The sequence below is a fragment of the Gordonia sp. B8661-1 genome, from assembly GCF_059427765.1.
Genome location: NZ_JCAHRL010000002.1, coordinates 1 through 115,343, shown reverse-complemented (window position 1 = coordinate 115,343; position 115,343 = coordinate 1). Strand labels below are relative to the sequence as shown.

Annotated in this window: 62 protein-coding genes (1 of these 62 running past the window's edge); 24 read left to right on the top strand and 38 right to left on the bottom strand. The window is 68.7% G+C overall.

What is annotated here, in order from left to right; genetic code table 11:
* The 6 genes from AC4JJG_RS04390 to AC4JJG_RS04365 form a co-directional block, all read right to left on the bottom strand.
* A protein-coding gene (locus tag AC4JJG_RS04390; protein ID WP_495399713.1) for an isochorismatase family protein crosses the window boundary here: on the bottom strand, positions 1 to 108 show its 5' portion. The gene continues 483 nt to the left of window position 1, outside the view; the window shows 108 of its 591 coding nt (coding positions 1–108); the start codon lies at positions 106 to 108; its stop codon lies beyond the left edge, outside the window.
* Complete coding sequence (locus AC4JJG_RS04385) at positions 105 to 2,339, bottom strand: CaiB/BaiF CoA transferase family protein (protein ID WP_495399712.1); 2,235 nt, start codon at positions 2,337 to 2,339, stop codon at positions 105 to 107. Before AC4JJG_RS04385 ends, AC4JJG_RS04390 begins: the two co-directional genes overlap by 4 nt.
* Complete coding sequence (locus AC4JJG_RS04380) at positions 2,336 to 4,546, bottom strand: acetate--CoA ligase family protein (protein ID WP_495399711.1); 2,211 nt, start codon at positions 4,544 to 4,546, stop codon at positions 2,336 to 2,338. The genes AC4JJG_RS04385 and AC4JJG_RS04380 overlap by 4 nt, the downstream gene beginning before the upstream one ends.
* A 51-nt stretch (positions 4,547 to 4,597) precedes the next feature.
* The gene (locus tag AC4JJG_RS04375) at positions 4,598 to 5,608 is read right to left on the bottom strand and encodes a YncE family protein (protein ID WP_495399710.1); all 1,011 of its coding nucleotides are present in this window, start codon (positions 5,606 to 5,608) and stop codon (positions 4,598 to 4,600) included.
* Positions 5,609 to 5,760: 152 nt separating this feature from the next.
* Positions 5,761 to 6,267 (bottom strand): flavodoxin domain-containing protein, encoded by a 507-nt coding sequence (locus AC4JJG_RS04370; RefSeq protein ID WP_495399709.1) that lies wholly within the window; start codon positions 6,265 to 6,267, stop codon positions 5,761 to 5,763.
* A 165-nt stretch (positions 6,268 to 6,432) separates the two neighbouring features.
* On the bottom strand, positions 6,433 to 7,278 hold the full coding sequence (locus AC4JJG_RS04365; RefSeq protein WP_495399708.1) for an LLM class F420-dependent oxidoreductase: 846 nt from the start codon (positions 7,276 to 7,278) through the stop codon (positions 6,433 to 6,435).
* Between the two features lie 230 nt (positions 7,279 to 7,508).
* Here AC4JJG_RS04365 and AC4JJG_RS04360 point away from each other — a divergent pair, with 230 nt between their 5' ends.
* From AC4JJG_RS04360 to AC4JJG_RS04335, 6 genes are all read left to right on the top strand, one after another.
* On the top strand, positions 7,509 to 8,597 hold the full coding sequence (locus AC4JJG_RS04360) for an ABC transporter substrate-binding protein (RefSeq protein WP_495399707.1): 1,089 nt from the start codon (positions 7,509 to 7,511) through the stop codon (positions 8,595 to 8,597).
* Between the two features lie 98 nt (positions 8,598 to 8,695).
* Positions 8,696 to 9,493: an ABC transporter permease gene (locus AC4JJG_RS04355; RefSeq protein WP_495400471.1), complete on the top strand. Its 798-nt coding sequence runs from the start codon at positions 8,696 to 8,698 to the stop codon at positions 9,491 to 9,493.
* The gene (locus AC4JJG_RS04350; protein WP_495399706.1) at positions 9,469 to 10,260 is read left to right on the top strand and encodes an ABC transporter ATP-binding protein; all 792 of its coding nucleotides are present in this window, start codon (positions 9,469 to 9,471) and stop codon (positions 10,258 to 10,260) included. Before AC4JJG_RS04355 ends, AC4JJG_RS04350 begins: the two co-directional genes overlap by 25 nt.
* Positions 10,261 to 10,280: 20 nt before the next feature.
* Positions 10,281 to 11,636 (top strand): LLM class flavin-dependent oxidoreductase, encoded by a 1,356-nt coding sequence (locus tag AC4JJG_RS04345; protein WP_495399705.1) that lies wholly within the window; start codon positions 10,281 to 10,283, stop codon positions 11,634 to 11,636.
* A complete protein-coding gene (locus AC4JJG_RS04340) occupies positions 11,633 to 12,949 on the top strand; it encodes an MFS transporter (RefSeq protein WP_495399704.1) in 1,317 nt (438 codons plus the stop codon). The genes AC4JJG_RS04345 and AC4JJG_RS04340 overlap by 4 nt, the downstream gene beginning before the upstream one ends.
* Positions 12,843 to 13,640: an NADPH-dependent oxidoreductase gene (locus tag AC4JJG_RS04335; protein ID WP_495399703.1), complete on the top strand. Its 798-nt coding sequence runs from the start codon at positions 12,843 to 12,845 to the stop codon at positions 13,638 to 13,640. Before AC4JJG_RS04340 ends, AC4JJG_RS04335 begins: the two co-directional genes overlap by 107 nt.
* 47 nt (positions 13,641 to 13,687) lie before the next feature.
* Here the strand turns inward: AC4JJG_RS04335 and AC4JJG_RS04330 are convergent, their stop codons facing one another.
* The gene (locus AC4JJG_RS04330) at positions 13,688 to 14,242 is read right to left on the bottom strand and encodes a DnaJ family domain-containing protein (protein WP_495399702.1); all 555 of its coding nucleotides are present in this window, start codon (positions 14,240 to 14,242) and stop codon (positions 13,688 to 13,690) included.
* 135 nt (positions 14,243 to 14,377) lie between these two features.
* Here AC4JJG_RS04330 and AC4JJG_RS04325 point away from each other — a divergent pair, with 135 nt between their 5' ends.
* Both AC4JJG_RS04325 and dtd read left to right on the top strand, forming a co-directional pair.
* The gene (locus tag AC4JJG_RS04325; RefSeq protein WP_495399701.1) at positions 14,378 to 14,752 is read left to right on the top strand and encodes a YciI family protein; all 375 of its coding nucleotides are present in this window, start codon (positions 14,378 to 14,380) and stop codon (positions 14,750 to 14,752) included.
* A gap of 18 nt (positions 14,753 to 14,770) precedes the next feature.
* Positions 14,771 to 15,223 carry a D-aminoacyl-tRNA deacylase gene (gene dtd / locus AC4JJG_RS04320; protein WP_495399700.1) on the top strand — a complete coding sequence of 151 codons (453 nt, stop codon included), beginning with the start codon at positions 14,771 to 14,773 and terminating at the stop codon, positions 15,221 to 15,223.
* Positions 15,224 to 15,238: 15 nt separating this feature from the next.
* Here dtd and AC4JJG_RS04315 read toward each other — a convergent pair whose 3' ends face one another.
* The 6 genes from AC4JJG_RS04315 to AC4JJG_RS04290 all read right to left on the bottom strand — a co-directional run bounded on the left by AC4JJG_RS04315 (position 15,239) and on the right by AC4JJG_RS04290 (position 20,743).
* Positions 15,239 to 16,504 carry an acyl-CoA dehydrogenase family protein gene (locus tag AC4JJG_RS04315; protein WP_495400470.1) on the bottom strand — a complete coding sequence of 422 codons (1,266 nt, stop codon included), beginning with the start codon at positions 16,502 to 16,504 and terminating at the stop codon, positions 15,239 to 15,241.
* Positions 16,505 to 16,506: 2 nt separating this feature from the next.
* A complete protein-coding gene (locus AC4JJG_RS04310; RefSeq protein ID WP_495399699.1) occupies positions 16,507 to 17,403 on the bottom strand; it encodes an SDR family oxidoreductase in 897 nt (298 codons plus the stop codon).
* Between the two features lie 46 nt (positions 17,404 to 17,449).
* The gene (locus AC4JJG_RS04305) at positions 17,450 to 18,310 is read right to left on the bottom strand and encodes a MaoC/PaaZ C-terminal domain-containing protein (RefSeq protein ID WP_495399698.1); all 861 of its coding nucleotides are present in this window, start codon (positions 18,308 to 18,310) and stop codon (positions 17,450 to 17,452) included.
* A 1-nt stretch (position 18,311) separates the two neighbouring features.
* Positions 18,312 to 18,749, bottom strand: a complete 438-nt coding sequence (locus AC4JJG_RS04300) for a type II toxin-antitoxin system Rv0910 family toxin (RefSeq protein WP_495399697.1) — start codon at positions 18,747 to 18,749, stop codon at positions 18,312 to 18,314.
* A gap of 41 nt (positions 18,750 to 18,790) precedes the next feature.
* Positions 18,791 to 19,996 carry a lipid-transfer protein gene (locus AC4JJG_RS04295; protein ID WP_495399696.1) on the bottom strand — a complete coding sequence of 402 codons (1,206 nt, stop codon included), beginning with the start codon at positions 19,994 to 19,996 and terminating at the stop codon, positions 18,791 to 18,793.
* A 117-nt stretch (positions 19,997 to 20,113) separates the two neighbouring features.
* Complete coding sequence (locus AC4JJG_RS04290; RefSeq protein ID WP_495399695.1) at positions 20,114 to 20,743, bottom strand: TetR/AcrR family transcriptional regulator; 630 nt, start codon at positions 20,741 to 20,743, stop codon at positions 20,114 to 20,116.
* Positions 20,744 to 20,980: 237 nt separating this feature from the next.
* Here AC4JJG_RS04290 and fdhD point away from each other — a divergent pair, with 237 nt between their 5' ends.
* Positions 20,981 to 21,820, top strand: coding sequence for a formate dehydrogenase accessory sulfurtransferase FdhD (gene fdhD / locus AC4JJG_RS04285; RefSeq protein WP_495399694.1), 840 nt, complete (start codon positions 20,981 to 20,983; stop codon positions 21,818 to 21,820).
* Between the two features lie 2 nt (positions 21,821 to 21,822).
* Here fdhD and map read toward each other — a convergent pair whose 3' ends face one another.
* The 10 genes from map to AC4JJG_RS04235 all read right to left on the bottom strand — a co-directional run bounded on the left by map (position 21,823) and on the right by AC4JJG_RS04235 (position 28,450).
* Positions 21,823 to 22,617, bottom strand: a complete 795-nt coding sequence (gene map / locus AC4JJG_RS04280) for a type I methionyl aminopeptidase (RefSeq protein ID WP_495399693.1) — start codon at positions 22,615 to 22,617, stop codon at positions 21,823 to 21,825.
* Between the two features lie 10 nt (positions 22,618 to 22,627).
* A complete protein-coding gene (locus tag AC4JJG_RS04275; RefSeq protein WP_495399692.1) occupies positions 22,628 to 23,176 on the bottom strand; it encodes an adenylate kinase in 549 nt (182 codons plus the stop codon).
* Positions 23,173 to 24,498, bottom strand: a complete 1,326-nt coding sequence (secY, locus tag AC4JJG_RS04270; RefSeq protein WP_495399691.1) for a preprotein translocase subunit SecY — start codon at positions 24,496 to 24,498, stop codon at positions 23,173 to 23,175. Before secY ends, AC4JJG_RS04275 begins: the two co-directional genes overlap by 4 nt.
* A 253-nt stretch (positions 24,499 to 24,751) precedes the next feature.
* Complete coding sequence (rplO, locus tag AC4JJG_RS04265; protein ID WP_495399690.1) at positions 24,752 to 25,192, bottom strand: 50S ribosomal protein L15; 441 nt, start codon at positions 25,190 to 25,192, stop codon at positions 24,752 to 24,754.
* Positions 25,192 to 25,374 (bottom strand): 50S ribosomal protein L30, encoded by a 183-nt coding sequence (gene rpmD / locus AC4JJG_RS04260; protein WP_495399689.1) that lies wholly within the window; start codon positions 25,372 to 25,374, stop codon positions 25,192 to 25,194. The genes rplO and rpmD overlap by 1 nt, the downstream gene beginning before the upstream one ends.
* Before the next feature lie 5 nt (positions 25,375 to 25,379).
* Positions 25,380 to 26,036: a 30S ribosomal protein S5 gene (gene rpsE / locus AC4JJG_RS04255; protein WP_495399688.1), complete on the bottom strand. Its 657-nt coding sequence runs from the start codon at positions 26,034 to 26,036 to the stop codon at positions 25,380 to 25,382.
* A gap of 46 nt (positions 26,037 to 26,082) precedes the next feature.
* Entirely contained in the window at positions 26,083 to 26,487 is a 405-nt protein-coding gene (gene rplR, locus AC4JJG_RS04250) for a 50S ribosomal protein L18 (RefSeq protein WP_495399687.1), read from the bottom strand.
* Positions 26,488 to 26,490: 3 nt separating this feature from the next.
* Entirely contained in the window at positions 26,491 to 27,027 is a 537-nt protein-coding gene (gene rplF, locus AC4JJG_RS04245) for a 50S ribosomal protein L6 (RefSeq protein WP_495399686.1), read from the bottom strand.
* Between the two features lie 17 nt (positions 27,028 to 27,044).
* Complete coding sequence (gene rpsH / locus AC4JJG_RS04240; protein ID WP_495399685.1) at positions 27,045 to 27,443, bottom strand: 30S ribosomal protein S8; 399 nt, start codon at positions 27,441 to 27,443, stop codon at positions 27,045 to 27,047.
* Between the two features lie 332 nt (positions 27,444 to 27,775).
* Entirely contained in the window at positions 27,776 to 28,450 is a 675-nt protein-coding gene (locus AC4JJG_RS04235) for a hypothetical protein (RefSeq protein ID WP_495399684.1), read from the bottom strand.
* 78 nt (positions 28,451 to 28,528) lie between these two features.
* Between AC4JJG_RS04235 and AC4JJG_RS04230 the strand changes: the two genes are divergently transcribed.
* From AC4JJG_RS04230 to AC4JJG_RS04205, 6 genes are all read left to right on the top strand, one after another.
* Entirely contained in the window at positions 28,529 to 29,143 is a 615-nt protein-coding gene (locus AC4JJG_RS04230; RefSeq protein WP_495399683.1) for a DUF4262 domain-containing protein, read from the top strand.
* Positions 29,122 to 30,192, top strand: a complete 1,071-nt coding sequence (locus AC4JJG_RS04225; protein WP_495399682.1) for a PQQ-dependent sugar dehydrogenase — start codon at positions 29,122 to 29,124, stop codon at positions 30,190 to 30,192. The genes AC4JJG_RS04230 and AC4JJG_RS04225 overlap by 22 nt, the downstream gene beginning before the upstream one ends.
* A gap of 90 nt (positions 30,193 to 30,282) precedes the next feature.
* Positions 30,283 to 30,636 (top strand): YciI family protein, encoded by a 354-nt coding sequence (locus AC4JJG_RS04220; protein ID WP_495399681.1) that lies wholly within the window; start codon positions 30,283 to 30,285, stop codon positions 30,634 to 30,636.
* A 4-nt stretch (positions 30,637 to 30,640) separates the two neighbouring features.
* On the top strand, positions 30,641 to 31,921 hold the full coding sequence (locus AC4JJG_RS04215; RefSeq protein ID WP_495399680.1) for an RNA polymerase sigma factor: 1,281 nt from the start codon (positions 30,641 to 30,643) through the stop codon (positions 31,919 to 31,921).
* A 59-nt stretch (positions 31,922 to 31,980) separates the two neighbouring features.
* Entirely contained in the window at positions 31,981 to 33,078 is a 1,098-nt protein-coding gene (locus AC4JJG_RS04210) for an esterase/lipase family protein (protein ID WP_495399679.1), read from the top strand.
* A gap of 126 nt (positions 33,079 to 33,204) precedes the next feature.
* Complete coding sequence (locus tag AC4JJG_RS04205; RefSeq protein ID WP_495399678.1) at positions 33,205 to 33,888, top strand: DUF6875 domain-containing protein; 684 nt, start codon at positions 33,205 to 33,207, stop codon at positions 33,886 to 33,888.
* A 67-nt stretch (positions 33,889 to 33,955) separates the two neighbouring features.
* Here the strand turns inward: AC4JJG_RS04205 and AC4JJG_RS04200 are convergent, their stop codons facing one another.
* Genes AC4JJG_RS04200 through rplN form a run of 4 tightly spaced genes read right to left on the bottom strand, consistent with a single transcriptional unit; the run spans position 33,956 to position 35,413 of the window.
* Positions 33,956 to 34,141, bottom strand: a complete 186-nt coding sequence (locus tag AC4JJG_RS04200; protein WP_012835401.1) for a type Z 30S ribosomal protein S14 — start codon at positions 34,139 to 34,141, stop codon at positions 33,956 to 33,958.
* 1 nt (position 34,142) lies between these two features.
* Positions 34,143 to 34,724: a 50S ribosomal protein L5 gene (gene rplE / locus AC4JJG_RS04195; protein WP_495399677.1), complete on the bottom strand. Its 582-nt coding sequence runs from the start codon at positions 34,722 to 34,724 to the stop codon at positions 34,143 to 34,145.
* 1 nt (position 34,725) lies between these two features.
* Positions 34,726 to 35,043, bottom strand: a complete 318-nt coding sequence (gene rplX / locus AC4JJG_RS04190; RefSeq protein WP_495399676.1) for a 50S ribosomal protein L24 — start codon at positions 35,041 to 35,043, stop codon at positions 34,726 to 34,728.
* A gap of 1 nt (position 35,044) precedes the next feature.
* Positions 35,045 to 35,413, bottom strand: coding sequence for a 50S ribosomal protein L14 (rplN, locus tag AC4JJG_RS04185; protein WP_495399675.1), 369 nt, complete (start codon positions 35,411 to 35,413; stop codon positions 35,045 to 35,047).
* A gap of 283 nt (positions 35,414 to 35,696) precedes the next feature.
* Here rplN and AC4JJG_RS04180 point away from each other — a divergent pair, with 283 nt between their 5' ends.
* The gene (locus tag AC4JJG_RS04180; RefSeq protein ID WP_495400469.1) at positions 35,697 to 36,716 is read left to right on the top strand and encodes an alpha/beta hydrolase; all 1,020 of its coding nucleotides are present in this window, start codon (positions 35,697 to 35,699) and stop codon (positions 36,714 to 36,716) included.
* Positions 36,717 to 36,941: 225 nt separating this feature from the next.
* Here AC4JJG_RS04180 and AC4JJG_RS04175 read toward each other — a convergent pair whose 3' ends face one another.
* From AC4JJG_RS04175 to AC4JJG_RS04165, 3 genes are all read right to left on the bottom strand, one after another.
* Positions 36,942 to 37,274, bottom strand: coding sequence for a response regulator transcription factor (locus tag AC4JJG_RS04175; protein WP_495400468.1), 333 nt, complete (start codon positions 37,272 to 37,274; stop codon positions 36,942 to 36,944).
* A gap of 423 nt (positions 37,275 to 37,697) precedes the next feature.
* Positions 37,698 to 38,396 (bottom strand): response regulator transcription factor, encoded by a 699-nt coding sequence (locus tag AC4JJG_RS04170; protein WP_495399674.1) that lies wholly within the window; start codon positions 38,394 to 38,396, stop codon positions 37,698 to 37,700.
* Between the two features lie 75 nt (positions 38,397 to 38,471).
* Positions 38,472 to 39,254, bottom strand: a complete 783-nt coding sequence (locus AC4JJG_RS04165; RefSeq protein WP_495399673.1) for an acetoacetate decarboxylase family protein — start codon at positions 39,252 to 39,254, stop codon at positions 38,472 to 38,474.
* 173 nt (positions 39,255 to 39,427) lie between these two features.
* Here AC4JJG_RS04165 and AC4JJG_RS04160 point away from each other — a divergent pair, with 173 nt between their 5' ends.
* Entirely contained in the window at positions 39,428 to 40,441 is a 1,014-nt protein-coding gene (locus AC4JJG_RS04160) for an alpha/beta hydrolase (protein WP_495400467.1), read from the top strand.
* Between the two features lie 25 nt (positions 40,442 to 40,466).
* On the opposite strand, the gene AC4JJG_RS04155 is transcribed toward AC4JJG_RS04160, so the two are convergent.
* Positions 40,467 to 41,360: a glycosyltransferase family 2 protein gene (locus AC4JJG_RS04155; RefSeq protein ID WP_495399672.1), complete on the bottom strand. Its 894-nt coding sequence runs from the start codon at positions 41,358 to 41,360 to the stop codon at positions 40,467 to 40,469.
* A 155-nt stretch (positions 41,361 to 41,515) separates the two neighbouring features.
* Here AC4JJG_RS04155 and AC4JJG_RS04150 point away from each other — a divergent pair, with 155 nt between their 5' ends.
* Positions 41,516 to 42,523: a pirin family protein gene (locus tag AC4JJG_RS04150; protein ID WP_495399671.1), complete on the top strand. Its 1,008-nt coding sequence runs from the start codon at positions 41,516 to 41,518 to the stop codon at positions 42,521 to 42,523.
* Positions 42,520 to 43,107 (top strand): GNAT family N-acetyltransferase, encoded by a 588-nt coding sequence (locus tag AC4JJG_RS04145; RefSeq protein ID WP_495399670.1) that lies wholly within the window; start codon positions 42,520 to 42,522, stop codon positions 43,105 to 43,107. The genes AC4JJG_RS04150 and AC4JJG_RS04145 overlap by 4 nt, the downstream gene beginning before the upstream one ends.
* 12 nt (positions 43,108 to 43,119) lie before the next feature.
* Here AC4JJG_RS04145 and AC4JJG_RS04140 read toward each other — a convergent pair whose 3' ends face one another.
* Both AC4JJG_RS04140 and AC4JJG_RS04135 read right to left on the bottom strand, forming a co-directional pair.
* A complete protein-coding gene (locus tag AC4JJG_RS04140) occupies positions 43,120 to 43,791 on the bottom strand; it encodes a CE1759 family FMN reductase (RefSeq protein WP_495399669.1) in 672 nt (223 codons plus the stop codon).
* Positions 43,788 to 44,888 carry an LLM class flavin-dependent oxidoreductase gene (locus AC4JJG_RS04135; RefSeq protein ID WP_495399668.1) on the bottom strand — a complete coding sequence of 367 codons (1,101 nt, stop codon included), beginning with the start codon at positions 44,886 to 44,888 and terminating at the stop codon, positions 43,788 to 43,790. The genes AC4JJG_RS04140 and AC4JJG_RS04135 overlap by 4 nt, the downstream gene beginning before the upstream one ends.
* Before the next feature lie 138 nt (positions 44,889 to 45,026).
* Between AC4JJG_RS04135 and AC4JJG_RS04130 the strand changes: the two genes are divergently transcribed.
* Positions 45,027 to 45,530 carry an MTB12 C-terminal domain-containing protein gene (locus AC4JJG_RS04130; protein ID WP_495399667.1) on the top strand — a complete coding sequence of 168 codons (504 nt, stop codon included), beginning with the start codon at positions 45,027 to 45,029 and terminating at the stop codon, positions 45,528 to 45,530.
* A gap of 93 nt (positions 45,531 to 45,623) precedes the next feature.
* Here AC4JJG_RS04130 and AC4JJG_RS04125 read toward each other — a convergent pair whose 3' ends face one another.
* The 4 genes from AC4JJG_RS04125 to AC4JJG_RS04110 form a co-directional block, all read right to left on the bottom strand.
* Complete coding sequence (locus AC4JJG_RS04125) at positions 45,624 to 45,977, bottom strand: hypothetical protein (protein ID WP_495399666.1); 354 nt, start codon at positions 45,975 to 45,977, stop codon at positions 45,624 to 45,626.
* A gap of 216 nt (positions 45,978 to 46,193) precedes the next feature.
* Positions 46,194 to 46,424, bottom strand: a complete 231-nt coding sequence (locus tag AC4JJG_RS04120; RefSeq protein ID WP_495399665.1) for an MbtH family protein — start codon at positions 46,422 to 46,424, stop codon at positions 46,194 to 46,196.
* Positions 46,405 to 100,506 carry a non-ribosomal peptide synthase/polyketide synthase gene (locus AC4JJG_RS04115; protein WP_495405743.1) on the bottom strand — a complete coding sequence of 18,034 codons (54,102 nt, stop codon included), beginning with the start codon at positions 100,504 to 100,506 and terminating at the stop codon, positions 46,405 to 46,407. Before AC4JJG_RS04115 ends, AC4JJG_RS04120 begins: the two co-directional genes overlap by 20 nt.
* Entirely contained in the window at positions 100,503 to 108,710 is an 8,208-nt protein-coding gene (locus AC4JJG_RS04110; RefSeq protein ID WP_495399663.1) for an amino acid adenylation domain-containing protein, read from the bottom strand. The genes AC4JJG_RS04115 and AC4JJG_RS04110 overlap by 4 nt, the downstream gene beginning before the upstream one ends.
* Before the next feature lie 522 nt (positions 108,711 to 109,232).
* Between AC4JJG_RS04110 and AC4JJG_RS04105 the strand changes: the two genes are divergently transcribed.
* The 4 genes from AC4JJG_RS04105 to AC4JJG_RS04090 are packed head-to-tail and all read left to right on the top strand — an operon-like array spanning position 109,233 to position 112,848.
* On the top strand, positions 109,233 to 110,825 hold the full coding sequence (locus AC4JJG_RS04105) for an ATP-binding cassette domain-containing protein (RefSeq protein ID WP_495399662.1): 1,593 nt from the start codon (positions 109,233 to 109,235) through the stop codon (positions 110,823 to 110,825).
* The gene (locus AC4JJG_RS04100) at positions 110,822 to 111,637 is read left to right on the top strand and encodes an ABC transporter permease (protein ID WP_495399661.1); all 816 of its coding nucleotides are present in this window, start codon (positions 110,822 to 110,824) and stop codon (positions 111,635 to 111,637) included. Before AC4JJG_RS04105 ends, AC4JJG_RS04100 begins: the two co-directional genes overlap by 4 nt.
* Complete coding sequence (locus AC4JJG_RS04095) at positions 111,634 to 112,464, top strand: ABC transporter permease (RefSeq protein ID WP_495399660.1); 831 nt, start codon at positions 111,634 to 111,636, stop codon at positions 112,462 to 112,464. The genes AC4JJG_RS04100 and AC4JJG_RS04095 overlap by 4 nt, the downstream gene beginning before the upstream one ends.
* A 27-nt stretch (positions 112,465 to 112,491) precedes the next feature.
* A complete protein-coding gene (locus tag AC4JJG_RS04090; RefSeq protein WP_495399659.1) occupies positions 112,492 to 112,848 on the top strand; it encodes a GNAT family N-acetyltransferase in 357 nt (118 codons plus the stop codon).
* A 218-nt stretch (positions 112,849 to 113,066) separates the two neighbouring features.
* Here the strand turns inward: AC4JJG_RS04090 and AC4JJG_RS04085 are convergent, their stop codons facing one another.
* The gene (locus AC4JJG_RS04085; protein ID WP_495399658.1) at positions 113,067 to 115,262 is read right to left on the bottom strand and encodes a GH92 family glycosyl hydrolase; all 2,196 of its coding nucleotides are present in this window, start codon (positions 115,260 to 115,262) and stop codon (positions 113,067 to 113,069) included.
* Positions 115,263 to 115,343 lie beyond the last annotated feature (81 nt).

Sequence of the window (115,343 nt, the reverse complement as noted above, 5' to 3'; positions counted from 1 at the left end):
CGGGATGATGTCGGTGATCGGATGCGGCTCCGTCTCCAGGCCGGTCACACCTGCCTGTAGGTCGATCACGATCACCGCCGAGCGGGTGACATCGAAATCGAGAGTCATGGGTTGGCCTCCTTGTCGTTGCCGGCGACCGGGTGCCGCGCGGCTTCGGTCGTCGCGGTGTCAGCGGACCAGTCGCGCAGAATGTCCGCACGGTCGGCGTCGAGTACCGGGCTGCCGGACCGCACCCGGCCCGGCGTGCGACCGAAGCGGGGGACACAGGCGGGGACCGCGATCTCGCCCAACTCGCCGTCCGGCACGGTCACGATGCTCTGCCGCGCGACGAAGTACGGATCGACGGCCATCTGTCCGGCGTCCAGAACCACTGCCTCCACCCCGGTCCCGGTGCCTGCCGGCCCATCCCAGCGCGCTTCGGAGATCCATCGGCCGTCCGCACCGCGACGTACCGTCAGCACCTCCCCGTACGGTGTCCGGTCCGACCGTCCGGGCTCCGAACCCGTGGTCTGGAATGCCAGGGTGGGCACCTCCAGCAGGCGGAAGACGGTCTCGTACAGAGCCAGATCGATGTACTGTCCGCCGACTCCCCGATCGCGGGCCAGGATCGCCGCCACGATCGACACCGCACCCAGGGCCGCGCTCAACGCGTCCGCGACCGGGAAGCCGGTATGCATCGGCGGACGATCCGCGTATCCGGTGACCTGTGCCAGCCCGCCGAACGCCTCGGCGTTGCGACCGAAGGCCCGGCGGCCTGCATAGGGGCCGCCCTGTCCGTACCCACTGATCTCGAGCATCACCAGTCCGGGGTTGACCGACGCAAGGCGCTCGTACCCGACACCCAGACGGTCCAGCGTCCCCGGCACGAAATTGCCGACCACCACATCGGCCTCCGCGACAAGGCCGAGCAACACCTCGACACCCGACGGGGATTTCAGGTTCAGGGCGATCGACCGTTTGTTGCGCGCGGCCGCCTTCCACCACAGCGACACATCGTCCCGTCGTGGTGCCAGTCGACGGAAGTCGTCACCTCCGGTGGGCTTTTCCACCTTGACGACGTCGGCCCCCAGGTCGGCGAGAAAGGTCGCGCACATGGGGCCCGCGATGATCTGCCCGATGTCCAGGACACGAAGCCCGACCAACGGCCCCTCGGCGGCGAAAGCAGGCCGGCCGGCCACCAAAGTGGGCACCGCGGTGAATTCGGCCTCCCGCCACGCGATATCGGCGGCCTCGACGCGGTCCGCCGACGCGGCGAGAGACGGATCGCCCAGCGGGGTGGCGGCGAATCGCGGACGAGACGCCGGCACCCGGACCGCACCGAGGTCGGGGTCGTCGATCGCGCGCAACGATTCCGCCGCCGTGTAGTGCGGGTCGCTCAGGCAGTCACCGATCGACATGATCGATCCGATCGGTGCGCCGGCCGCGGCGCAAGCGGCTTCGACCTCGGTCCTCGGGCGGCCGGCGAGCCATTCCCCGATGAGGTCATTCGTCGCATCCCGATGCGCGACCCTCGCCTCATTCGTCGCGAAATCCGGGTGCTCGCACAGGTCGTCACGCCCCATCGCCCGGAACAACCGGTGCACCATCTCGTTGGTGTTCCCGGTGAAAGACACCCATTTGCCGTCACCACAGCGCCACGTGTTGACCGGTACGACATGGGTGCCCTGCGATCCCAGGCGTTCACCGACCTGACCCAACTGCTGGAAATTGATCGGCAGGAACTCCAGCAAACGCAGCACGGCCTCGTAGCCCGATACCTCGACGATCTGCCCACACCCCTCCGCACCGCGCTCCCACACCGCGGCCAGCGCCCCGAGCGCACCCAGATAGGCGGACGTCGCCGCACCGATCGGCAGACCGGAGTGGATCGGCGGCCGGTCGGGATCGCCGGAGATGTGGACGAGACCACCGAATGCCTCCGCGGACCTGGAGTTTCCCGGCGGCTTGGACAGACCGGCCGCCTCGCCGAAGGCATCGGTGTTCAGCGCGACGAGCCGTGGAAACGCGGCGACCGCCGCATCGTCGGCGAGGGATCCGAAGATCCTCGGGGTCCCGCCGTCCCGGATGACGACGTCCGCCGCCGACAACAGATCCCGCACGGCCTCGACCGAACCGGATGCGTCCGGATCGACCGCCGCGAGGCGCTGATTGCGGGTCATCGATTTCCACAGCAGCGACACGCCATTCACACGCGGGCCGACGAAACGGGCCGGGTGCCCTGCCCGTGGTTCGACCCTGATGACATCGGCACCCAGATCGGCCAGCACGGTCGAGGCCGCCATCGGTTCGGGGTCGCCGGTGAGGTCGAGTACCCGCAGTCCGTCGAGCGGCCCGGTCAACGGAGTGTCCTCGCCGTTGCCGCACGGGTCCGATCGAACGCCTGGGCCGCGGAAATCGCTTGCGCCGCTTCGTCGAATCGGGTGAACACCGCGAACCCTGCCCGGTCGAGGAATCCCCGGATCGCGTCCAGATCCTCCCCGGTGGCGCAGTCGAGATTCCGCAGCACCACGGCAAGACGACCGGCGTGCCCACGTTCGGCCACCGCGGAGAGCAGTTCCATCAGTGGCACGATCCCGCGGGCGCCATAACTGTAGAAGATCTGCAGATTAACGTGCAGCATGAGGTCCGCGTACACCTCGTTCGTGTCCAGCAGCGCCACGATGTCGGCGAGCGCCGCCGCACCGGATTCGGGGCCGACGCCGACCTCCACCGGATTGGCCGCATTGGCGCCTACGCCGTACCCCAAGTCGCGCAACCCTTCCCGGAATTCCCAGGTGGTGGGCGTCAACGTCAGTCCGGCTCGGTCGCAGGCGTCGGTCGCCAGCACAGATGCACCACCACCGGTGCCGAGCACGATCACGTTGCCACCAAGCGGTGGCATCCCCTCGTGGTTCTGCAGATAGGTCAGTGTGCCAACCAGGTTCTCGACCGTCCCGGTCCGGATCAGACCGGTGGATTCGGCCACGGCATCCCAGATGCGGCGATCTCCGGTCAGAGCCCCGGTGTGCGAGCTGACCGCCATCGCGCCCTGCTCGCCGGCCCCACCGATCAGGGCGACGACCGGCTTCACCCCCGTCGCGCGCCGCAGCTGTTCCACGATCACTGCGCCGTCGTTCACGCCTTCCAGGTACATCCCGATGACACCCACCTCGGGATCGTCGACCAGATCTGCCAGCAGCTCACCGGGTTTGACATCGGCGGCATTACCGAAGGACACCATCTTCGCGAACCGCAGTCCCAGCGCCTGGCCGCTGCGGACGATGTCGCCCCCGAGACCGCCGCTCTGAGACAGCACGGCGACACGGCCGGCTTCTTCGCTCGTGCCGATCTGGTACGTCTGCCGTCCGGCCGGCGCATAGATACCCATACAGTTCGGTCCGATGACCCGGACATCGGCACGGCGTGCGGCACCGATCAACTCGTCCTCCAGACCGGCACCCGAGGCTCCGGCTTCCCGGAACCCGCCGGACAGGACGTGCACGATGCCCACGCGGTCACGGCATCGGGCGACGAACCCCGCGACTGCCGGTGCGGGCAGCGCGACCAACAGGTAGTCGACACGACCTCCCGGAACGTCAGACAGATCGGGTACCGCGGGCACCCCGTCGATCTCCGTCGCGGTCGGATGAATCGCGTACAGTCCGTCGGTCCAGCCCACCGATCGGTACGCCGCAAGCGCCCGGTTGCCGAAGCCGTTGCGCGTCGCCGACGCGCCGGCGACCGCGATCGACTTCGGCCGGTACATAGCCTCGTAGTCGATCGCCCTCGGGACCGGCGATTCCTCGAGTGCACCTGCTCCATCGGATTCGTCGCCGACGGGGGCGTCGTACAGGATCATCCGTGCGTCGGCGATGGCGATCCCGTCCGGATGGAGGATCACCGGATTGCACTCGACATCGGCAAGCCGAGGGCCCAAGCGGGAGGCCAGCCCGGCTTCGCCCGCCATGGCAAGGAGCAGCCGGACCACCGCGTCGCGATCGAACGGTAAGCCACGACGGGTCAGGGCGGCCGTACCGGAGAACCGGTCGATCATTTCCTCGGCACCCCGGCGATCGAGCGGGCACATGCGCGCGATCGCATCGTCGGCAACCTCGGCACGCAGTCCTCCACTTCCGAGAACGACCATGTGACCGAACGGTTGTCGATCGGTGACGCCGACGATCAGCTCCATCCCGGACGCGACCTGTTCCTCGACGAGGAAGCGGTGACCGACGACCCCGTGCTCGGCGAGCCCCTCCGTCATGCTTGTCATCGCGTCGCCGAGTGCCGCATGCTCGATGCCGAGCCGCACCGCGCCCAGTTCGGATTTGTGGACGATACCCTCACCGAATGCCTTGAGCACCAACGGTGCTGCCAGCCCTGATACGTCGGCGCTGGCAGACGCCTCGTCGACGAGCACCCCCCGGGGCACCGCGAGGCCGCCCGTGGCCAGGAGGCGTTTGACATACGGTTCGGGTACGAGCCGACGGCCGTCACCCGCCGACGGCAACCGAACGTCGCCGAACAACTGCCCGAAGCCCTCGTCGCCGTTCCAGGTCACCTGCACAGATACCTCCTCGACAGCGCAACGGTCTGCTGCACAACCGGATTCGTCGATTCACAACACAGCCAGTCCATGCGTTCCACCCCAGACCGGATCAGGATTGTTCTCATACTCTCCGACCACGGCCGGTCTGCCCGCGATATCGATGACGCTGACCGTCCCGGAGCCGACGTTGGTCACATAGAGACGAGGTAGATCCGGATCGAAGCGGGCGGTGAAGGCTCCCCGCCCGGTGGCGACATCGGCGATGACATCCATCGAGTCGGTGTCCACCAGCCATACCGTGCCCGCCATCGGCGCGGACGGGTCGTTGGTCCCGATCTGCGATGCCGCGAGCATGCCGTGGCCCACGTGCAGGGCCGAGATATGCGAGCCGACGGTCGCCGTGCCGACCACCTCACAGGTGCTGGTGTCAACCTTGTGGATGGTGCACGGCTCGGCCGGTGCAGCACCCTCTCCCATGCGCAGCAGCGGAGTCGCGAAGTAGACGAAATCGCCCGACGGAGACACGTCGACCTCCTCCGCCCCTCCCGGCGCGGGAATCCGACGGGTGACGCAGCCCTCGATCAGATCGACGACGCTGATCCACTCGCATTCCTTGTGGCTGACATACGCCTGTGTGCCGTCCGAATTCACTGCCAGCCAATGGCAATTCGGCGCCTCGGTGTCAATGCTCCGCACGACCTTCCGGGTGGCCGCGTCGATCACCACGATGCCGTTACCGCCGTCGACGCGTTCGACTCCGGTATAGATCCGGTCCGTGGCCGCGCAGTACTCCACATCGTGTGGGCCGCGATACGGATCGAGATCGATGGTGCCGACGACACTGTGCGATTCGACGTCGACGACCGATAGTTCGCGCCCCTTCTCTTGCGTTCCCCCATAGAAGCCACTGCGATAGGTGTGGGTGAGATACAGCAGCCGACGCCTCGTGTCGACAGCCATCTCATGAGGCTCGGCGATCAGATTGTCGACGCGGGCGAACAGCGTAAGCGTGTCCGGATCGACGAAGTCGAGGAAACGTCCGGTGGACGTGGCCACTGCGAGATGCCGGCGAGGTGTCATCAGAACTCCGATCCGTGCGTGGTGACTGAAGCCACACTACGGTCGGCCACGACCATTTTCAAGAGACTTACTCAATAAACCTCTTGAATTACGGAGAAGCGCCTGGTCACACCCTCTATCGGCAGCAGCGCGGGTGCGGATCGTTCAGAACGTCACCGCTCCAGCGCGTCCGCGATATCCGTGGCCCACGCCCGGATGGCGTCCCAGTCGCGGGCATCCTGTTCCTGCTCGGCGGCGTGCCGCACAAGCGCCTTCTCCACGAAGCCCTTCGGATCGTCGGGGATGCGACCACCGAACACCACGTGATCGCGGGCCCCGAGTTTCTCCGCGTCCGCCGCCAGAGTGGGCGGTTCGCCCGCCGTGCGGTCGTCGGCGAGGGCCTCGGCCTGCTCGGCCACCGGACCGGAGCTGAAGATCCACAGCGGCTTGGTGGCGAGCTCGTCGCGGTTCGCCTTCAGGAAGGCCCGCGCATGCTTGAGCCACCGCCCGATGTACACGCCGCTGCCGAGCACCACCGCGTCATACGGGCCGGCCGATGCCTCGGCCGCCTCGACGCACTCGACATCGAATCCGCGTCCCCGCAGCACCCCGGCGATCGCCTCCGCGATCTCGGCCGTCGACTGATGCTTGCTGGCATACGCCACCAGAATCTTCGCCATGGTTCACATTCTTTCGGATCGAACACACTGCGGTACAGAGTCCTTCGACCTCACGGCCCGTCTTCCCGGGTGACGCCCACAAAATTGTCCCCGGAGAGCGACGCGAACGGGATTTATCCGGTCCGGCGCGCTCTCCGGGGATTTATTTGTGAGGTTTTTGGGCCGTCAGCCCGCCGCGAGGATCTCGGCCAGCTGGGTCGACGGGGTCTTCGAACCCAAGACCTGGATGGCGACGTGATTCGCACCGGCGGCCAGGTGTGCGTCGATCTGCGCACGCACATGGGCCGCATCACCGTGTGCGACAAGCGAATCGATCAGCTGATCGGAGCCGCCGTCGGCGATGTCGGCGTCGGTGTAGCCGAACCGCTTCAGGTTGTTCACGTAGTTGCGCAGATGCAGATAGGGCTGGTCCACCACTGACCGGCCGACGTCACGGGCGGCCGACGGGTCGGTGTCCACCACAACCTTGTGCTCGGGGGCGAGCAATGCGTCCGGCCCGAGTTGTTCGCGCGCGAAGGCCGTGTGCGCGGGCGGAGTCAGGTACGGATGCGCTCCGAGTGCGCGCTCGGCCGAGAGGCGCAACATCTTCGGCCCCAATGCGGCCAGGACACGACGATCCGTCGGCACCTTCTTCTCGTCGAGCACGTCAAGATAGGCACTCACGGCTTCGTAGGGCTTCTGATACTCGGCGGTCGCCTCCGGGTGACCCGCACCGATACCGAGGTAGAAGCGGCCCGGAAAGTCGGCTTCGAGTTCGTGGAACTCGTCGGCGATGGCCGCGGCGTCGGTGTTCCAGATGTTCACGATGCCGGTGGCGACGGTGATGTTCTCGGTGGCGTCGAGGACCTTGCGCACCGGACGCAGATGCTCCGGTGAGCCGCCGAGCCAGATCGTCCCGACACCGGTCTCCTCGATCCGTCGGGCCTCGTCGGCGTCGAACTGACCGAACCACCCCCAGGCGCCGTAGGTACCGAAGCGTGCGATGTGATCGGCTCGTGCGTCATCGGACATGAGAACTACCTCCGTCGGTCGGCTCGGCGGGTCCGGGGCCGGCCCACCATTCCGACTCAACCACGCGCCGGTCAGGCCTGTTCCCACCACCCTTCAGGCCTGCGCACACCGACGACGGCGAGAAAATCTTCACCGCGCGCGAAAACGTTGGGTGACAACCAGGTGACTGACAGGGTTACTGGGCGTCCGACGAATACCGACATCCGAACACCGACGAATCGAGCCGGTCCGTGAATCTGCGCCGTAAACCGAAATATCTTGTGCTGCCGACGATCATCGCCGTCATCGCCCTGGCGGCCGCCGCCTGCTCGTCCCCGGGAAGCAGTGAGGTCGACCTCAGCAAACAACTGCCCACCGACATTCCCCCGAACACCACCCTGATCGTCGCCGATCAGCAGAACATCGTCCAGAACCTCCTGAGGTCAAGCGGGGTGGACAAGGATTTGCCCTACACGTTGCAGTACGCGAACTTCACCGGAGGCCCGGCGGTTCTCGAGGCCTTCCGGGCGGGCACCGCCGATGTGGCGCCGGTGGGCGACGTGCCACCGATACACGCGCAGCTCACTGATCAACAGGTCCCGATCATCCTGGCCAGGGAAAACCTCGACACCACCTACAATGTCGCCACGAGCCCGCAGGCCGCCCCCGGCCTCAGGACCGCAGACGACCTGCGCGGCAAGAAGATCGGTTACGCCGAGGGCACCGCACAGCAGGTCGTGGTTCTCCGTGCACTCAAGAACGCAGGACTGACCCCCGACGACGTGACCCTGGTCCGTCTGCAGCTGGCCGAGTTCTCGGAGGCGTTGGGAGCCAATGAGATCGACGCGGCACCGCTCAACGAGCCCCGTTTGACGCGCTACCTTCGAGACCATGGCCGCGATGGCGCATCCGTGATCGACAGCACGAGCCTCGGCCGCATCCACGAGGGCCTCGCGTATTACTACGCTCGCGGCGAGTCTCTCACCGACCCCGCAAAGTCCGCGGCGCTCAGGCATTTCGTCGGACTCATCGTGCGTGCGTACCACTGGATCAACACTCATCCCAAGGAGTGGATCGACGCGTACTACGTGAAAGATCAGAACGTCACCGCGAAAGACGGATGGAAGATCCTCGCGACCACCGGCACCACCGCGATCCCACCCCTTGACGACGCCCTCATCGAGCGACAGCAATCCACCATCGACGTACTCGAGGCCGCGGGCCAACTTCCGAAACCCGTGCGGGCCAAGGATTCCTTCGACCAGCGCTTCGCACCGGTCATCGAGGAGGCGGCCAAGGAATCCGGCGTCGACCGTACCCCCGGGAAGGTAACCCAGTGACCGTCCTCAGTCCTCGTTCCGCCACGTTCACCCGACCCGACCTCACCCGGATCAGAAACCACACCGACGACACCCGCCCCGAGCAACGCCATCCGGACCTGATTCGCCGCACCGGCCCCGTTCGGAGACTCGGGCCGGGCAAGGCCATCCCGTTCGGCTGGCTGCTGGGACCGGCGATCCTGGTCGCGGTGTGGATCATCGGTTCCGCCGTCGGATTCATCGACCCGCGCACCCTGCCGGCACCGTCGACCATCTGGTCGACCACGGTGGAACTGTGGACCGACGGCCGGCTTCCGACCAATATCCTTGCGTCCCTTCGCCTGGCGGCGATATCCCTGGTCATCGGTGTGGTGCTCGGTGTGATCCTCGCGCTCGTGTCGGGCCTCAGCCGGCTGGGCGAGGCACTGATCGACGGGCCCATCCAGATCAAGCGCGCCATCCCGACGCTCGCCGTCATCCCGCTCGCGATCATGTGGTTCGGCATCGGGGACACCATGAAGATCATCATCATCGCGACAAGCGTGCTGATCCCGGTCTACATCAACACGCACGCCCAGCTCCGGGGCGTCGACCTCCGCCACGTGGAACTGGCCCAGACGGTCGGATTGTCGCAGTGGCAGTTCATCCGCCGCGTGGCACTGCCCGGTGCGGTGCCCGGATTCTTCACGGGTCTCCGTCTGGCCGTGACGATCTCGTGGCTGGCACTGGTCGTCGTCGAACAGGTCAACGCCACCGAGGGCATCGGCTACCTGATGAATCAGGCGCGCACCTACGGACAACTCGACATCGTCGTGATGGGGCTGGTGGTCTACGCGATCTTCGGCCTGGTCGGCGACACGGTCGTGCGCACCATCGAGAGGAGGGCGCTGGCATGGCGACAGTCACTGGGCAGCTGACCGGGACCGCCCGTACACCCGATGCACACCGGACCGACGAGGTCCTCATCGCCCGTGACCTGACGCGGCGGTTCGGCGAGCGAACCGTCCTCGACGGCATCGACCTGTCGATCCGCCGCGGCGAGTTCGTCGCGCTGCTGGGCCGCAGCGGCAGCGGCAAGAGCACCCTGCTGCGCGCCATCGCAGGCCTCGACGACGGCGTGGACGGTGCGGGCGACCTGTTCGTCACCCCGAATACCGCTGTGGTGTTCCAGGATTCGCGGCTGCTGCCCTGGGCGCGGGTGCTGCCGAATGTCACGCTCGGCCTCGGCGGGCGTGAGGCGACGGCGGCGGGCCGCGACGCTTTGGCCGACGTCGGCCTCGCAGGGCGGGAACGCGCCTGGCCCACCGAGTTGTCCGGCGGCGAACAACAGCGGGTCGCGCTCGCGAGATCCCTTGTGCGGCAACCACGTCTTCTGCTCGCCGACGAACCGTTCGGTGCGCTCGACGCCCTCACCCGGCTCCGTATGCACGGCCTGCTCCGCGAGCTGTGCGCCAAGTACCGTCCCGGCGTCCTCCTCGTCACCCACGATGTGGACGAGGCGATCAGCCTGGCCGATCGCGTGCTGGTTCTCGACGGCGGCGGCTTCGTCGCCGACCGCACGCTCAGCGGGTTGGGCGCCAAGCGTTCTCTGCGCGACCCCGCATTCGTGGCTCACCGCGAGGCCCTGCTGACCGCGCTCGGCGTCGACACCGCGGAACCACACCACGAAGTACAGCCTTCCTAGATCATCCCGAGAGGACGAGCATGAGCACCACCCGGCAGTTGCATCTCAACGCGTTCATTTATCCGGCGGGACATCATGAGGCCGCGTGGCGGCACCCGCGTTCGCAGCCGGAGCGCATCTACGACGCCGACTACTACCAGGAGATCGGGCGCGCCGCCGAGGCCGCGAAATTCGATGCGGTGTTCTTCGCCGACGGACCCGCGCTGCGTACCGATGCCGCATGGAGTGCCGCCGGACGACTGGAGCCGATCACCCTGCTGACCGCGATCGCCGCGGCCACCGAACGCATCGGGCTCATCGCCACCGCCTCGACGACCTACTTCGATCCGTATAACCTCTCCCGGTTGTTCTCCAGCCTGGACTTCCTGTCGAAGGGACGTGCCGGATGGAACATCGTGACGACCTCCACCGATGCGGCGGCCGAGAACTTCGGACTCACCGAGCATCCCGATCCGTCCGAGAGATACCGGCGCGCCGGTGAATTCGTCGATGCGACACTACGGCTCTTCGACTCGTGGGAGGACGACGCGATCCTGATCGACGCCGAGAACGGCATCTACGCCGATGTCGACAAGATCCATCGTGCCGAGTTCGTCGGCGAACACCTCACGGTCCGTGGGCCTTTCACGGCACCACGGTCGCCGCAGGGGCATCCGGTGCTCGTGCAGGCGGGTGCGTCCGACGACGGACGGGCCTTCGCCGCCCGGTATGCGGAGGCGATCTTCACCGCCCACCAGTCGCTGACGAACGCCCAGACGTTCTACGCCGACATCAAGGACGGCGCCGCCCGCCTCGGCCGTAACCCGGACCACGTGGTGATCCTGCCCGGACTCAGTCCGTTCATCGGCGGCACCGAAGCCGAGGCGAAGGCGCTCGAGCGGGAGTTCAACGAACTGACGGTGCCCGCGTACGGGATCAAGCAGCTCCGGGGCATCACCGGGATCGACTTCGCCGAGGACGATCTCGACAGGCCGGTCTCACCCGGGATCTTCGGTGACGCCGGAGATGTGGTGCACAACAAGAAGAGCCGCAAGCAGGTGGTGGCCGAGATCGTCGAGAAGGAGCGGCCGACGCTGCGTCAACTGCTGCATCGCCTCGCCGGTGCTCGGGGGCACCGGGTATTCGCCGGCACCCCGGAACAGATCGCCGACACCATCGAGGACTGGTTCACCCACGAAGCCGCCGACGGCTTCAACGTCATGCCCCCCTATTACCCCGGCGGACTCACCGATTTCACCGAGTCGGTGGTCCCGATCCTGCAGCAGCGTGGGCTGTTCCGCGAGGAGTACACCGGCACCACGTTGCGTGATCACTTCGGTCTTCCGCGTCCGGAGAATCGTTTCGCGGCGTCCTCTGCTGCCGCACAAGCCAGTTGAGCCAGGTCGGCGGGCGGCCGCTACTACTGCACGTCTACCTGCCCACCGCGCTGATCGGCCTCGGCTCCGGCGTCACGATGCCGATGATCCCGCTCGCCGCCCTCGAACACGGAGCGACGGTGGCGGTGGCGGGTCTGGTCGCGGCGGCGAGCGGGTTCGGCACCATGGTGGCCGATCTGCCCGCGGGCAGACTGGTCGCCGCCATCGGTGAGCGTCTGTCCCTGGCGGCAGGCGGTGTCGTCGGGATCATCGGTGTGGCCCTGTGCCTCTCCGATCGCTCCCTGGTAACGCTGGTCGCGGGAGTGATCCTGGTCGGTCTGGCCCAGGCGGTCTGGGGTCTCGCGCGCCAGTCCTACATCGCCGCGGCGGTACCGGTGTCCCATCGGGGCCGCGCCATCTCGGCGATGGCCGCCATGAATCGTCTCGGCACTTTCGTCGGACCCTTCATCGGCGCCCTGGCGATGAGTCTGTGGCACCTGCAAGGCGCGTTCGGGGTGCAGCTCGCGGCCGTGATTCTGGCCACCGGACTGATGGCGACGTTGCGCGACGTCAGCGTCCCCGGCGCCGCGGGCCGTCCACCGGACAGCATCACGTCGGTCCTGGCCAATCACGGACGACCACTGTTCACCCTCGGCGTCGGGGCCGTCGCTCTCGGCATCCTGCGCGCCGTTCGTATCGTGGTGCTGCCTCTGTGGGCCGATCACGTCGGGATGTCCGGTCCCGCCATCGCCGTCCTGGTCGGGCTGTCCGGCGCCGTCGACGTGCTCGTGTCCTATCCGGCGGGTGCGGCCATGGATCGGCTGGGCCGTCGGGCCACCGCGGTGCCGTCGATGGTGGTCTTCGGCGGCGCGCTGGCCCTGCTCCCCCTGGCCTCGACTCCGGGGTCCGCGGTCGTCCTGGCGCTCGTCCTCGGACTGGGCAACGGATTGACCAACGGTCTCGTCATGGTGGTCGGCACCGACATCGCGCCGGAGACGGCGCGGCCACAGTTCCTCGCGCTCTGGCGACTGATGCACGACTCCGGCATGTGTATCGGCCCTGCCGCGCTGGGCGGTCTGGCCGCGCTGTGGGGTCTCGCCACGGCATCGGTCGGTCTCGGCGCGGTGGGGTTGGCCGGTGCCGCGATCTTCGCGGTCTTCCTGCCTCGCCGGCTCCCACACCCCCATCACGTGGTCGAAGAACCACTGTCGTCCGAGGAGGATCCCCATGACCATCGGCTTGCGCTACCGCGATCCGGAGTGGACGTCGCTGCGCGTGCACTCTCCGACGATCGACCTACAGCTGGCTCATCGTTCGGTACGCCGATTCGGTGACGGCCCGGTCACCGACGATCAGCTCGCTGCGATCGTCGCGGCCGCCCAGTCGGCTCCGACATCGTCCAACGTGCAGGCGTGGAGCGTGGTGGTGGTCCGCGACGCCGCGCGCCGTGATCGGCTCGCCGGATACGCGGGCGATCAGGAATTCATCCGCGCCGCACCGGTTCTGCTCGTGTGGCTGGCCGATCTCGGTCGGGTTCGGCGGTTGGCCGCGTCGCACGGCACCACCGCCGCCGCCACCGACTACCTGGAGGGCACCGTGCTCGGCTTCGTCGACGCCGCCCTGGCCGCCCAGAACGCGGTCGTCGCCGCCGAATCCCTCGGGCTGGGCACGGTGTTCGTGGGCGCCATCCGGAATCATCCGGCAGAGGTGGCCGCCGAACTCGCGCTGCCCGCCGGGACCTTCGCCACGTTCGGCCTTGCCCTCGGTGTGCCCGATCCGTCGGAGCGGGCCGGCGTGAAACCCCGTCTGCCCCAGAGTGTTGTCGTCCACTCCGAGCAGTACGACGCGAATCGGGACGTCGGGATCACGGAGTACGACGAGCGACTGCGGGCGTACAACGCCGAGTACGGACGATCCGCGGGGTGGATCGACACGGTGACCGCACGTCTCCGCGATACCGCCGCGCTGAAGGGACGTGAGGTCCTGCGGGCACGACTCGCCGACCAGGGTTTGCCGTCGCACTGACGCCGATCTGGATACGCCGGACCCGCCCGTGCTCGCGGGGCCCACGATCAGCGACCGTCGGTCGACCGACGCCGTCCGCGACGACCCGATCTACCGAAAATGCCTCGGCGAGCATGCTTCTCCGCACCGGTGTCGTCCTGCTTCCTGCTGCGCGCTTCCGCCGATCGGGCCGCGCGGCGCTCCGCCCACGCCGCCACGGTGACCTCGACGTCACGTGGCATGGTGATCAGCGGCGGCCCCGCGGGCAGTTGGAGACGAGCATGCATCACCCGTTCGTTGAACTGGGCGACCTCCTCCCGAACCGCCTTCTCGTTCGGCAACTGATCGAGCAGTTCGTCGAGTGCTGCGTCGTCCTTGCGCAACTGGATCGACGGCGGCAGGAACACGATCCCCTCTCGCTTCATGAATCGCTTGAGCCACCAGTCCGGGTCATCGGCGTCGGACAGGTCGAGCGGCTCACCACTGCCGGGGAGGTCGTCGAAGTCGCCCCGTTCGATCGCCTTCCGGATATGCATGTCGGCGAGCAGGGCGATCGCCGTCTCGGAGTCGAACGCGAAAGCAGAGGGGTTGACGAATGCGAGGGGCAGTTCGTGGTCGCTCATGATCGGCGCTCCCGGTAGCGGATCTATTCAAGTCACTTGTATTATGTCATACGTATTGCCAAAGAAGGTTCCCCTGTCGACCCGACCGATCGCCACACCGGACTTCCTCGACCACCTGAATGAAGGAGAGTCATAGTGCCGCAGTACTTTTTGACCCTGCCGCATGACGCCACCGACGAACCGACGATGGATTCGATGCAGGAGATGGATCCCGCCGAACTCGAGAACGTCATGGCTGCCGTCGAGAGGTTCAACAGCGACCTCGTCGCAGCTGACGCCTTCGTCACCGCGGGCGGACTGCATCCACCCTCCACCGCCATCACGGTCGACGCGACCGGTGACGTTCCGACACACACCGCCGCCCCGTTCGTCGAGGCAACCGAATACGTCGGCGGATTCTGGATCATCAACGCGACCGACACGACCGCCGCCGTCACCTGGGCAGAACAGGCGTCGGCCGCACTTCGATCACGCATAGAGGTACGCGCCCTCCAAGAAGCACCGGACTGACACTGGCATCCTGGTGGGATGCGTGCAGTGATACAGCGGGTCACAGAGGCGTCGGTGTCGGTGGACGGGCAGGTCGTCGGCGCGGTCGAACCGGGCGATGGCGGTCAGGGCATCGTCGCCCTGATCGGCGTCACCCACGACGACGGCCCGGAACAGGCGGCGACGCTGGCCGACAAGATCTGGCGGCTGCGCATCCTCGACGGCTCCGGCGACACCAAGCAGGTGTCGGCCTCCGACGTCGACGCACCGATCATGGTGATCAGTCAGTTCACTCTCTACGCGAACACCTCGAAGGGCCGTCGCCCGTCCTGGAACGCGGCCGCTCCCGGTCCCGTCGCCGAACCTCTCGTCGATGCCGTGGTGACAGCGCTGCGAGCGGCCGGCGCCACCGTCGCGACCGGGGTCTTCGGCGCGCAGATGGAGGTGTCCCTCGTCAACGACGGACCGGTGACGCTCGTCCTCGACGTCTGACCCTGCCGATCCCCATCACGCGCCGGTCAGCAATCCCTTCGCGATATGGGTCACCTGGATCTCGTTGCTGCCCGCATAGATCATGAGCGACTTGGCATCCCGGGCCAGCTGCTCGACCCGGTACTCGGCCATGTAACCGTTGCCGCCGAACAACTGCACCGCCTCCATGGCGACGTCGGTGGCCGCCTGCGACGCATAGAGTTTCATCGCCGACGCCTCCGCGAGCGTCGGCAGCTTGCCCTGTGTGATGCCCTCGAGCGACTGGAAGACCATGTTCTGCACGTTGAGTCGCGCCACCTCCATCTGGGCGAGCTTCAGCTGGATCAGCTGGAAGCGTGCGATCTCCTGTCCCCACAGCGTGCGGTTCTGCGCGTAATCCAGTGATACCCGCAGACATTCGTTGATGATGCCGAGGGCGAGCACCGCGACTCCCACGCGTTCGGCCACGAAATTGGCTCGCGCACTGTCCCGGCCATCGCCACCGGAGTGCTGTTCGGTCTCGCCGAGCAACCGGTCCGGCGTCAAGCGCACATCGTCGAAGGTCAGTTCCCCGGTGGGCGACGACATCATGCCCATCTTCTTGAACGCCTTGCCCTGCGTCAGCCCCGGCATGCCGGAGTCCAGCACGAAGGTCAGCACCTTCCGGTCGCGCGGGTCCGCCACCGAGTCGTCGGCGAGTTTGGCGTAGACGACGATGGTGTCGGCGTTGGGCCCGTTGGTGATGAAGGTCTTGCGGCCGTTGAGGATATAGTCCTCGCCGTCGCGTTTCACGTAGGTCGTCATACCGCCGAAGGCATCCGAGCCGCTGTCGGGTTCGGTGATCGCCCACGCCGCCACCTTCTCCATGGTGACCAACTCGGGCAGCCAGCGTTCCTGCTGCGCCAGAGTCCCGCGGGAGGCGATGGTGGCGGCACCGAGCCCGAGACTCACCCCGACCGATGCGACCATGCCGAGACTCAACCCGGCGAGTTCACTGACCATCAGGACCGCCATCGGCACCTGTCCGGCCATCTCTCCCAACCCACCGGGCTTCTTCTCCGAGGTATCCGACGCGCCTTCCCCCGCAACCGATTCCGCACGGGCGCGCTTCTTCTCCAGATAGCCCTTGACCGCCTCGGCGGCCATGGCGTCGAGGCCGAAGTCGGCGAAGAGCTTCCGAAGGATGGGATACGGGGTGATGGTGCCGCTCTCGAGTTCGTCGAGGTACGGGCGCACCTCACGATCGATGAACTCCCGCATGGCGTCCCGCATCATCAGATCGGTCTCGGACCACTCGATCATGGTCATGCCCTCCTGGCCAGGCGCACGTCGTCCGGCAGCCGCTCGGCGATGTCACCGATCTCCCAGGCACCTTCGGATTCGATGGTCTTGATGTCATGCCATCCCGCGAGCGTCGAGATGGCGCCTCCCTGCACCGCGAAGACCTGCCCGGTGAGCGGGCAGTCCTCGGTGGCCAGGTACGCCACCAGCGGCGAGATGTTGGCGGGGCTGAACGCGTCGAACTCTCCCTCGGGAACCTCTTCGGCGAAGATGGCGCCCATACCCGGGGTGGCCAGGGTGAGCCGGGTCCGCGCGATGGGTGCGATGGCGTTGACCCGTACCCCGTATCGATCGAGTTCGGCGGCGGCCACCTGGGTCAGTGCGGCGATACCCGCCTTCGCCGCACCATAATTCGTCTGTCCCGCCTGCGGCACGGTGGTACCCGACGCGGACGCCGTGTTGATCACGGCGGCATTGGGCTGATTGCCCGCCTTGGACTGCGCCTTCCAGTACGCGGCGGCATGATGCAGCACGGCCGCATGGCCTTTCAGATGTACGGCGATCACCGCGTCCCACTGGTCCTCCTCCATACCCGCGATGAAGGAATCGCGCAGAATACCTGCGTTGTTGACCACGACGTCGAGCCCGCCAAAGGCCTCGACGGCCTGCGCGATCAGCGCCTCGGCACCGGCCCACGAGGAGATGTCGTCGGTGTTGACGACGGCCTTTCCCCCACCCGCGACGATCTCGTCGACGACCTCCTGCGCCGGCGTCGCGTCCTGTCCTTCGCCCGAGTTGCTGCCGCCGACGTCGTTGACGACGACCGCGGCCCCCTCCCGGGCGAACAGCAGCGCATGCTCGCGGCCGATCCCCCGTCCCGCTCCGGTGATGACGGCGACCCGCCCGTCCAGTTCTCCCATGATCTGGTTCCTCCCTGCGCTGAAAGTGTCTGTGGGTGAATGAATGTCAGTCGGCGACGACGGCCAGACCGTCGGTGATCACCGAGTCCGCGCCACGCACCGCCTCGAAGGCGTACTCGGTGGTGCCCTCTCCGGTGCCGGCCTTCCAGATACGGGTCTCGAAATCGTCCCCGGGCAGCACCATCTTCGAGAAGCGCACCGCGAATCGCTTGAGACGGTGCACATCCGACCCCGCGACCTCGGTGAGCACCGCCCACGACGTGAATGCCATGGTGCACAATCCGTGCGCGATGATGCCCGGAAGACCCGCGTCCCTCGCGACCTCCTCGTCGAGATGGATCGGCATCGGATCACCGGATGCCGGTGCGTACCGGAAGGTCTGATCGTCGTCGACGTGCTGTGCGACCGTCGCATCCGGTGCCCGCTCGCGCAGGGCTGCGTCAAGAGAATGCGCCGGAGCCCGGTCCCCGACCTCGCCTCCGGCGTCATAGCCGCGGAAGAAGCCGACGATGAACTGTTCGTTGACGAGCTCGTCGTCGGCGGCCCGCGTCTCCAGGTGAATCGAGACGCGTGTACCGGACTCCACCGTGTCGTAGCCGATGACACGGGCGCGCGAGATGAGCCGATCACCCGGCCTGATCGGCCGATGGAAATGAAAGTCCTGCTCGCCGTGCACGATCCGCCCGAAGATCTCGATCGGCACCACATCGACCGCAGGCGACATCAGGGCGTCGAAGGCCGGGACGATCGCGAACACGGGCGGTGCGATCGCACCGTCGAGATGCGCGCGGATGGGATCGTTGGTGGCGGCGGCGTATTCGGCGATACGCTCGGCGGTCACCTCGAAGGTCTCCGGCTCCGCCCACTCGCCGATTGCCTCGTCGTTCATGGCGGACGTCGTGGTCATCTCAGACCGCCGCAAGCGAATCGAGCTTCTCGGTGGTGTCGGCGAGCTGCTTGGTGAAGTCCTTCTCGACGGCCTTGCCGAGAGCCCCCTTGATGAGGGCACCCTCGAAGTCGCCCTCCACCGCGAATACGCTGCCGCCGTCGTCCGCCGGCTCCAGGTTGAACGAGAACGACACCTTGACGCCCGCCATCCCGGTGCCCGACATGGCGACCTTCCGGGGTTCCACCACCTCGTCGACCGTCCACTCGATCTTGTTCGCCATGCCGAGCATCACGATCTTCTCCACCAGGCGGGAACCCGCCGAGATCGTGCTCGGCGGCTCCTCCAGCCACCCGGCATGAATGGTGAACCAGTCCCCCCAGGTCGCCGGGTCGGAGATGATCGCCCACACGGCGTCCGGCGATGCGTTCAGGGTCTTGCGAGAGTCGATGTGTCCCATGATGTTTCCTATCTCTCGAGTGATCGGTGTGATGGCGTGGTTCAGCGATCGGCGCGCTGGTAGGCGGTGACGACGGCCGCCCCACCCAGTCCGATGTTGTGGGCGAGTGCGGCGGTGACGCCGTCGACCTGACGTTTGTCCGCGGTTCCGCGCAGTTGCCAGTTCATCTCGGCGCACTGGGCGAGGCCGGTGGCGCCGAGCGGATGTCCCTTGGAGATGAGACCGCCGGAGGGGTTGACGACCCAGCGCCCGCCATATGTGGTGTCCCCGTTGTCGATCAGCTTGCCCGCCTCACCCGCGTCGCACAGGCCGAGCGCCTCGTAGAGGAGAAGTTCGTTGGCCGAGAAGCAGTCGTGCAGTTCGATGACCTGAAAATCCTCCGGCCCCAGACCGCTCTGGTCGTACACCGACCGGGCGGCCGCCTCGTTCATGTGATGGCCGATGATGCCCTTGCAGGTTCCGTCGAAGGTCGACTCGAAGTCGGTGGTCATCGCCTGTCCGACGATCTCGGTCGCCTGCCCGGCGAGACCGTGCGCATCGACGTAGTCCTCGGAGGCCAGGATCGCCGCGGCCGAGCCGTCGGAGGTCGGCGAACACTGCAGTTTGGTGAGCGGGTCGTAGATCATCCGTGAGCCGAGGATGTCGTCGAGACTGTATTCGTCCTGGAACTGGGCATACGGATTGTTCACCGAATGCCGATGATTCTTCAGGCCGATCTTCGCGAAATGCTCTGCCGTGGTGCCGTATTCCTTCATGTGCTCACGGCCGGCGGCCCCGAACATCCAGGGCGCGGGCGGGAAGAGCACCTCACTGATCTCGGCGAGCGCCATGAGGTGCTTCTCCATGGGCTGCGCACGGTCGTCGTAGGTCGATTCCAGCGAGCCGGGTTTCATCTTCTCGAAGCCCAGCGCCAGTGCACACTCGGCAAGGCCACCCCGAATCGCCTGTGCCGCAAGGTAGAGCGCGGTCGATCCGGTGGAACAGTTGTTGTTCACGTTGACCACCGGGATGCCGGTCATCCCCAGTTCGTAGACGGCTCGCTGCCCGGAGGTCGACTCACCGTAGACGTAGCCGACGTAGGCCTGTTCGACGTCGCGGTAGTCGATCCCCGCGTCGGTGAGGGCGTTCGTGCCCGACTCGCGGGCCATGTCCGGATAGTCCCAGGGCGTGCCGTCGTCATTGGTCCGCCGTCCGGGCTTCTCAAATTTCGTCATCCCCACGCCGATGACGTAGACCTTGCGTGCCACGTGCACTCCTCCCACTGGTCATTACCGCGTGCCACCTTCTTACATACAGGCATGCATGTTTGTAAATACCCGAGCCGAAGTCGCCCCGATCATTCGACAGGAGCCCTCGTGCGAGAGCTAGGAAGCCGGGGACGAACGGAATTGCAGCTCAGCGAGTTGCAGCAGCTGCCGCTTGACCCGGCGCCACTGACGATCCCGGCGCCGGAAATCCGGATCCGCATAGGCGCTCAGGAGTACTCCGCGGATGGCATCCATGGCGGTGTACACGAAGTCGCGGACATCCCGCGGATCGGCATCGGGCAGCATCGAGCTGAAGGCCTGCAGGTTCTCGTTGACGACGGGTTCCACGAGATCGATCTGCCCGGCCAGCGCCGGGTCGGTGCGGGCGGCCACCCACAGTTCGACGGTGGCGACGAACGTCGGCCCCAGATGCATCTGCCACAGCAGATCCAATCCCTGCGACAGCAGATCACCGGACTCGGCGATCTTCCCGAACTCCGCGACGGCCTCGTCGGTCCGCTTCTTCGCCAGATACTCGACGGCGGCGGTCACCAGATCCGCCTTCGACCCGAAGTGATGCAGTTGAGCGCCTCGTGTCACGCCGGCCTTCTCCGCGACGCGCGGAGTGGTGGTTCCCCCATAGCCGTACTCGACGAGGCAGGCGATGGTGGCGTCGAGCAACTTCGCCCGCGTTTCGGCGCTCCGCTGCTCCTGCGTGCGCCGGGGCCGCGACGATCCGAGTGCCATTCGCGCAGCATACATTCCCGATGCCGCACACGTCGCAGATGTCGCATTGCGCCGCCCGCAGGGACTTCGTTGCGGCCGTGGACAACTCGGCACCGGCCGGGACGATTCGCCGTCGGCGCGCCGCCACGCGCGCCCCGTGTCCCGGTCCAGCGGCGGGAGCGTGTTCCGCGACATGCGAAATCCGACATTCGCCGAGGTCGGCGAACATCGCCCGGACAATCCGGTTACGGTGGAGACATGGGACGCATCACCGCACGGCGGCGTGTGACTCGCATCAAACTCGGGGCGCCGGTCGGCGAACGCCCCGACGTCCTTGCGGCCGAGGAGCCGCTGGAGATACGGGTGAACGGCTCACCACTCGCCGTCACGATGCGCACCCCCGGCAACGACATCGAACTCGCCGCCGGGTATCTCGTCTCGGAGGGAGTCATCACCCGCGCCCAGGACGTGGTGACCGGCCGCTACTGCGCGGGCACCGACGATCAGGGCGCCAACACCTACAACGTGCTGGACATGACTCTCGCCGACGGCGTCGTCGTGCCGGACGGCGCCGCCGCCCGCAGCAACCCGATCACCAGCGCGTGCGGGATCTGCGGCAAGGACAGCATCGATGCGGTCGCCACCCGCTCACAGTTCGACACCGCCGACGACGATCTGACCATCCCGGCCGAAGAGGTGCTCGGCTTTCCGGACCGCCTCCGGGAGCGTCAGGCGGTGTTCGAGAAGACCGGCGGGCTGCATGCGGCTGCACTCTTCGACGGTCCGACCGGCGACGCTCTGGTCATCCGTGAGGACGTCGGACGGCACAACGCCGTGGACAAGGTGATCGGCTGGGCCGTGCTCGCTGATCGACTTCCCTTGCGGCACTGCGTTCTTCAGGTGTCCGGACGCGCGAGCTACGAACTCGTCCAGAAGGCCGCGATGGCAGGCATCCCGATGCTGTCAGCGGTCTCCGCGCCCTCGTCGCTGGCCGCCGACCTCGCCGAGGAGCGGGGCATCACGCTCGCCGGATTCGTTCGCGGCGAGTCGATGGTCGTCTATACGCGCCCCGACCGCATCAGTCTTCCGGCCTCGTAGGTTCAGGCAGGTCGCTGCGTCAGGATTCGCGGGCCGTCCGCCGTCACGGCGACGGTGTGCTCCCAGTGTGCGGCACGGGAATTGTCGTCGGTGACGACGGTCCAGTCGTCATCGAGCACACTGGTTTCGGTGGTACCGAGCGTCAGCATCGGTTCGATGGCCAGGGTGGAGCCGACGACGAGCAGCGGTCCCCGATTCGGCCGTCCCTCGTTCGCGAGGAACGGCTCCATGTGCATCTGGCGTCCGATGCCGTGACCGCCGTAGCCGGACACGATGCCGAACGACCTGCCGAATTTCTCCTCGGCCGCACGGGTTCCCAGCTCGATGGCGTGGGAGATGTCGGTGAGCCGGTTTCCGTCGACCATGGCCGCGATACCGGCCTCCATCGACAGCCGGGTGGCCTCGGAGAGTTCGGTATCGGCCGTCGACAGCTCCCCCACACCAAAGGTCCACGCCGAGTCACCGTGCCAGCCGTCGAGGATGGCACCGCAGTCGATGGACACCAGATCGCCCTCGGCCAGCACCACATCGGCAGACGGGATGCCGTGCACGACGACGTCGTTGACCGACGAACAGATCGATCCCGGAAAGCCGTTGTAGCCCTTGAACGACGGCACCGCACCGGCCTCGCGGATAACCGTCTCGGCCACCTCGTCGAGATCCAGCGTGGTGACACCGGGTGCGGCCGCGTTCCGGACCGCGACCAGCGCGGCCCCGACGATCGCGCCCGCCGCCGCCATCGCATCGAGCTCACCGGCGCTCTTGAAGGGCACCGGTTTCGGCTTACGAAAACCCATGAAGAAGAACTCAGGCGTTATCGAGCGCGCGCAGCACCCGCTGATGAACCTCGGCGACGTCACCGACGGCGTCGATGGTGGTCACCTGGTCGCCGTAGTACGCGAGCAACGGGGCGGTCTCCCGCTCGTACACCGCCATGCGGTTACGGATGGTCTCCTCGTTGTCGTCGGCACGACCACGGGCGAGCATCCGCTCGACCACCACATCGGTGTCGACGACGAACGACAGCACCTTGTCGAGCGTCGCGTCGAGCTTGGCGAGGATGTCCTTCAGAGCGTCGGCCTGCTCGGTCGACCGAGGGAAGCCGTCGAGGATGAAGCCCTTCGACGCATCGGGCTCGGCGACGCGCGCACGCACCATGTCGACCGTGATCTCCGACGGCACCAGGTCGCCGGCGTCGAGGTACCGCTTCGCCTCGACTCCGACCGCCGTGCCCTGGGAGATGTTGGCACGAAACAGGTCACCGGTCGAGATGTGCGGGATGCCGAGTGCTTCGGACAGCAGTTCGGCCTGGGTGCCCTTGCCGGCTCCGGGGGGGCCGAGAATCACGAGTCTCACTTGAGGAATCCTTCATATTTACGTTGCATCAACTGGCTGTTGATCTGCTTCATCGTGTCCAGACCCACGCCGACCATGATCAGGACGGCCGTGCCCCCGAATGGCAGGTTCTGCACACCGCCACTGTTGCCGATCTCCAGGAAGAGGTTCGGCAACACTGCGATCGTACCGAGGTAGATGGAGCCGGGCAGCGTGATACGGCTCAGGACATAGCCGAGATAGTCGGCCGTCGGCTGTCCGGGACGGATACCCGGGATGAAGCCGCCGTACTTCTTCATGTCGTCGGCTCGTTCCTCCGGGTTGAAGGTCACCGCCACATAGAAGTAGGTGAAGAAGATGATCATCGCGAAGTAGACCAGGATGTACACCCAGTGGCCCGGATCGGTCAGGTTCTGGCTGACCCAGCGCTGCCAGCCCGACTGCATGCCCTCCTGGCCCTGTGTCAACTGCAGGATCAGCTGCGGCAGGTACAGCAGCGACGAGGCGAAGATGACCGGGATGACGCCGGCCTGGTTCACCTTCAGCGGCAGGTAGGTCGACGAACCGCCGTACATCTTTCGGCCGACCATGCGCTTGGCGTACTGCACCGGGATACGGCGCTGGCCCTGCTCGATGAAGACCACGCCCGCGACGATCACCAGAGCGGCGACACACACCAGTGCGAACACCAGGGCGCCACGGGTGTCGAGAATGTTCTTGCCCTCGGCCGGGATGCGCGCGGCGATACCGGCGAGAATGAGCAGCGACATGCCGTTGCCGACACCGCGCTCGGTGATCAGCTCACCCATCCACATGACGACACAGGCGCCCGCGGTCATCACGAGCACGAGAATCGCGAGACCGAAGATCGACTGGTCGTGCAGGATCTCGGTGGCCTGCGAGCAGTCCTGGAGCAGCTGTCCACGATCGGCGAGCGCGACGATGCCGGTGGCCTGGAGCAGAGCCAGCGCGACCGTGAGGTAGCGCGTGTACTGCGTCATCTTGGCCTGGCCGGACTGGCCTTCCTTGCGCAGCTCCTCGAAGCGCGGGATGACCACGGTGAGCAGCTGGACGATGATGCTGGCCGTGATGTACGGCATGATGCCGAGCGCGAACACCGACAGCTGCAGGAGCGCGCCGCCGGAGAACAGGCTGATCAGTGAGTAGATGTTCGCGGAATCGCCACGCGACACCTCTTCGAGGCAGCCGTGCACGGCTTTGTAGTCGACGCCGGGCGACGGGATCGTCGCACCCAGGCGGTACAGGACGACGATGCCGATGACGAAGAAGATCTTCTTCCTCAGATCAGGCGTCCTGAAGGCCGCTACGAGCGGGGAAAACACTGACTCCTCCTAGGAACCACCACGCGCGAGGACTCGAGTCCCCCGGCGTGCTCGGCAGTCGACGGTGATCGAAGCGTCAAAGACAACAGGATGAACTGTAACAGTCAGGCCATCGGGGCTGGTTGGGGCGGACGCGTCGCGCACGACCATGTCCGACTCTCCGATGGCGGCAGAGCGATTGGAGACGACACGATGAGACGGCCGGGCGGCAGCGATGCTGCCGTCCCGGCCGGAGATCATCGAACGAACCGACTCACAGTTCGGTGACGCTGCCACCGGCAGCGGCGATCTTCTCCTTGGCCGAAGCCGTGAACTTGTTGGCGGTCACGTCGACCTTGACGGACAGATCGCCGTCGCCGAGCACCTTGACCAACTGGTTCTTGCGCACCGCACCGGCCGCGACGAGATCGTCGACGCCGATGGTGCCGCCCTTCGGGAAGAGCTTCTCGATGTCACCCACGTTGACGACCTGGTACTCGACCCGGTTGCGGTTGGTGAAGCCCTTGAGCTTCGGCAGCCGCATGTGGATCGGCATCTGGCCACCCTCGAAGGCGGCGGGCACGTTCTTGCGTGCCTTGGTGCCCTTGGTACCGCGACCGGCGGTCTTGCCCTTCGACCCCTCGCCGCGACCCACACGGGTCTTGTCGGTCTTCGACCCCGGAGCGGGGCGAAGATGATGGAGTTTGATGGTCATTACTTAACCTCTTCGACTGTCACGAGGTGACGAACCACGTTGATGAGGCCGCGGTTGATCGGGGTGTCCTCGCGGGTGACGGTCTTGCGGATGCCCTTCAGTCCGAGGGTCCGCAGGCTGTCACGCTGGTTCTTCTTGGTACCGATGGTGCCCTTGACCTGAGTGATCTTGAGTTCTGCCATTGGTGTCACGCTCCCTGGCCGGCACGCGCGCGCAACATGCCCGCGGGTGCAACATCTTCGATCGGCAGACCACGACGTGCGGCGACCTCTTCGGGACGCTGCAGCATCTTCAGCGCGGCGACGGTGGCGTGCACCACGTTGATCGCGTTGTCGCTGCCGAGGCTCTTCGCGAGGACGTCGTGGACGCCCGCGCACTCCAGCACGGCACGCACCGCGCCACCGGCGATCACACCGGTACCGGGGCTGGCCGGGCGCAGCATGACGACGCCGGCAGCGGCCTCGCCCTGCACCGGGTGGGTCACGGTGCCCGCGATCAGCGGCACGCGGAAGAAGTTCTTGCGAGCCTCTTCGACGCCCTTCTGGATGGCCGCGGGAACTTCCTTGGCCTTGCCGTAGCCGACGCCGACCATGCCCTGGCCGTCGCCGACGACCACGAGAGCGGTGAAGGAGAACCGACGTCCACCCTTGACCACCTTGGAGACACGGTTGATGGCGACGACGCGCTCGAGCTGATTGCGGTCCTCACGGTCGCGGCCTCCGCGATCGTCGCGGCGGCCACGGCCTCCGCGGCGGTCGCCGCCACGCTGGTCGCCACCGGTGTTGGCGGCGTTGTTGTCGTTTCCGGCGGGTCCGTTTCCGCCGTCACGCTGACGTCCGGGCATCAGAGGTTCCCTCCGGTCATGTTGGTGAAGCTGGTGTAGATGGTCATCAGAACTTCAGCCCTCCCTCGCGGGCGGCGTCGGCCAGTGCCGCGATCCGTCCGTGGTAGGCCTTGCCACCACGGTCGAACACGGCGGCGTCGACACCGGCGGCCTTGGCGCGGGCGGCGATCAGTTCGCCGACCTTGCGGGCCTGCGCGGACTTGTCGCCGCCTGCGGCACGCACGTCGGCCTCGATCGTCGACGCGGCGGCCAGCGTCTTGCCGGCCAGGTCGTCGATGAGCTGCACGTGGATGTGACGCGAGCTGCGCTTGACGGCCAGGCGCGGACGCTCCGGGGTGCCGTTGATCTTCTTGCGCAGACGGAAGTGACGATTTCCGGTCGCGGTGCGGCGACGCGTGGAGATGTCCTTGCCGACCGGCTTGCGGACAGTTGTGGTTGCTGTATCAGTCATGGCTTACTTACCCGTCTTTCCGACCTTGCGACGGATCTGCTCACCCTCGTAGCGAATGCCCTTGCCCTTGTAGGGGTCGGGGCGACGCAGACGGCGGATTTTCGCCGAGATCTCGCCGACCTTCTGCTTGTCGATACCCGAAACCGAGAACTTCGTCGGGGACTCCACGGCGAAGGTGATGCCTTCGGGGGCCTCGATCGGCACGGGATGGCTGTAGCCGAGGGCGAACTCGAGGTCCTTGCCCTTGGCCTGCACGCGGTAACCGACACCGAAGATCTCCATCTTCGTGGTGTAGCCCTGCGTGACACCGACGACCAGGTTGTTCACCAGGCTGCGGTTGAGTCCGTGGAGGGCGCGGTTGCGACGCTCGTCGTTCGGCCGGGTGACAACGATGCTGCTGTCCTCCTTGGCCACGGCGATGGGCTCGGTGACCGTCAGGGACAGCTCACCCTTGGGGCCCTTGACCTTGACGTTCTGGCCCTCGATGGCGACATCGACGCCGGACGGAATCTCGATGGGGTTCTTGCCAATACGCGACATGTTTCTCTACCCCTCCCTCACCAGACGTAGGCGAGGACTTCGCCGCCCACGCCCTGGTTGGCTGCCTGACGATCGGTGAGCAGGCCGGACGACGTGGAGATGATCGCCACGCCGAGGCCACCGAGCACCTTGGGCAGATTGGTGGACTTTGCGTACACCCGCAGACCGGGCTTGGAGACGCGGCGCAGACCAGCGATGCTGCGCTCGCGGCTCTGGCCGTACTTGAGGGTGACGATGAGGTTCTTGCCGACCTCCGCGTCCTCGACGCGGTAGTCGGTGATGTAGCCCTCGCGCTTGAGGATCTCGGTGATGTTCACCTTGATCTTCGACGACGGGAGGGTCACCTCGTCGTGATACGCCGAGTTGGCGTTGCGCAGACGTGTCAGAAAGTCTGCGATCGGGTCAGTCATGGTCATGGTTGACCGTCAACCTTTCTCGTAGCGGTTCCCATACAGCGCCGGTCGCCGGGAAAAGTCCCTGACCTGCGGTGGGCCTTCCACGAAGTGGATAGTTGTAAAAGGTTCTCGCCACCGATGCCCTCTGGCTTTTCGCCGGCACCGGTGACTATTCGGTTGTGCTGTGCAGCCCCGGGCCATGACCACAGGGCGTAGGCAACCGTTCTAGTGTAGGGAATTGGCTGGCCAGACCCAAATCGGCGGCCGTGGCCCAGCGGCTGCGTCGGCGTAACCGTCACCGCTGCGGGGTGATCGGCGGCGTGTCGCGGACTTTGGCGGCGCAGCGGTGACGGTTACGCCAACGGCCGGTGGTCGTAGCGGGAGGTCGGGACGACGTCGAGATTCTTGTCGGCGCCGAACCGGGTGACGCTGGCGATCATCTTCGTCATCCGGTCGTCGAGTTCGGCCTTGTCTCCCCCGCTGCCGTAGAACTCGTGGATGTCGGAGACCGCCGCCATCGGGAACAGTTCCTCGACGATGGCGTCCACATGCGGGGTGACCTCGGTCAGCGGCCGTTCGACGACGTTCTGGTAGTAGCCGAAGGTGGCCTGGGTGTCGATCGCGACCTGAGTGTGGTCGTCGAGCCAGATGCTCTTCCACTCCTCGTACGGCAGATCGTCGGGGCGGCGCAGGAACGCGATGTTCGACAGCGCGTCGATGCGGCTGCCGTCGCCCGGCAGCTCCGGGTCGAGTGGCGCGCGCTCGGTGACCTCCCATGCGGCGATCCGGCCCACCCGACCGGCGATGGCATCGAGCACCGGCTTCGGCTCGCCGTCGGTCCAGAACATGACGATTCCCCCGATCGGCGGATCCAGTTCACTGATGCACATCGCACCGTCCACCGCGGCGTCGCTGATGTTGACCTGCAGGCGATTAGCGCCCGCGGCCCGGACGACGTCACGCAGGCTCTCGCCGCCGAGCCGACCGTCGAGTCCGTCGCCCCAGATCGCGACGATCACCTTCACCATCCCGCCGACGCTACTCGTCGCGGCGCTTGTCGGTACCCCGTGGTCTCATCGAGCGGTATTCGAACAAAGGAGCGAACGGTGACCGATCCCGCCCAGCACGATTCCACCCGGCCCGGCCACGCCATGCGCGATCTGCCGCGGTGGCATCCCAACCCGTTCGTTCGGAGCACGGTCGACGTCATTCGCAAGCGGGGCTGGCAGGTCACCGCGGTCGGCGAGAGCTGCACATGCGCATCGCCGGACTGCACGGCTCCGGAATGCCCGTTCGCCTACACCTCCGGCCTCACCCTCGCCGGCATCCCGGAACTCGCGATCTACGGCCACCGTCAGATGAAGAGCACGTTGATCCTCAACGAGGTGGCGCGCCTGCTGCAGCGCCACGACTGGCAGCAGATCGTCGACCGGCGCATCCCGCTCACGCTGGAGACCCTGGCGGCACCGGTGCGGCTCATCCACGCCCTCGACAAGGACGACATGCTGATGGCCAACCTGCTCTTTCCGGATGCTCCTGCGTTACAGGTGATCTGGGCCGACGACTACCACCGGCTGCCGTGGGAGGCGGGATACTCACTGTTGCCGATGCACCAGCCGCTCAAGGGATTCCCGGACCTGTTACCGGACCGTGCACCGAGGAGCCCGCGAGTCATCACGCCCGACGCTAGTGTCGACGCATGGACCGCCGACGATTCCTGACAGCCGGTCTCATCGGCGGGCTGGCACTGGCGACCGGGTGTTCCCCGGAATCGGGACGGGGCGGCGAATCCGGCCAGTCCGGCCGGGCACCGGACGCCCCGGGGGTCACGACCGTCGCGACCGGACTGAATGTGCCGTGGGCGATCATCTTCCTGCGCAACGGTGACGCTCTGGTCTCCCAGCGCGATGACGCGAGCATCGTCCGCGTCACCGCCGACGGCACCGTACGCACCGTCGGCGATGTGTCCGGGGTGGCGCCCCGGGGCGAGGGTGGTCTGCAAGGCCTCGCGATGCGGCCGGGTGACGAATCCGCGGTGTACGCCTACTACACGACCGACCGCGACAACCGTGTTGCCCGAATGGATTTCAACGGCACCCGCCTCGGCCCTCCCCGGCCGATCCTGACCGGCCTGGACACCGCCTACAACCATCACGGCGGCGCCCTGCTCTTCGATGGCGCGGGCAGCCTGTTCGTCGCCGTCGGCGACGCGGCGCAGGCCGGGGTCGCACAGGACCGCCGGAACCTCAACGGGAAGATCCTGCGCCTCACTCCCGACGGAAAACCGTGGCCGGACAACCCTTTCGGGAACGAGGTGTACTCCTTCGGACACCGGAACGTGGAGGGTCTGGCGTTCGATCGTAGCGGCAGGCTGTGGGCCACGGAGTTCGGCGCGAATGCCACCGACGAACTCAATCGCATCCGGGCCGGCGGCAACTACGGCTGGCCGATCGTCGAGGGCGCATCCGACGATCCCCGGTTCGTCGTACCGCACACCACGTGGACGACCGCCGAGGCATCCCCTGCCGGACTGGCAATCGTCGGCGACCGGGCGTATGTCGCCGCACTCCGCGGCACACGGCTGTGGTCGGTGGACATCGCCGACGGATCGTCGGACCGGCGGAACTCCCGACTGGACGGGACACATGGGCGGCTTCGCGCGGTCGCCGCCGCACCCGACGGCTCGCTGTGGGTCGGCACCAGCAACACCGACGGCCGCGGACAACCGACGCGCGAGGACGACCGAATTCTCCGGATATCCCCGTGGTGAGAATTTTTTCGGCCCACGGTGTCGATTCCGGCGGACCTCGCCCGTCACCCCGATGCAAGGACCGACCACCCACCGACGAAAGGACCGATCATGAAATACGTAGTGCTGCTGGCCGACGACGGCGACGTACCACCGTGGGCCGAGCTCACCGAGGAGGAACAGGGCAAACTCCTGGAGCGATTCGGCGAATTCGACGAGGCGTGCAAGGCACGCGACGGCGTGGAGATCCTGTCCGGCGAACCGCTGCAGGACGGCTCCACCGCGACGACGATGCGCACCCGCAATGGTGACGTCGTCCTCACCGAGGGCCCGTTCGCCGAGGCCTACGAGGGTTTGGGCGGCTACTACCTGATGGAGGTTCCGAGCCTGGACGTGCTGGTGGAGGTCCTCCGCTTCCTGCCGCCGTACGACATGGAACTACGGCCGGTCGGCATGGGCGGCTGACCGGATGTCTTCGGACGAGACGATCGAGCGTGTGCACCGGTACTCCTGGGCGCATCTGCTCGGTCGTCTCGTCGCCTATTCGAATCGGATCGACCTGGCCGAGGATTCTCTCGCGGACGCGTTCGCGACCGCCGTCGACGCGTGGTCGGACGCCGCACCCGACAATCCCGAAGGCTGGCTCTACACCGCCGCCAAACGCCGGATCATCGATGCCGTCCGGCGCGAACGCACCGCGGACCGCGAGGCTCACCGGCTCGTCGAACGCGAGCCACCGGAGGCGCCTGCCACCGACGACGGCATCGATCACCGCCTCAGTCTGCTCTGGCTGGCCGCACATCCGGCGCTGTCGGCCGAGGTGCGCCCGGCGCTGGCGCTCCGCTTCGTCCTCGGTGTTCCCACACCGCGGATCGCCGAACTGTTCCTCGTCCCGCTTCCGACGATGGCCGCCCGTCTGACCCGCGCGAAGAAGCGGATCGCCTCCACCGGTATCTCGTTCTCTCTCGACGAGACCGGTGCGTGGCATGACCGGGCCGACGACGTCGCCCGCACCATCATGCTGGCCTATACCGCGGGCTACTTCGCCGATCCGTCTCCGACGAGCCCGTCGTCCACCGACGAGGCCGTCGAACTCGCCCGGCTGGCAACGGATCTGGTCCCGTCGTCGGCATCACTGGCCGCACTCGCGGCACTCGTCACGCTCCAGCACGCGCGGCGACACGCACGTCATACCGCCGATGGCGTTCTCATCACGCTGGCCGAACAGGACCGCGATCGCTGGGCGCGCGCCGAACTCACCGACGGGCTCCGACGGTTTACGCGGCTCGAACCCACCACCGGGTACGCCGAACAACTACGGCTGATGGCGGCCATCTCCGCATTCCATTCCGTGGCCCCGTCGTACGCCGACACCGAGTGGGACCGTATCGACAACGTTTACGGAAAGCTGCATCAACTCACCGATTCGCCTGTCGTGCAATTGAATCGAACTGCTGCGAATCTGCTTGCCGGTCGGCCCGTCGACCCACGGACCATCGACGATGTGGAACGGGCACTGCACGGACACCATCGGATCGCGATCGTCCGTGCCGAATACCTGTACTCGGGCGGTGACCGCGCCGGGGCCCGGGCCGCGCTTGTGGCCGCTCTGGCCACCTGCCCGGACGGACCCGAACGCGAACATGTCATCCGCCGGATCGACAGCCTCGACGGGACCGATGACCGCCGCCTGACCATCGCGCCAGATCCTCCCGCTTGCAAGGAGACCGGACGACCCGACGCGTGTTAGGTTGACCGCCCGTCGGCTGCCACGGGCCGCTCCGGGGGTGACCGCAGAGGGGAATCGCCATGTCACTCAGCACATCCGGATCGTCGGCTCCTACCCGTTGGCGCAGGGTCGTCACGGCCGCGGCGGCACTGGCCGCCATCACGGCCACGGCCACCGGTCTCGCCGCCCCGGCGGGCGCCACGGACGGGGAGCGACTCGCCGCGCACATCGCCGCGGGCGCGAAGAAGCCGGTCGTCACCGAGCAGGTCTTCCACGGGCGGAGTACCTGGTTCAGCCCTCGGGGCACCGGGCCCGCGCAGACCTCGTTCCTGGCGGCTTTCGCTCATGGCCTCGGCAACCCCGGCATCGCACCGCCGGGCGCCAACGACTGGACGTGCCGACCCACTCGCGGACGAGCACCCGTAGTCCTGGTGCACGGTACCTGGGAGAACGCGTACAACAACTGGGCGATGGTCTCACCCGCCCTCAAACGCGAGGGTTACTGCGTCTTCGCCCTCAACTACGGAATCCTGCCGACCGCCCGCGGCGGAGGTCTCGGGCCGGTTCTGCCCGGCGCGTACGCCACCGGCGACATCGCCGAGTCCGGAGCGCAGATCGGACAGTTCGTCGACCGGGTCCGCCGCGCGACCGGCGCCGACACGGTGAACATGGTCGGACATTCACAGGGCGGGATCGCCGCGCGGCAGTACATCCGATACGGGGGCGGCGCGGACAAGGTCGACAACATGGTCACCCTGGGAGCCACCAACACGGGCACCACCCTGGTCGGCATCGGCACCCTGGGACGCACCATCAACAATCTCGGGATCGACGTCCTTGGCCCGATCGCACTCTTCGTCGGAGCGTCGGGCATTCAGCAGGTCTACGACTCACCGTTCATCACCAACCTCAACCGTGGTGGTCGCTACGCCATCGGCGATGTGCGATACACGATCATCGGCACCCGCTACGACGAGGTCAGTACTCCGTTCACGCGGACGTTCTTCCCTCCCGGCACCAAGAACACGCGAAACATCCTGGTGCAGAACGGTTGTCCACATGACACATCCGACCATCTGGCATTGAGCTATTCACCCCGGGCGGTGTCTCTCGTGCTCAACGCGCTGGACCGTTCGTCACCGGTCGTCTGTGCACCGAACCCGTGGCTGGTCGGCTGACACACGACGTACTCCGACCGGCCGACGGGAATCGGACATTCGGTTTGCGTTACCGCACAAGTACTTTCGGGAGCGTATCGTCGGAGTGACCCGCCCAGCAGAAACCCCGAGGGAAGCGGTGTCCGAATGGCCGACGCCATCCGCCCGCAGTGGCATGATCCGGCGACCGCGGCTCGTCGCGATACCGTCGCGCGCACGGTCCTGGAATGGATCGGCACATACCTCGCATATCCGGACACATCGGTGGGTCGCCCCGGACCGGTCTGCCCGTACGTCCGTCGCGCCGTCTCCCGCGACGCACTCCGTATGGCCGTCGTCCACGGGCCCGTCGACCGGGCCGCCATCGAATCGATCACCCGGTCGTCCGTGCCGGTCTTCGAAGAGCTCGTCGCCGCCCAGGATCCGGATCGCACCGTGGACGCAGCGGTGATCACATTGTTCGCGGACCTCGACGACCACCGGGTGCTCGAGGACGCCCACTCGACCTGCAAATCGTCGGTCGTGGAGCGTGGGCACATGCTGGGCCAGTTCTATCCCGGATGTCCGCAGGGCGGACTGTGGAACGCGGACTTCCGGCCGCTGGCAGCACCGGTGCCGATGATGGTGCTCCGGCCGATGAAGATCTCGGATCTCGCGTTCCTCGCCGGCGACGCCGCGTGGGTGCGCACCTACCTGGCCCGTTTCGCGCCGGGACTGCCCGACCGTCTGCGCACACACCTGGCCGACCTGTTCGTCGCCGACATCGACGACCCGTCCGACATCACCGCTCTCCGCGTCCACACCCCCGCCGACTTCGGTCGCCGCGTCTGAGCTCCCCGCGCATGCAAAACGGCCCCACCCTGTCGGATGGGGCCGTCTCGTCAGACGAAATCGCTGGTTACCAGCTCGACTTCTGCACGCCCGGAAGCTCGCCCGCGTGTGCCATCTCGCGGAGGCACACACGGCACAGGCCGAACTTGCGGAACACCGAGTGCGGACGACCGCACTTGTTGCACCGGGTGTAGGCCCGCACGGCGAACTTGGGCTTCTTGTTGGCCTTGTTGACCAGAGCCTTCTTTGCCATGTCAGTTGTCCTTAGCGTTGTTGTCCTTGAACGGGAAGCCCAGCGCGCGGAGCAGCGCACGGCCCTCATCGTCCGTGGTGGCCGAGGTCACGACAGTGATGTCCATACCGCGCGGCCGGTCGATGTTGTCGATGTTGATCTCGTGGAACATCGACTGCTCGTTGAGCCCGAAGGTGTAGTTGCCGTTGCCGTCGAACTGGCGGTCCGACAGTCCGCGGAAGTCGCGGATACGCGGGAGGGCGATGGACACGAGACGGTCCAGGAACTCCCACATGCGGTCGCCGCGCAGGGTGGCGCGGGCGCCGATCGGCATGCCCTCACGCAGCTTGAACTGCGCGATGGACTTGCGTGCACGGCGGATCTCCGGACGCTGGCCGGTGATCTTCGCGAGATCCTCGACGGCGCCGTTGATCAGCTTGGCGTCGCGGGCGGCGTCACCGACACCCATGTTGACGACAACCTTGACCACGCCCGGGATCTGCATGACGTTGTCGTAGGCGAACTCCTTGTTGAGGGAGTCCTTGATCTCCTCGCGGTAGCGAGTCTTCAGCCGCGGCTGCACTTTGTTCTCGGTGCTGGTCATGTCAGATGTCCTTCCCGTTCTTGCGGGAAATGCGGACCTTCTTGCCGGTCTCGTCATCCACGCGGTAGCCGACACGGGTCGGGTTGCCCTCGGAGTCGACGACCATCACGTTCGACACGTGGATGGAAGCCTCCTGGGTCACGATGCCACCGGAGGCGGCACCGCGCTCGTTGGCCGACGCGGCGGTGTGCTTCTTGATGCGGTTGACGCCCTCGACCAGAACCCGGTTCTCCTTGGGGAAGGCCTGGATGACCTTGCCCTTCGCGCCCTTGTCCTTGCCCGAGATGACGATCACCGTGTCACCCTTGTGCACCTTCATGTCAGATCACCTCCGGTGCCAGCGACACGATCTTCATGAACTTCTTCTCACGCAGCTCGCGGCCGACCGGGCCGAAGATGCGGGTACCGCGAGGGTCGCTCTCACCCTTGAGGATGACGGCGGCGTTCTCGTCGAAACGGATGTAGCTTCCGTCCGGACGGCGGCGCTCCTTGTTGGTGCGCACGATGACCGCCTTGACGACCTCGCCCTTCTTGACGTTGCCGCCGGGGATGGCGTCCTTGACAGTGGCGACGATGACGTCACCAATGCCGGCGTAGCGCCGCGACGAGCCGCCCAGCACGCGGATGCAGAGGATTTCCTTTGCACCGGTGTTGTCGGCCACGCGCAGGCGCGATTCCTGCTGAATCACTGCGTAGTCTCCTCGACCTGGATGTTGATGTCCGCCGGATTGCCGACCCGACGCACACGGTCTGTCACCATCGATCACGCGCCTGCCAGGGGTTTTCCGCCGAAGTGGAGAATCCCAGTGGGTTCACGAGCCGATTCGCGGCACACGCATGCCGCAGGCAACCCTTCAAGTGTAGGCAATCCGCAGGTGGGAGCCAAATCCGTGGCGGACCATCCCCTACACTGACTCTCGCCCGCCGATCCTCCCGCAGGGCGCCGTCGACCCAGAGAGGCCCATGACGTCCATGGACACGATCATCGCGCGCCGCCCGCGGCACCTGCTGCTCGCCGCCCTCACCGTGGTGGCCACCGCCGCCGCACTGCTCTCCGGCGCGTCCGGGACCGCATCGGCCGTTCCGTCGTCGAGCATCGTCAGCACCATCGACGACACTCCGCAGCAGGTCACGTTGCTCGTGCACTCCGCGTCGATGCGGCGCACCATCCCGGTCACGGTGCTCACACCGCGCAACCGGAAGGCCCCGGCGCCCACGTTGTATCTGCTGAACGGCGCCGGCGGGGGCGAGGACTCGGCGACCTGGGACGCCCGTACCGATTACAAGAAGTTCTTCGCCACGAAGAACGTGTACGTGGTGACGCCCATCGGCGGCGCGTTCTCGTACTACACCGACTGGCAGCGCGACGATCCGGCGCTCGGCCGCAACAAGTGGCAGACCTTCCTCACCAGGGAACTGCCGCCGCTCATCGACGGCCATTTCAACACCACCCGGGTGAATGCCATCGCCGGCATCTCGATGGCCGGCACGTCGGTGCTGAATCTCGCGATTGCGGCACCGAAGCTGTATCGCGCGGTCGGCGCCTACAGCGGGTGCGCCCGGACCGCCGATCCGGCGGGGCAGGCCTATATCCGGATGGTCGTCGAAAGCCGTGGCGGCGCCGAGGTCACCAACATGTGGGGCCCGCTGAACGGTCCCGGCTGGCGTGCGAACGATCCCTATCTGAATGCCGCGAAGCTGCGCGGGACGAAGCTCTACCTGACGTCGGGCACCGGTCTGCCCGGCAAGCATGAGCAACTGAACGGTCACGGGATCGGCGGCGATCCGGTGACGCTGGCCAACCAGGCGGTCGTCGGCGGAATCATCGAGGCCGCGATCGACCAGTGCACCCGTCAGATGCAGAAGCGGTTGGCCCAGCTCAGGATTCCGGCGACGTTCACCCTGCGCCCCACCGGGTCGCATTCCTGGGGCTACTGGCAGGACGATCTCAAGAGCACCTGGCCGAAGATCGCCCGCGATCTGAAGCGTTGAGCGGGCGGGGATCTCGATACGCCCACTCGCTGCGCTCGCGGGCTACTCGATCAGCGGATGTCGAGTAGCGGCCGAGCCGCCGGTCCCGTCCGGCGATTGAGTAGCGTCCGAGCCGCCAGGTCCACCGCCGCTCGAGTAGCGTCCGAGTCGCCAGGCCCACCGCCGATCGAGTAGCGGCCGAGCCGCCAGGCGAGGACGTGTATCGAGATCAGTGAACCGACGAGATCACCAGGAGTCGAGGCTGGTGTATCCGTCCTGCAGCGCACGCGCCAGCAGGTGGGTCTTCGTCGGCGCATCACGTCCGACGGCCGCGTACTTCGCGCGGATGCGGGCCAGATGGGTGCTCACGGTCGATGCCGAGATGAACAGCGCACCGGCCGCCTCGTCCTTGGATTCGGCGACCAGCCATGCCAGGAGCACCTCCACCTCCCGGGTGGACAGCACCGGACGCCGACGCTCCGGAGCGGGCACCTCGCCGGGGCGGTAATCCGCGAGCCGGGCGACGGGGGCAGTGCCCCCAGGGCGAGCAACGGGGCCCCCAGGACGAGCGACGGGCAGATCTTCGCGCCCCGCCCCGGGTGACCCCTCGACACCCGGTGCGGGAGCAGACCTGCCCGCGTCGGGGTGCTTGATACCGGACGACCGCGCCAAATGGATGGGCGTTCGTGAACTCGCCGCCACTGTGGATCCTTCGTTCAGACCTACGATTTCTCGACGCGACGGCGAACCGGTCCCCCGACACAACCGCACCTCGACTCAGAGGCTATGGACTAGCTGACTTGGACGATAGACCCAGAACTGGGGACATGCCCGCCTTTTGGGCAGACTCGCTCTCGCGAATTGGCGGATGACCAGTAGTTTTACTGGTAAAAGGCTACTTCTGTACAGCAAATACGTGACGCTGATCGCATCAAAATGTGTCATTCGGTCGATGTACGGTCATTCATTCATCCGAATGACATCACCTCGACACGTCGGCGGTCAGTCGGCCCGCTGGTCGGTCGTCGGCGTACCGGCCGCGGGCCACGCCAGCCACCCGTCCTCGACCGCGCGTTTGAACAAATCGAGTTTGGTGCGCGTCGGTCGGCCCGCGGCCGCGTACTTCTGCCGGATTCGTTTCAGATACTCGTTGACGGTCTCCGCCGACACCCCGAGCGCATTTCCCACCGCCACCGACGTCTCCCCCGACGCGTACAGGGTGAGCACCTTCTGCAACTGCGGACTGAGGTCGACGGCGGACAGATCCGGATCACCGTCGATGGCCGCGGCCCACTCGGTGGTCAGTACCTCACGGCCGGACCCGGCCGCGCGGATCGCCTCGACGATCTCGGTTTCCGACGCCGATTTGAGAATCACCCCGAGGGCGCCCGCCCGTGCGGCCGAGCGCAGCAGCGACGGATACTCGCCGGAGGTGTAGATGATGGTGCCCAGTCCGGCCTCGGTCAGTCGGGTGACGTTCTCGCCGGGCGTGGAGCCGTCGCCGAGACGCAGGTCGAGGATGACGATGTCCATCGGGATGTCGCGTTCGAGTAGCCCCGCGACCGTCGCCGAGGAGTTCACCAGATCGAGGTCCGGCCGATGCTCCAGAATTCGCTCGAGGCCCCACACCGGCGAGGGATGGTCGTCGACCATGCCCAGCCGGACCACCCCGGGCCGGCCTCCGGATTCCGCGGTCACCATGTCTGCTCTTCCCTCCCTGCGTCGTGACCGGAATCATGCCACGCGGGGAGCTCACGGGAGCGGTGGCGAGTGGGGTCAGGCGCCCGCGACGATCACCGGATCTTCGAAGGTCATGGTGAGGTGATCCACCGACGAGGTCATCAGGGCACGGCGGCCCAGCCCGAGAGCGCGGAGTTCGTAGGCGATCGGATGGGAACCGAGGCGGAGTTCCGCGCCGCCGATGCGGGTACGCGTACCGGTCGTCGAGGTGAGGCGCCACGGCGTCATCCGCAGGATTCCGTCGAGCTGCGAGTACGCGTTGAGTACGGCGTCCTTCGCATCGTCACCGTCGTTGTCCGGGACCGGAATGCCACGGCGCACCGTCAGGTCGACGATCAGCCGCCCGCCCTCGGTGACACGTCCGTGCCGGGTCGGCGACGAGTGATCGACCTCGAAATCGGCGAGGGTCTTCGGGAAACCCCAGATCCCGCGACCCGCGGCCAGTGTGAAGTCGCCGTCGACCGGCAGCCGGTGGACGAGCGCGCGTGCGTCGCCACTCATCAGCGACCGCAGCGCGCGGATCGGCGAGGCGGGCGGCCGCGCCGGGTCCTCGACGAGGAAACACACCCCGAACTCGTTGTAGGGGCCGAGGTCACCGTCCACGTAATCGACGAAGACCAGCATGACCATCGCCCGGCCGGGCCGGATGCGCAACGCCCGCACCGGAGCGGCATCCCCGGGGGCGGCGCAGGCGATGGCGCGCTCCACTGCGCGGGCGTCGGCGGTGAAACCGGCGACGAAGCACCGCGCGTCACGAATACGTACGGGCATCGTGATGGTCGTCCCCAGGACGTTGTGGGTGGACGGCACCGCAGTCATCGAAGCGAACCTCATCTCGCCATTTCTAGAACAGGTTCTCGTTCTGGTTACTGTTATGGTGCCACGGCGGGGGCAAATCGTGGCGGTTCTGTAACGGATCGACCTATCCGGATCGACTAGCCTGTGACACCTGATCGCAGATTCCTGGGGGAGAGTGACGAGTGACCCGACATATGCGTGCCCGCCGTTCCACACCGATCGTCGCGGTGCTCGCCGGCATCGTGGCGCTCCTGACCGCGACGGCAGGCCCTGTATCGGCGGCACCCAAGGCACCGACGTCCGGTCCGTCACGGATCGTCGACACCATCCGCAACGACGGTCAGATGGTGACGCTGTCGGTCTATTCGGCCGCGATGCGCCGCCCCATTCCCGTCGAGGTCCTGCTCCCCCGTGACCGGAACAAGCCCGCACCCGTCTTCTATCTGCTCAACGGCGCGGGTGGCGGCGAGGACGGCGCCACCTGGTCGGCACGGACCGACTACAAGAAGTACTTCGCCGACAAGCAGACCTACGTCGTCACTCCCGTCGGCGGTTCCGCGTCGTACTACACCGATTGGGTCCGCGACGATCCGAAGCTCGGCCCGGTGAAGTGGCAGACCTTCCTCACCAAGGAACTGCCGCCGCTCATCAACGCGAAGTTCTCGACGACCGGCCGCAACGGGATCGCCGGCATCTCGATGTCGGGCACCTCGGTATTCAATCTGGCGATCGCGGCGCCCGGTCTCTATCGCTCCATCGGCGCGTTCAGCGGCTGTGCCCGCACCAGTGACCCGGTCGGACAGGCCTACATCCGGATCGTGGTGGAAAGCTTCAGCACGCGGAAGATCGAGTACATGTGGGGGCCGGCGAACGGTCCGCTGTGGCGCGCCAACGACCCGTACATCAACGCGGCGAAGCTGCGCGGCACCAAGATTCACATGACGAGCGGCACCGGCCTGCCCGGCAAGCATGAGCGACTCGACGGTCTCGGCATCAAGGGCGATCCGCTCACCCTGGCCAACCAGACCGTCGTGGGCGGCATCCTCGAGGCCGCGGTCGACCAGTGCACCAAGCAGATGACGACGCGCCTCGCGCAGTTGCGCATCCCCGCCGACGTCCGACTGCGGCCGACGGGTTCACACTCGTGGGGCTACTGGCAGGACGACCTCAAGAGCACCTGGCCGAAGATCGCCCGCGACCTGCGCTGAGGTACGCGTCCGATGACCGGCGGTATCAGCCGGTCATCGGCTGCACGCGGTCGTCGGATCCGCCGAACAGACGCCACGGCCGCCACGAACGGTCCGCGGGTTCGAAGGGACGAACGAGGAGCCACCAGAAGGTCAGGCCCGAATACATGAGCGGCCCCTGCCTGCTGAGCTTGCGCGCCTCGGCATCACGCCCGTGCACCCGGGCGGTGTTGATGGCGGCGGCCCGATAGTCCCGGTTGGCCCACGGGCTGTACCGGAAGCGCCGCGGTGACACCGATGCCGCCATTCCCGGTACGAGCCAGGCCTTTTCGCCGGCTTCGAGCAATGCGTAGTAGAGATCGATGTCCTCATGGGTATCGGGCGCGTTCCGCAGGTGTGGCCGCGCGGCCTCCCAGGCGCTGCGCCGCAACGCCATGTTGTTGCCGGCGAGCGTCGTGGCCTCCCGGCCTTCCGGCATGGACGCGGCGGCCTGGCGCGCACGAGCCGACATGCCCTTCTCGAAGGGGATGTCGTACAGCATGTCGAATCCCCCGGCCGCACCGATATCCGGTCGCCCGGTGAAGAATTCGACGAGGTTGGCACTCCATTCGGGATCCACCCGGGTGTCGGCGTCGATGCGTCCGATCAGTTCGCCGGTGGAGGCGTCGAAGCCGGCCTCACGGGCCCAGGCAACACCCTGTCGGGCTACCGGCACGACACGGATCGGCAGGCGGTCGGCGAATGTTCGCGCGATCGCGACCGTGTCATCGCCGGAGTTGTTGTCGGCGATGACGATCTCGTCGACGGGCCGGGTCTGTGCGGCGAGATGCTCGAGAGTCGTGCCGATGGTGCCCGCCTCGTTGTACGCCGGGATCACCACGCTGAGCCGGACCTTCGGTGCCGGATCGTCACCGGCGGTCACCTCATCAGGGTTGGTCATCGCACCTCCTCGATCGGTCGGACCTCGCACAGCAGCGTACCGGCCCCGTGGTCGGTGGGCACGGTCTCGAGCGTGCCTGCCGTCGCGGGCGCACCTCTAGAATCGGGTACCGCAGCCCGATCGAATCAGCCCACACCGCACCGGAGGACGACGCCGTGAGCAATATGGAGACCGAACCCACCGAGATCGACTGCCGGCCCGCGACCGGCGGCTCGGATGACACGGTGATCGTCGAGGTCTTGACCGCGCGCGATGTTCCGCTCGGCGGGCCGCGGGCGATGACCGTGCACCGCACTCTCCCGCAACGGCAGCGATCCCTGATCGGCGCCTGGTGTTTCGCCGACCATTACGGTCCGGACGACGTGTCCGCGACCGGCGGCATGGACGTGCCCCCGCACCCGCACATCGGGTTGCAGACGGTGAGTTGGCTGTTCGAGGGCGAGATCGAGCATCGGGACACGATCGGCAACGTCGCGATGGTGCGTCCGGGCGAGGTGAACCTGATGACCGCGGGCCACGGCATCGCGCACACCGAGGTGTCGACGCCCGATACGACGATCCTGCACGGCGTCCAGCTGTGGTTGGCGCTGCCCGCCGGATCCGCCGATGTCGCACGCGATTTCGCGCACCACGTGCCGGATGTGGTGGATCACGACGGCGTGCGGACGCGGGTCTTCCTGGGCGAGTTGCCGGGCGAACGGTCACCGGTCCACACGTTCACGCCGATACTCGGCGCGCAGTTGGATTTCGATCCCGGCGCGGAGATCGATCTGGAGGTCGATCCGGCCTTCGAACACGGTGTGCTGGTCGACACCGGACAGATCCGGATCGTCGGTGCCGATGCACCCGCGCTCGCCCCGACCGAACTCGGCTACGTGGGCCTCGGTGCCACCCGACTCCGGCTGCGCAATGAGTCCGACGGGCCGGGTCGGGTCATCCTCCTCGGCGGAGAACCCCTGGGCGACAACATCATCATGTGGTGGAACTTCGTCGGACGCACCCACGAGGAGATCGTCGCCGCACGCGACGACTGGATGGCACACTCGGATCGGTTCGGACAGGTCGAGGGCTACACCGGCGACATCCAGCATCTGCCCGCGCCGACGCTGCCGGGCACGCGGCTACGCGTCCGCGACAACACCCCGGGACAGGCGCACGAATGACCCCCGCGCGGCGGTGGGCGACGCATCCATTGACCACCGAGAGGTTCGACGACTTCGCCGACGTCGTGAATCGCACCCGCCGCGCGACGCACTGCTGGTGCACCACCCATCGTCTGAATCCCGCGGAGATCGACGAGATCGGCGACGGCGACCGCGAATGCGCCATGCGCGCACTGGCCGCCTCCGACCTGCCGCCCGGCGTCATCACCTATGCCGACGACGTCCCGGTCGGCTGGTGCAACATCGGTCCCCGGGATCAGATCGGCAGACTGGTCCGGTCGCGACTGATCCGCCCCGTCGACGACGTACCGGTGTGGTCGATCGTCTGCGCGGTAGTGCGTTCCCATCACCGCAGAACCGGTGTGACACACCATCTCATCGATGGCGCCGTCAAGTGGGCCGCGGGTCGCGGCGCACCCGCGGTGGAGGTCTACCCGGTGGACCCGCCCGGACGGGTCGATCTGACGATGGCGTTCGTCGGGGTCCGCGCGATGTACGAGCGGGCCGGTTTCGAGGTGGTCGGCACGACCGACGCGGTGGCCGCCGGACTCCCCCGCATCGTCATGCGCAAGACCCTGGCCTGATCCGGCCCGCGATCATCGGTCCGGAGTGCCGCCCAGCAGTGCCGCGAAGTTCGCGATTCCGGCCGCTTCGGCCGAATCCTCCCGCGCCGCGGTCGGCACCGACCGTGCCGCGGACGCCGCACCACCCGATGACGGAGCGATCAGGGCCACGAGTTCGCCTGCCGCACGGCGGATCCGGTCGGACAGCAGCGCGGTGTCACCCGAGGTGCCCGCCCAGTCCTCCGATGCGGCGTAGAGACCGGTCGGCACGACCACCGCACGCAGATAACCGAACAGCGGCCGCAGTTCGTGATCGAGGACCATCGAGTGCCGCGGGCTGCCTCCGGTGGCCGCGATGATCACCGGCGTGCCCTGCACCCGATCGATGTCGATCAGGTCGACGAACGATTTGAACAGCCCGTTGTAGGACGCGTTGAACACCGGCGTCGCGACGATCAGGCCGTCCGCCTCGTACACCGCCTCCAGTGCCTCCCAGGCGGCCGGCGCCGGGAAGCCCGTGACCAGGGACCGCGCGATGTCGACGGCCAGTTCACGAAGGTCGATCACGTGCACATCTGCCGGAACCTGCTGAGCACCAAGGAGATCGGTGACCGACTCGGCGATCCGGTCGACGAGCAGCCGGGTCGAGGACGGATCCCCGAGCCCGGCGTTCACCGCGACGATCCGCTTCGCAGCCGACGTCATGACCGCACCGCCGGTTCCGCTGTCTGCGCGTCCCGGGCGGCGACCAGGGAGCCGTGGGTGGGCGCATCCGGCACGTGCGCGGGCCGTCCGTCGTCGAATCCGGCACGCAGGTCGGGCAGCACCTCACCGAGCAGATCAAGCTGTTCGAGCACGGTTTTCAGCGGCAGGCCCGCGTGGTCGACGAGGAACAGCTGGCGCTGGTAGTCGCCGAAGCTCTCGCGGAACGAGAGAGTCTTGTCGATGAATTCCTGTGGGCTGCCGACGGTCAGCGGCGTCTCCGAGGTGAACTCCTCCAGCGACGGCCCGTGACCGTAGACCGGTGCGTTGTCGAAGTACGGCCGGAATTCCCGGACCGCGTCCTGCGAGTTCCTCCGCATGAAGAACTGGCCGCCGAGTCCCACGATCGCCTGATCGGCCTGGCCGTGCCCGTAGTGCTCGTAACGCTCGCGGTAGAAGGTGATGAGACGCTGGAAGTGTTCCTTCGGCCAGAAGATGTTGTTGGCGAAGAATCCGTCGCCGTAGTAGGCCGCCTGCTCGGCGATCTCCGGACTCCGGATGGAGCCGTGCCAGACGAACGGCGGCACGTCGTCGAGGGGTCGCGGCGTCGACGTGAACGAGGTGAGCGGCGTACGGAACTTGCCCTCCCACGTCACCACGTTTTCGGTCCAGAGCCGGTGCAGCAGAGCGTAATTCTCGATGGCGAGCGGGATGCCCTGCCGGATGTCCTGTCCGAACCACGGGTAGACGGGCCCGGTGTTGCCACGGCCGAGCATCAGATCGACACGGCCGTCGGCGAGATGCTGGAGCATCGCGAAGTCCTCGGCGATCTTCACCGGGTCGTTGGTGGTGATGAGGGTCGTCGCGGTGGACAGTTGCAGAGTCGAGGTCTGTGCCGCGATGTAGGCGAGGGTGGTCGTCGGCGACGAGGAGAAGAACGGCGGATTGTGGTGCTCACCCAGGGCGAACACGTCGAGGCCGATGTCCTCGGCCTTCCTCGCGATCTCCACGATGGCCTTGATGCGCTCGTGTTCGGTCGGCGCGCGGCCGGTCGTCGGGTCGACGGTGATGTCACTGACGGAGAAGAGTCCGAACTGCATGGTGCCCCCTGGCTTCGATCGGGTGTCGGAACGGTCACCCGTATAAACGGACTGCGGTCCGATTAATTCCCGCGGCGGCGGGGCCTACCGGCCGGAGCGTGGGTTAGTGTGGGCTTACACAGCGATAAGGAGCGGAATATGAAGGTTCGCAAGACTGCCGTGGCGGCGCTACTCGCGTCGTCGGCACTGCTGGTCGTCGCCGGTTGCTCGGAGTCCGATGTCACCGAGGCGACCGACAAGGCGTCCTCGGCGGTGGCCGGCGCGGCGAGCGACGCCAAGCAGGCCGTGGTGGGCCTCAAGGTCGACGACGCGCAGAACATCCTCCGGAAAGCGGTCGACCCCGCCACCACCCCGGACGATCTGGACAAGGTCGTCGACACCACCAACCCGATCAGCAAGGGTGCGCTGCAGGCGTACGCGAAGGCGTCGAACGGGATGGGCTACACCCCCGAGGTGTACACGGTGAAGGACGTCAAGGACGAGGGCGACAACAAGGCCGTCGCCACCGTCGCGGTGAAGAGCCCGCACGCTCCGCAGCCGATCGACATCAAGCTCGCGTACGTGAAGATCGACGGCGACTGGAAGCTCAGCGGCGACGCCGTCACCCAGCTCTCCTCGATGGGCGGCAGCCACGGAGGCTGATCACCGCCCCGGTCAAACGAGCGAGACCGCGTTCATCGTGACGATGGACGCGGTCTCGCTCGTTTGTCGATAAGTCGGGCGGTAGGCGGACGCTCAGACGACCGCGTGCAGAGTCTGCTGATCGCCGAGGTCGCGGCCGAGCCACTCCACGACCTGATTGACGGCCTGGACGACGGCCGACGGCTCACGCAGGGATCCGATGGTGGGCAGGCAGTGCAGGATGGCCGCCGCCACCGACGATCCGATCGCCATACCGTTGTGGTCGGCCACGGAGTCGTAGCGGGTGAGCGCACCGGCGAGATCGACGTAGTTGACGGAGTCCCGGCCGTAGCGCACGGCGGTCAGCGTAGGTGTCACCTCGGCCCGATGGACCACCTCGTCGAGCGTCGCCGATATTCGCGCGCCTCCCCAGGCTCCGGGTGCTGAAGCTCCGAATTGAGCACTCATGGGGCGGACCTCCGACGTCGTACCGCATTCATTCGTCGTGCGCACCGTCTACTCCGAACGGAGTATTGCACATATGCGCCTGTGAGCAAATGATGACAGAACCGCGGCCGAGTGTCATCGCTTGACGCCATTTTTCGGCGTCGTTTTTCCTGATCGTCACATTCAGTGAGATGCGAGTGACCACGGTGACCGGTGGGACCAACGCCGCCGAATATCTCAGTCCCCGGAGTTGGCCTTGTCCGCCTCCATCGCGTTGATCAGGCTCTGCGGCCGCAGGTCGGTCCAGTTCTCCTCGACGTACTGCAGGCAGGCCGCACGGCTGTCCTCACCGAACACCTTCGTCCAGCCGGCCGGGATATCGGCGAAAGTCGGCCACAGCGAGTGCTGATTCTCGTCGTTCACGAGCACGAAGAAGCGGCCGTTTTCGTCATCGAACGGATTCGTCATAGGGATCTCCTCGTTTCTTTCCTGTGATGCTGGTGTCTGATTTCCCCGGACTCAGCCGATCGGCGAGCCATGGACCGATTCTCTCGAGGGCCGAGGCGTCGGCGAGTCCGAGATGGTGGGCATCCACGTCGATGTTGCTGATGGTACCGGTGACGAATCGTCGCCAGGACCAGCGCACGACGATCGGATCGTCCTTGTCGGCCGTCGCGGTCACCACCGACAGCGAGCCGTCGAAGACCCCCGGACGGTAGGTCTCCACGACGCGGCCTGCCGAGTCGAAGCTGTCCATGACCCACTCCACCTGCTCGTCGCGCAGCAGGCCGAGCGAGCCGATCTGGGTGCGCACCACGTCGGCGACCTCCTCCGGCGTCCGGGCCGCGACGTCGTCGCCGAGATCGAAGAGATCGCGCCAGCCGCCGAGCAGATCGGCGGCGTCACCGTTCGCGGTGCCGTTCTCGGCCGGGGCGGCGGGCGCGGCACCGTTGGTGGGCATGCCGTCCGGCAGCGCGGCATCCATGATGCCGAGGAAGGCCACCTCGTCGCCCTGCTCCTGCAGCAGCGTCGCCATGGCGTGCGCGATGTGGCCGCCCAGCGACCAGCCCAGCAGATGATAGGGACCGGTGGGCGCGACGCGACGGATCTCCTCGACATAGCGCGCGGCCAGATCGTCGACGGTCTCGGCGCTCGGCTCACCGGACACCACGTGCGGATCCTGCAGACCGTAGATCGGACGGTCCGGCAGATAGCGGGCCAGTCCGCCGTAGAACCAGGCCAGTCCGCCCGCCGGGTGGACACAGAACAGCGGCGGCTGCTCCCCGGCACGGCGCAGCGGCAGCAGCACATCACCGATGGCCACCTCGCCGGTCTCGCCCGTCGCGTCCCCGCCGTCGATGCGGCGCGCCAGCTCGGTGACCGTCGAGTCACTGAACAGCCATGCCAGTTCGGCGTCGTGGCCGTCGACCCGCAGCCGCGACACGACCTGGGTGGCGAGCAGTGAATTGCCGCCGAGGTCGAAGAACCCGTCGGTGGCACCCACCCGTTCGGCGTCCAGCAGATCCGCGAACACCGCCGCGACGGCACGCTCGGTACCGGTGGACGGCTCCACGTATGCGGCGGCCTCGATGGCCGGCTGCGGCAGCGCGCGTTTGTCCAGCTTGCCGATCGGCGTGATCGGCAGGGCGTCGAGCACGGTGAACGACGCCGGGATCATGTACCGCGGCAGGCGCCGCGCCAGGTCGGCACGGACGTCGTCCGGATCCAGATCGGCATCGGCGACGACGTAGGCGGCCAGCGCGGTCACCGGATTGCCGATGCCCAGGACCACGGTGCGATGCACGTCGGGGTGTTCGGTGATCGCTGCTTCGATCTCGCCCAGCTCGATGCGCTGACCGCGCAACTTCACCTGATCGTCGGTGCGGCCGACGAACTCGATGATCGGGGTCGCCGAATCCGTGGTCTCCACCCAGCGGACGACGTCGCCGGTCCGGTACATCCGCTCCCCCGGCGTACCGAACGGCGAGGCGAGGAAGCTCTCCGCGGTCCGTCCCGGACGCGAGACGTAGCCGCGCGCCAGGCCGGGGCCCAGGATGTAGAGCTCACCCGGTGTCCCGAGCGGAACGGGCCGCAGACGACGATCCAGCACCACCAGGCGCATGCCGGCGATCGGTCCGCCGACGGTCACCGGTTCACCCGCGATCATCTCGCCCGTGTAGGTGGTGACGATCGTGGCCTCGGTCGGTCCGTAGCCGTTGAACAGTCGTGACTGCGGCGCCCACTCGTCGGCGACGGCGGGCGGCAGGGCCTCGCCGCCGGTGATGATCGCCAGGTCGTGCAGATCGTCGGCGGGCGCCAGGCTCGACAGCACGGCGGACGGGATGAACGCGTGGGTGATCCGTTCGGCCACCAGGAAATCGTGCAGTGCCGGGCCACCGACCGCGTCCGTCGGCCGGTAGACCAGCGTGCTGCCGCTGACGGTGTTCGCGATCAGCTCGGACACCGACACGTCGAAGCTCGGTGACACATAGGCCGCGGTGCGGCCGCCCTCGGCCGGGTAGTCGGCGAGGGAGGCGGTCGCGATCGCCGAGGTGTAGATGCCGCGATGGGTGACCGCGACACCCTTCGGCCGTCCGGTGGACCCCGACGTGAAGATGACATATGCGAGGCCGTCCGGGCCGGGGCGACGACCGGCGGGGAGCGGAACGGGATCACCGGAGGTGGACGCGTCGTCGACGGTCAGCCAGCGCACATCCGGGGCGTCGAGCCGGACATCCGGTGTCCGGAGCCCGACACGGGCACGTGAATCCTCGAGCATCGCCTGCACACGCTCGGCCGGATACTCCGGATCGACGGGCAGGAAGGCGCCGCCCGCGCGGGCGACCGCCCAGATCGCGGTGATCAATTCGGTGGACCGCCGGATGGCCACCGCGACCACGGTGTCCGGACCGACGCCCGCCTCGATGAGCTTGTGCGCCAGGGAATTCGAGCGGCGATAGAGTTCCGCGTAGGTCAGGCTGCCGCCCGCGGCGTCGGTGGCCGCCACGCGCTCCGGCCAGGTACGCGCGGCATGCTCGAACATGTCGCCCAGCAGGATCGGCTCGTCGGCCGGTCCACCGTCGACCGGGACCAGGTACCGGTGCTCGGCCTCGTCGAGCAGTGGGACGTCGCCGACCGGCAGTTGCGGGGCCGAGGTCACCTCGTCGAGCAGGTGGACGAGCCGGGCCGCGAGCACCTCGACGGTCTCCGCGTCGAAGAGGTCGGTGGCGTAGATGACCGAGCCGGACCACGGCTCGCCGGTTCCGGTCGCGGCGACGGTGACGGTCAGGTCGACCTTCGCCGACACCTCCGCACCGGGCAGCGGGGTGACGGTGACACCGTCGACGTCGGCGCCGGGCAACGCCACCGGAGCCATGTCGGTGACCGCCTGATCGAAGCTCAGCGACACCTGGGTGAGGGGCGCGAAGGCCTCCGACCGAGCCGGATTCAGTCGCTCCACCACGGCCTCGAAGGGCACGTCGGACCGGGAGAACGCGTCGATGTCGGTGTGCCGCACCGCGGTCAGCAGATCGTCGAAGCCCGCGCCGGTGTCGATGGGCGTACGCAGCACCAGGGTGTTGACGAACATGCCCACGAGGTTGTCGAGGGCGGTGTCGCCGCGGCCCGCGATCGGCGTGCCGATGGCGATGTCGTCGGTGCCCGACAGACGGGCCAGGAGCACGGCGAGCGCGGTCTGCACGACCATGAACGGTGTGGCCGAATGCTGCTGCGCCAGTTCGGTGATGCGCTGCGCCAGAGCGGCCGGGATCTCGAACGGCACGACGTCGCCCTGATTCGATGCGACTGCGGGCCGCGGACGGTCGGCGGGCAGTTCCAGGACATCGGGGAGTCCGGACAGGACACGTTCCCACTCGTCGAGCTGGGCGCCGAGAACCGAGTCCGGGTCGTCGGCGGAACCGAGTTCGGTCTGCTGCCAGAGCGCGTAGTCGGCGAATTGGACCGGCAGCGGGGCGAATTCGGGCGCCCGGCCGGCGGCGCGGGCGGCGTAGGCCGTGATCATGTCGGTGACCAGCGGCGCCATCGATTCGCCGTCGGCGGCGATGTGGTGCACGATCACCGCGAGGATGTGGTCGTCGGGTCCCTCGGTCAGGAGTCGCACGCGCATCGGGTTCTCCGCGGCGACATCGAATCCGGTACCGACCGCGGTCATCAGTGCGTCGCGGTCGGCGACCACCGCCCAGTCGGGCCGGCCGAGTTCGTCGTCGACGGCGTGGATCTCCTGGTGGGCTACGCCCTCGATCTCCGGGTACGTGGTGCGCAGGATCTCGTGCCGGTCGACGACGTCGGTGACCGCCGCCCTCAGCGCGTCCACGTCCAGCGCGCCCGTCAGGCGCAGCAACGCCGGGATGTTGTAGGTGGGCGATGCGGGAGCGAAGCGGTTGATGAACCACATCCGCTGCTGTGCCAGCGACAGCGGAATCCGTTCGGGGCGTGGGCTGATCGCCTCGATGGGTGCCGCACGACGACCGGCACCCGGCGCGACCAGGGCGACCAGCTCGCGCACGGTGGGCGCGTCGAAGAGCATCCGCACCGGTACGTCGGTGTCGAGGGCGTCGGCGACCCGGGCCACCACCCGGGTGGCGGACAGCGAGTTGCCGCCGAGATCGAAGAAGCTCTCCGTGACGGAGACCCGGTCGACGCCGAGCACATCGGCGAAGACCGCGGCGACCCGCTCCTCGGGCTCCCCCTCGGGTGCGACGAACTCCCCGGCGGCGGCGAAATCCGGTGCGGGCAGCGCCCGGCGGTCCAGTTTGCCCGCCGAGTTGCGCGGGATGTCGTCGAGGACGGTCCACACGGTCGGGCGCATGTACTCCGGCAATGCCTGTGCCACGGCGTGTTTCACCGCATCGAGGTCGATCCCGTCGCCGGCTATGTACCCGACGAGGTGCTCGCCACCGGCGGGCGCGGAGGCAACCGTGGCCACCGCGTGGACCACACCGGGCGCGGCGGCGAGCACGGACTCGATCTCGCCGAGCTCGATGCGCTGACCGCGCAGCTTCACCTGGAAGTCGGTGCGGCCCAGGTATTCCAGCGTTCCGCGACCGGCTCCGGTGACGCCCCAGCGGACCAGGTCGCCGGTGCGGTACAGACGATCACCCGGTTCGCCGAACGGATCGGCGATGAACCGTTCCGCCGTCAGATCGGCACGGGCCGCGTAGCCGCGGGCCAGCTGCACTCCGCCGACGTACAGTTCGCCGGGCACGCCGGGCGGGACCGGACGCAGGCGTCCGTCCAGGACGTACGCCGTGGAATTCCACACCGGGACACCGATGGGCGTGATCGCCGCATCGGCATCGATGTCGGTGATCTGCTCATAGGTGATCTCGACGGCGGCCTCGGTCGGGCCGTAGAGGTTGAACAGGTCGGCGTGGCCGATGGCGGCGCGGGTCTGCGCGGCCACCGCGGGCGGCAACGCCTCACCGGTGGTCGAGACGATCCGCAGGCTGGTGAGTGCGGACAGCCGTTGCGGCCCGGCCAGTTCCAGGAACACCGACAGCATCGACGGCACGAAGTGCACCATCGTGGCCCGATGTTCGGCGATCTGCTCGGCGAGGTACACGGGATCGAGATGACCGTCCGGGGCCAGCACCAGCATCCGGGCACCGGCCATGAACGGGGCGAACAATTCGGCCACCGAACAGTCGAAGGTGTACGGCGTCTTGAAGACCACGGTGTCGGAGGTGTCGATGGGCAGTTGGTGCAGTCCCCACCACAGACGGTTCGCCACCGCGTCGTGGGACAGCGTCACACCCTTGGGCCGTCCGGTCGAGCCGGAGGTGAAGATCGTATAGATCGCATGCTCCGGCCGCAGGGGCGCGATGCGGTCGGCGTCGGTGACCGGACGCGTGTCACCGGTGATCGGTGCGCTCGCGTCCACCGCCACCACCTCGACGCCCGCGGCCGACACCGCTTCCGGCACCTCACGATGCGCGTCCACCAGGACGATCCGCGCGCCCGAGGTCTCGGCCATGTAGTGCACGCGATCGGCAGGTGCGGCGACGTCGATGGGCACGTAGTGGCCACCGGCCGCGACGATCGCATGGATGGCCACGACCATCTCCACGGTTCGCGGCATACAGATGCCGACCGCCACCTCGGGGCCGACACCACGGTCGATGAGGTCGCGGGCCAGCACCGCCGTGCGGGCGGCGAATTCCTCGTACGTGACCGTGCGGCTGCCGGAGACCATCGCGGCCGAGGAGGGTGCGAGTTCGGCCCGCCGCGTGACGACGTCGCCGACGAAGACCTCGCCGACGAGGACATCGGAGCCGGTGGCCAGGTCCCGCAGGCGTGTTTCCTCGCCACGGTCGAGGAGGTCGGTGTCACCGATCGCGCGATCCGGCCGGGCGGTGAGTTCGTCGACGAGTCGCACGAAGCGTTCGACGAGCGAACGGGCCGTCGCGGGCTCGAACAGGTCCGCCGCGTACACCAGGTCGCCGCGCCAGCCTCCTTCGGCACCGTCGGTGGCGATGCCGAAGGACAGGTCGAGACGGGCGGGTGGCACACCCGGGTCGTCCACCGGATTCACCGTCAGCGCACCGGAGTCGGCAGTGCGCCCGTCGGTCAGGGCCGCGGCCGCGGCGGCCAGGCTCTGGTCGAAGCTCAGCATCACCTGGGTCAGCGGAGCGAAGGCCTCCGACCGCACCGGATTGAGCTGCTCCACCAGATATTCGAACGGCAGGTCGGCATGCGCCAGCGCATCGAGGTCGGTGTCGCGGACCCGGGCGAGGAGCTCGGTGAAGGTGGCGGCACCGTCGATGTCGGTCCGCAACACCAGGGTGTTCACGAACATGCCGACGAGGTCGTCGAGTTCGGCCCGTCCGCGGCCCGCGGTCGGTGTCGCGATCGCGATGTCCGACGTCGCCGACATGCGTGCCAGCAGCACCGCGAGGGCGGCGTGGCACACCATGAACGGCGTGACCCCGTGCGTGGTGGCGAGATCCTCGATGCGCCCGACGATCTCCGGTGCGATCCGGTAGTCGACCTGACCGCCCCGCATCGACGCCACCGACGGACGCGCGTGATCGGTCGGCAGTTCCAGCACGTCGGGCAGACCGGCCAGGCGGTCCGACCAATACGCCAACTGTGCGCCCAGTACGGACGACGGATCGTCGGCGGCGCCGAGCACCTCCCGCTGCCACAGTGCGTAGTCAGCGAATTGGATTGCCAGAGGCTCGAATTCCGGTGCGTAACCGGCCGCGCGAGCCGCATAGGCGGCGACCAGGTCGGTCACCAACGGACGCATCGACTCGCCGTCGGCGGCGATGTGATGAGCCACCAGCAGCAGCACGTGTTCGTCGGCGGTCACCGGCAGCAACCGGATACGCAACGGCAGATCGGTGGTGACGTCGAAGCCCTCGCCGCCCGCGGCGAACACCTCGGCCTCGGAGTCCACCACGGCCCAGTCGAGCAGGGACTCCGCGTACCCGGCCGACAGGATCTCCTGACGCGGAGCGCCATCGGCCTCCGGATACCGGGTGCGCAGCACCTCGTGACGGTCGATCACGTCGCCCACCGCGGCGCGCAGCGCGGCGACGTCCAGAACGCCGTTGAGCCGCAACGCGATCGGGATGTTGTAGGCGGGCGATACGGCGTCGAGACGGTTGATGAACCACATCCGCTGCTGCGCGTTGGACAGCGGGATGACGGCCGGCCGCTCCCCCGCGACGATCGGCGCCGCCACCGGTGACGGGCTGAGGTTGCCCGAATCCACGATGCGGCGCACCAGTTCCCGGACGCTCGGGGCCTCGAAGAGATCACGCACCGCGACCGGGGCGTCCAGCACGTCGGAGACGCGCGCCACCACCCGCGTGGCCGACAGCGAGTTGCCGCCGAGCGCGAAGAAGCCGTCGGTGGCGCCCAGGTCGTCGAGGCCTAGCACCTCGGCGAAGACCGCGGCCACCGCCCGTTCCTCATCGGAGTCCGGCGCGACGTAGGCCTGCGCCTCGATCACCGGTTCCGGGAGCGCGGCACGGTCGAGTTTGCCCACCGGGGTCAGCGGCAGCGCGTCGAGCACCGCGATCGACGACGGGATCATGAAGGCCGGAAGTCGTTGCGCGAGAGCCTCGCGCAGATCCTCCACGGAGGGCTGTGCGCCGTCGGCGGCCACCACGTAGGCGGCCAGCGCGGTCGCCGCGCCGGCCTCGTCGCCGACACCGATGACGACGGCCGAGGTGACGGTCGGCTGCGCGGTCAGTGCCGATTCGATCTCGCCGAGTTCGATGCGCAGGCCGCGCAGCTTGACCTGATCGTCGCTGCGACCGGAGTATTCGACGACGAGATCACCGCCGTCATCGCGCCGCCAGCGCACCACGTCGCCGGTGCGGTACATCCGATCCCCCGGCGCGCCATGGGGATTCGCGACGAAGCGCTCCGCGGTGAGCCCCGCACGGTCCAGGTAACCGCGTGAGAGGGCCAGCCCGGTGACATACAGTTCACCGGTCACACCGACGGGCACCGGCGACAGACGGTCGTCGAGGACGAGAAGTCCGACGCCCGCGATCGGCGCTCCCAGGCGCACCGGCTCACCCGCGCCCATCGGACGGGAGATGGTGACACCGATCGTGGTCTCGGTCGGGCCGTACAGGTTGTGCACGGCCACATGCGGCGACCATTGGTCCACCAGGCTGTCGGGGACGGCCTCGCCGCCGGCTGCGACGGCCGCGAGATCGGGCAGCGTCGCCGGGTCGAGGGTGGCGAGCACGGTCGGCGTCAGGAACGTGTGCGTGACCTGCTCATCGCACATGAAGGCCTGCAGCGCAGCACCGCCCACCGCGTCGGACGGCCGGTAATGCAGGGAGCCGCCGGTCACCGTGGCGAGCAGATATTCGAGGACGGAGGCGTCGAAGCTCGGCGACGCGAAGCCCAGCACCCGCGGCGCGTCGACGACACCGAGTCTCCGCACCTCCTCGGTGGCGAAGTTCGCGAGGCCACGATGCGTGACCGCAACGCCCTTCGGCCGTCCGGTGGAGCCGGAGGTGTAGATGACGTACGCGGTGTTGTCCGTGGACACCGGGGCGAGCCGCTCGATCGGACCGGCCGCGGTGCCCGCGGACGCGAGTTCGGCATCGAGGTCGAGCCAGTCGAATCCGTCGGCGGGCAGATCGTCGGTGCGCTCCCCCGCGACCGTCAGACCGAGAACCGCACCGGAGTCCTCGATCATCCCGGCGACGCGGGCGGCCGGGTAGTCGGGGTCGACGGGGACATAGCCGCCGCCGGTCTTCGCCACCGCCCAGATCGCGGTCAGCAGCGCGGCCGATCGCGGGATGGCCAGCGCCACCAGCGATTCCGTCCCGATACCGCGCCCGATGAGGCGGTGCGCGAGTGCGTCGGAACGCTCGTCGAGTTCACGGTAGGTCAGCGCGGTTCCGTCACCGTCGCGCACGGCGAGACGATCCGCTCCACGGCGGACGGCGTCGGCGAACAGGTCGGCCAACAGCACCGGCTCGGTACCCGCACCACCGGACACCGGTGTCAGCGCGGCGATCTCACCCTCGTCGAGGATGTCGGCGGCACCGACCGCCTGCGACGACTGTGTACTCAGCCCGTCGAGAAGACGCACGAAACGTGCTGCCGTCTCCCGGACGGTCGACTCGTCGAAGAGGTCGGTGGCGTACTGCAGCGAACCGCGCCACGGACGTCCGGGTACGTCGGTGGCGAGTGCGACCGTCAGATCGACCTTCGCCGACACGGCACCGGGGTCGACGGGACTGACCGACAGTCCGTCGCCGAGGTCCAGTGCGGCGGTGTCGGTGTCCCCGGCGTCGATGCGGGCCCGATCGGCAAGCGCCTGGTCGACGGTCAGCCACACCTGGGTCAGCGGCGCGAAGGCCTCCGAGCGGGCCGGATTGAGATGATCGACGAGTTGCTCGAACGGGATGTCGGCGTGCGCGAAGGCATCGAGGTCGACCCGCCGCACCTGATCCACCAGATCGTCGAAGCCGACGGCCGGATCGACGGCGGTCCGCAGCACCAGGGTGTTGACGAACATGCCGACCAGATCGTCGAGCGCCGCATCGCCGCGACCGGCGATCGGGGTGCCGATGGCGATGTCGGTGCTCGACGACAACCGGGCGAGCAGCACCGCGAGACCCGCGTGCAGGACCATGAATTCGGTGACGCCATGTCGCTGCGCCACTGTGCGCACGGCGTCGGCGACGGCGGCCGGGATCTCGAAATCGACTGCCGCGCCGCGCATCGACGCCACCGGCGGCCGCGGATGGTCGAGCGGCAGATCCAGGACGTCGGGCAGACCGGCCAGTTCGGCGGACCAGTGATCGAGCTGTGCCCGCACCGGCGACGCCGGGTCGGCCGGGTCGCCGAGCTCGCAATGCTGCCACAGAGCGACATCGGCCACCTGCACCGGCAGCGGGGCCCATGTGGGTGCCGCACCGTCGCGGCGGGCGGCATAGGCGGTGACGAGATCGCGGGCGAGCACCGGGCCGGATTCGCCGTCGGCCGCGATGTGGTGGACGACGAGAACGATGACGTGTTCGTCGTCGCCGGTGCGCGCCACCCGCACCCGGATCGGCAGCTCGGACGAGACGTCGAATCCGGTCGTGGTTGCGGCGAGCGCATCGTCGGCGGCGTCCACGACAGCCCAATCGAGCTGTGCGGCAGCGATGTCGGGGTCGAGAATCCGCTGATACGGCGTTCCGTCGACATCGGTGAAGACGGTGCGCAGCACTTCATGGCGGTCGAGGACGTCGAGCGTCGCCGTACGCAGCGCTGCCACGTCCAGCGGTCCGGTCAGCCGCAGGGCCACCGGGATGTTGTAGGCGGGCGATGTGGCGTCGAACCGGTTGACGAACCACATGCGCTGCTGGGCGAAGGACAACGGAATCCGGTCGGGGCGCGGGCCCGCGACGATCGGGGACACGCGGCGGCCGCTGCCGGGCGCGAGGGCGGTGGCCAGCTCCCGCACACTCGGTGCGTCGAACAGCGAGCGGACCGCCACATCGGTGTCCATGGCATCGGAGATCCGCGCTGCGACGCGGGTCGCGGAGAGCGAGTTTCCGCCGAGTTCGAAGAAGCTGTCGGTGACGCTCACCCGGTCGGCACCCAGTACGTCCGCGAAGACCGCCGCGATCTGCTCTTCGGCCTCGGTTGCGGGAGCGACGAATTCGCCCTGCGTGAAGACCGGCTCCGGCAGTGCGCGGCGATCGATCTTGCCCGCGGTGTTGAGTGGGATCTCGTCGAGCACCATCCACACGGTGGGGCGCATGTACTCCGGCAATGCGGCCGCAACGGAGCGGGTCACCTCGTCCAGGTCGAGTTCCTCACCGGGAACCGGGGCGACATAGGCCACGAGATGTTCGGCGCCGCCAGGAGCATTCGCCACCGTGGCCGCGGCGTGCACCACGTGCGGTGCCGCCGCGATGGCGGATTCGATCTCGCCGAGTTCGATGCGCTGGCCGCGCAGCTTCACCTGGAAGTCGGTGCGGCCCAGGTAGATGATGCTGCCGTCGCCGTCGACGGTCACCAGGTCGCCGGTCCGGTACAGGCGGCCACCGGGCTCGCCGTACGGGTCGGCGACGAACCGCTCGGCGGTCAGGTCGGCGCGGGCCGCATAGCCGCGGGCCAACTGGATGCCGCCCAGGTACAGCTCACCCGGAACACCGGCCGGCACGGGACGCAGATTCGCGTCCAGCACATAGGATGTCGAGTTCCAGAACGGCAGGCCGATCGGCACCGTCGCCGCATCCGGCGCCACATCGACAACCTGCTGGTAGGTGATCTCGACGGCGGCCTCGGTGGGACCGTACAGGTTGTAGAAGGCGGCCTGCGGGAGGTCGGTGCGCGCCTGCGCGGCCACCGCGGGCGGCAGTGCCTCGCCGGTCGTCGACAGGTACTTGACCGTCGTCAATCGTGAGAGCCGTTCCGGGCCTGCGACATCGAGGAACACCGACAGCATCGACGGCACGAAGTGCACCATCGTCGCCCGGTGGTCGGCGATGAGATCCGCGAGATACAGCGGATCGGCGTGGCCGCCGGGCCGCGCGATCGACAGCGCGGCGCCGGCGATCAACGGCGCGAACAGTTCCGGCACCGAGCAGTCGAAGGTGTACGGCGTCTTCTGCACCACCACGTCGTCGGCGGTCAGCGGGAATCGATCCAAGCCCCACCACAACCGGTTGACCACCGCGTCGTGGGTGAGGGTGACGCCCTTGGGCCTGCCGGTGGAGCCGGAGGTGAACAGTGTGTACACCGCATTGCCCGGACGAACGGGGCCGAGGCGCTCGGCATCGGTGACGGGCGTGGCGGATTCGTCCGCGGGAGCACTCGCGTCGACGGTCAGGACCGGCAGTCCGGCCGCCGTCGCCGCGTCCACTGCCGGCGCACGTCCGGCGACCTCGGTGCCCGCACCCACGAGAAGTGCTGCGGCACCGGCGGTCGTGAGCATGTACTCGGCACGGTCGGCGGGGGTCTCGACGTCGATGGGCACATATTGACCGCCCGCCGCGACGATCGCGTGCAGGGCGACGAGCATCTCCACCGAACGCGGCATGCACACGGCCACCGCGACATCCGGGCCGACGCCGAGCCCGATCAGACGACGCGCCTCGATCGCGATCCGGTGTCCGAGTTCCCGGAAGTCGACGGTGCGGTCGTCGAAGCGCAGCGCGACGGCGTCCGGGCTCTCCGAGATCCGTTGCGCGACGAGGACATCCACGGTGTCCGGGCGGACCGCACGGAACGGTCCGGTGGCGCGGGAGATGGCGGTGCGTCGACCCGCGGCGGTGAGCAGGTCGATGTCGGCGATCCGGGCGTCCGGGTCGGAGACGGTGCGATCGAGGATCTGCACCAGGGCGGTGGCGAATCCGGCGACCTCGTCGGCGTCGAAGGCACTCGGCAGGTACTTCACATTGAGGCCGAGATCGCCGTCCACCGGGGTCGCGAACAGGTTGAGCGGATAGTGGGTGGCGTCGGTGAACTCGATGCCCGACAGCCGCAGACCGGCCGCGCTGCTCCCCTCACTCACCGCGTCCCCGTCGATCGGATACGACTCGAAGATGGTGAGGGTGTCGAATCCGATGCCGCCCACGGCTTCCGCGATGGCGGGCAGACCCAGGTGCTGATGATCGAGCAGACGGGTCTTGCTCGACTGCAGATCGCGCACCGTGTCCCCGATACGACCGTCCGGATCGCACGTCACCGCGACCGGCAGTGTGTTGATGAACAGACCGATCATCGATTCGACACCGTCGATCTCCGGCGGACGTCCCGAGACCGTCTCACCGAATTGGACGGTCCGCTGTCCGGTGAGCCTCGACAACAGGACGGCCCAGGCGAATTGGACGACGGTGGACACCGTGACGTCGTGGGCACGCGCGAAGGCCTCGATTCGCTGGGCCAACGCCGAACCGACACGCGCCAGATGTTCGGCGGGCATCTCGTCGACCGTCGCGGCGGCGCGCGTCGAGACGAGCGTCGGCCCCTCGGTGTCGGACAGTTCGGCGAGCCAGGCCTCGCGAGCCGCGTCGTCGTCCCGCTCCCCCAGCCACGTGAGGAAGTCGCGATAGTCTCCATCGGCCTGCGCGGCATCCGTCACGTCGCCACCGGTCACGTAACCGGTGATGAGATCGGCGAGCACCAGCGGACCCGACCATCCGTCGAACAGCAGGTGATGGTTGGTGACGACGAGCGCCGCACGATCACCGGGCAGGTCGACCAGAACGAAGCGGATCAGCGGCGGTGCGTCCAGCCGGAACCGTTGCACGCGTTCGTCGATCGCGAGTTCGTCCAGCAATTCGTCTGCGCGCGCCTCCGGCTCGCCGGACAGATCGACGTACCGCCACGGGACCTCGACACTCGCCGGAACCACCGTGACGAGAGCACCACTGGGCCCCTGCACGAAACCCGACCGCAGCACGGCGTGACGGGCGAGCATGCGGGATGCACTCTCCCGCAGACGTTCCGCGTCGAACGCGTCGGCGAGACCGATGACGGCCTGCGTCACATAGACATCGACATCCCCGACCGTGCCGCCGGCAACGACGTCAGCAGTCGTTGCCGGCCCGCCCGCATGACGGGTGGCCTCCACGAACAGTCCCTGCTGCAGCGGCGACAACGGCCACAGCTCGGCATCCGGATACCGCTGCGCGAGCACGTCAAGATCGTGCTGGGTCAGATCGGTTCCCGGCACATCGGACGGCGTGAGTCCCATGTCGCCGACCTCGTCCACATGCACGACGAGATCCGACAGCGCCGTCTCCCAACGACTTCCGATCTCGGCCACCTCGTCGGCGGTCAACGCACCCGACGGGTAACTCAGGTCGATGGCGAGGCCACGATCGGCGCCGACGAACACGTGCACGTCGAGGGCGGCCGGGGCCACCATCGCCCCGCTGACCGAGCCGGGCAGCCGGGGCAGATCGGTGGCGAACGCGAACAGGCCGTCGTCGACAGGCTCATCCGCGTCGTCGGATGCCGGTCCGGCCGCACCCATGAAGTTGTAGAGCACCGGCGGCAGGGTTCCGCGATCATCCTCGTCACCGCTGTATCGGGCAGGCATGAAACCGACACCACGATCCGGCGTCGACGCGATCTGCTCCTTGATCGCACGCACCTGATCCGCCACCGCCGCACCATCCGTCGGACCAGCACCGTCGCGTCGCGTGGCGACCGGGGTGAAGCCGGTGAACCAGCCGACCGTCCGGGACAGGTCCGCGCCGGGCGCCACCTGCTCTTCGCGGCCGTGGCCTTCCAGCAGCACCGACAATCCGTCACCGCCCTGCCAATCCAGAACGGCGGCGGCCAGGGTGCCCACGAGCACAGCGTCCGCTCCGGTCCGGAACGCCGCGGGGACGCGGGCGAGCACGGCCTCGGTAATCGCCGGATCGATGCGCACCTCATGGGTCACGACCTGCGACACCCGATCCCGGCTGCGATCGAGGCGTGCACTCAGGGGCTGGTCCGGATCGCCCAGCCGCGCCCGCCAGAGCGCGGCTTCTCCCGGACGAGCCTCGGGCAGTTCGGCGACGGCGGCGGCCCAGCGCCGCATCGACGTCACCTCGGCGGGCAACTCGATCGGGGCTCCGGCACGGTACTGCGCCCACGCGGTGTTGATATCGCTCACCAGGATGGGCCACGACACCACATCGACGGCCACGTGATGCACCGCGACCAGCAGTCGTCCCGGCGTTCCGTCGGCCGGACGCAGCCCGGTCACCTCGACGAGGTGGCCCGTCGACGGATCCAGACGGCTCAGCGCCGCCGCATGCTCGGAGCGCACGAGCCCGGTGAATTCCGGTGTGCCCGAACGATGGTCGGTGCCGACGATCCGCACCCCGGGCAGACGGCCGGAAAGCCCGGTGTCGAGCGTCCAGCGCTGCGGGGCATCGGGCCCGTGATCGGTCATCTGCGCGGCGAGCATCGGGTGCCGGGCAATCACCGCGCCGACCACGGCACGCAGGGCGTCCTCCTCCACATCCGCGGGAAGAACCAGCGGCACCGTCTGCGAGAAGTCGCGGAAATCCTCGGCGGTATCCGACAATTCGAGCATCCAGTGCACGGCGGGCGGCAACTCCGACACACCGCTGCCGCCGCCCTCGAACTCGTCGAGGACCGCCCGCGGTCGGCTCGTCATCGCCCGCGCGATACGGCGCACCGTCTGATGCTCGAAGATGTCCCGCGGCGACACGTCCAGACCCGCACCCCGCAGCAGGGCGGAGAGCCGGATCGACATGATCGAGTCGCCGCCCAGCCCGAAGAACGAATCGGTGACGGACAGGTCGTCGCGGCCCAGCACCTGACCGACGACAGCCGCGATCGCACGCTCCGCATCGGTGGCCGGCGCCACATGGCTACCACCGGTCGGCGCCCCGAACTCGGGCTCCGGCAATGCCTTCCGGTCGATCTTGCCCGCACTGTTCAGCGGCATCCGCTCCAGCACGGTCCAGACGGTCGGACGCATGTATTCGGGCAGCGCCGCCTCCACGGCCTCCCGGGCCGCCGCTTCGGTCGCTTCGCTCCCGGCGCCGGGTTGACTCGGCCCGCTCGCTTCGCTCCCGGCGCCGGCAAGGTAGGCAACCAGGTGCTCGCCACCACCGGGTGCCGTGGCGACCGTCGCGGCGGCGTGGGTGATGCCGGGAACCGACGAGAGGACGGCCTCGATCTCGCCCAGCTCGATGCGCTGACCCCGCAGCTTCACCTGGAAGTCGGTGCGGCCCAGGTATTCCAGCTCCCCGGAGGTGTTCCAGCGGACCAGGTCGCCCGTACGGTACAGCCGATCGCCGGGCTCGCCGTACGGATCGGCGACGAACCGGTCCGCGGTCAGGTCGGGGCGATTTGCGTAGCCGCGCGCCAACTGCACGCCGCCCAGATAGAGTTCGCCGGGCACGCCGACCGGTGCGAGCCCCAGTCGGGCGTCGAGCACGAGGGTGCGGGTGTTGCGGATCGGACGGCCGATGGGCACCACCGCATCGGTGTCGAGAACCTCATGCGCCGTGACGTCGACGGCGGCCTCCGTGGGGCCGTACAGGTTGTGCAGCCGGGCATTCGCGAAGTGCGCCAGGGCCGGCCGGGCGGTCGCGGGCGTCAACGCCTCACCCGAGGTGAACACCTGCCGCACCGAACTCGTGGCCGCATCGGTGTCGGCCACCGCGTCCAGGTAGGCGGCCAGCATCGACGGCACGAAGTGCAGGGTCGTCACCCCGTGCCGGACGATCAGGTCGGCCAGGTGGTGCGGGTCGCGGTGTCCGTCCGGTGCCGCGACGACCAGCGACGCCCCGGCGGCGAAGGGCCAGAACAACTCCCACACCGAGACGTCGAAGGTGACCGGCGTCTTGTGGAGTACCACGTCGGTCGCGTCGAGCGGATAACTGTCCTGCATCCACCGCAGACGATTCACGATGGCCTCGTGGGACACCACGACACCCTTCGGCATACCGGTCGATCCCGACGTGAACAGCGTGTAGGCGGGATGGTGCGGGCGCAACGGCGCCAGACGATCCCGGTCGGTCACCGGCGCGACGTCATCAGGGATCTCGGTGTCGGCGACACCGAGGATGTCGAGATCCGGGTCGACCGCGCGCAGTGCCGCCGCCCCGTCGGCGTCGGCGATCACCAGTCCCGCACCGGCGGTGGTGAGCATGTGCCGCAACCGTTCCGGCGGAAGCCCGGCGTCAAGAGGCACATAATGTCCGCCCGCGACGATCACCGCGTGCACGGCAATCAGCAGCTCCGCGGACCGGGCGACGCAGACGCCCACGGCCGTTTCCGGTCCGACCCCGCGGCCGATGAGCGCACGGGCGAGTCCATGGACCTGGTCATCGAAGTCGGTGCGCGACACCGTGCGATCGCCGTCGATCAGCGCACCGGAACCGTCACCGGCGATGAGGTCGGCAAGGGTATCGGTGTCGACCGGCCGCCGCTCACCGGCCGACCGGGCCAGAAGCTGCTGCGTGTCATCGGCTTCCAGGATCGCGATGTCGCCGACCGCGACCTCCGGATCGGCGACGACCGCGTCGACGATCGACCGCAGGGCGCGGCCGAATCCGGCAACGGTGTCCTCGTCGAACAGCGCGGTGGCGTAGACGATCTTCACGGCCAGTTCGTCACCGGTGTCCACCACACCGACGGTCAGATCGAAACGCGCACTGTCGGTCTCGGGCTCGACACCGGCGATCTCGAGGCCTGCGACCTCGGTGACCTCGTCCGTCCGGCCGGCATCCTGCTCGTAGACGATCATCGTCTGGGCGAGGGGTTCGAAGGCCTGCGAGCGGATCGGATCGACGGCCTCGACGACCTGGTCGAACGGCACGTCGGCGTGCCCGAAGGCGGCGATGTCGGTGTCGCGGGCCGCACGGATCAGTTCGGCCACAGTCATGTCCGGACGGACCTCGGTGCGCAGGATCAGGGTGTTGACGAACATGCCGACGAGGTCGTCGATGGCGCGATGTCCACGTCCGGCGACCGGGGTGGCGAGCGCGATGTCCGACGTCGCGGACAGCCGCGCGAGCAGCGCGGCGACCGCCGCGTGCACCACCATGAACAGGGTGGTCCCGGTGTCGGATGCGATGCGCGCCAACGCATCGCGGTCCCCCAGGGTGAGCCGGACGGTGCCGCCTTCATCCGAGGCGACTGCGGGCCGCGGACGGTCGGCAGGCAGCGTGAGAACGTCCGGCAGATCGGCCAACCGGTTCGTCCAGTAGTCGATCTGGGCGGCCAGCCGCGAATCGGGGTCCGTCGCGTCGCCCAGCGTATGACGCTGCCATAGCGAGTAATCGGCGTACTGGAGCGCCAACGGCGTCCACGCCGGCGCGGTGCCCGCGAGTCGTGCCTGGTAGGCGACGATCAGATCGCGGCCGAGGATGGCACCGGACTGACCGTCCGTCGCGATGTGATGGGTGACCATGACGAGCAGATTCCGGTCGCCGTCGAGGTGGGCGATGCGCACTCGGATCGGCGAGTCGGTCGTCACGTCGAAGCCCTGCGCCAGCGCGGCGCGGGCACCGTCGGCATCGGTGCGCGCGAAGTCCACGTCTGCCGCGGCCACCTCGGAGGCGATGTCCTGGAACGGAACCCCGTCGGCGGTCACCGGATAGCGGGTGCGCAGCACCTCGTGGCGATTCACCACGTCAGCGAGTGCGGCACGCATCGCCTCGTCGTCGACGTCACCGGTCAGTTGCAGGACGACCGGGATGTTGTAGGTCGCGGTACCGGGTTCGAGCTGGTTGATGAACCACATCCGCTGCTGCGCGTACGAGAGCGGAATGTGTTCGGGTCGCGTCTGCGGTGACGGGCCGGTATCCGGCGTACGGACGTCGCCCCCGGCGCCCAGCGACTCGGCGAGTTCGCGGACGGTCGGTGCGTCGAACAGCGCGCGCACCGGCACGTCGACGCCGAGTGCGTCGCCCACGCGCGCCGACACCCGCGTGGCGGACAGCGAGTTGCCGCCGAGCTCGAAGAAGGAGTCCACCACCGAGATCCGGTCCACGCCGAGGACATCGGCGAACACCGCGGCCACCGTCTCCTCGGCCGGGCTCGCCGGGGCGACGTACTCACCGGCGGTGAACTCCGGTGCGGGCAGTGCCCGGCGGTCGAGCTTGCCCGCGGAGTTGAGCGGGATGTCGTCGAGGACGGTCCACACCGATGGGCGCATGTACTCAGGAAGGGATTCCGCGAGCGTCGCGCGCACCAGGTCGAGATCGACGCCACGCCCCGGAGCGCCCGACACATAGGCCACCAGATGCTGTCCGCCGTCCGGCCCGTCGACGACGGTGGCGGCGGCGTGCACCACGCCCTCGGTGTCGGCGATCGCGGCCTCGATCTCACCGAGCTCGATGCGCTGACCCCGCAGCTTCACCTGGAAATCGGTGCGGCCCAGGTAATCCAGCGAACCGTCGGGCAGCTGACGCACCAGGTCACCGGTCCGGTAGAGGCGGGCGCCCGGTGCGCCGAACGGATCGGCGACAAACCGCTCGGCCGTCAGATCCGGACGCGCCGCGTACCCGCGGGCCAACTGGACGCCGCCCACATACAGCTCACCCGCGACGCCCGCGGGCACCGGGTGCAGCCGCCCGTCGAGCACATGGACCGACGAGTTCCACACCGGCACACCGATGGCCACCGAGATGGCACCCGGATCGACCGAACCGATGCCCTGGTAGGTGATCTCGACGGCAGCCTCGGTGGGGCCGTAGAGATTGAAGAACAGCACGCGCGGCAGCAGCGACCGCAGCTCGGCGGCCACCGCGGGCGGCAGGGCCTCACCCGTGGTCGACACGATGCGCAATGCGGTGAGGGCGCGAATCCGCTGCGGTCCGGCGACTTCCAGGAACACCGACAGCATCGACGGCACGAAGTGCACCATGGTGACCTGCTGCTCGGCCAGCTGCTCGGCGAGGTACACCGGATCGAGATGACCGTCGGCCCGCAGGATCACCATGCGCGCACCGACGAACAGCGGCGCGAAGAGCTCGGCCACCGAGCAGTCGAAGGTGAACGGCGTCTTCAGCATCACCGCGTCGGTGCCGTCGATCGGCAGCTCGGCCAGACCCCACCACAGCCGGTTGACGACGGCGCGGTGCGACAGCGTCACACCCTTGGGGCGGCCGGTCGAGCCCGAGGTGAAGATCGTGTAGACCGCATGATCCGGATGTAGCGGGGCGAGACGATCCGAATCCGTCAGCGGGCGTGCCGCATCCGCGTCGGCATCGACATCGCGTGATGCATCCACGCCGATCACCCGCGGGCCATCGGTCAGCCCGGAGATCGCAGCAGGCGGCTCGCGACGATCGTCCACCAGCACGACACCGACGTGCGCGGTGTCCACCATGTACTGCGCGCGGTCGGCGGGGGCCGCCGGATCGATCGGAACGTACTGCCCACCGGCCGCGACGATCGCGTGGATCGCGACGACCATCTCGATGGAACGCGGAATGCTCACGCCCACAGCGCTGTCCGGTCCCACGCCGAGTCCGGTCAGCGTGCGCGCCAGCGTGTTCACGCGTGCGGAGAACTCACAGTAGGTGACCGTCCGGTTGCCGAAGACCAGCGCTGCGTCATCCGGGGTGAGGGCGCTCTGACGGGCCACGGCATCGGCCACCGTCTCCGGGCGCAACTCGACGGTGCGGCCGGTGGACCGGGCGAGTTGCCGGGCGGCCTCGGCCTCGTCGAGCAGTCGCACGTCGCCGACCGGCCGCTCAGGGGCGGCCGTGAGCTCCGCGAGCAGTCGCGTATAGCGGGCGGCGAACTCCGCGACGGTCGGTTCGTCGAACAGATCCGTCGCGTAGATGATGCTGCCGCCGAGGCCCACCTGGTCGGAGTCGTCCGCCGACAGCGGTGACAGCTCGATGGTGAGATCCACCGTCGACGACGGCGCACCCGCGTCCAGCGGGCTGACCGTCAGGTCCGGGAGCTCGAGGACGCCGTCGAGGGCGCGCTGGTAGGCCAGCATCACCTGGGTGAGTGGCGCGAAGGCCTCGGAGCGTTGCGGATTCAGGCGTTCCACGAGCAGTTCGAATGGCACGTCCGCGTTCGCCAGTGCATCGAGGTCCGTGGTGCGGGCGGCCCGCACGATGTCGGTGAAGGACGCCGCCGGATCGATATCGGTCCGCAGCACCAGGGTGTTGACGAACATGCCGACGAGGTCGTCGAGTTCGGCGCGGCCGCGACCGGCGACCGGGGTGCCGATGGAGATGTCACTCGTCCCGGACAGCCGGGCGAGGAGCACCGCGAGCGCGGCGTGCAGCACCATGAACTCGGTGGCCCCCTGCGCGCGGGCCACGTCGGCCACACCGCGCCGCACCTCCGCGGGCACCGTGAACCGCACGGTGTCGCCACGCATCGACGCCACCGCGGGCCGCACATGATCGGTGGGCAGCGCCAGCAGATCGGGCGCGCCGTCGAGCACGCCCAGCCAGTGCCGGATCTGCTGTCCGAGAACCGAATCGGCATCCTCGGCATCGCCGAGCACCCGCTGCTGCCAGATCGCGAAATCGGCGAAGCCGATCGGCAGGGCGGGCAGCTGCGCGACCTCGCCGTGCCGCCTCGCCTCGTAGGCGGCCAGCAGGTCCCGGATCATCGGACCGGTCGACTCGCCGTCGGCCGCGATGTGATGCACGACCACACAGACGATGTGGTCGCCGGCCTCCGCGGACTCGGTGCCGAGAATCCCGACGACCGCACGGACAGGCAGTTCGGTGGTCACGTCGAAACCGGTATCGGCCGCGGCGGCAATGGCTTCCGCGGTGGCCTCGGCACCGGTGACCTCGGTCCAGGGCAGGAGGTCCCGCGCCTGCGCGGCGTCGATGATGCGCTGATACGGCCGGCCGTCGACGGACGGGAACACGGTCCGCAGACTTTCCTGGCGCTCGAGCACATCGCCGAGGGCCGCCCGCAGCGCATGCCGATCCAGCGGGCCGTGCAACCGCAGGGCGACCGGCAGATTGTAGGCGGGTGACTCCGGCTCGAACCGGTTGATGAACCACATCCGCTGCTGAGCGGTGGACAGCGGGATGAGCTCCGGACGTGGCCCGGCGACCAGCGGTTCGACGCTCTGCGAGCCGACGCCGATGCGGCGCACCAGATCCCGCACCGTCGGCGCCTCGAACAGATCACGCACACCCAGATCCGCGTCCAGGGCCGCCGCCACCCGGGCGGTCACCCGGGTCGCGGACAGGGAGTTGCCGCCCAGGTCGAAGAAGCTGCCCGTCACCGACACCTGTTCCACACCGAGCACATCGGCGAAGATCCCCGCGACGATCTCCTCCTCGCCGGAGGCGGGGGCCACGAGTTCACCCGCGGTGAAAACGGGTTCGGGCAGAGCGCGACGGTCCAGCTTGCCCGCACTGTTCAACGGCACATCGTCGAGGACCATCCAGGTCGTCGGCCGCATGTACTCCGGCAGCGCCTGCGCCACGGTGTCACGGACGGCATCGAGATCGACCGAATCGTCCGGGCCCGCAGCCACATACGCGACCAGCTGTTCGTCACCGGCCGGCGTCGTGCGGACCAGCGCGGCGGCGTGCACGACGCCGGGGGCACCGCCCAGCACCGCCTCGATCTCGCCGAGCTCGATGCGCTGACCACGCAGCTTCACCTGGAAGTCGGTGCGGCCCAGGTACTCCAGCGCCCCGGAGCTGTTCCAGCGCACCAGGTCACCGGTGCGGTACAGGCGGTCTCCGGGCGCGCCGAAGGGGTCGGCGACAAATCGCTCGGCGGTGAGGTCGGCGCGATTCGCATAGCCGCGCGCCACCTGGACGCCGCCCACGTACAGTTCACCGGCGATCCCCGGTGGCACCACGCGGAGCCGGTCGTCGAGGACCCACGCCTGGGCGTTCCACACCGGCACACCGATCGGCACCGACGTACCCGCCGGATCGACCGAATCGATTTGCTCGTAGGTGATTTCCACGGCCGCCTCGGTCGGACCGTACAGATTGAAGAACAGGACCGACGGCAGCAGCTCGCGGGTCTGCGCGGCCACCGCGGGCGGCAACGCCTCACCCGTCGTCGACACGATGCGCACCGAGTCCAGCGCCGCGACCCGCTCGGGACCGGCCACCTCGAGGAACACCGACAGCATCGACGGCACGAAGTGCACCATCGTCACCCGGTGTGCGGCAATGCGATCGGCCAGGAAGACCGGATCCTTGTGCCCGTCGGGTGCCAGGACGAACAGCCGGGCGCCCGCCATCACCGGCGCGAACAGCTCCGCCACCGAGCAGTCGAACGTGTACGGGGTCTTGAGCACCACCGTGTCCGACGGCCCCACCGGCAACTCGTCGAGTCCCCACCACAACCGGTTCACGACCGCGGCGTGCGACAGCGTGACGCCCTTGGGGCGTCCCGTCGATCCCGACGTGAAGATCGTGTAGACCGCGTGTTCCGGGCGCAGCGGTGCCACGCGATCGGCATCGGTGATCGGCGACCCGTCGCCGACGACGTCGTCCGCCTTCTCCACCGGCACCAGCTCGGCGGCGGTATCGGCGACACCCGCGGGCGGCGCACCGTCCCCGGACACCAGCACCAGGCGCACCCCCGCCGTGGCCAGCATGTACTCGACCCGGTCGGCCGGCGCCTCGGTGTCGATCGGTACGTACTGTCCGCCCGCGGCGACCACCGCGTGCAGGGCGAGCACCATCTCCAGGGAGCGCGGCATGCATACGCCCACCGCGACCTCGGGACCCACTCCCCGGGCGATCAACCGGCGGGCCAGCGCGTTCACCCGCTCGGTGAACTCGGCGTAGGTCCAGCTGCGGTCGTCGTCGACGAGAGCCGTGGCGCCGGGGGTCCGCACAGTCTGCTGGGCGAGCCCGTCGCCGACCAGTTCCGTCGGAATGTCCCGGCTCGCACCGCTGCTCCAGCCGGTGACGAGCTGCCGCACCTCGGGCGCGAGGAGATCGATGCCTCCGACGGTGCCGTCCCGACCTGCCACCACAGCCTGCAGGATCTGCCCGAATGCGATCCCGAGTTGTTCGATATGGCTGTCCGAGAACGCATCCGGCAGATACTTCAGCTGGAGCGCCAGGCCCGCTTCCGCGCCGTCGGCGTGCACCGGTGCGCCGATCAGGTTCAGCGGGTAGTGCGTCGCGTCGGTCGTGATCACCTCGGTGATCCGCAGGCCGTCCTCGACGACCGGCGCGTTGGTCGCGACCGCGGCGGCGTCGACCGGATAGGACTCGTACAGCGTGAGCGTGTCGAAAAGCGCGTGATGTCCACTGCCCGCGGCGATCTGCGGCAGTCCGAGATGCTGGTGATCGAGCAGCGCGGTCTTCGCGTCCTGCAGCGCCCGCAGCGCGTCGTCGATCGACTGCGCCGGATCAACTGTGACCACCACCGGAACGGTGTTGATGAACAGGCCGACCATCGACTCGACACCGTCGAGGCCCGCCGGGCGTCCGGACACCGTCTCGCCGAAGCTCACCACGCGCTCCCCCGTCAGGCGGGAGAGCAGGACGGCCCACGCATACTGCAGGATCGTCGAGGTGGTGACGCCGAGACGTCGCGCGGTCGCACCGACGGCCGAGGTCGTCTCCGCCGCGAGCGCCAGCGGATGTTCCCGGGGCCGCGAGTCGTCGGTGGCCACCCGCCCGGGTGCGACCAGTGTCGGGCCCTCCAACGGATCCAGTGCTCGCGCCCAGGCCTCCGAGGCCGCCACCGGATCACGGTCGGCGAGCCAGGCCAGGAAGGTCGCGAAATCGCCCCCGCCCGCGGCGGTGAAGGTCTGTCCGCCGAAGTACAGGGCGAACAGGTCGGCGAGCACCAGCGGACCCGACCAGCCGTCGACGAGCAGGTGATGATTGGTAACCACCAGCGCCGACCGCGGAACACCGTCCGCCGCAGGCAGATATACCAGCACGAAGCGCAACAGCGCCGGATCCGCGAGGTCGAAGGGCTTGCGCATCTGCTCGGCCGACAGCGCCGCGAGCCGTGCCGTCGCCTCGTCGCCCGACACCGCCCGGAGATCGACGGTCGTCCAGTCGACGTCGACGCTCGGCGGGATGATCGCCACCGGGGTGCCGGCTGCGGTGCGTTCGTACCCGGATCGCAGGACGCGGTGATGGGCGAGCAGATCGGCGGCCGAACGGCGCATGCGTTCCTCGTCGACCGTGCCGGACAGATCGATGATCGCCTGGGCCACATAGACGTCGACACCACTGCGCTGCGCGCCGCTGTCCAGTTCGGCCTGGAAGAACAGCCCCTGCTGCAGCGGCGTGAGCGGCCATATCTCCGCACCCGGATGACGCAGGGACAGCTCGTCGATCTCATCCTGGGTCAGTCCGCCGCCGATGACGTCGGACGTCGACAGTCCGGGATCACCCTGTGCCGCATCGAGTTCGGTGACGATGGCGGCCAGCTCACGCTCCCAGCGGGCGGCGATGTCGGCGACGTCATCGGCACCGAAGACCTGATCGGTGTGCGCGAAGACCGCTCGCATCTCGCGTCCCCGGGCACCGGCGGCCACCGTGCTGACATCCACCGTCAGCGCATTGGTCGCGCGCAGGGCACCGCTGCGGGTCGACGGCAGGAGCACGTCGTCGCCGCTGGGCAGGAACGCGCCGTCGCCATCCGTGCCGGTGTCGGAGGCCGCGCCCACGTTGCCGAAATAGTTGAACGCCACCGCGGGCAGCGGGCGCCGCGCCAGTTCGGCGGCCGCGGGCAGGTCGTCGTCGTGCGCGTGCCGGAGGATACCGAAACCGATGCCGTGATCCGGGCGACGCAGGAGTTCTTCCTTGGCCTCCTTGACGGTGCGCAGCGCGTCGTGGTCCGCCGCCACCGGGACCCGGATCGGTGAGATCGTGGTGAACCAGCCGACCGTGCGGGTCAGATCGGCGGTGTGCGGGTCGTCGCCCCGCTCGGCGATCTGCGCCTCGCGGCCGTGGGCCTCGAGTTGGATGAAGGCCGACGGCTCACCCGTCGGGCCGGTACCGACGACGGTGGCGACGCGTTCGGATCGTCCGTCGGCGGATTCGGCGGCCCAGCCCTGCAATGCCCGCGCGAGTGCCGCGAGCAGCGCATCCTGTGTGCCCGCGCCGAATGCCTGCGGAACCCGGGCCAACAGCGCCTCGGTAATCGCGGAATCGACGGTGACGACCTGTGATTCGGTGTCCCGCATGCGCCCACCGTCGGTCTGCTCGGGCGCGGCGGCCTCCGGCAGACGATCGAGCCAGTACCCGACCTCCCCGGCGCGCGAGGCCACATCGTCGGCGAGCAACTGCGCCCACCGACGCACCGAGGTGCCCTCTGGCTGCGGCGCCGGAGCGGTTCCGGACTGCTGCTGGGACCACATGGTGGCGAGGTCGACCATCACCGTCGGCCAGGACACGGCGTCGACCGCGAGGTGGTGGATCACGAGCATCAATCGCGCACCGTCGGCGAGCGCCGCATCCGGATCGGTGTGCGCCGCAGCCGTTTCGCCGGTTTCCACGATGACGGCGCGGAACAGGGAGCCGGTCGCCGGATCGAGCTCGGCGAGCGCGGCGGCATGGGCGTCGGTCACGGCCTCCGCGAAACCGGCCGTCCCCGGAGCGGGTACGACGACCGACGTCAGCGCGGCCCCGACGTCGACGGGCAGACCGTTCTCGAGCACCCAGTCCCCGTCGGTCCGGTGCAGTCGCGCCGACAGCATCGGGTGCGCGACGACGAGTGCGTCGAGCATCCGGATCAGGTGCGCGCGCGTGATCCCGGCGGGCAGGCGCAGCAGCGTGCTCTGCGAGAAGTCGTCGAGGTCGTCCGGGGTCTCGGCATGCTCGAGAATCCAGTCGACGATGGGCGGCATCGCGATCCGGCCGGTCGGACCATCGGGCAGTTCCGGCAGCGCCGTCAGAGCCTCGACGGCACCGCCGGCCGCCGCGGCCATGTCGCGAATCGTCTTGTGCTCGAAGATGTCCTTCGGCGTCAGGACCAGTCCGGCGGCCTTGGCGGCGGTCGACAGCTGGATCGACATGATGCTGTCGCCGCCGAGACCGAAGAAGGAGTCGGTGGCGCCCACCCGGTCCAGGCCGAGCAGACCGGCGGCAATCGTGGCGAGATGACGTTCGGCGTCGGTGGCCGGTGCGACGTAGTCGTCCGCCCCGGTACCGAAGTCGGGCGCGGGCAGCGCCGCCCGGTCCAGCTTTCCGGACGGGGTGAGCGGCATCGTGTCGAGGACGATCAGCTGCGCGGGCACCATGTGTGCGGCGAGCCGTTCGCCTGCGCGGCGGGCGATCTCGTCGGTGTCGAGGGTGTCCGCCCCGGTGGCCGCATCGCCGAGCAGGTAGCCGACGAGGCGCGTCCGGCCGTTCTCGTCCGGTACGCCGAGCGTCACCGCCGACGCCACCCCGGGCAGATCGGCGAGCACGGCGTCGATCTCGCCCAGTTCCACCCGCTGACCGTTGATCTTGACCTGGTCGTCGGCGCGTCCGGCGAACTCGATCTCGCCATCGGCGGTGCGCCGCACCAGGTCTCCGGTGGCGTACAACCGGGATCCGGGAGGGCCGAGCGGGTCGGCGACGAACCGTGTCGCCGTCAGGTCCGGGCGCCCGACGTAGCCGCGCGCGAGGCCGGGCGCGGACAGATACAGTTCGCCGATCACGCCGTGCGGCACCGGGTTCAGGCGCTCGTCGAGGATATGTGCGGTGAATCCGCGCAACGGCCGGCCGATGGTGACGGGACGCCGGCGGCGCATGCGGCCCGCCGTCGCCCACACTGTGGTCTCGGTGGGGCCGTAGAAGTTGTACATGATGCGGCCGCGCTGCGCGCCCCACTGTTCGAGCAGTTCCGGCGGGCAGGCCTCACCGGCGGTCGCGAGGTGTTTGAGGGTCCGCAGGCCGTCCGGGCTCATGGTGCCCAGAACGGTCGGCGTGATGACGAGGTCGGTGACCTTGTCGCGGGCGATGATCTCCGCGAGTTCCGGTCCGCCGTAGATCGTCGACGGCGAGATCACCAGGGTGTGGCCCGAGGCGATGGCCCAGAACAATTCGAAGATCGCGGCGTCGAAGCTCAGCGCCGCGACGTGCAGCACACGGGTCGCCGAACCGCTGGACACCTCGCGGTGCCCCTGCACCAGGTCGGGCACGCCACGATGACTGACCGCGACCGCCTTCGGCCGGCCGGTGGAGCCGGAGGTGTAGATGAGCCAGGCCAGGTTGTCGGGCCGGAGTTCGCCGTTCCAGTCCTCGTCGATGATCATCTCGTCGTCGGCCGCGTCGATACGCGCCACGAAGTCCGGATCGTCGAGGACCAGCCACCGCACGTCGCCGTGACCGTCGACCGCGCCGAGGTCGCGCGAGGTCGTGATACCCAGTGGCGCACCGGAATCGGTGAGCATGTACTCGATGCGGTCGGCCGGATAGGTCGGATCGACGGGCAGGTACGCGCCGGCGGCCTTGAAGATCGCCCAGGTGGCGATGACCGACTCCACGGATCGCGCGATACCCACCGCGACGACCACTTCCGGCCCCACGCCCTCCTCGATGAGGACACGCGCCAGCTGGTCGGTGCGCGCCTCGAACTCGTCGTAGGTCATGGAGAAGTCGCCGGCGATCAGAGCCGGGTGATCGAGATCGAGGTTGCGGTCGGCCAGGATGTCCGGGATGGTCCGGCGGCTGCCGAAGGAATCATCCGAACGGGCCGCGGCCGCAACGAGTTCGGCACGCACCGACTCGATCTCCCGGCGCTGGTCGTCGGAGAGCAGGTCGATGTCGCCGACGACGGCGCTGCGGTCACCGGTCAGGACCTCGAGCACCCGCAACCAGGTGTCGGCGAACCGGCGGATCGTCGCGGCGTCGAACAGGTCACGGGCATAGAGGAATTCGGCGGTCAGGCGTGCCGCCTCGTCGGCGCGCGGATGCTCGACGACACCCATGGTGAGATCGAATTTGGCGTCCCGCTCCTCCACTTCGAGGGGTTCGACGGTCAGCGGCCCGATCTGCTGCGGCCCTTCCCCGGCCGCGGGATCGGCGGTCGCGTAGGTGAAGGCGATCTGGGCGAGCGGGGCGTGCGCGGTGGAGCGCTCCGGCGCCAACCGGTCCACCAACTGCTCGAAGGCGACATCGGCGTGTGCGAACGCGTCCAGGTCGGTGGCGCGGACGGCGTCGAGCAGATCGTCGACGGTGCCCGACGGATCCACCCGCGTCCGCAGCACCAGCGTGTTGACGAACATGCCGATCAGATCGTCGAGGGCGGCCTGTCCGCGACCCGCGACGGGAGCACCGATCACCACGTCGCGAGTGCTGGCCAGACGTGCGACGGTCAGCACGAGCGCGGCATGGCTGATCATGAACGGCGTGAGCCCGGTGTCCGCCGCGGTGCGGGCGATACCGGCCGCGAGGTCGTCGGGCACGTCGACGCTGAGGCGCTCCCCCTCCTGTCCGAGGACGGCCGGCCGCGGACGGTCCATCGGCAGATCGGTCACCGCCGGGATGCCGTCGAGCACCTCCAGCCAGTGCGCGAACTGCTTGCCGACCGGAGTCGTCGGGTCATCGGTGCGGCCGAGCACCCGGTGCTGCCAGAGCGCGTAGTCGGCGTACTGGACCTCGAGCGGCGCGATGTCACCGGAATCCGTTGCGGCCGTGCGCCGGAGATAGGCCGACACCAGGTCGCGCGCCAGCACGCGGGCCGATTCGCCGTCGAACGCGATGTGATGGCACACCACGATGACGTCGGCCGATGACTGTCCGGACTCGTCGTCGGTCGAGTGCCGGACACGACCGCGCACCGGCAGGTCCACGGTGACGTCGAACCCGTTCTCCGCGACCGCGAACAACGCCTCCGGCGTCGGCACGCTGTGCCAGTCCAGGGTGGCCGCCGCGGCGTCCGGAGTCAGGATCCGCTGTTCCGGCCGGCCGGTCGCACCGGCCGGGTAGACGGTGCGCAACACCTCGTGGCGGGTGACCACGTCGAGGAGCGCGCCACGCAGAGCCGTCTCGTCGATCGGCGACTCGCTGCGGAGGCGGAGCCCGAGCGGGATGTTGTATGCCGGTGAGGCCGTATCGAATTGGTTGATGAACCACATCCGCTGCTGGGCGAAGGACAGCGGCACATGGTCGGGGCGCGGCAGGGCCTCGACTCCGGCGGTCGCCCCACTGCCGGGCCGCACCCGTGCCGCGAGCTCACGCACCGTCGGCGCGTCGAACAGTTCACGGACGGACACCTCGGCATCCAGCGCGGCACCCACGCGGGCCGCCACCCGGGTCGCCGACAGCGAGTTGCCGCCCAGGTCGAAGAAGTTGTCGGTCGCCGACACCGCGGACAGGCCGAGCACGTCGGCGAAGACCCCGGCGACGGTGGCCTCGGTGCCTTCCGCAGGCTCGGCGAAGTCCTCGTCCGAACGCTCCCCGGCGCCGAATTCCGGTGTGGGCAGCGACTTCCGGTCCAGCTTGCCCGCCGGGGTCAGCGTGACCGTATCGAGGACTGTCCACACCGACGGCCGCATGTACGCCGGGAGAGCCCGGGCCGCGACCTCACGTACGGCGTCGACGTCGATCGTGTCGCCACCACCCAGGTAGGCGACGAGGTGTTCGCCGCCGTCCGGCGACCGCACCACGGTGACCGCCGTGTGCACGACACCCGGCGCACCGGCCAGGACCGCCTCGATCTCGCCGAGTTCGATGCGCTGACCACGCAGCTTGACCTGGAAGTCGGTGCGCCCCAGGTATTCCAGCTCGCCCCGGGTACCGAAACGCACGAGGTCGCCGGTGCGGTACATCCGGCTGCCGCGCGGACCGTGCGGGTCGGCGACGAACCGGTCGGCGGTGAGGTCGGCACGCGCCGCGTATCCCCGGGCCAGCTGCACGCCGGCCAGGTACAGCTCGCCGGGTACGCCTGCCGGGACCGGGTGCAGACGGGCGTCCAGGACGTGCACACCGGTGTTGCGGACGGGGCGGCCGATGGGGATCTGACCGGAGTCGCGGTCGGCCTCGGTGACCTCATGCGCGGTGACGTCGACCGCGGCCTCGGTGGGGCCGTACAGGTTGTGCAGCGTTGCGTCCGGCGCCAGCTCGTGCAGTGCGGTGGCCGTCGCGGCCGCCAGTGCCTCACCGGAGGCGACCACCAGCCGCAGCGACGACAGGTCGGACGCAGTCGCACGCACACCGACGACCTCGGTGAAGGCGGCGAGCATCGAGGGCACGAAGTGCGCGACGGTCACCTGCTGCGTCTCGATGACCGAGGCGACGTACTGCGGATCGCCGTGGCGGCCGGCCTCGGCGATCACCAGGCGGGCACCGGTCATCAACGGCCAGAACAGCTCCCACACCGACACGTCGAAGGTGATCGGGGTCTTCTGCAGAACCGTGTCCTGCGCTCCCAGACGATGATCGTCCTGCATCCAGGCGATGCGGTTGGCGATCGCCGCGTGATCCACCACGACGCCCTTGGGACGTCCGGTGGACCCGGAGGTGAACAGCGTGTACGCCGCGTGCTCGCCGGACACCGGGTTCTCACGGTCGGCCGGGGTTAGCGGCTCACCACCCTCGGTGACCGGGACGTCGGCGTCGACGGTCAGCGCGGTGTGCCCGGAATCGTCCAGCAGTGCGGCCAGATCGTCGGGCAGCGGTTCGGTACCGGTGACGACGAGCACCGCCCCGGAGGTGTCGAGCATGTGGGCGATGCGCTCGACCGGAGCGTCCACATCGACCGGCACGTACTGTGCACCCGCGGTGACGATGGCGTGGATGGCGATCAGCATCTCGGCGGATCGCGGAATGCACACGGCCACCGCGACATCCGGGCCCGCGCCGTAGCCGATGAGGTCGCGTGCCAGGCGGTTGACCCGCGCACTGAAGCCCGCGTAGTCGAAGACCCGGTCGCCGTCGACGACAGCCGTCGCATCCGCATGGGCACGCGCGGCCGCGGCCAGCGCATCGGGCAGTAGGGGCGCCGGGTCGGCCACGACGGGTCCGGTCGACCACTTCTCGATGGCGCCGTGTTCGTCGGCGTCGAGCAGGTCCACGTCGCCGAGGAGACGCTCGGGGTCGGAGACGACGGCGGTCAGCAGGCGCAGATACCGGTCGGCGATGCGGCGGGCCGTCGCGGCGTCGAAGATGTCGACCGCGTAGACCACCGAACCGTCGAGGCCGGTCAGTCGTCCCTGCTCGTCGCGGGAGGCGGTGAGCCCCACGGTCAGATCGAAACGCGCGGCCGGATCGACCGGGTCGGCGGGTTCGATGTGCAGGCCGGGTAGGTCGATGCCGCGCTCGGTGTGCTGTTCCAGGGTGAACAGGACCTGGGTCAGCGGGGCGAAGGCCTCCGAGCGCACGGGCGCGAGACGGTCCACCAGATACTCGAAGGGCACATCGGAGTGCGCGAACGCGTCCAGATCGGTTCCGCGCGTTGCCGCGAGGAGTTCCGCGAACGTCATATCGCCGCGGACATCGCTGCGGAGCACGAGCGTGTTCACGAACATGCCGATGACGTCGTCGAGGGCGGCCTCGCCGCGGCCCGCGACCGGCGTACCGACCGCCACATCGGTGGTGGCCCCGAATCGGGCCAGTAGTGCGGCGAGTGTGGCGTGGAGAACCATGAACGGCGTCGTGTGTGTGCGCCGCGCCAGGTCGTCGACGGCGGCTGCGAGTTCGGCGGGGACATGGAAATCCTCGGCGGCACCGCGCAGGGACGCGACCTGCGGCCGCGGCCGGTCCGTCGGCAGGGTCAGCACGTCGGGCAGGTCGGCCAGTTGCCGATCCCAGTACGCGACCTGTTCTCCCGCAGCGGATTCCGGGTCGTCCACGGCACCGAGCACGCGCTGCTGCCACACGGTGAAGTCGCGGTACTGCACCTCCAGCGGCGTCCACTCGGGTTCGGTGCCCCGGCTCCGCGCCGCGTAGGCGCCGACGAGGTCCCGGAGCAGCGGCGCGGAGGACTCGCCGTCGGCGGCGATGTGATGCAGGATCACGACCAGCAGGTGGACGTCGTCCTCCACGGCGACGAGGGCGGCGCGGATCGGCAGGTCGACCGTCACGTCGAAGGGCTCGGCGGCCAGGGCGGCCGCTCCCGAGGCGTCGGCGGGCAGTCGCCACCAGTCGTCACGGGCCACCGCATCGGCCGGACTCAGCACCCGCTGCCACGGGTCACCCTGCTCGTCGAGCGGGAAGACCGTGCGCAGCGTCTCGTGGCGCCCGATGACGTCGGCGAGTGCGTCGCGCAGGGCAGCGGAGTCCAGCTCGCCGCGCAGGCGCAGCGCGAACGGGATGTTGTAGGCCGGCGAGGTGGGGTCGAACCGGTTGAGGAACCACATCCGCTGCTGTGCGCTCGACAGCGGCACCCGCTCCGGAAGCTCCTGTGCCACCAGGGGTTCCACACCCTCGTGGCGGCCTGCCGGGTCGCCGAACCGGGCGGCGAGCGCGGCCACGGTCGGCGCGTCGAACAGGTCGCGCACGCCGACCCGCACGCCGAGCGCGTTGCCGACGCGGGCGGCCACCCGCGTGGCGGAGAGGGAGTTGCCGCCGATGTCGAAGAAACTGTCGGTCGCCGACACGTCATCGAGTTCGAGAACCGCACCGAAGGCCTCCGCGACGAGCCGCTCCGCCGGGGTCGACGGGGCGACGTGCTCGCGGGACCCGAAGTCCGGCGCGGGCAACGCCTTCCGGTCGATCTTGCCCGCGGTGTTGAGCGGCATCTGCGACACCATGGTCCATACCGACGGGCGCATGTGCTCCGGCAGTGCCGCCGCGGCCGCGGCGCGAACCGCGTCGACGTCCACTCCGTCGCCGGCCACGTACCCGACCAGTTGGTCGCCGCCGCCGGGTGCCGCCACCACGGCCGCGGCCGCGTGCACCACACCGGGCGCCGAGGCGAGCACCGCCTCGATCTCGCCGAGTTCGATGCGCTGGCCGCGCAGTTTCACCTGGAAGTCGGTGCGGCCCAGATAGATCAGTTCGCCGTCGGCGGTGTGCCGGACGAGGTCACCCGTGCGGTACAGCCGCTCCCCCGACCCGAACGGGTCCGCGACGAACCGGTCCGCCGTCAGATCCACCCGCGCGGCGTACCCGCGGGCCAGTTGCACCCCGCCCAGGTACAGCTCACCGGCCGCACCCGGCGCCACCGGCCGCAACCGGTCGTCGAGCACATACGCCGTCGTGTTCCAGACCGGACGGCCGATCGGCACGGTGGTGTCGCCCGGATGCACCTGGTGGGCGGTGACGTCGACGGCCGCCTCGGTGGGTCCGTACAGGTTGTGCAGCGCGGTACCCGGCACGGTGTCCAGGAGTTGGGCCGCGAGCGCGGGCGGCAGGGCCTCACCGGAGGTGAACACCTGCCTCAGCGAGGTCAGTTCGGCGAGCGTCGCGGGATCGACGACGTCGAGGAAGGCCGACAGCATCGACGGGACGAAGTGCACGGTGCCGACGCCCGAGTCACGCAGGACGGTCGCGAGGTAATCGGGGTCACGATGCCCGTCCGGCCTCGCGATGACCAGGCGTGCACCGGTCATCAACGGCCAGAACAACTCCCACACCGACACGTCGAAGGTGACCGGTGTCTTGTGCAGGACCACATCGTCGCCCGTCAGCGGATACGCATCCTGCATCCAGGCCAGCCGGTTGACGATGGCCCGGTGGCTGACGGTCACGCCCTTGGGGCGGCCGGTGGAGCCCGACGTGAACAGGGTGTAGGCCGGATGATCCGGGAGCAGCGGCGCGATCCGCTCGTCGTCCGACACCGGTTGGACCACACCGCCGTACGGCCCGGTGGCATCGACCCGGACGACGGTCACATCGGACAGTTCGACGCTCGCGGGCACATCCCCGGACACCAGCACCACGGCGGCGCCGGAGGTGGCGAGCATGTACCGGGCGCGTTCGTCCGGGGCGTCGGGATCGATCGGCACATAGTGGCCGCCCGCGGCCGTCACCGCGTGGATGGCGACCAGCAGCTCGACCGATCGCGGCATGCAGACGGCGACCGCGACCTCGGGGCCGACACCGAGAGCGATCAGGTCCCGCGCGAGTGTGCCGGTGCGGGAGGCGAATTCGCGGTAGGTGACGGTGCGGTCACCGAATTCCAGGGCGACCGCGTCCGGGGTCGCCGCCACGCGTTCGGCGACCGCGTCGGTGATGAGGCGCGGGGGTGTACCGAGGTCGTGTTCGGCGCCCTGCGACCAGTCGGCGACGAGCGCGCGCTGCTGTGCGCCGACGATCTCGACGTCGCCGAGCGGTGTCTCCGGTGCGGTGAGCAACGCGGTGAGGGCGAGCCGCACGTGTTCGGCGATCCCGGTGATGTCGCGATCGTCGAACACGCTCGGCAGGTAGGTGTACGCGAACGTCATGCCCGGACCGTGCCCGTCCGATGCGGCGCCCGGCCCGACGATGAGGTTCAGCGGATAATGCGTGGCATCGGAGAACTCGACGGAGGTGATGTCGAGCCCGGCGGCGCGACTGCCCGCGGCGAGGGCCTCCGAGTCGACCGGATAGGACTCGTACACGGTCAGCGTGTCGAACAGCGTCGGCAATCCACTGCGCGCCACCAGTCCCGCGAGGCTCTGCTGCTGATGATCGAGCAGGCGGGTCTTGGTGTCCTGCAGGGACTCCGCGGCGTCGAGCAGGGTGCGGTCCGGGTCGCATTCGACGATCACCGGCAGGGTATTGATGAAGAGTCCGATGGCCGATTCCACACCGTCGAGTTCGGCGGGGCGTCCGGACACCGTTTCGCCGAATGCCACCGTGCGGCGTCCCGTGAGACGGGCGAGCGTCAATGCCCACGCCACCTGGATGGCGGTGGCCGGGGTGACGCCGTGTTCCCGCGAGAACCGGTGCAGCCCGTCGGCGAGATCCGGCGCCAGGTCGACGACGTGCCGTTCGGGTGTCTCCGCGACGGCGATGGCACGCGAGGGCGCCAGCAGCGTCGGCTCCTCGAGCGGCTCCAGCACGCGATCCCATTCCGCCTGCGCGGCAGCGGCATCGCGGTCGGCGAGCCACGCCAGGAACTCGGGGTACTCGGCCCGCGGCTCCGCCGGACGGGGCAGCGCTCCGTCCTTCACGTAGGCGGCGAACAGATCGCCGATCACCAGCGGCCCCGACCATCCGTCCAGCAGGATGTGATGATTCGTGATGATCAGCCGGTGCCGTCCCCCGCTCAGACGTACCGCGACGAACCGGATCGATCCCGGTTCGGTGAGGTCGAACCGGGTGGTGCGCTCGGTGGTCGCGATCTCCGCCAGGCGCTGCTGCGCCGCCGCGTCGTCGAGATCACCGAGATCGACGGTCGCCCACCGTGGTTCGACGTGCGGCGGGATGACGGCGACCGGGGTGCCCGCGGTGCTGCGGACATAGGCGGAGCGCAGAACGGGGTGCCGTTCGAAGAGTGCCGCGGCCGCGCGCCGCATGCGCCCCTCGTCGATGCCGTCGGCGATCTCGATGGAAACCTGCACCAGGTAGACGTCGAGGTCACCGGGACGGGTCGCCACCTCGGACTCGAAAAGCAGTCCCTGTTGCAGTGGTGACAGCGGCCACAGGTCGGCACCGGGGAAACGCTCTGCCAGGTCGTCGATCTCGGCCTGCCCCAGGCCGATGGACGGTACGTCCGACTCGGAGAATCCGGGATCGCCGACCGTCTCGACGTACTCGGCCACCGATGCCAGCGCCGATTCCCATCGCGCCGCAATGGCCTCGACCTCAGCGTGATCGAGAACCGCTGCGGGATAACCGAAGTCGACACGAAGCGCCTTGCCATCGGGCCCGTTGACGACGCTGACCGTCACGTTCAGCGAACCGAAGGCCACCATGGCGCCACTCACCGACGGCGGCAGCACCGGTGCCGAGGCGTCCGGCAGGAAGCCTCCGTCCTCGATGCCGTCCTCACCGGCGCCCGCGGTGTTGCCGAAGAAGTTGAACACGATGCCGGGCAGCGGCCGACCACTCAGCGGGGAGTCGTCGAGTGCGTAGCGCAGCGGTCCGAAACCGATGCCGTGATCGGGCATCTCGGCACGCGCATCCTTGATCGCCTTGACCGTCGCCGACATCGCGGCCCGTGGATCGGTGCCGGCATCGGGCCGCGGCACCGCGACCGGGGCGATGCTGGTGAACCAGCCGACCGAGCGGGTCAGGTCCGCGCCCGGAGCGATCTGTTCTTCGCGGCCGTGGCCCTCGATGAGAATCGGGACGCGACCGGCGCGGTCGGCCGACCGCTCGTCGAGGGCGCACACCAGTGCCGCGAGCAGGATGGTGTCGGTGCCGGTCCGGTACGCCTCGGCGACCGTCGAGACGATGGCACCGGACAGTTCGGCACCGGCGGTCCGGGAGTGCGTGCGGACGGTCGACTGCCGATCGCGTGCCGGGTCGAGGGGCCGCCCCACCACGGGCGTGCCGTCCGGCAGGTGCCGCTCCCACAGCGGCAGCTCACCGGTGCGTTCACCGGCCGTGTCCGCGAGCACCCCCGCCCAGCGACGCGGCGATGTCCCGTTGGGCTGCAGGGCGATTCGTTCTCCGGCGGAGAGCTGCGACCAGGCGGTGACCAGATCGGTGATGATCGTCGACCAGGACACCGCGTCCACCGCGAGGTGATGGATGGCGACGACGACGCGTCCGGCACCGGACGGCGCGCGCAGTGCGCGGACGGCGACCAGCGCCCCCGCGACCGGATCGAGACGGCCGAGCAGCACGGCGTGTGCCTCGCGGATCAGATCGTCGAATTCGCCGGTCCCCGGCTCCACCGATACGTCCACGAGGTCGGTGGGCGGCGCCGAGACCCCGGAACCGGCCGACCAACGGTATCCACCCCGGCCGTTGTCGGAGAAGGTCGCGCGCAGCATCGGGTGATGCGCGCCCACCGCGGCGACGACGGTCGCGATCTCCGCCTCGGTGATCCCCGTGGGCAACGTGAGGACGCTGCTCTGCGAGAAGTCGGCGATGTCCGCGAGACGCGCGGCCGCACCGTCGGCGGTGTCGGCACGGTGCCCGGCATGCTCGAGCATCCAGTGCGCGACCGGTGTCAGGCGCACCTCACCGACCGGACCGCCGTCGTATTCGTCGAGCGCCTCGACGACCGATGTGCGGGCCGCCGCGGCGAGTCCGCGCACGGTCCGCCGTTCGAAGATGTCGCGCGGACCGATCGCGTAGCCCGCCGACCGCAGCACCGACGCGACCCGGATCGACATGATCGAGTCGCCGCCGAGCGCGAAGAACGACGCCGTGGCCGACACCCGCTCGAGCCCGAGCACACCCGCGAGCAACTCGGCGATGATGCGTTCGTCCTCGTCGGCCGGTGGCTCGTAATCCTCGCCCGCCGTGTCGATCCGCGGTTCCGGCAGCGCTCGGCGATCGAGCTTGCCCGCGCTGTTGAGGGGCACCGTGTCCAGCGACATCCACACCGTCGGCCGCATGTACTCCGGAAGTTCGGCGGCGACCGCCGCCCGCGCGTCCGCCTCGTCGGCGGGGCCGGCGAGGTAGGCGACCAGATGTTCGGCGCCGGTGGACGTCCGGGCCACGGTGGCAGCGGCGTGCACCACCCCCGGCACTCCGGTCAGCACCGCCTCGATCTCCCCCAGCTCGATGCGCTGACCGCGCAGCTTCACCTGGAAGTCGGTGCGGCCCAGGTATTCCAGCACGGGCTCGGCGTCGTCGCGGCGCAACCACCGCACCAGATCACCGGTGCGGTAGAGGCGTGCGCCGGGCTCGCCGTTCGGGTCGGCGACGAACCGTTCCGCGGTGAGTTCGGGGCGGGCCGCGTAACCACGGGCCACCTGCACACCACCGAGGTACAGCTCACCCGGCACGCCGATCGGTACCGGACGCAACCGGTCGTCGAGGACCCAGGTGCCGGTGTTCCAGACCGGGCGGCCGATCGGCACCACGTCGCCCACCTCGGTGAGATCCTGGTGCGCGACCTCGACCGCGGCCTCGGTCGGGCCGAACAGATCGTGCAGACCGGCCCACGGAATGGCCGCCCGCGTGGCCGCGGCGACGCCCGGTGGGAGCGCCTCTCCCGAGGCGAACACATAACGGAGCGAATCGAATTCGTCGAAGACCCCGGTCTCCGGATCCGGCTCGAGGACGTCGAGGAACACCGACAGCATCGACGGCACGAAGTGGATCGAGGTGATCCGCGAGCTCGTGATCGTCGAGGCCAGGTATGCCGGATCGGTGTGACCGCCCGGACGGGCGATGACCATCCGCGCACCGGCCAGCAGCGGTGCGAAGAGTTCCGGCACCGAGACGTCGAAGGTATACGGCGTCTTCAGCAGCACCGCATCCGTCGACGTGAACGGGAACGTGCTCAAGCCCCATCGCACGCGGTTGAGCACCGACCGATGACTGACGGTGACACCCTTCGGACGGCCGGTCGAGCCGGAGGTGAAGATCGTGTACGCGGCGTGATCCGGGTGCAGTGGCGCACGACGTTCGGCATCGGTGACCGGTCCGGTGTACTCGGGTGTCGGACCGGAGGCGTCGACCGGGTGCAGGGTCACCGACGCCCCGGCTGCCTCCGTGAGTGCGCCGGGTACATCGCCCGCGCCGGTCAGGACCAGGTTCGCGGCCGCGGTCTCCAGCATGTAGCCGATACGGTCCGCCGGGGCTTCTGTGTCGACGGGCACGTACTGTCCACCAGCAGCGACCACAGCATGGATCGCGACGACCAGCTCCACCGAGCGTTCCATGCACACACCGACGGCGTCATCGGGTCCGACCCCGGCGGCGATCAGCGTACGTGCGAGATCGGCGACGCGAGCGGCGAATTCGGCATGATCGACCGCGCGGTCGCCGAACTCGAGTGCCACGGCGGAGGTGTGGGCGGTGCCCGCGGCGACGACCGCGTCGGCCAGCGTCTCGGACGCCAGGTCACGTTCCGGGCCGACGGACCAGCGCGCGATCTCCGCGGCTTCGGTGGCGCCCACGAAGTCGCTGTCCCCCACCGCAACCGACGGCCGTGCCGTCAGATCGCTCAGCAGGGCGACAAAGCGCTCCACGAATCGCTCGACGGTTGCCGCGTCGAAGAGATCGGTGGCATAGACGACCGAACCGCGCCACCCGTCGGCCTCCGCTGTACCGTCGCCGGGCCCGCTCGCTTCGCTCCCGGCGCCCAGCACACCGGGCCCGCTCGCTTCGCTCCCGGCGCCCATCCCGAGGTCGATGGTCAGATCGACCTTCGCGGCCGGCTCGCCCGGATCGACGGGTTCCACGGTGAGACCGGGCAATTCGATGCGGGCGGGCGGATTCTGGTCGACGGTGAGCAACACCTGGGCCAGCGGCGCGAACGCCTCCGACCGCGTCGGATTCAGCGCCTCCACGAGGTGTTCGAACGGCACGTCCGCATGCGCGAAGGCATCGAGATCGGTGCGGCGCGCCAGGTCCACCAGGTCGGCGAAGGTCGTCGAGGAGGTCACCTCGGTACGCAGCACCAACGTGTTCACGAACATGCCGACGAGCGGGTCGAAGGCGGCGTCCCCGCGCCCCGCGACAGGCGTGGCGATCGCGATGTCGGTGGTGCCGGACAAGCGGGCGAGTAGGACCGCGAGTGCCGCGTGCACCACCATGAACGGCGTCGCGCCGTGTTCGGTGGCGACCGCGCGCACCGCGGCGGCCACCTCCGCGGGCACCTCGAGATCGACCGAGGCGCCCCGTTGGCTCGCGACGACCGGACGGGGACGATCCGCGGGCAGGTCCAGAACATCCGGCAGATCCGCCAATTGCCCGGCCCAGTAACGGGTCTGCTCGTGCAACGGTCCCGAGGTGTCGTCCGGTTCGCCGAGCGTTTCCCGTTGCCACACCGCGAAATCCGCGTACTGCACGGCCATCGGCGCCCACTCCGGGGCGCTCCCCGCGGTGCGCGCCCGGTAGGCGGTGAGGACGTCCGCGGCGAGCGGCGCCATCGATTCGCCGTCGGCCGCGATGTGATGCACGACGAGCGCCAGCACATGGTCGGTCGGGGTGTGGGAACCGAGGACCGCGCGGATCGGCAGGTCGGTGGCGAGGTCGAATCCGGTGGTGACGGCCGTCGTGACGGCGGCGGTGATGTCCGCGGATCCGCCGGCGATCTCCTGCCAGGGCAACAGTTCCCGGAGATCGTCCACGGGCTGGATTCGCTGCTCGGCCACGCCGCCGGTGTCGGTCACCAGGGTGCGCAGCACCTCGTGACGACCGAGTACGTCGAGCACCGCCCGGTGGAGCGCCACGGTGTCCAGGTCGCCGCGCAGACTCAGCACCAGCGGGATGTTGTAGGCAGGCGACTCGGGTTCGAACCGGTTCAGGAACCAGATCCGCTGCTGCGCGAAGGACAGCGGCAACCGGTCGGGGCGCTCGATCGAACCGGGAGCGACGACCCGGTGTGCCCGGCGCGGCCGCTCCCCGATGCGGGCGGCCAGATCCCGCACCGACGGGCCGTCGAAGATGTCACGGATCCCGATCTCGGTGTCGAAGTGCGCGGACAACCGGGCGGCGAGCCGCGTGGCGGACAACGAATTTCCGCCCAGGTCGAAGAAGGAGTCGAGAGCACCGACGCGCTCCCGGCCGGTCAGGTCGGCGACGATCCCGGCGACGGCCTCTTCGTCCGGCGTCGCGGGCGGTTCGTGTTCGCCGTCCGCTGTCCACTGCGGTGCGGGCAGCGCGGCGCGGTCGAGTTTGCCGCTGCGCGTTAGAGGCAGCTCCGGCACGACCATGAGTGCGGACGGAACCATGAACCGCGCCAGGCGTTCCCGGATGTCGTCCAGGATCGTCGCCGGCTCCGGAGCCGCGCCGGCCCCGGGCACCACATAGCCGACGAGCCGGGTGCCGCCGTCGGGTCCGGAGACACCGAGGGTCACCGCGGTCGCGACATCCGGATGTGCGGCCAGCACCGCGTCGATCTCGCCCAATTCCACACGCTGACCGTTGATCTTGACCTGATGGTCGGCGCGGCCGGCGAATTCGAGACGATGATCGTCGGTCCAGCGCACCAGGTCGCCGGTGCGATACAGGCGGGAACCGTTGTCGCCGTAGGGGTTCGCCACGAACGATCCGGCCGTCAGGTCGGGGCGTCCGAGGTATCCGCGCGCCAGGGCGGGGCCGGCGAGATACAGTTCGCCGACGGCCCCCACCGGTACCGGATGCAGCCGGTCGTCGAGGACCAGGACACCGAACCCGCCGATGGGGCGTCCGATGGTGACCGGCTCGCCGGGGACGAGGCGGTCGACCGTGGCCCAGACGGTCGCCTCCGACGGTCCGTACAGGTTATACATCTCCCGTCCCGGAGCCCAGGCCGCGACGACGTCGGGCGGGCAGGCCTCGCCTGCGGTGGTCAGATGACGCAGGGCGGTCACGGAATCCGGCGACATGGTCGCCAGCACCTGTGGCGTGATGACGGCGTCGGTGACGGCACCGGAGGTCAGCACCTCGACGAGTCCCGGTCCCGCGTAGACGTCGGCGGGCGAGATGACCAGCGTGACACCGGAACCGATCGCCCACAGCATCTCGAAGAACGCCGCGTCGAAGCCCGGCGATGCCACGTGCAGGACGCGGGTGTCGCCGGCGATTCCGGAGACGTTCTGTTGCGCGGCGAGTAGTTCGGCGATGCCCCGCTGGCTGACCGCGACCGCCTTGGGCCGTCCGGTCGAGCCGGAGGTGTAGATGACGTAGGCCAGATCATCGAGGCGCGACGGACGGATGCGTTCCGCGTCGGTGACGGCATCGGCGGAGGTCGCGGCGAGCTGCTGCTGGGTGTCCGGATCGTCGGCCACCAGCCAGCGCAGACCCGGATCCGTGACCCAGGACCGTCCGGCATCGGCGGAGGTCGTGATTCCCACGCGCACACCGGCATCGGCGAGCATCCCGGCGATGCGGTCGTCCGGCAGGGTGGGATCGACCGGTAGGTACGCGGCACCTGTGGTGAGCACCGAGAAGACGAACAGCACGGACTCCACCGAGCGCGGTGCGGCCACGGCCACCACATCACCGGGGCCGACGCCGAGACCGATGAGCAGACGCGCGTACCGGTTGATATGCGCGGTGAATTCGCCGTAGCCGATCGACGTGTCCCCGGCGATCAGAGCCGGATGGTCGTCGGCGGGCCGTCGCGCGTCGAGCAGTTCGACGATGGTTCGTTCCATCGCCCGGCTCTCCGCGGCCGGCGACACCAGAGCGCCACGTTCGGCGTCACCGATCAGCGAGATGTCGCCGACAGCGCGGTCCGGGGCCTCGACGAGGCCCCGCAGCAGGGCACGATAGAAGCCCGCGATGCGGTCGATCTCGTTCTCGTCGTACGCATCCGGCCGGTACTTGAACGTCAGGAGCAGCTGATCGCCCGCCGGGGCAGCCGCGAGATTCAGCGGGTAGTGCGTGGCGTCGGTGATGGCCACCCGATCGATGTCGAGGCCGACCGCCGCGGAACCCGCGCTGATCGCCTCCGCGTCGACCGGATAGGACTCGTAGACCGTCAGCGTGTCGAACAACATCTGGCGTCCGGCCGCGGCCGCGATGTCCGCGAGCGACAGGTGCTGATGGTCGAGCACCGTGGCCTTCGCCGTCTGCAGCGCGCGCAGTCCGTCGCGTCCCGTCGCCGCCGGATCCGCGTCGACGACCACCGGCAGGGTGTTGATGAACAGGCCGACCATCGACTCGACGCCGGGCAGTTCGGGCGGACGGCCGGCGACCGTCTCGCCGAAGACCACCCGACGCTGTCCGGTCAGTCGGGACAGCAATGTGCCCCAAGCGAATTGGAGAACGGTTGCGACGGTGGTGTCGGCATCGCGGGCGAGAGCGGCGAGAGCGGCCGCCGTCGCACCGTCGAGGGTCACCTCGTGATCGCGGGGTGACTCGGTGGTGCGGGCGGGCAGATCGGGCCGCACCAGCGTGGGCCCGTCGAGTTCGGCGAGCAGTTCCCGCCAGGCTTCGAGGCCCACGGCATCCGAACCGGCCGACTCGCGTCGCTCCAACCAGGCCAGGAAGTCCCGATAATCTCCGTCCGCCGGATCACCGATTGCGGAGAGATCCGCTCCGGCGTAGGCGGCGAACAACGCACCGAGCACCAGCGGATTCGACCAACCATCCAGCAGCAGATGGTGATTGGTGATGACGAGCCTGCTCGCCGGGGTGCCCTCGCCGTCGGTGCCCGGCATCCGGATCAGCAGGAACCGCAGCAGCGGCGGTGCCGCCAGGTCGAAGGGGGTCAGCCGATCGCGGCGGGCCATCTCGGCGGCGCGCGCGTCCGCCTCGGCGGCATCGACATCGGCGAGATCGATCTCCCGCCACCGGACCTCGACGTTCGGTGGCACGATCGCGATGGGCGCCCCCGACGCGGTGCGCAGGTAGCCCGACCGCAGCACGCGCTGATGGGCGACGAGTTGGTGGGCCGCGTCGCAGAGACGTCCGGCGTCGACCGCACCGTGCAGATCGATGACGCCCTGCGTCACATAGACGTCCACGTCACCGGAGTCGGCGAGCTCGGCCTGATAGAACAGGCCCCGCTGCAGTGGTGACAACGGCCAGATGTCGGCACCGGGATAGCGGTCGGCGAGATCGTCGATCTCGGCCTGGTCGATGCCGGCGGCCGCGACATCCGACGGGCTGAGCCCCGGATCCCCCACGGCCTCCACGTGGTCGGCGATCTCTGCGAGCATAGCCACGAAGTCCGCTGCCAGTCCGTCGACCAGGCTTTCGGTGAGAACCGCGCCGGGCGCACTGAATTCGACGTCGAGCACCGGCCCGTCGGGTCCGGGCACGGTGTTGATGTTCACCGCCAGCTCGGCGGTGGCGATCATCGACCCGGAGACGGTGCCCGGCAGACGCGGAGCATCGATGACCGGCGCGAAGGCCGTCACCTCGGCGCCGCTGTCCCCCGATCCCGTTGCGCCACCCAGGAAGTTGAAGGTGATCGGCGGGAGGGGACGTGCCGCCAACTCGGTGGCGCCCGACAGGTAACGCAGTGCGCCGAAGGCGATTCCGTCGTCGGGGCGTTCGGCGATGGCCTCCTTGGTGGCCTTCACGATCGCACCGATCGGCGCGGCCGGATCGATCGACACCGTGAACGGCGACACCGCGGTGAACCAGCCGACGGTGCGCGACAGATCCGCGCCGGGCGCCAGCGTTTCGTCGCGGCCGTGTCCCTCGAGCAGGATCGTCACCGGCGTGACCGTGTCCTCGTGCTCCGCGTGGCGACGCGCGACCGAGAGCGCCAACGCGGCGAGCATGATGTCGTCGGCTCCGGTGCGGAAGGCCGTGGCGACCCGCCCGAGCACGGCGGACGTGAGATCGGTGGGCAGCCGGAAGGTCTGCGATACGACGGTCGACTGCCGATCACGGTCGCGGTCCATCGGCCCGCCGAGCCGCGACGGCCGTGCGGGCAGATGCCGAAGCCAGAGCGGGATCTCGTCGGACCGGCTCGCGGGCAGTTCGTCGAGGACGGCGGCCCAGCGACGCATGGACGTCCCGGTCGCCGACAATTCGATGGGCTGCCCCGCGCTCCGCTGAGCCCAGCCGACCGCCAGATCCGTGACGATGGTCCGCCAGGACACCGCGTCGACGGCCAGGTGATGGACGGCGAGCACCAGATGACCGGCCGCTCCCCCGTCCTCGCGGACGGCCACCGCATGCACCATGCGGCCCGCTGCCGGGTTGAGGCGGGACAGGGCATGTGCGTGTGCGGCACGCAGCACCGCATCACGGTCCCCCGTGGGCCGCAGCGGATCGCTCGGCAGCCATTCGGTGAGCGCATGCGCGACATCCACGGATTCGCCTGCGCGCATGACCCATTCGCCGTCGGCATGAGTCAGGCTCGACGCCAGCATCGGATGGTGGTCGAGGATCGCCCCGAACACCGCGGTCAGCGAGTTCTCGTCGACCTCGGACGGCAGCGCGAGCACCAGAGCCTGCGAGTAGTCGGCGATCTCACGCAGCGCGATCACCGGTTCGTCGTCGGCATGTTCCAGCATCCAGTGCACAGTCGGTGTGATCGTGACATCGCCCGTAGCGCCGCCGGGCAACTCCGCCAGCCCGGTCACCTCGCGCGCCGCGATACCGGCCAGTCCACGAACGGTCTTGTGCTCGAAGATGTCCCGCGGCCCGATGGCGAAGCCCGCGGCACGCAGCAGCGCCGACAGCTGGATCGACATGATGGAGTCGCCGCCCAGCGCGAAGAACGAGTCGGTGACGCCGACCCGGTCGACACCCAGGACACCGGCGACGATGCCGGCGATCTGCCGCTCGCGATCCGAAGCCGGTGCCTGATCCGCGCGTGCCGCGTCCGGCAGGTCGTGACCGAAATCCGGTGCGGGCAGGGCACGCCGATCCAGTTTGCCCGCACTGCCGAGCGGCAGCGCGTCGAGGATCGTCCACACCGTGGGCCGCATGTACTGCGGAAGTGCTTCGGCGACGGCGCGCCGGGCGGCGGCCACATCCACGGTCGCCGGTGCCAGATACGCGACGAGATGTTCGGCACCGGCATCGGTGGTGGCGACCGTCGCGGCGGCGTGGACGACACCGGGCACCGCGGACAACACCGACTCGATCTCGCCGAGTTCGATCCGCTGGCCGCGCAGTTTCACCTGGAAGTCGGTGCGCCCCAGGTATTCCAGTTCACCCTGACTGTTCCAGCGCACCAGGTCGCCGGTCCGGTACAACCGTGCGCCGTCGGTGCTGTAGGGGTCCGCGACGAACCGGTCGGCGGTCAGGTCGGCGCGCGCCGCGTAGCCGCGGGCCACCTGTACGCCGCCGAGGTACAGCTCCCCGGGAACACCGACCGGGGTCACCGACAGTCGCGAATCCAGGACCAGGGTGCGGGTGTTCCAGACTGGCCTGCCGATCGGCACGATGTCGCCCACCTGGTCGAGCGCCTGATGAGCGACCTCGACGGCGGCCTCCGTGGGGCCGAACAGATCGTGCAATCCGGCGTGCGGGAACGCCTTCCGGGTGGCGCCGGCCACCGCGGGCGACAGTGCCTCACCGGAGCAGAAGACGAAGCGCACACCGTCGAGTGCCGCCAGCCTGCGATCGTCGACCACGTCGAGGAAGACCGCGAGCATCGACGGCACGAAGTGCACCGAGGTGACGGCGTGGCGCGCGAGTGCGTCGGCCAGATAGTCCGGATCGGTGTGGCCGTCATGGCGGGCGACGAACAGCCGCGCCCCCGCCATCAGCGGTGCGAAGAGTTCCGGCACCGACACGTCAAAGGTGTACGGCGTCTTCAGGATCACCGTGTCGGCGGTGGTGAGCGCAAATGTCTCCAGGCCCCAGCGCAGACGGTTGAGCACCGAGCGCTGGCTGACGGTCACGCCCTTGGGGCGACCGGTGGAGCCGGAGGTGAAGATCGTGTACGCGGCGTGATCCGGCCGAAGCGGAGCACGGCGATCGTCGTCGGTCACGGGCGCGAGAACCACTGCGGGCAGCGACCCGGACGTGTCGACGACGAGCCGGGGCACGTCGCCGATCTCCGCGAGGGCGCCCGGCAGCGTGCCGGGACCCACGAGAACCGCGGCCGCTCCGGCGATCTCGACCATGTAGGCCGCGCGATCCGCGGGTGCGTCCGGATCGATCGGGACGTACTGGGCCCCGGACGCGAGCACCGCGTGGATCGCGACGACCATCTCCACCGAACGCGGAATGCACACGGCCACAGCCACATCGGGTCCCGCACCCAGCTCGATGAGTCGGCGCGCGAGGATCGAGACCCACCCGGCGAACTCCGCGTGATCGACGATCCGGTCGTCGGTGACCAGTGCGGGTGCCGCCGGATTCCGCTGCGCGAATTCAGTGAGCGCATCGGGCAGGGTCTGAGTGGGCAGATCCACGACCGGCCCGGTGGCGGCATCGACCAGTACCGCGGTCTGCGCGTCGTCCAGGATCGGGAGATCGCCGACGACCGGATCGTCGCCGGTGTCCGCGGTCGCCGCCACGGCGGAGAGCAGACGGGTGAACACATCGGCGATCCGCGCGGCCCCGGTGTGATCGAAAAGATCTGCGGCATAGACGATCTTGCCGCTCATCGCACCGTCCTCCGCGGTGGAGACCCCGACGGTCAGATCGAATTTCGCGGCGTCGGCACCCGGATCCTCGACGGCGATACTCAGGTCGCCCAGCGCCACCGGCCCGATCGGGCTCTGGTCGGCCACCAGCAGCACCTGCGCGAGTGGTTCGAAGGACTCCGAACGCACGGGATCGAGGGCCTCGACGAGTCGCTCGAACGGCAGATCCGCGTGGGCGAACGCGTCGAGGTCGGCGTCGCGGACCTGCGTGAGAAGCTCGGACACCGTGACATCGGCGGGCACGTCGGCCCGCAACACCAGGGTGTTGACGAACATGCCGACGAGATCGTCGAGCGCGGCGTCGCCACGGCCGGCCACCGGTGTGGCGACGGCGATGTCGGTGGTCGCGGTCAAACGCGCCAGCGCGGCGGCGAGCACCGCGTGCACCACCATGAAGGTCGTTGCGCCGCGGTCGCGGGCGATCCGTTGGATCCCCCGTCCCACCTCGGCCGGTACCGCGTATTCGACGGTGCCACTGCGCATCGACGCCACCGCGGGCCGCGGGTGATCCAGTGGCAGTTCGAGAACGTCGGGAAGACCCCGGAGACGGGTCGTCCAGTGATCCAACTGACGCGACATCTCGGAGTCCGGATCGCCGGGGTCACCGAGGAAGTCACGTTGTGCGAGTGCGTAATCCGCGTACTGGATCGGCAGCTCCGACCATTCCGGCCGATGTCCCTCCACGCGTGCCGAATACGCGAGCGCGAGGTCGCGCGCGAGCACCGGGCCGGATGCGCCGTCGGCGGCGATGTGATGCGCGACAACGACCAGCAGGTGTTCGCGGTCGCTCAGGGAGACGAGCCGTGCCCGGATCGGCAACTGACGACGGACATCGAAGCCGCGCCGCAGGATCTCGCGGGCCTCCGGCTCACTGTCGGCAACCGCGAAGTCGAGCAACGGGACACTCTCGCTCTCCGCGAGGATCTCCTGGTACGGCGTTCCGTTCGCGTCCGCGGGATAGCGGGTACGAAGCACCTCATGACGGCCGGTCACATCGGCGAACGCCGACGCCATCGCATCGGCGTCCACCGCGCCGGTCAGACGCAGCAGTACCGGGATGTTGTACGACGCCGACGCCGGGAGCGAACCGAGCGGATCGGATGCGACCGAGGCGGTGTCGAATTGGTTGATGAACCACATCCGTTGCTGCGCAAAGGACAGCGGCAGCGGGTCCGGGCGGCCGCGCGGCGTGTAGTCCGGGCGGCGTACTCCCCCGCCCGAGCCGGTGAGTCCGAGATGGGCGACGAGTTCCCGGACACTCGGGTGATCGAAGAGCACGCGGACCGGGACATCGACATCGAGTGCCGCGGCGACACGCGCCACCACCCGGGTGGCCGACAGCGAGTTGCCGCCGACTTCGAAGAAACTGTCGGTGACCGACACCTGCTCCACGCCGAGCACCGTCGCGAAGACCTCGGCCACCGACTCCTCGGCCGCCGACTCCGCTGCCACGAATTCGCCTGCGCTGAACTCCGGTTCGGGGAGCGCGCGGCGATCCAGCTTGCCCGCCGAGTTGAGCGGGATGTCGTCGAGCACCATCCACACCGACGGCCGCATGTACTCCGGCAGCGACTGCGACACCGCCTCCCGCAGCACGGTTTCACTCGGCCCGCTCACACTCGGCCCGCTCGCTCCGCTCCCGGCGCCGGGCCCATTCGGCCCGCTCGCTCCGCTCCCGGCGCCGGCCACATAAGCGACCAGGTGTTGGCTGCCATCCGGCCGGGTGACGACCGTCGCCGCGGCGTGCACCACCCCGTCGATGTCGGCGATCGCCGCCTCGATCTCCCCCAGTTCGATCCGCTGACCACGCAGCTTCACCTGGAAGTCGGTGCGCCCCAGATACTCCAGATCACCGTCGGCGTTGCGGCGCACCAGGTCGCCGGTCCGGTACAGGCGCGCACCGGCCGGACCGAAAGGATCCGCGACGAAGCGTTCGGCGGTCAGATCCGGCCGTGCCGCATAACCGCGGGCCAGTTGCACACCACCGACATACAGCTCCCCCGCCACGCCGACGGGCACCTCGTGGAGGCGTGCATCGAGCACATAGGCGGTCGAATTCCACACCGGCACACCGATCGGCACCGTCGGCGCATCGGCGTCGACGGCCCCGAGCGCCTGGTAGGTGATTTCCACCGCGGCCTCGGTGGGCCCGTACAGGTTGTAGAACAGGACATCTGGCTGCAGTTCGCGCAGTTCCGCCGCCACAGCGGGCGGCAGGGCCTCGCCGGTGGTGGAGACGATGCGCAACGACGTCAGCTCCCGGACCCGTTGCGCCCCGGCCACTTCGAGGAACACCGACAACATCGACGGCACGAAGTGAACCATCGTGACCTGATGGGCCGCGATCCGATCGGCCAGCGCGACCGGGTCGAGGTGCACCTCCGGCCCCAGCACCAGCAGCCGTGAACCGGCCATCAGCGGTCCGAAGAACTCCGCGACCGAACAGTCGAAGGTGTACGGCGTCTTGAGCGCCACCGTGTCGGAGGCGTCGATGGGCAATTCGTCGAGGCCCCAGCGCAACCGGTTGACGACCGCTCGATGCGACAGGGTCACACCCTTGGGGCGGCCCGTGGAACCGGAGGTGAAAATCGTATAGGCCGCATGATCGGGATGGAGTGGCGCGAGCCGCTCCGCATCGGTGATCGGGCGTGCCGCCTCGGCGCTCCTCGCCACACCGGAGTCGACGACGTGCAGGGCGCCGCGGCTGTGACGACCCGGCTCGCTCGCTCCGATCTCGGCGACGGCCGCGGGCACGTCACCCGGAGCCACGAGAATCAGTTCGGCACCGGCGGTCTCGAGCATGTAGGCCACGCGGTCGGCGGGGGCGGCGATGTCGACGGGCACGTACTGGCCGCCTGCCGTGACGATCGCATGCAGGGCGACGACCATCTCGACCGATCGCGGCATACACACCGCGACGGCGACATCCGGGCCGACGCCGAGTCCGATCAGGTCCCGCGCCAGGCCGTTGACCTGCGCGGCGAACTCCCGATAGGTGAGAGTACGGTCATCGGTGACCAGAGCGACCGCGTCCGGGGTCCGTTCCGCTTGTGCGGCAACGGCTTCGGGGACGGTCCGGTCGGCAACCGGAACATCGGGCCCGGTGGTGACGGACGGTTGTGCCGGGTCCAGGATCTCGATGTCGCCGACGGCCAGGGCGGGATCGCCGATCGCGGCGCGCAGGGTCCGCTCGAACATCGCGACGAAGGCGTCGATCGTGGCGCGGTCGAAGAGATCGGTGGCGTATTCGATGACACCCGACAGTCCCGACGCCGACTCTGCGGCTCCCGGCCCCTGGATGAAGGTGATCGCCAGGTCATGATCGGTGAGATCCCGGTACTGCTCCAGCAATTCGGCATCCACGCCACCGAGATCGAAACGGGCGTTCTGCGCATCCTGCAGGAGCAGCAGCACCTGGAAGATCGGCGAATGCGCGGTGCTGCGCGTCGGCTGGACGTGGTCGACGATCATGTCGAACGGGATGTCGGCGTTGCCCAGTGCGGTCAGGTCACGGTCGCGGACCTCCTCGACGAGGGCCGCGAACCCGGCCGCCGGATCCACCTGCGTGCGCAGCACGACCGTGTTCATGAACATGCCGACCAAATGATCGAGCGCGCGGTCGCCACGCCCCGCATAGGGGGTACCGATCACGATGTCGCGATCACCGGTGATGCGATGCAGCAGCAGAACCCAGGCCGCATGCAGCACCATGAAGAGCGACACGTTGCGGGCGGCCGCGAACCGGGTCACCGCGGCGAGCAGGTCGGCATCCACACCGAAGGTCACCGCCCCGGCACGGTTGCTGGGTACCGGCGGTCTCGGCCGATCGGTCGGCAGCGCAATGAGTTCCGGTGCGCCGGAAAGGTTCTCGGACCAGAACCGCAACTGCTCGCCGGCGATGGACCGCGGGTCGTCCGGGTCGCCGAGCAATGTCTGCTGCCACAGCGTGTAGTCGACGTACTGCACATCCAGCGCAGGCCACTCGGGCGCCGCGCCGCCCTGCCGGGCCGCGTACGCGGTCATCAGATCCCGCGCCAGCGGGGTGAGTGATCCACCGTCACTGATGACGTGGTGTGTCACGAGCACGAACAGGTGATCGTCCGTCCCGGTCTCCAGGAGCCGGGCACGGATCGGCGGAGCCGCCTGCAGATCGAATCCCGTGCCCACGGCGACACCGAGCGCATCCTCGATGCTCGCGTCCGCCGAGGCGGTGACCGGCGGGTCGACCACGATGTCGGGACGATAGGAGCCTGCCTCCAGAACCTCCTGGGCGGGCACGCCGTCGACGGCCGGGAATCGCGTCCGGAGGACCTCGTGCCTGCCGATCACATCCTCGAGTGCCCCGTGCAGCGCGGCCGGATCGAGAGCACCGCGGAACCGCAGGACCAGCGGGATGTTGTAGACGTGGCTGCCGGGATCGAGTTCGGCGAGGAACCAGATCCGGCGCTGCGCATAGGACAGCGGGATGTGATCGGGGCGCGGGACGGGCACCAGTTCCGGGCGGTGCACCCGCTGCCGATCGGCGATGCGTACGGCCAGATCCCGCACCGTGGGCGCCTCGAAGATGTCGCGGACCGTCATCACGAGGTCCAGCTCGTCGGCACACCGTGCCGAGATCTGCGCGGCGACAAGCGAATTGCCGCCCATGTCGAACAACGAGGTGACCGCGCTGACCCGGTCGACGTCGAGCACCGCGGCGAAGACGCCTGCGATCTGTTCCTCGAGGTCACCACTGGGCGGCTCGTAGGCGGTGACGACCGCCGCGGGTACCGGCAGGGCGGCACGGTCGAGTTTGCCGTTCACGTTGAGCGGCAGACGATCCAGCACCATGATGACGTCGGGCACCATGTAGTCCGGGACGCGCGCGGCGGTCGCGGCGCGCACCTCCGCGACATCGAGATCGCCGCCGTCCGACGCGGCACCGACGACGTAGCCGACCATCTGCTCGGGCTGATCGTCGCGCTGCTTGATGGCTGCCGCGGCCGCGTCCACACCCGGCGCCGTCAGCAGCGCGGCCTCCACCTCGCCCAGCTCGATACGGAATCCGCGCAGCTTCACCTGCGCGTCGCTGCGGCCGAGATACTCCATGGCGTCGCCACGGGGGATCACCACGTCGCCCGTGCGATACATCCGGCCACCGGCCGGATCGAACGGGTCGGCGACGAATCGCGTTGCGTTCAGGGCGAATCGGCCGAGGTAGCCGCGCGCGACCTGTCCGCCCGCGATGTACAGCTCACCGGGCACGCCGTCGGGCACCGGCGCCAGTCGCTGATCGAGGACGTGGACGCGGGTGCCGGGAATCGGGCCGCCGATGTCGGATGCCAGGGATGCGCTGACGAGATCGACGGTCAGCTCCCGCCGCGTCATGTACACGGTCGCCTCGGTGGGCCCGTACATGTTGTTCAGTGACGGCCCGTCGTTGCCGTCGAACTCGGCGCGGTCGGCCTGCCACCGCCGCACCTGTTCGAAGTCGAGCGCCTCGCCGACGAAGATCATGTAGCGGATCGACTGTGCGAGTTGACCGTTCGCGGGCGGTCGCACCGCGGCGGCGAGCTGGTAGAAGGCCGACGGTGTCAGGTTGACGACGGTCACCTGCTCGCGCTGCAGCACCTCGACGAAATCCGCGGGCGAACGGGTGGTGTAGAAGTCGAGCACGACGAGGCGTCCACCGAAGATCAGGGACACCCAGATCTCGCCGACCGACACGTCGAAGGCGTAGGACTGGAACATCGTCCACACGTCGTCGGCGGTGAAGTCGTACATCTCCGACATCGACCGGAGCAGCGTGATCACGTCGTCGTGGGTGACGACCACGCCCTTGGGCTTGCCGGTGGATCCCGACGTGTACATCACATATGCCGGGTGATCACCATCGATGTGATCGGGGATCGCCCCCGTACCGACCTCGCGGCCACGGGCCTCGACCTCGGCCACGGTGGCCAGCGGGACACCCAGCTCCGCCCAGCTGCCGACCGTCTCGTCGTCGGCAAGGATCTGGACCGGGCGGGCATCGTCGACGATGGCCTGTAGACGATCGATCGGGTGGGACCGGTCCAGCGGCAGGTAGGCGGCGCCGGACTTCACGACACCCAGCAGCGCGACGATCAGTTCGGCGTCACGCGGCAATGCCACACCGACGAGCTTCTCCGGGCCGGCCCCCGCGGCGATCAGGCCCGCCGCCACCGCGTCGGACCGCGCATCGAGTTCGGCGTAGGTCAGCGCCCGGCCGGTTCGATTCGGCCCGCTCGCTTCGCTCCCGGCGCCGGGCTCGTCCACCACGGCCGTACGGTCGGCGAACCGCCGGGCGGTCACCCGGAACAGGCCGGGCAGCGAACCCCAGTCGAGGGTGCCCGTGGCGTCCTCGGCGGCCGAGCGGATCGCCGCGACCGTCCGCTGGGTGCGGGCCGCGACGTCGGCGGGCGCCAGGTCCGCCCGGGGCAGCAGCCCGGTGATCGTCGCCGCCACCGCCGCCTCGGTGTCGATCCCGCGCGCCGACAGCATGTCCGCGGTCGCCTCGGCGCGCCGATGGAGGTCCGCGAAGGAGACGGGACCGTTGGCACCGTCGAGCGCGGGCGCATCCGGTGCCACGGCGGCGGCCGCGCCGATCAACTGCAGCGTCGACGGACGTCTACCCCACGCAGGGGCGACGCCGTTCGAATCCGAACCGGTCGGTGTCACGGGCGTCCGGGCCCCTTCACCACGACCGCGTCGGAGGAATCGGCACCCGGCGACCGCTCCGGAGCGAGGGCGGTCGCGCGGCGGCGCAACTCACCGAGGACGGCATCGAGAGCGTCGGGCCCGGAGGCCGCGAGATCAGGGACGCTACTCATCAAGGCCATGGTAAGCGCTGAGTCCGGGTCCTCTGCCGGGAGTGCCGCCGACATGGCCGAACACATCGCGTCGAGCTCGCCGAAGGACATCACGAAATCGTCCTGCTCCACGGCGGGGGCGTCGGCGTCCGCCGCGGTCGCCGCGGTCACCAGCTCGGGCAGTGGCCGTGACGGAGCCTCGATGTCACCGGTCTGCGCGTCGCCGACCGCGGCGATCGTCTGCAGGGCGATGTCGCCGACAACGCATGACGGCTCGGCGACGATCGCCTCCAGCACCCGCACGTACCAGTCGGCGAAGCGTCGTACGCTGCGCTCGTCGAACAGGTCGGTGGAGTACAGCAGCTGCCCCTTGATGGCACCGTCCTCGGTGACTCCCGACGGATCCTGCGGGAACAGCGTCAGCTGCAGATCGACCTTCGCCGACACCAGTTGCTCGTCCTCCGGGGCAATGGTCAGGCCGGCCAGTTCGAGGGTCGGGAAGTCGATGTTCTGGAACGCGAACATCAACTGGAACAGGGGATTGAACGACGTCGGTGTGGCATCGAGGACCTCGGACACGATCGACTCGAACGCGACGTCGGCGTGCGCCATGTCCATCAGGTCGTCGGTGCGCACGCGATCGAGCAGCGACGCGAAGCTCTCCCCCACGTCCACCCGGGTCCGCAGCGGCAGGGTGTTAACGAACATGCCGACCACATTGTCGAGCGCGGCGTCGCCGCGGCCCGCATAGGGCGTGCCGATCACCACGTCGCCGCGTCCGGTGATGCGCGTGGCCAGCACCGCGAACGCCGCGTGCGTGACCATGAACAGCGTGGTGTTGCTGGTGCGCGCGACCGCTTCGAGCCCGCGGACCAAGTCGGCCGGGAGGCGGAAGTCGACGACGGCCCCGGCGAAGGACGGCGTCCGCGGGCGCGCACGGTCGGCGGGCAGTTCGATCTGCTCGGGCGCACCCGACAACCGGTCACGCCAATACCCCAGCTGACGCTGCTCCTCGGTGACCCCGTCGTCGTCGGCGGCACCGAGCTTCTCGGCCTGCCACAACGCGAAGTCGGCGTACTGGACGGGCAGCGGGGGCCAGCTCGGTGCCGCCCCCTGATGCCGTGCGGCGTACGCGGTCATCAGGTCACGCGCGAGTGGAGCCATGGACGAGCCGTCGGCGCTGATGTGATGCACGACGAAGACCAGGATGTGATCGTCGGCGCCGGCGCGCAGCACCGCCACGCGCAGCGGCGGACTGCCGACGACATCGAATCCCTCGCCGGTCACCCGGGCGATCGCATCCCGCGGATCGCCGTCGAGATCGGTCACGCGCAGGTTCAGTTCATCGAGGAGGTCGGTCACCGGCACGATCACCTGGACGGGTGTGCCGTTCACCATCGGATAGGTGGTCCGCAACGACTCGTGGCGGGTCACCAGATCGGCGATCGCGGCGCGCAGAGCCGCCGTGTCGAGCTCGCCGGTCATCCGGAGTGCCAGCGCCACATTGTAATTCGCGGATTCCGGGTCGGCGCGGTTGAGCAGCCACATACCGCGCTGCAGCCCGGAGACCGGGACCATCGCCGCCCGGCTGCGCGCCGTCAGCGCCGGCGCGCTGCGGCCGGCCACCGAGGTCGTCAGGTGTGCCGCGAAAGCAGCGGCGCTCGGCTTCTCGAAGAGATCCTTCACCGACACGGCGCGATCGAGCAGCGCCGACAGCCGCGACGTCACCTTGGTGGCCGAGAGCGAGTTGCCGCCCAGCGTGAAGAAACCGTCGTGGACGCTGATCGCGTTCAGCCCCAGCACCTCCGCGAAGACATCGGCGACGATGACCTCCATCTCGGTGCGGGGCGCGACGAATTCGGTGGACATGCTGAAGTCCACAGGGGGCAGCGCCTCGCGGTCGATCTTGCCGACCGGGGTGAGCCGGAACGCGTCGACGATCAGAACGGTGTGCGGCAACAGATGTCCGGGCACCTGATCGGCGGCAAAGTCGATGATCGCCTCCGGGGCCACCGACGATCCGTCGGCGACGGTCACATAGGAGACCAGCACGGTCTCCCCGGCGGGCCCCGGCACACCGATGCTGATCGCATTGGTGATCTCCGGGTGATCCATCAGCACGGCATCGAGTTCACCGGGCTCCACGCGCTGTCCGCGGATCTTCAGCTGGAAGTCGGTGCGCCCGTGGTAGATCAGGTCGCCGGCGGCCGACCGGGAGACCCGGTCACCGGTGCGATACATGCGGGCACCGTTGTCGCCGAAGGGATTGGCGACGAAGCGGGTCGAGGTCAGGCCGGAGCGCCCCTGGTAGCCGCGCGCCACCTGGATACCGGTCAGGTACAGCTCACCGGGGACACCGTCGGGCACGGGCCGCAGCATGCGATCGAGTACCAGGGTGCCCACGCCGGGCAGTGCGGGACCGATCGTCATGGGGTCGCCGGGGCGCATCGGTCCGGCCACCGTGGACCAGATCGTGACCTCCGTCGGACCGTAGAGGTTGAAGAACGCGCGCCGGCCCGTCGCGAACCGGTGGATCAACTCGGGCGGGCAGGCCTCGCCGGCGCTTCCGACGACCCGAAGCGTGGGCAGTGCGGCCGGATCGAGCGTCCCCAGAGCCGAGGGCGTCATGACCGTGTGGGTGACACCGCCGTCGGCGATGACGCGTTCGAGGTCGGTGTCGGCGTAGACGTCCACCGGGCTGATCACCAGCCGGCCGCCCGCGCACAGACCCATGATCATCTCGAAGATCGACAGGTCGAAACTCGGTGACGCCACATGGAGTACCCGGCTGTCGGTGTCGACGTCGAGCAGCCGGATCTGGTTGTTGACCAGGTTGGCCAGGCCGTGGTGGCTGACCGCGGTCGCCTTCGGACGGCCGGTGGAGCCGGAGGTGAAGATCAGGTACGCGAGGTCGCCGAGGGTGGGGACCGTGGTCAGCTCCCGATCGAGGATGCGGGCCCCGCTGTGACCGGCGAGTCGCAGTTCGACGGCCTCGTCGTCCACGGCCAGCCACTCGATGTCGCCGACGGTGTCCCCGGCGAGTTCGGCGACGGTGAGGCCGAGTACCGGCTCGACGTCGGTGACCATGTCGGCGCGACGCGCGGCCGGATGCCGCGGATCGACGTTGACGAAGGCCGCTCCGGTCTTGATCACCGCGACGATCGCGTAGACCGAGTGCACCGACCGCGGAATGCTCACGGCCACCAGGCTTCCCGGGCCGACTCCACGATCGATGAGTTCACGCGCCAGCTGATTGGTCCGGGCATCGAAGACCGCCCACGTCACCGTGGAGTCGGGACCGACCAGTGCGGGAGCACTGTGGTCGGCACGCGCCGCACCCGCCGCGAGCAGGTCGCGGAACGACTCCGGCATCACCGGTGACAGCGGGCGACGCGTGAGGGCGGCGACCCGATCCGGCGCGAGGAGGTCGATCCGGCCGATGTACCCGTCCGGGCCGGCCACCATGGCGCGCAGCGTGGCGAGTACCTCCTCGCCGAGGGCGGCCACCGTCGAGTGGTCGAAAAGATCTGTGGCGTAGGAGATCTCGATGTCCGCATCGGTGTCGGCCAGATGCGGATGCTCGGTCATCGTCACGGCGAGGTCGTACTTGGCCGAGGGCACCCGGGCATCGATCAGCGCGTCCCGCGCCACCACTGCGCCCTGTGCGTCCGACTTCAGCATCGTCAGCGCCACCTGGAACAGCGGCGCGTAGGCGGACGACCGCTGCGGCGACACGATGTCCACCACCCGTTCGAAGGGCAGATGCGCATGCGCGAGCGCGCGGCTGCGGGCGTGATGGGCGTCGAGCAGCAACTCGCGGGTCGTCGCCGACGCGGGCACCGGAGTGCGCAGCACCACGGTGTTGACGAACATGCCGACGAGGTCGGTGGTCTGCGGGTCGTCGCGGCCCGCCACCGCGGTGCCGATCGCCACGTCGTCGGAATCGGCGCGACGACCCAGCACGGTCGCGAGCGCGGCGTGCACCACGGTGAACGGGGTGACCGCCACCGTTCGCGCGAGCGCGTGAATCCCGGAGACGAGTTCGGATTCGACGGAGAGGTCCACATAGCCGCCGCGGCCGGTGGCGACGGCCGGTCGCGGACGATCCGTCGGCAGGTTGAGCAGCTCGGGCAGTCCGGCCAATTCGTCGGCCCAGAAAGCGGATTCGGTGGCCTGCAGCGGCGTGGGGTCGTCGGCGCTGCCGAGCATCGCATGCTGCCAGCAGGCGAAGTCCGCGTAGCGGATCGGCAGGTCGGGCCAGTCCGGTTGTTCACCTCGACGACGGGATGCGTAGGCCCACAGCAGATCCCGCAGGAGCGGCGCGAGGGAGAAACCGTCGGCGGCGATGTGGTGGAGCACCATGACGGCGACGTAACCCTCGGCGTCGGCGAGCAGGGCCCACCGGAAGCCGACCTCGTCGACGAGATCGAATCCACCGGCCGCCTCGGCGGCGACCGCATCGAGGATCGGGCCGTCGACGCGGCGCACCGAAACGTCGAGGGAGGTGTCGAGCGCATCCGTCGGCAGGATCTCCTGGACCGGTTCGCCTTCCACCGAGGGATACCGGGTCCGCAGGGTCTCGTGTCGTTCGACCACGTCCCGGACCGCGGCGCGCAGTGCATCCAGGTCGACGTCGGTGCCCAGCCGCACGGCTCCGGGCATGTTGTAGGTCGCCGAGGCCGGATCCATCCGGTTGACGAACCACAGCCGGGTCTGGGCGTGCGACAACGGAATCGGGTCGGGTCCCGACCCGGCGAGGCCGGACCGCAGAACGGGAAGGCTCTCGGCGGACTCGGGTACGGCACGTCCGGCCATCTCGGCGATGTCCGCACTGTCGAACACGTCGGCCAGACGCAGCGAGAGTCCGTGGTCGATCCGGGCGCGCGAGACCAGTCGCGCGGCCATCAGGGAGTCCCCGCCGATGCTGAAGAGGTTGTCGTGCAACCCGATACGGTCCCGGTCCAGCAGTTCCCCGATGAGGCGGGCGAGGATCGTCTCGGTCTGCGACGTGGGGGCGGCGAAGGCCGCGGCCTCCATGGGAGCCGGTTCGGGCAGTGCCGCGCGGTCGAGCTTGCCCGCGGAATTGACGGGGAATTCGTCGAGGATCACGACTGCCGACGGCACCATATGCGACGGCAGGTGCCGTCGGCACGCGGCCAGCACGGTCTGCGGGGTGATGGCCTGCGCGTCGGCCTCCGGTGCGTCGGGGGTGTCGGCGCGAACATAGGCGACCAGACTCGGCGTACCCGCCTCGGTCCGCGCGACCACGGCCACGGCGCCCACCTGCGGCAGCTCGCCGATGACCGATTCGATCTCGCCCAGTTCCACCCGCTGGCCGCGGATCTTGATCTGGAAGTCGGTGCGCCCCAGGTACTCCAGCTCCGGTGCACCCTGCCCGTCCGCATGCCAGCGGACCATGTCGCCGGTGCGGTACATGCGGGCACCGGGCGTCCCGTACGGGTCGGCAACGAAACGGTCGGCGGTCAGATCCGGCTGTCCGACATAGCCCCGCGCGAGCTGCGCGCCGGTCAGGTACAGCTCACCGGCCACGCCGACAGGCACCGGACGCAACCGCGCGTCGAGAACGTGGACGGCGGTGTTCGCCACCGGCCGGCCGATGGGGACCGGCCCCGCGCCCGCGACGACCCGATGCGACGTCACGTCGACGGCCGCCTCGGTCGGTCCGTAGAGATTGATCAGCTCCAGATCCCCCGCGGCGGCGACCTTGTCGGCGAGTCCACGACTCAGCGCCTCACCCGAGGAGAACACCCGGCGGACCGTCGCACCGAAAATCGAGGTCTCACTACCGGTTCCGGCTCCGGCCGACCGCGTCCTCGCGTCGGCGGCATGAGCGCGCACATCGAGGAAGGTGTCGAGCATGGACGGCACGAAATGCAGGGTGGTCACGCCGGCGGCGTCGATGAGACCGGCGAGATAGTCGGGATCGCGGTGTCCGTCCGGGCGCGCGATGACCATCCGGGCCCCGGTGCGCAAGGGCCAGAACAACTCCCACACCGACACGTCGAAGGTGATCGGGGTCTTGTAGAGCACCGCGTCGGTGGCGTCAATCGGGTGATCATCCTGCATCCACGCCAGGCGATTGAGAATCGCGTGATGATCGACCTCGACGCCCTTGGGGGTGCCGGTCGACCCGGAGGTGAAGATGACATACGCGGGCAGCGCCCCGCCGGACTGCCGGGTGGACAGACCGTCGAAGCTCTCGCCCGCCGGCCGTGCGGCGGCCCGCGCCAGGTACTCGGCGTCGATGACCACCTCGGCGCCCACGGTGTAGGCGATCAGTGCGCGGCGGCGTGCGGGCTGGCCGGGATCGACGGGCACGTAGGCGGCCCCGGCGGTGAGGATCGCGTAGACCGCACACACCTGCTCGACGCCCCGGGGAAGGGACACGACGACCCGGTGACCGGGCCGGATGCCGTCGGCACGCAGCCGTCCGGCCAATCGACTTCGCAGCGTGTCGAATTCGGCATAGGTCCAGCTGCGGTCCCCGTCCTCGACGGCCACCGCGTCCGGCGTCCGGTGCACCTGGGCCTCGAAGGCGTCGAGGAGGTGGTCGTCGTCGCGGGGCGCGACCGAAGGGCCGGCGCCCAGGGCCGTCAGCTCGGCGGCCTCGTCGCCGAACAGCAGATCCACCTGACCGACCGGCACATCGGTGTCGGCGAGCAGGCGGTCGAGCAGCGTGAGGAAGCGACGGAGATGACGCTCGAGATCGTCGCGGCGGTACAGGCCCGGGTTGCCGTGCAGGTCCACGACCAGCCGCTCCCCCGGCCCCGCGCGGTACAGGTTGATGCGCAGGTCTTCGAGGATGCCCGAGGACAGGATGTGGTAATCGACACGGCCACCGGCGATCTCGAGCGGCTTGTCGAAGAACATCATGTTCACGATCGGACCGAAGGAGGCGGTGTTGGACTCCCGCATGCCGGCGTCGATCCGGATGTCCTCGAAGCGATACCGCTGGTGACGCAGCGCGCCGGTCATCTCCAGCTGCACCTGCCGTACCAGATCGGCCGTGCTCTGCGCGCCGACATCGTGCGCGACGATCGGCAGCATGTTGGAGACCATTCCGCTGGCGCGCTTGATGCGGGCGGTGGCCCGGCCGGTCACCGGCAGGCTCAGGACGGTGTCGTCGGTCCCGGTCATCCGCGCCAGGTAGGCGGTGAAGGCCGCGGTCAGCAGCACCGCGGGCGACGTGCCCAACTGCGTGGCGGCGTCGTCGATACGCTGCTGACGCCGGTCGTCGAGGCGCTCGCCGGCCACCACGTTGACGGGCGTGAGCCCGGCGATGACGGCGGTGTCGGCCAGGCTGGCGCGTTCGGGCAGATTCGCGGCGCGCTCGGCCCAGTGCTCGCGGTCGGAGTCGCGGCGTGTGCTGCGTGCGTACGCCTCGTCGTCGGCGACGAGTTCGGCGAGGTCGGCCCGCGGCTTCTGCGACAGTTCGGTACCGGTGATCTCCGCGCTGTAGCGCGCCAGCGCCTCCTGGACCGAGGTGAGCGCGGCGAAGCCGTCGATGGCGATGTGGTGGCCGCGCAGGTACCAGAAGACCCGGTCGTCGGCGATGCGCAGCAGCGAGGACACCACCAGCGGTTCCGTCCGCAGGTCGACCGCGCGCTGATAGTCGGCGGCCATCCAGGCCTGGGCAGCTGCCTCGGGGTCGGCGTCGCCGCGCAGGTCGACGATGCGTACGCGGAAGTCGATCGACGGGTCGACGACCTGCATCGGTACGCCGTCGACCTCGATGATGCGGGTGAACGCCGACTGCAGATCCCATGCGGTGTCCCGGACGATCCGGGCAAAGCGGTCGACGTCAAGTGACGAACCGGGGTCGTCGGTGATGTCGAGGTAGTGCGCGACGATCACCGAGTAGTCCGGTGAGAGGTTCTCCGCGAACCACATACCGCGTTGCGCCGCGGTCAGGGGAATCGCCGGGGTATCAGTCGCGCCGGACTCGGCCGAGGGCGAATCGGGAGTCGATGGAGACGGGTGCGTTTCCGAGGGCGTCAGGTCAGGTGAATCCGCCGAACCCGCGGAACGCTGGTCCGCGTCGATCGAGTCCATCCAGTTTCACCCCCCAGTCGGTCGGTGACGACCGGTCAGCAGGTGCGCAGACGGTGTGTGCAATCTCCCCTTGCACCGCGTCACGCACCTTTACCGTTCGTCCGTACATCACTCTGTCGCCGACGTCACCGAAACCGGTGGCGGTCGTCGACTGTCGTACCCCCGACGTCATATCTCAGCGGCGCTCCGGAGCACCCATTCCTATGTGACACCTCCACAAAACCCATCACGTCGAATTGTCGGCGGCTGCTCCCCTATCGTTACAACGTCGTGCACACCCGACACACCGACGGTAGCGAATCGGGGACGTCCGACGATACTCGCGGAGGGGTGAGTGTCCTGTATTCAGACGACCGGGATCTCGTGCGTCAGCACGAAACCCCCGGGCGGAACGAGAAACACGTCGCCACGCGAGGTCACCGCTACCGTGGGACTGCGTAGGTTTGACGGATGACTCACACCTGAGTCGTCACTCACATCCGAGTCGCCGAACCGCACCAGCCGATCCACCAGAGGAGCCCCATGACTGAGCACCCGGGACTGCATCCCGCGTCCAGCGGCCTCCGCCGGGCTCCCGATCCGCTGACCGATCCGATCGATCCCGCCGACCTGCTGCCCCTCGACCCACCGGGCGACCCCGCACTCTGGGAACGCGACCGCCACGGCGACCACCCGGCCGATCCCTGGCTTGCCGGGCCGTCGACCGGGGACACCCCGGTCGTCGGCACCCCGCAACCGGGGCTGGCCATCCCGGCCGTCCCAGCCGACACACCCGCCGCGCACGCGATCCCCGAACCCCCGGCCGCCGGCGGCTGGCTCAGCCCGCAGGAGACATCCGGCGTCGCACCGGCACACACCAGCGAGTCTCCCGCCGACCAGGCCCAGCACTCGCCCTGGTATCCCCCGCCGATCGACGCGCCACAGCATCCGGAGCCAGCCATGCGGTACGTCGCCGGACCCGACGAACATCCTCAGCAGTCGGTGAACGGCCTGAATCCGACGGCCCCGCCGAACGGATTCCCGGACGTGTCGGCAGGCCCCGCCGGCCCCTCCGGTCAGGTTCCGGCCGCCACGCCCACCGGCCCGCTGCCCGCGATCGTCGCCTCCGGGTTGCAAAAGCGCTTCGGCGATCATGTCGCCGTCGCCGATGTCACGTTCAGCGTCGCGAAGGGCACCATCCTCGGGCTCCTCGGACCCAACGGAGCGGGCAAGACCACGACCGTCAACATGCTCTGCACCCTGCTGAAACCGGACGGTGGCACCGGCTTCGTCGCCGGGCACGACATCACGGACGATCCGGCCGGGGTGCGGCGATCGATCATGCTCACCGGACAGTTCGCGGCCCTCGACGAGGCGCTCACCGGCCGCGAGAACCTCATCCTGTTCGGGCGCCTGCTCGGCCTGTCCAAATCCGCTGCCCGCGCCCGCGCCGACGAACTGCTCACGAGCTTCGGGCTCACCGACGCCGCGGGACGGCGCGTCCGTGAATACTCCGGCGGCATGCGCAGGCGCATCGACATCGCCTGCGGACTCGTGACCCGGCCGGAGGTGGTGTTCCTCGACGAACCCACGACGGGCCTCGACCCGCGCAGCCGCCAGGAGGTCTGGCAACTCGTCGAGCAGTTGCGCGACCAGGGCGTCACGATCCTGCTGACCACCCAGTACCTGGAGGAGGCCGATGCCCTCGCCGACCAGATCGTCGTCATCGATCACGGCCGGGTCATCGCGGGCGGCACCGCCGACGAACTGAAGTCCGCACTGGGCGCCTCGTATTACGAGGTCACCCCGACCGATCCCGGTGAATCGGTCCGGGTTTACGAAGTTCTCGCCGATCTCATCTCCCCCGATCAGATCCCGGCACCCACCGCGCTGTCGGTCACCGTCCCCGCCCCCGAGGGGGCCGACACACTGGTCGACATCGTGCGGCGCACCAGTGAGGCGGGCATCCGCCTCGCCGACGTCGCGCTCCGTCGGCCGACCCTCGACGAGGTCTTCCTCGCCCTCACCGATCCGTCGGCCGCCCCCGCGTCTCGGCGTTCGGACGGGCCGGAGGTGGCGGATGTGGCCGAGCAGGATTCCCCCACCGAACCGATCCCGGGGACACCGATCCGATGACGCAGGCGCCCGTGAGTGCCCCGGCCGACGGTCCGCTCGATCTGCCCGTGCGGATCAGCAGCGGCCGCCAACTGTCGGCCCTGACCGCACGCGCACTGGGCAGCGTCATCCGCAACGGTGAGGTGATCTTCGCGATCATCGCGCCGATCTTCCTCGCCGTCTGCTTCTACCTGCCGCTGCGTTCGATCATGAACGCCTACCCCGGCATGAACTACGCCCAGTACCTGATGCCGATCATCGCGCTGCAATCCGTCGGGTTCGTCGCGTCGGCCGCCGCGATGCGCGCGTCGCTGGACGGGCAGCAGGGCATCAACACGCGATTCCGGGTGCTGCCGATGAACCCGGCGATCCCGATCCTCGCCCGCACGGCGGCCAACACCGCACTGCTCGCGGTGTCCCTCGTGTTCGCGACGATTGCGAGTCTGGTGATCGGCTGGCGGCCGCACGGCGGATTCCTCGGGACCGTCGGCCTGTACGCGGTGGCGGTGACCGTGGGTGTGCTGGTCGCGGTGATCGCCGACGCACTGGGCCTCATCGCGAAAGGCCCCGAGGCGACCAGCCAGTTACTCGGTCTGCCGATTCTGATCCTCGGCATGGTGTCCACCGGCTTCGTGCCGGCGAGCCAGTTCCCCGAGTGGATACGGCCCTTCGCCCGGAATCAGCCGGTATCCCAGTTCACCGACGCCATGCGGGCCTTCAACGACGGGAGCGCGACCTGGTCCGTCGTCGCGCCGACGGTCTACTGGTGCGCGGGTATGGCCGTGCTCGCGGCCGTGCTGATGTGGGTGGCCGAACGGAGGTGGGGCCGATGATGCTGCCACCGGACACCGCGGCACAGTCGGAACTCACCATGCGACCGGAACGCTCGTTCGCGGCCTGGGCGGAACAGACGTGGATTCTCACCGGCAGGCAACTGTCGGTGTGGGTGCGCGACTACGCCACCCTCGGTCAGAGCCTGCTCTTCCCCGCGTTGTCGATGATCATGTTCAAGGTGGTGCTCGGCGACGCCATCGGCAAGGCCACCGGAATGGACAGTGCCTTCGGTACCGTGCCGCTGGTCATCCTCGTCGGTGCGATGTTCGGTTCGATGGCGGGTGCCGTCCGTCTGAACACCGAACGTGGCACAGGTCTCCTGGGCAGGCTGTACGTTCTGCCGATCAACCGGGCCGCCGACCTGAGCGCGCGCATCTCCGCCGAACTGCTGCGGATCCTGGTGTCGACCGTCGTGTTGCTGATCGCCGGTCTGTTCATCGGATTCCGCTTCACACAAGGGATCTGGGCGGCGTTCGGGATCGTCGGGGTGGCGCTGCTGTACGGGATGGCTTTCTCCACGATGGTGCTCGCGCTCGCGATCAACGCACGACCGCACGCCCCGCTGGTGCCCATCATCTCGCTCCTGTCGAGCGTGCTGATGTTCTTCAACTCCGGCTTCAGCCCCATCGACGCCTACCCGGGATGGCTGCAGCCGATCGTCGCGAACCAGCCGATGACGCCGGCCATCGAGGTGATGCGCTCCCTCGCCTCCGGTGGACCGATCGCCGCCAACCTCACCAAGGTGATCATCTGGGCCGTCGTGCTGCTGGTGGTGTTCACCTATCCGGCACTGCGCGGCTACCGCAAGGCCGCCACGGCGCGCTGATCGTTCGCGATCCGTAGAATCGGCGCCATGGCCACCGACAAGACCGGAGCCGAGGCTTCCGTCGCAGACAACCCTTCCGCGCAGCGCTACGACATCTCGGTCGACGGCACCGTCGCCGGGTTCGCCGAATACCGCGACCGCGAGTTGAACGGCACACCCGAACGGATCTTCTTCCACACCGAGGTCGCCGACGAATTCGGCGGACGCGGTCTGGCCACCATCCTCGTGAAGGAAGCCCTCGACGACACCCGGTCCGCCGGACGCGTGATCGTCGGTGTGTGCCCGCTCGTCGCCGCCTACCTCAAGAAGAACCCGGACTTCGCCGCGGAGGCCGCTCGCGCGGTGACACCCGAAACCCTGGAGTGGCTGCGCGCCAACCGCTGATCGACGTGCACGTGCCGCTGATCGAGTAGCTCGAGGCGCTAGCCGGGAGCGTATCGAGATCCCGCACGCCGATCTCGATACGCAGCCTCGCCTATCGGCTCGGTTGCTACTCGATCAACGGATGGACGACCGCTCGGCTGCTACTTGATCACCCGGGGGGACGACGGCTCGGTCGCTACTCGATCACCGGGTGGGCACTCAGCTCGTCAGCTACTCGATCACCGAACGGCGTCGAGGCGTAGGTACTCCAACTGCGCGATATCGATATCCGTTTCGGGACGGAATCCGTAGACCACATGCGGGGCCGGGTCGGTGATCCGGAAGACGCGGGTCTGCCGGTCCCACGCGAAGTCGGCGTCCCGCCGATCGATCACCTGGCCGTCGGCCTCGACGATCCAGCGGTACCGTCCGGTTCGTGCGGGGGTGACGGTGTAGTGGTCGACGATCTCCCCCGGTTCGCCGAAGTCCCAGTCGATTCGGTGGCCCGCGTCGACGCCGACGGTCTCCGTCGAGGAGTCGTCGAAGGCACATTCGGCGCCGGGCACGCCGGTCGACCGGGTCGCCGCCGCTACCGGGTCGGTGAGATCCCGTGGCGGGCGGGGACCGTCGGGTCCCGAGAGCGAGCGCGGTACCGAATTCCGCGCCCAGTCCGACGGTTCCGGGCCGAGGTCGATTCGGATGCGCGCGCCCCGGGTCAGCCGGTCGCGCGGCACCGTGATCTCGTTCCAGGGCTCGTCGTCGATCGACACCGACTGGACATAGATGTTCTCCGGCAACACGTCGGGCGCCTCGATCACCAACTCCGCCCCATTGTCCAGCGTCCATCGCAGCTTGCGGAAAGACGGTGCGGTCAGCACGAATTCGCCCGATCCGATGGACAACGGATACAGGCCCGAGGCGGCCAGCAGGTACCACGCGGACATCTCACCGTTGTCCTCGTCACCGGGATATCCCTGACCGATGTCGGAGCCGGTGAACAGCCGTGCGATGGCCTCGCGAACCAGTGCCTGGGTGCGGTGGTGCCGCCCGGTGTAGGCGTACATGAACGGAATGTGATGCGCGGGCTGATTGGAGAGCGCGAGCATGCCCATCCGGGTGTCGCGGGCCTCCCGCATCTCGTGGATCACCACCGGATAGCCGCCACGGAACTCCTCACGACCCGTCTCGGGTAACGCGCAGAAGCGATCGAGCTTGTCCGCCAGCGCTTCTCGCCCGCCATGCAGCGCGGCAAGGCCTTCCCCGTCGTGTGGTGCGGTGAATGCGGTCCCCCAGGCGTTGGTCTCGGTGTAGTCCAGTCCCCAGTCCCGCGGGTCGAAGTCGTCGGCGGGCCGGAACTCCCCGCTGGGCTCGCGTCCACGGAAGAACCCGGTCTCCTGATCGAAGACGTTCGCGTAGCCGGCTGCGCGGGCCGCGAACCATGTGGCGTTCGCGCGGTACTCCTCGATGCGGGGATCGTCGGGCCTCGTCTCCGCGAGGTATCGGGAGAACTCCGCGATGGCCGCATCGTTGATCGCTGCATCGACGGTCCAGCTCATTCCCTCGAACGTCCCGGTGTCGGTATATCCACGGAATATCGAGCGCGCCATGCCTTTCCGGCCGACGTGCGGATTGTCGGAGGGCGTGGTGGCGTTGCGCAGACACGAATCGTAGGCCGACTCCAGCTCGAGTCCCGACACTCCGGCGATGGCCGCGTCGGCGAAGACCGCATCGCTCGATGTGCCCGTCATGATGTCGGCGGGACCGGGCGCCGACCACCGGCTCACCCAGCCACCGGTCCGGAAATGTTCGACGAAACCGTCGAGCAACTCGCCGGTCAGTTCCGGTCGCACCAGTGTGCGCAATGGCCAGCTCGCCCGATACGAATCCCAGAAGCCGTCGGTGACGGTGAGTGTGCCCTCGACGACACGACGACCGGTGTGAGTCGGGCCGTCGGAGTTCGCTCGCGTGAACGGATCCGCGTACGCCCACACCGGTTCCTCGACGCTGCCGATGTTCTCGTGCGCGATCGTCGGATACAGGTGCACGCGATGAAGATTCGAGTACAGCGTGGTGAGCTGATCGTCGGTGGTGACGGATTCGTCGGTGCCGCCCACCTCGAGCCTGCCCAGAGCCTCCCGCCAGGCGGCTCGGGTCCGGGCGCGGATCTCGTCGAAACCACCGCTTGCTGCCACCCGATCGAACTCCAGGTTGCGTTGCGCCTGTTCCACACTCACGAACGACACCCCGACCGCGAGGGTGGCGGTACGCCCACCGGAGACGTCCAGAGTCACCGCACGTCGGTGGTCCTCCCCGACGATCGCAGATGTGATCGGCACATCGATCTCCGCCCAGAAGTACGTCCGCGGAACGTCGACCAGACCGCCCGGCCCGCCGACCCAGCCGTGGACGTGGCCGAGACCGGGACGACCGGGCACGGTGACCTGTCCGTTGAATCGCCCCGGGTTTGCTGGAGGCTCGGTTAGTTGGTTCCAGCGTTTGCGGGGACCGGGTTCTCA

Excerpts from the sequence above, each read along its gene's own strand:
- AC4JJG_RS04375 (WP_495399710.1), bottom strand. The coding sequence starts at position 5,608 with ATGACACCTCGCCGGCATCTCGCAGTGGCCACGTCCACCGGACGTTTC.
- AC4JJG_RS04370 (WP_495399709.1), bottom strand. The coding sequence starts at position 6,267 with ATGGCGAAGATTCTGGTGGCGTATGCCAGCAAGCATCAGTCGACGGCC.
- AC4JJG_RS04365 (WP_495399708.1), bottom strand. The coding sequence starts at position 7,278 with ATGTCCGATGACGCACGAGCCGATCACATCGCACGCTTCGGTACCTAC.
- AC4JJG_RS04350 (WP_495399706.1), top strand. The coding sequence starts at position 9,469 with ATGGCGACAGTCACTGGGCAGCTGACCGGGACCGCCCGTACACCCGAT.
- AC4JJG_RS04345 (WP_495399705.1), top strand. The coding sequence starts at position 10,281 with ATGAGCACCACCCGGCAGTTGCATCTCAACGCGTTCATTTATCCGGCG.
- AC4JJG_RS04335 (WP_495399703.1), top strand. The coding sequence starts at position 12,843 with ATGACCATCGGCTTGCGCTACCGCGATCCGGAGTGGACGTCGCTGCGC.
- AC4JJG_RS04330 (WP_495399702.1), bottom strand. The coding sequence starts at position 14,242 with ATGAGCGACCACGAACTGCCCCTCGCATTCGTCAACCCCTCTGCTTTC.
- dtd (WP_495399700.1), top strand. The coding sequence starts at position 14,771 with ATGCGTGCAGTGATACAGCGGGTCACAGAGGCGTCGGTGTCGGTGGAC.
- AC4JJG_RS04315 (WP_495400470.1), bottom strand. The coding sequence starts at position 16,504 with ATGATCGAGTGGTCCGAGACCGATCTGATGATGCGGGACGCCATGCGG.
- AC4JJG_RS04310 (WP_495399699.1), bottom strand. The coding sequence starts at position 17,403 with ATGGGAGAACTGGACGGGCGGGTCGCCGTCATCACCGGAGCGGGACGG.
- AC4JJG_RS04305 (WP_495399698.1), bottom strand. The coding sequence starts at position 18,310 with ATGACCACGACGTCCGCCATGAACGACGAGGCAATCGGCGAGTGGGCG.
- AC4JJG_RS04300 (WP_495399697.1), bottom strand. The coding sequence starts at position 18,749 with ATGGGACACATCGACTCTCGCAAGACCCTGAACGCATCGCCGGACGCC.
- AC4JJG_RS04290 (WP_495399695.1), bottom strand. The coding sequence starts at position 20,743 with ATGGCACTCGGATCGTCGCGGCCCCGGCGCACGCAGGAGCAGCGGAGC.
- fdhD (WP_495399694.1), top strand. The coding sequence starts at position 20,981 with ATGGGACGCATCACCGCACGGCGGCGTGTGACTCGCATCAAACTCGGG.
- map (WP_495399693.1), bottom strand. The coding sequence starts at position 22,617 with ATGGGTTTTCGTAAGCCGAAACCGGTGCCCTTCAAGAGCGCCGGTGAG.
- rplO (WP_495399690.1), bottom strand. The coding sequence starts at position 25,192 with ATGACCATCAAACTCCATCATCTTCGCCCCGCTCCGGGGTCGAAGACC.
- rpmD (WP_495399689.1), bottom strand. The coding sequence starts at position 25,374 with ATGGCAGAACTCAAGATCACTCAGGTCAAGGGCACCATCGGTACCAAG.
- rpsE (WP_495399688.1), bottom strand. The coding sequence starts at position 26,036 with ATGCCCGGACGTCAGCGTGACGGCGGAAACGGACCCGCCGGAAACGAC.
- rplR (WP_495399687.1), bottom strand. The coding sequence starts at position 26,487 with ATGACTGATACAGCAACCACAACTGTCCGCAAGCCGGTCGGCAAGGAC.
- rplF (WP_495399686.1), bottom strand. The coding sequence starts at position 27,027 with ATGTCGCGTATTGGCAAGAACCCCATCGAGATTCCGTCCGGCGTCGAT.
- rpsH (WP_495399685.1), bottom strand. The coding sequence starts at position 27,443 with ATGACCATGACTGACCCGATCGCAGACTTTCTGACACGTCTGCGCAAC.
- AC4JJG_RS04235 (WP_495399684.1), bottom strand. The coding sequence starts at position 28,450 with ATGGTGAAGGTGATCGTCGCGATCTGGGGCGACGGACTCGACGGTCGG.
- AC4JJG_RS04225 (WP_495399682.1), top strand. The coding sequence starts at position 29,122 with ATGGACCGCCGACGATTCCTGACAGCCGGTCTCATCGGCGGGCTGGCA.
- AC4JJG_RS04220 (WP_495399681.1), top strand. The coding sequence starts at position 30,283 with ATGAAATACGTAGTGCTGCTGGCCGACGACGGCGACGTACCACCGTGG.
- AC4JJG_RS04215 (WP_495399680.1), top strand. The coding sequence starts at position 30,641 with ATGTCTTCGGACGAGACGATCGAGCGTGTGCACCGGTACTCCTGGGCG.
- AC4JJG_RS04210 (WP_495399679.1), top strand. The coding sequence starts at position 31,981 with ATGTCACTCAGCACATCCGGATCGTCGGCTCCTACCCGTTGGCGCAGG.
- AC4JJG_RS04205 (WP_495399678.1), top strand. The coding sequence starts at position 33,205 with ATGGCCGACGCCATCCGCCCGCAGTGGCATGATCCGGCGACCGCGGCT.
- AC4JJG_RS04200 (WP_012835401.1), bottom strand. The coding sequence starts at position 34,141 with ATGGCAAAGAAGGCTCTGGTCAACAAGGCCAACAAGAAGCCCAAGTTC.
- rplE (WP_495399677.1), bottom strand. The coding sequence starts at position 34,724 with ATGACCAGCACCGAGAACAAAGTGCAGCCGCGGCTGAAGACTCGCTAC.
- rplX (WP_495399676.1), bottom strand. The coding sequence starts at position 35,043 with ATGAAGGTGCACAAGGGTGACACGGTGATCGTCATCTCGGGCAAGGAC.
- AC4JJG_RS04180 (WP_495400469.1), top strand. The coding sequence starts at position 35,697 with ATGGACACGATCATCGCGCGCCGCCCGCGGCACCTGCTGCTCGCCGCC.
- AC4JJG_RS04170 (WP_495399674.1), bottom strand. The coding sequence starts at position 38,396 with ATGGTGACCGCGGAATCCGGAGGCCGGCCCGGGGTGGTCCGGCTGGGC.
- AC4JJG_RS04165 (WP_495399673.1), bottom strand. The coding sequence starts at position 39,254 with ATGACTGCGGTGCCGTCCACCCACAACGTCCTGGGGACGACCATCACG.
- AC4JJG_RS04160 (WP_495400467.1), top strand. The coding sequence starts at position 39,428 with ATGCGTGCCCGCCGTTCCACACCGATCGTCGCGGTGCTCGCCGGCATC.
- AC4JJG_RS04155 (WP_495399672.1), bottom strand. The coding sequence starts at position 41,360 with ATGACCAACCCTGATGAGGTGACCGCCGGTGACGATCCGGCACCGAAG.
- AC4JJG_RS04145 (WP_495399670.1), top strand. The coding sequence starts at position 42,520 with ATGACCCCCGCGCGGCGGTGGGCGACGCATCCATTGACCACCGAGAGG.
- AC4JJG_RS04140 (WP_495399669.1), bottom strand. The coding sequence starts at position 43,791 with ATGACGTCGGCTGCGAAGCGGATCGTCGCGGTGAACGCCGGGCTCGGG.
- AC4JJG_RS04135 (WP_495399668.1), bottom strand. The coding sequence starts at position 44,888 with ATGCAGTTCGGACTCTTCTCCGTCAGTGACATCACCGTCGACCCGACG.
- AC4JJG_RS04130 (WP_495399667.1), top strand. The coding sequence starts at position 45,027 with ATGAAGGTTCGCAAGACTGCCGTGGCGGCGCTACTCGCGTCGTCGGCA.
- AC4JJG_RS04125 (WP_495399666.1), bottom strand. The coding sequence starts at position 45,977 with ATGAGTGCTCAATTCGGAGCTTCAGCACCCGGAGCCTGGGGAGGCGCG.
- AC4JJG_RS04120 (WP_495399665.1), bottom strand. The coding sequence starts at position 46,424 with ATGACGAATCCGTTCGATGACGAAAACGGCCGCTTCTTCGTGCTCGTG.
- AC4JJG_RS04110 (WP_495399663.1), bottom strand. The coding sequence starts at position 108,710 with ATGGACTCGATCGACGCGGACCAGCGTTCCGCGGGTTCGGCGGATTCA.
- AC4JJG_RS04105 (WP_495399662.1), top strand. The coding sequence starts at position 109,233 with ATGACTGAGCACCCGGGACTGCATCCCGCGTCCAGCGGCCTCCGCCGG.
- AC4JJG_RS04100 (WP_495399661.1), top strand. The coding sequence starts at position 110,822 with ATGACGCAGGCGCCCGTGAGTGCCCCGGCCGACGGTCCGCTCGATCTG.
- AC4JJG_RS04095 (WP_495399660.1), top strand. The coding sequence starts at position 111,634 with ATGATGCTGCCACCGGACACCGCGGCACAGTCGGAACTCACCATGCGA.
- AC4JJG_RS04090 (WP_495399659.1), top strand. The coding sequence starts at position 112,492 with ATGGCCACCGACAAGACCGGAGCCGAGGCTTCCGTCGCAGACAACCCT.